Source organism: Methanobacterium paludis, assembly GCF_000214725.1.
GTDB classification, from domain to species: Archaea; Methanobacteriota; Methanobacteria; order Methanobacteriales; family Methanobacteriaceae; genus Methanobacterium_C; species Methanobacterium_C paludis.
In genome coordinates, this window is the sequence record NC_015574.1 from 2,042,672 (window position 1) to 2,158,014 (window position 115,343).

At 37.1% G+C, this 115,343-nt stretch carries 113 protein-coding genes and 2 tRNA genes (2 of these 115 running past the window's edge); 54 read left to right on the forward strand and 61 right to left on the reverse strand.

All coding sequences use genetic code 11. The annotated features are described in order from the left end of the window. The 5 genes from MSWAN_RS09615 to MSWAN_RS09635 form a co-directional block, all read left to right on the forward strand. Window positions 1-105, forward strand: partial view of an HIT family protein gene (locus tag MSWAN_RS09615; RefSeq protein ID WP_013826453.1) — the 3' portion only. 351 nt of this gene lie to the left of the window's left edge; only the last 105 of its 456 coding nucleotides appear in the window; its start codon lies off the left edge, out of view; its stop codon occupies window positions 103-105. Window positions 106-239: 134 nt separating this feature from the next. After that, complete coding sequence (locus MSWAN_RS09620) at window positions 240-1,241, forward strand: M24 family metallopeptidase (protein ID WP_013826454.1); 1,002 nt, start codon at window positions 240-242, stop codon at window positions 1,239-1,241. A 118-nt stretch (window positions 1,242-1,359) separates the two neighbouring features. Next, the gene (locus tag MSWAN_RS09625; protein ID WP_013826455.1) at window positions 1,360-2,295 is read left to right on the forward strand and encodes a type II secretion system F family protein; all 936 of its coding nucleotides are present in this window, start codon (window positions 1,360-1,362) and stop codon (window positions 2,293-2,295) included. A 13-nt stretch (window positions 2,296-2,308) separates the two neighbouring features. Further along, window positions 2,309-2,500, forward strand: a complete 192-nt coding sequence (locus tag MSWAN_RS09630; RefSeq protein ID WP_013826456.1) for a class III signal peptide-containing protein — start codon at window positions 2,309-2,311, stop codon at window positions 2,498-2,500. 239 nt (window positions 2,501-2,739) lie between these two features. Then, window positions 2,740-4,146 (forward strand): lactaldehyde dehydrogenase, encoded by a 1,407-nt coding sequence (locus MSWAN_RS09635; protein ID WP_013826457.1) that lies wholly within the window; start codon window positions 2,740-2,742, stop codon window positions 4,144-4,146. A gap of 188 nt (window positions 4,147-4,334) precedes the next feature. On the opposite strand, the gene MSWAN_RS09640 is transcribed toward MSWAN_RS09635, so the two are convergent. Both MSWAN_RS09640 and MSWAN_RS09645 read right to left on the reverse strand, forming a co-directional pair. Then, complete coding sequence (locus tag MSWAN_RS09640; protein ID WP_013826458.1) at window positions 4,335-5,834, reverse strand: MBL fold metallo-hydrolase; 1,500 nt, start codon at window positions 5,832-5,834, stop codon at window positions 4,335-4,337. 32 nt (window positions 5,835-5,866) lie between these two features. Beyond that, entirely contained in the window at window positions 5,867-6,589 is a 723-nt protein-coding gene (locus tag MSWAN_RS09645; RefSeq protein WP_013826459.1) for a tRNA-binding protein, read from the reverse strand. Window positions 6,590-7,076: 487 nt separating this feature from the next. Here MSWAN_RS09645 and MSWAN_RS09650 point away from each other — a divergent pair, with 487 nt between their 5' ends. The 5 genes from MSWAN_RS09650 (at window position 7,077) to MSWAN_RS09670 (ending at window position 10,302) form a co-directional block, all read left to right on the forward strand. Beyond that, window positions 7,077-7,259 (forward strand): hypothetical protein, encoded by a 183-nt coding sequence (locus tag MSWAN_RS09650; protein ID WP_048188441.1) that lies wholly within the window; start codon window positions 7,077-7,079, stop codon window positions 7,257-7,259. A gap of 268 nt (window positions 7,260-7,527) precedes the next feature. Continuing rightward, window positions 7,528-7,854, forward strand: coding sequence for a PRC-barrel domain-containing protein (locus MSWAN_RS09655; protein ID WP_013826461.1), 327 nt, complete (start codon window positions 7,528-7,530; stop codon window positions 7,852-7,854). Window positions 7,855-7,864: 10 nt separating this feature from the next. After that, window positions 7,865-8,629: an aspartate dehydrogenase gene (locus MSWAN_RS09660; RefSeq protein WP_013826462.1), complete on the forward strand. Its 765-nt coding sequence runs from the start codon at window positions 7,865-7,867 to the stop codon at window positions 8,627-8,629. 290 nt (window positions 8,630-8,919) lie between these two features. Beyond that, window positions 8,920-9,669, forward strand: coding sequence for a tRNA(His) guanylyltransferase Thg1 family protein (locus MSWAN_RS09665; protein ID WP_013826463.1), 750 nt, complete (start codon window positions 8,920-8,922; stop codon window positions 9,667-9,669). Between the two features lie 201 nt (window positions 9,670-9,870). After that, window positions 9,871-10,302 carry a Mov34/MPN/PAD-1 family protein gene (locus MSWAN_RS09670; RefSeq protein ID WP_013826464.1) on the forward strand — a complete coding sequence of 144 codons (432 nt, stop codon included), beginning with the start codon at window positions 9,871-9,873 and terminating at the stop codon, window positions 10,300-10,302. A gap of 226 nt (window positions 10,303-10,528) precedes the next feature. Here MSWAN_RS09670 and serA read toward each other — a convergent pair whose 3' ends face one another. Next, entirely contained in the window at window positions 10,529-12,100 is a 1,572-nt protein-coding gene (serA, locus tag MSWAN_RS09675) for a phosphoglycerate dehydrogenase (protein ID WP_048188443.1), read from the reverse strand. A gap of 219 nt (window positions 12,101-12,319) precedes the next feature. Here serA and MSWAN_RS09680 point away from each other — a divergent pair, with 219 nt between their 5' ends. Further along, a complete protein-coding gene (locus MSWAN_RS09680; RefSeq protein ID WP_013826466.1) occupies window positions 12,320-12,664 on the forward strand; it encodes a heavy metal-binding domain-containing protein in 345 nt (114 codons plus the stop codon). 131 nt (window positions 12,665-12,795) lie between these two features. Next, window positions 12,796-13,551 carry an aldo-keto reductase family protein gene (locus tag MSWAN_RS09685; protein ID WP_013826467.1) on the forward strand — a complete coding sequence of 252 codons (756 nt, stop codon included), beginning with the start codon at window positions 12,796-12,798 and terminating at the stop codon, window positions 13,549-13,551. 370 nt (window positions 13,552-13,921) lie between these two features. Here the strand turns inward: MSWAN_RS09685 and MSWAN_RS09690 are convergent, their stop codons facing one another. After that, window positions 13,922-14,905, reverse strand: a complete 984-nt coding sequence (locus MSWAN_RS09690) for a transcriptional regulator (RefSeq protein WP_013826468.1) — start codon at window positions 14,903-14,905, stop codon at window positions 13,922-13,924. A gap of 25 nt (window positions 14,906-14,930) precedes the next feature. Here MSWAN_RS09690 and MSWAN_RS09695 point away from each other — a divergent pair, with 25 nt between their 5' ends. From MSWAN_RS09695 to MSWAN_RS09765, 15 genes are all read left to right on the forward strand, one after another. Further along, a complete protein-coding gene (locus tag MSWAN_RS09695; RefSeq protein WP_013826469.1) occupies window positions 14,931-16,211 on the forward strand; it encodes a tRNA(Ile)(2)-agmatinylcytidine synthase in 1,281 nt (426 codons plus the stop codon). A 300-nt stretch (window positions 16,212-16,511) separates the two neighbouring features. Continuing rightward, window positions 16,512-18,083 (forward strand): MmgE/PrpD family protein, encoded by a 1,572-nt coding sequence (locus tag MSWAN_RS09700; RefSeq protein ID WP_227716957.1) that lies wholly within the window; start codon window positions 16,512-16,514, stop codon window positions 18,081-18,083. A gap of 221 nt (window positions 18,084-18,304) precedes the next feature. After that, on the forward strand, window positions 18,305-19,207 hold the full coding sequence (locus MSWAN_RS09705) for a hypothetical protein (RefSeq protein WP_013826471.1): 903 nt from the start codon (window positions 18,305-18,307) through the stop codon (window positions 19,205-19,207). 191 nt (window positions 19,208-19,398) lie between these two features. Further along, window positions 19,399-20,265: a fumarate hydratase gene (locus tag MSWAN_RS09710; RefSeq protein WP_013826472.1), complete on the forward strand. Its 867-nt coding sequence runs from the start codon at window positions 19,399-19,401 to the stop codon at window positions 20,263-20,265. Between the two features lie 11 nt (window positions 20,266-20,276). Next, the gene (locus MSWAN_RS09715; protein ID WP_013826473.1) at window positions 20,277-21,140 is read left to right on the forward strand and encodes a citryl-CoA lyase; all 864 of its coding nucleotides are present in this window, start codon (window positions 20,277-20,279) and stop codon (window positions 21,138-21,140) included. 100 nt (window positions 21,141-21,240) lie between these two features. Beyond that, window positions 21,241-21,555 carry an ATP synthase archaeal subunit H gene (ahaH, locus tag MSWAN_RS09720; protein ID WP_013826474.1) on the forward strand — a complete coding sequence of 105 codons (315 nt, stop codon included), beginning with the start codon at window positions 21,241-21,243 and terminating at the stop codon, window positions 21,553-21,555. A 10-nt stretch (window positions 21,556-21,565) separates the two neighbouring features. Then, window positions 21,566-23,572 (forward strand): V-type ATP synthase subunit I, encoded by a 2,007-nt coding sequence (locus MSWAN_RS09725; protein WP_013826475.1) that lies wholly within the window; start codon window positions 21,566-21,568, stop codon window positions 23,570-23,572. Between the two features lie 5 nt (window positions 23,573-23,577). Continuing rightward, the gene (locus MSWAN_RS09730) at window positions 23,578-24,066 is read left to right on the forward strand and encodes an ATP synthase subunit K (protein ID WP_013826476.1); all 489 of its coding nucleotides are present in this window, start codon (window positions 23,578-23,580) and stop codon (window positions 24,064-24,066) included. Window positions 24,067-24,100: 34 nt separating this feature from the next. Next, window positions 24,101-24,724: a V-type proton ATPase subunit E gene (locus tag MSWAN_RS09735; RefSeq protein ID WP_013826477.1), complete on the forward strand. Its 624-nt coding sequence runs from the start codon at window positions 24,101-24,103 to the stop codon at window positions 24,722-24,724. A gap of 14 nt (window positions 24,725-24,738) precedes the next feature. Beyond that, the gene (locus MSWAN_RS09740) at window positions 24,739-25,896 is read left to right on the forward strand and encodes a V-type ATP synthase subunit C (RefSeq protein ID WP_013826478.1); all 1,158 of its coding nucleotides are present in this window, start codon (window positions 24,739-24,741) and stop codon (window positions 25,894-25,896) included. Continuing rightward, window positions 25,893-26,213, forward strand: a complete 321-nt coding sequence (locus MSWAN_RS09745) for a V-type ATP synthase subunit F (RefSeq protein ID WP_013826479.1) — start codon at window positions 25,893-25,895, stop codon at window positions 26,211-26,213. Before MSWAN_RS09740 ends, MSWAN_RS09745 begins: the two co-directional genes overlap by 4 nt. Further along, window positions 26,210-27,961: an ATP synthase subunit A gene (locus tag MSWAN_RS09750; RefSeq protein ID WP_013826480.1), complete on the forward strand. Its 1,752-nt coding sequence runs from the start codon at window positions 26,210-26,212 to the stop codon at window positions 27,959-27,961. The genes MSWAN_RS09745 and MSWAN_RS09750 overlap by 4 nt, the downstream gene beginning before the upstream one ends. A gap of 2 nt (window positions 27,962-27,963) precedes the next feature. Continuing rightward, window positions 27,964-29,355, forward strand: a complete 1,392-nt coding sequence (locus tag MSWAN_RS09755) for an ATP synthase subunit B (protein ID WP_013826481.1) — start codon at window positions 27,964-27,966, stop codon at window positions 29,353-29,355. A gap of 56 nt (window positions 29,356-29,411) precedes the next feature. Next, a complete protein-coding gene (locus MSWAN_RS09760; protein WP_013826482.1) occupies window positions 29,412-30,056 on the forward strand; it encodes a V-type ATP synthase subunit D in 645 nt (214 codons plus the stop codon). Beyond that, window positions 30,056-30,439 (forward strand): DUF22 domain-containing protein, encoded by a 384-nt coding sequence (locus MSWAN_RS09765; protein WP_013826483.1) that lies wholly within the window; start codon window positions 30,056-30,058, stop codon window positions 30,437-30,439. The genes MSWAN_RS09760 and MSWAN_RS09765 overlap by 1 nt, the downstream gene beginning before the upstream one ends. Window positions 30,440-30,738: 299 nt before the next feature. Here MSWAN_RS09765 and MSWAN_RS09770 read toward each other — a convergent pair whose 3' ends face one another. Continuing rightward, the gene (locus MSWAN_RS09770) at window positions 30,739-31,149 is read right to left on the reverse strand and encodes a hypothetical protein (RefSeq protein ID WP_013826484.1); all 411 of its coding nucleotides are present in this window, start codon (window positions 31,147-31,149) and stop codon (window positions 30,739-30,741) included. A 258-nt stretch (window positions 31,150-31,407) separates the two neighbouring features. Continuing rightward, on the reverse strand, window positions 31,408-31,743 hold the full coding sequence (locus tag MSWAN_RS09775) for a hypothetical protein (protein ID WP_013826485.1): 336 nt from the start codon (window positions 31,741-31,743) through the stop codon (window positions 31,408-31,410). A gap of 128 nt (window positions 31,744-31,871) precedes the next feature. On the opposite strand from MSWAN_RS09775, the gene MSWAN_RS09780 reads away from it, so the two are divergent. Continuing rightward, the gene (locus MSWAN_RS09780) at window positions 31,872-32,279 is read left to right on the forward strand and encodes a DUF61 family protein (RefSeq protein WP_013826486.1); all 408 of its coding nucleotides are present in this window, start codon (window positions 31,872-31,874) and stop codon (window positions 32,277-32,279) included. Window positions 32,280-32,283: 4 nt separating this feature from the next. Further along, the gene (locus MSWAN_RS12970) at window positions 32,284-32,433 is read left to right on the forward strand and encodes a hypothetical protein (RefSeq protein ID WP_013826487.1); all 150 of its coding nucleotides are present in this window, start codon (window positions 32,284-32,286) and stop codon (window positions 32,431-32,433) included. A 204-nt stretch (window positions 32,434-32,637) separates the two neighbouring features. Here MSWAN_RS12970 and MSWAN_RS09785 read toward each other — a convergent pair whose 3' ends face one another. The 8 genes from MSWAN_RS09785 to MSWAN_RS09820 all read right to left on the reverse strand — a co-directional run bounded on the left by MSWAN_RS09785 (window position 32,638) and on the right by MSWAN_RS09820 (window position 38,537). Beyond that, window positions 32,638-33,765, reverse strand: coding sequence for an ATP-grasp domain-containing protein (locus MSWAN_RS09785; RefSeq protein ID WP_013826488.1), 1,128 nt, complete (start codon window positions 33,763-33,765; stop codon window positions 32,638-32,640). Window positions 33,766-33,847: 82 nt separating this feature from the next. Beyond that, window positions 33,848-33,919: transfer RNA gene (locus MSWAN_RS09790), tRNA-Gln, on the reverse strand. A gap of 78 nt (window positions 33,920-33,997) precedes the next feature. Next, complete coding sequence (locus tag MSWAN_RS09795; protein ID WP_013826489.1) at window positions 33,998-34,666, reverse strand: CRISPR-associated protein Cas4; 669 nt, start codon at window positions 34,664-34,666, stop codon at window positions 33,998-34,000. A gap of 253 nt (window positions 34,667-34,919) precedes the next feature. Beyond that, complete coding sequence (locus MSWAN_RS09800) at window positions 34,920-35,504, reverse strand: hypothetical protein (protein WP_013826490.1); 585 nt, start codon at window positions 35,502-35,504, stop codon at window positions 34,920-34,922. Window positions 35,505-35,838: 334 nt separating this feature from the next. After that, complete coding sequence (gene cbiQ, locus MSWAN_RS09805) at window positions 35,839-36,636, reverse strand: cobalt ECF transporter T component CbiQ (protein WP_013826491.1); 798 nt, start codon at window positions 36,634-36,636, stop codon at window positions 35,839-35,841. Window positions 36,637-36,685: 49 nt separating this feature from the next. After that, the gene (locus MSWAN_RS09810; RefSeq protein WP_013826492.1) at window positions 36,686-36,991 is read right to left on the reverse strand and encodes a PDGLE domain-containing protein; all 306 of its coding nucleotides are present in this window, start codon (window positions 36,989-36,991) and stop codon (window positions 36,686-36,688) included. Then, complete coding sequence (gene cbiM / locus MSWAN_RS09815) at window positions 36,988-37,689, reverse strand: cobalt transporter CbiM (RefSeq protein ID WP_013826493.1); 702 nt, start codon at window positions 37,687-37,689, stop codon at window positions 36,988-36,990. Before cbiM ends, MSWAN_RS09810 begins: the two co-directional genes overlap by 4 nt. 458 nt (window positions 37,690-38,147) lie before the next feature. Beyond that, entirely contained in the window at window positions 38,148-38,537 is a 390-nt protein-coding gene (locus tag MSWAN_RS09820; RefSeq protein WP_013826494.1) for a hypothetical protein, read from the reverse strand. A 1,271-nt stretch (window positions 38,538-39,808) separates the two neighbouring features. On the opposite strand from MSWAN_RS09820, the gene MSWAN_RS12910 reads away from it, so the two are divergent. The 3 genes from MSWAN_RS12910 (at window position 39,809) to MSWAN_RS09835 (ending at window position 45,453) form a co-directional block, all read left to right on the forward strand. After that, complete coding sequence (locus MSWAN_RS12910) at window positions 39,809-39,967, forward strand: hypothetical protein (protein WP_013826496.1); 159 nt, start codon at window positions 39,809-39,811, stop codon at window positions 39,965-39,967. 655 nt (window positions 39,968-40,622) lie between these two features. After that, a complete protein-coding gene (locus tag MSWAN_RS12360) occupies window positions 40,623-43,751 on the forward strand; it encodes an Ig-like domain-containing protein (RefSeq protein ID WP_013826497.1) in 3,129 nt (1,042 codons plus the stop codon). 547 nt (window positions 43,752-44,298) lie between these two features. Further along, window positions 44,299-45,453 carry an aldo/keto reductase gene (locus MSWAN_RS09835; RefSeq protein WP_048188080.1) on the forward strand — a complete coding sequence of 385 codons (1,155 nt, stop codon included), beginning with the start codon at window positions 44,299-44,301 and terminating at the stop codon, window positions 45,451-45,453. A 40-nt stretch (window positions 45,454-45,493) separates the two neighbouring features. On the opposite strand, the gene MSWAN_RS12365 is transcribed toward MSWAN_RS09835, so the two are convergent. From MSWAN_RS12365 to MSWAN_RS09850, 3 genes are all read right to left on the reverse strand, one after another. Beyond that, the gene (locus tag MSWAN_RS12365; RefSeq protein ID WP_013826499.1) at window positions 45,494-48,334 is read right to left on the reverse strand and encodes an Ig-like domain-containing protein; all 2,841 of its coding nucleotides are present in this window, start codon (window positions 48,332-48,334) and stop codon (window positions 45,494-45,496) included. 875 nt (window positions 48,335-49,209) lie between these two features. Beyond that, window positions 49,210-49,974: an ABC transporter permease gene (locus tag MSWAN_RS09845; RefSeq protein WP_013826500.1), complete on the reverse strand. Its 765-nt coding sequence runs from the start codon at window positions 49,972-49,974 to the stop codon at window positions 49,210-49,212. Window positions 49,975-49,976: 2 nt separating this feature from the next. Continuing rightward, window positions 49,977-50,987 (reverse strand): ATP-binding cassette domain-containing protein, encoded by a 1,011-nt coding sequence (locus MSWAN_RS09850; RefSeq protein ID WP_013826501.1) that lies wholly within the window; start codon window positions 50,985-50,987, stop codon window positions 49,977-49,979. Between the two features lie 300 nt (window positions 50,988-51,287). On the opposite strand from MSWAN_RS09850, the gene MSWAN_RS09855 reads away from it, so the two are divergent. The 3 genes from MSWAN_RS09855 to MSWAN_RS12535 all read left to right on the forward strand — a co-directional run bounded on the left by MSWAN_RS09855 (window position 51,288) and on the right by MSWAN_RS12535 (window position 53,992). Further along, complete coding sequence (locus MSWAN_RS09855) at window positions 51,288-52,667, forward strand: MBL fold metallo-hydrolase (protein WP_013826502.1); 1,380 nt, start codon at window positions 51,288-51,290, stop codon at window positions 52,665-52,667. A 242-nt stretch (window positions 52,668-52,909) separates the two neighbouring features. Beyond that, the gene (locus MSWAN_RS09860; protein ID WP_013826503.1) at window positions 52,910-53,383 is read left to right on the forward strand and encodes a pyridoxamine 5'-phosphate oxidase family protein; all 474 of its coding nucleotides are present in this window, start codon (window positions 52,910-52,912) and stop codon (window positions 53,381-53,383) included. Window positions 53,384-53,494: 111 nt separating this feature from the next. Further along, a complete protein-coding gene (locus MSWAN_RS12535; RefSeq protein ID WP_144011579.1) occupies window positions 53,495-53,992 on the forward strand; it encodes a TspO/MBR family protein in 498 nt (165 codons plus the stop codon). 21 nt (window positions 53,993-54,013) lie between these two features. Here MSWAN_RS12535 and MSWAN_RS09870 read toward each other — a convergent pair whose 3' ends face one another. Next, entirely contained in the window at window positions 54,014-54,718 is a 705-nt protein-coding gene (locus MSWAN_RS09870) for a DNA alkylation repair protein (protein WP_013826505.1), read from the reverse strand. A 90-nt stretch (window positions 54,719-54,808) separates the two neighbouring features. Next, the gene (locus MSWAN_RS12540; RefSeq protein WP_013826506.1) at window positions 54,809-55,180 is read right to left on the reverse strand and encodes a hypothetical protein; all 372 of its coding nucleotides are present in this window, start codon (window positions 55,178-55,180) and stop codon (window positions 54,809-54,811) included. A gap of 333 nt (window positions 55,181-55,513) precedes the next feature. Between MSWAN_RS12540 and MSWAN_RS09880 the strand changes: the two genes are divergently transcribed. Further along, window positions 55,514-56,032 carry a hypothetical protein gene (locus tag MSWAN_RS09880; protein WP_013826507.1) on the forward strand — a complete coding sequence of 173 codons (519 nt, stop codon included), beginning with the start codon at window positions 55,514-55,516 and terminating at the stop codon, window positions 56,030-56,032. A gap of 226 nt (window positions 56,033-56,258) precedes the next feature. Here the strand turns inward: MSWAN_RS09880 and MSWAN_RS09885 are convergent, their stop codons facing one another. The 3 genes from MSWAN_RS09885 to MSWAN_RS09895 form a co-directional block, all read right to left on the reverse strand. After that, window positions 56,259-56,783 carry a PRC-barrel domain-containing protein gene (locus MSWAN_RS09885; protein WP_013826508.1) on the reverse strand — a complete coding sequence of 175 codons (525 nt, stop codon included), beginning with the start codon at window positions 56,781-56,783 and terminating at the stop codon, window positions 56,259-56,261. A 369-nt stretch (window positions 56,784-57,152) separates the two neighbouring features. Continuing rightward, window positions 57,153-57,237: transfer RNA gene (locus tag MSWAN_RS09890), tRNA-Ser, on the reverse strand. Between the two features lie 115 nt (window positions 57,238-57,352). Continuing rightward, complete coding sequence (locus tag MSWAN_RS09895; protein ID WP_013826509.1) at window positions 57,353-57,571, reverse strand: hypothetical protein; 219 nt, start codon at window positions 57,569-57,571, stop codon at window positions 57,353-57,355. 205 nt (window positions 57,572-57,776) lie between these two features. Here MSWAN_RS09895 and MSWAN_RS09900 point away from each other — a divergent pair, with 205 nt between their 5' ends. The 3 genes from MSWAN_RS09900 (at window position 57,777) to MSWAN_RS09910 (ending at window position 60,823) form a co-directional block, all read left to right on the forward strand. Next, the gene (locus tag MSWAN_RS09900) at window positions 57,777-58,721 is read left to right on the forward strand and encodes a hypothetical protein (RefSeq protein ID WP_013826510.1); all 945 of its coding nucleotides are present in this window, start codon (window positions 57,777-57,779) and stop codon (window positions 58,719-58,721) included. 279 nt (window positions 58,722-59,000) lie between these two features. Beyond that, the gene (locus MSWAN_RS09905) at window positions 59,001-59,444 is read left to right on the forward strand and encodes a small multi-drug export protein (RefSeq protein ID WP_013826511.1); all 444 of its coding nucleotides are present in this window, start codon (window positions 59,001-59,003) and stop codon (window positions 59,442-59,444) included. A 275-nt stretch (window positions 59,445-59,719) separates the two neighbouring features. Continuing rightward, window positions 59,720-60,823, forward strand: a complete 1,104-nt coding sequence (locus MSWAN_RS09910) for an inositol-3-phosphate synthase (protein WP_013826512.1) — start codon at window positions 59,720-59,722, stop codon at window positions 60,821-60,823. 194 nt (window positions 60,824-61,017) lie between these two features. On the opposite strand, the gene MSWAN_RS09915 is transcribed toward MSWAN_RS09910, so the two are convergent. The 10 genes from MSWAN_RS09915 to nifH form a co-directional block, all read right to left on the reverse strand. After that, a complete protein-coding gene (locus tag MSWAN_RS09915) occupies window positions 61,018-63,075 on the reverse strand; it encodes a molybdopterin-dependent oxidoreductase (protein ID WP_048188086.1) in 2,058 nt (685 codons plus the stop codon). 79 nt (window positions 63,076-63,154) lie between these two features. Beyond that, window positions 63,155-63,373, reverse strand: coding sequence for a 4Fe-4S dicluster domain-containing protein (locus MSWAN_RS09920; RefSeq protein ID WP_013826514.1), 219 nt, complete (start codon window positions 63,371-63,373; stop codon window positions 63,155-63,157). A gap of 12 nt (window positions 63,374-63,385) precedes the next feature. Continuing rightward, a complete protein-coding gene (locus MSWAN_RS09925; RefSeq protein WP_013826515.1) occupies window positions 63,386-63,703 on the reverse strand; it encodes a NifB/NifX family molybdenum-iron cluster-binding protein in 318 nt (105 codons plus the stop codon). A 174-nt stretch (window positions 63,704-63,877) separates the two neighbouring features. Continuing rightward, window positions 63,878-65,257, reverse strand: coding sequence for a nitrogenase component 1 (locus MSWAN_RS09930; RefSeq protein WP_013826516.1), 1,380 nt, complete (start codon window positions 65,255-65,257; stop codon window positions 63,878-63,880). A gap of 1 nt (window position 65,258) precedes the next feature. Next, complete coding sequence (gene nifE, locus MSWAN_RS09935; protein ID WP_013826517.1) at window positions 65,259-66,650, reverse strand: nitrogenase iron-molybdenum cofactor biosynthesis protein NifE; 1,392 nt, start codon at window positions 66,648-66,650, stop codon at window positions 65,259-65,261. Between the two features lie 290 nt (window positions 66,651-66,940). Then, window positions 66,941-68,329, reverse strand: coding sequence for a nitrogenase component 1 (locus MSWAN_RS09940; protein WP_013826518.1), 1,389 nt, complete (start codon window positions 68,327-68,329; stop codon window positions 66,941-66,943). Then, entirely contained in the window at window positions 68,326-69,807 is a 1,482-nt protein-coding gene (locus MSWAN_RS09945; RefSeq protein WP_013826519.1) for a nitrogenase subunit alpha, read from the reverse strand. The genes MSWAN_RS09940 and MSWAN_RS09945 overlap by 4 nt, the downstream gene beginning before the upstream one ends. Before the next feature lie 258 nt (window positions 69,808-70,065). Continuing rightward, window positions 70,066-70,434, reverse strand: coding sequence for a P-II family nitrogen regulator (locus tag MSWAN_RS09950; protein ID WP_013826520.1), 369 nt, complete (start codon window positions 70,432-70,434; stop codon window positions 70,066-70,068). Window positions 70,435-70,445: 11 nt separating this feature from the next. Continuing rightward, window positions 70,446-70,763, reverse strand: a complete 318-nt coding sequence (locus MSWAN_RS09955; RefSeq protein ID WP_013826521.1) for a P-II family nitrogen regulator — start codon at window positions 70,761-70,763, stop codon at window positions 70,446-70,448. Between the two features lie 27 nt (window positions 70,764-70,790). Next, entirely contained in the window at window positions 70,791-71,618 is an 828-nt protein-coding gene (gene nifH, locus MSWAN_RS09960; RefSeq protein WP_013826522.1) for a nitrogenase iron protein, read from the reverse strand. A gap of 404 nt (window positions 71,619-72,022) precedes the next feature. Here nifH and MSWAN_RS09965 point away from each other — a divergent pair, with 404 nt between their 5' ends. Beyond that, window positions 72,023-73,603, forward strand: coding sequence for an ArnT family glycosyltransferase (locus tag MSWAN_RS09965; RefSeq protein WP_013826523.1), 1,581 nt, complete (start codon window positions 72,023-72,025; stop codon window positions 73,601-73,603). Between the two features lie 391 nt (window positions 73,604-73,994). Next, window positions 73,995-75,716, forward strand: a complete 1,722-nt coding sequence (gene oadA / locus MSWAN_RS09970) for a sodium-extruding oxaloacetate decarboxylase subunit alpha (protein ID WP_013826524.1) — start codon at window positions 73,995-73,997, stop codon at window positions 75,714-75,716. A 211-nt stretch (window positions 75,717-75,927) separates the two neighbouring features. On the opposite strand, the gene queC is transcribed toward oadA, so the two are convergent. From queC to MSWAN_RS09990, 4 genes are all read right to left on the reverse strand, one after another. Then, on the reverse strand, window positions 75,928-76,617 hold the full coding sequence (gene queC, locus MSWAN_RS09975) for a 7-cyano-7-deazaguanine synthase QueC (protein ID WP_013826525.1): 690 nt from the start codon (window positions 76,615-76,617) through the stop codon (window positions 75,928-75,930). A gap of 196 nt (window positions 76,618-76,813) precedes the next feature. Continuing rightward, the gene (larC, locus tag MSWAN_RS09980; protein WP_013826526.1) at window positions 76,814-78,013 is read right to left on the reverse strand and encodes a nickel pincer cofactor biosynthesis protein LarC; all 1,200 of its coding nucleotides are present in this window, start codon (window positions 78,011-78,013) and stop codon (window positions 76,814-76,816) included. Window positions 78,014-78,271: 258 nt separating this feature from the next. Beyond that, on the reverse strand, window positions 78,272-78,739 hold the full coding sequence (locus tag MSWAN_RS09985) for a nucleoside deaminase (RefSeq protein WP_013826527.1): 468 nt from the start codon (window positions 78,737-78,739) through the stop codon (window positions 78,272-78,274). 539 nt (window positions 78,740-79,278) lie between these two features. Continuing rightward, window positions 79,279-79,785: an MJ1244 family protein gene (locus MSWAN_RS09990; protein WP_013826528.1), complete on the reverse strand. Its 507-nt coding sequence runs from the start codon at window positions 79,783-79,785 to the stop codon at window positions 79,279-79,281. Window positions 79,786-79,844: 59 nt separating this feature from the next. On the opposite strand from MSWAN_RS09990, the gene MSWAN_RS12545 reads away from it, so the two are divergent. The 3 genes from MSWAN_RS12545 to MSWAN_RS10005 all read left to right on the forward strand — a co-directional run bounded on the left by MSWAN_RS12545 (window position 79,845) and on the right by MSWAN_RS10005 (window position 82,475). Continuing rightward, complete coding sequence (locus MSWAN_RS12545; RefSeq protein WP_013826529.1) at window positions 79,845-80,906, forward strand: phosphatidylglycerophosphatase A; 1,062 nt, start codon at window positions 79,845-79,847, stop codon at window positions 80,904-80,906. A 49-nt stretch (window positions 80,907-80,955) separates the two neighbouring features. Then, window positions 80,956-81,756 (forward strand): adenosylcobinamide-GDP ribazoletransferase, encoded by an 801-nt coding sequence (gene cobS / locus MSWAN_RS10000; RefSeq protein WP_013826530.1) that lies wholly within the window; start codon window positions 80,956-80,958, stop codon window positions 81,754-81,756. A gap of 167 nt (window positions 81,757-81,923) precedes the next feature. Further along, complete coding sequence (locus MSWAN_RS10005; protein ID WP_013826531.1) at window positions 81,924-82,475, forward strand: tRNA (cytidine(56)-2'-O)-methyltransferase; 552 nt, start codon at window positions 81,924-81,926, stop codon at window positions 82,473-82,475. A 236-nt stretch (window positions 82,476-82,711) separates the two neighbouring features. Here the strand turns inward: MSWAN_RS10005 and MSWAN_RS10010 are convergent, their stop codons facing one another. Beyond that, window positions 82,712-83,755 carry a PQQ-dependent sugar dehydrogenase gene (locus MSWAN_RS10010; protein WP_048188088.1) on the reverse strand — a complete coding sequence of 348 codons (1,044 nt, stop codon included), beginning with the start codon at window positions 83,753-83,755 and terminating at the stop codon, window positions 82,712-82,714. A 282-nt stretch (window positions 83,756-84,037) separates the two neighbouring features. On the opposite strand from MSWAN_RS10010, the gene upp reads away from it, so the two are divergent. Beyond that, entirely contained in the window at window positions 84,038-84,673 is a 636-nt protein-coding gene (gene upp, locus MSWAN_RS10015; protein ID WP_013826533.1) for a uracil phosphoribosyltransferase, read from the forward strand. 170 nt (window positions 84,674-84,843) lie between these two features. On the opposite strand, the gene MSWAN_RS10020 is transcribed toward upp, so the two are convergent. The 4 genes from MSWAN_RS10020 to rplJ form a co-directional block, all read right to left on the reverse strand. Then, window positions 84,844-85,338 (reverse strand): fumarate hydratase C-terminal domain-containing protein, encoded by a 495-nt coding sequence (locus MSWAN_RS10020; RefSeq protein WP_048188452.1) that lies wholly within the window; start codon window positions 85,336-85,338, stop codon window positions 84,844-84,846. 95 nt (window positions 85,339-85,433) lie between these two features. Next, the gene (mfnA, locus tag MSWAN_RS10025) at window positions 85,434-86,600 is read right to left on the reverse strand and encodes a tyrosine decarboxylase MfnA (protein WP_013826535.1); all 1,167 of its coding nucleotides are present in this window, start codon (window positions 86,598-86,600) and stop codon (window positions 85,434-85,436) included. A 134-nt stretch (window positions 86,601-86,734) separates the two neighbouring features. Beyond that, the gene (ppsA, locus tag MSWAN_RS10030) at window positions 86,735-89,038 is read right to left on the reverse strand and encodes a phosphoenolpyruvate synthase (protein ID WP_013826536.1); all 2,304 of its coding nucleotides are present in this window, start codon (window positions 89,036-89,038) and stop codon (window positions 86,735-86,737) included. Between the two features lie 17 nt (window positions 89,039-89,055). After that, window positions 89,056-89,538: a 50S ribosomal protein L16 gene (rplJ, locus tag MSWAN_RS10035; RefSeq protein ID WP_013826537.1), complete on the reverse strand. Its 483-nt coding sequence runs from the start codon at window positions 89,536-89,538 to the stop codon at window positions 89,056-89,058. Between the two features lie 320 nt (window positions 89,539-89,858). On the opposite strand from rplJ, the gene MSWAN_RS10040 reads away from it, so the two are divergent. The 3 genes from MSWAN_RS10040 to MSWAN_RS12850 all read left to right on the forward strand — a co-directional run bounded on the left by MSWAN_RS10040 (window position 89,859) and on the right by MSWAN_RS12850 (window position 91,199). Next, window positions 89,859-90,632 carry an ATP-binding protein gene (locus MSWAN_RS10040; RefSeq protein WP_013826538.1) on the forward strand — a complete coding sequence of 258 codons (774 nt, stop codon included), beginning with the start codon at window positions 89,859-89,861 and terminating at the stop codon, window positions 90,630-90,632. Between the two features lie 54 nt (window positions 90,633-90,686). Beyond that, window positions 90,687-90,929 carry a KEOPS complex subunit Pcc1 gene (locus MSWAN_RS10045; RefSeq protein ID WP_013826539.1) on the forward strand — a complete coding sequence of 81 codons (243 nt, stop codon included), beginning with the start codon at window positions 90,687-90,689 and terminating at the stop codon, window positions 90,927-90,929. A gap of 126 nt (window positions 90,930-91,055) precedes the next feature. Continuing rightward, a complete protein-coding gene (locus MSWAN_RS12850) occupies window positions 91,056-91,199 on the forward strand; it encodes a hypothetical protein (RefSeq protein ID WP_154645734.1) in 144 nt (47 codons plus the stop codon). Window positions 91,200-91,259: 60 nt separating this feature from the next. Here the strand turns inward: MSWAN_RS12850 and MSWAN_RS10050 are convergent, their stop codons facing one another. Both MSWAN_RS10050 and MSWAN_RS10055 read right to left on the reverse strand, forming a co-directional pair. Beyond that, on the reverse strand, window positions 91,260-92,111 hold the full coding sequence (locus MSWAN_RS10050; RefSeq protein ID WP_013826541.1) for a peptidylprolyl isomerase: 852 nt from the start codon (window positions 92,109-92,111) through the stop codon (window positions 91,260-91,262). After that, entirely contained in the window at window positions 92,102-93,202 is a 1,101-nt protein-coding gene (locus MSWAN_RS10055; RefSeq protein ID WP_013826542.1) for a nucleotidyltransferase family protein, read from the reverse strand. Before MSWAN_RS10055 ends, MSWAN_RS10050 begins: the two co-directional genes overlap by 10 nt. 306 nt (window positions 93,203-93,508) lie before the next feature. Here MSWAN_RS10055 and MSWAN_RS10060 point away from each other — a divergent pair, with 306 nt between their 5' ends. Together MSWAN_RS10060 and MSWAN_RS10065 are read left to right on the forward strand one after the other, a co-directional pair. Further along, window positions 93,509-94,870: a dihydroorotase gene (locus MSWAN_RS10060; RefSeq protein WP_013826543.1), complete on the forward strand. Its 1,362-nt coding sequence runs from the start codon at window positions 93,509-93,511 to the stop codon at window positions 94,868-94,870. 157 nt (window positions 94,871-95,027) lie between these two features. Then, a complete protein-coding gene (locus tag MSWAN_RS10065; protein WP_013826544.1) occupies window positions 95,028-95,207 on the forward strand; it encodes a CooT family nickel-binding protein in 180 nt (59 codons plus the stop codon). Window positions 95,208-95,668: 461 nt separating this feature from the next. Here the strand turns inward: MSWAN_RS10065 and MSWAN_RS10070 are convergent, their stop codons facing one another. From MSWAN_RS10070 to MSWAN_RS10085, 4 genes are read right to left on the reverse strand one after another with little or no spacing between them, the layout of a single operon-like run. Beyond that, complete coding sequence (locus MSWAN_RS10070) at window positions 95,669-96,901, reverse strand: 4Fe-4S binding protein (RefSeq protein ID WP_013826545.1); 1,233 nt, start codon at window positions 96,899-96,901, stop codon at window positions 95,669-95,671. 21 nt (window positions 96,902-96,922) lie between these two features. After that, window positions 96,923-98,335 carry a F420-non-reducing hydrogenase subunit MvhA gene (gene mvhA / locus MSWAN_RS10075; RefSeq protein WP_013826546.1) on the reverse strand — a complete coding sequence of 471 codons (1,413 nt, stop codon included), beginning with the start codon at window positions 98,333-98,335 and terminating at the stop codon, window positions 96,923-96,925. Continuing rightward, a complete protein-coding gene (locus tag MSWAN_RS10080; protein ID WP_013826547.1) occupies window positions 98,336-99,265 on the reverse strand; it encodes an NADH-quinone oxidoreductase subunit B family protein in 930 nt (309 codons plus the stop codon). A 14-nt stretch (window positions 99,266-99,279) separates the two neighbouring features. Then, on the reverse strand, window positions 99,280-99,708 hold the full coding sequence (locus MSWAN_RS10085; protein ID WP_048188090.1) for a hydrogenase iron-sulfur subunit: 429 nt from the start codon (window positions 99,706-99,708) through the stop codon (window positions 99,280-99,282). A gap of 494 nt (window positions 99,709-100,202) precedes the next feature. On the opposite strand from MSWAN_RS10085, the gene sufC reads away from it, so the two are divergent. The 3 genes from sufC to fae all read left to right on the forward strand — a co-directional run bounded on the left by sufC (window position 100,203) and on the right by fae (window position 102,904). Then, window positions 100,203-100,967 carry a Fe-S cluster assembly ATPase SufC gene (sufC, locus tag MSWAN_RS10090; RefSeq protein WP_048188453.1) on the forward strand — a complete coding sequence of 255 codons (765 nt, stop codon included), beginning with the start codon at window positions 100,203-100,205 and terminating at the stop codon, window positions 100,965-100,967. Then, window positions 100,949-102,169: a SufB/SufD family protein gene (locus MSWAN_RS10095; protein WP_013826550.1), complete on the forward strand. Its 1,221-nt coding sequence runs from the start codon at window positions 100,949-100,951 to the stop codon at window positions 102,167-102,169. The genes sufC and MSWAN_RS10095 overlap by 19 nt, the downstream gene beginning before the upstream one ends. A gap of 243 nt (window positions 102,170-102,412) precedes the next feature. Then, entirely contained in the window at window positions 102,413-102,904 is a 492-nt protein-coding gene (fae, locus tag MSWAN_RS10100) for a formaldehyde-activating enzyme (RefSeq protein WP_013826551.1), read from the forward strand. Window positions 102,905-103,186: 282 nt separating this feature from the next. Here the strand turns inward: fae and MSWAN_RS10105 are convergent, their stop codons facing one another. Further along, the gene (locus tag MSWAN_RS10105) at window positions 103,187-103,459 is read right to left on the reverse strand and encodes a PRC-barrel domain-containing protein (RefSeq protein WP_013826552.1); all 273 of its coding nucleotides are present in this window, start codon (window positions 103,457-103,459) and stop codon (window positions 103,187-103,189) included. Between the two features lie 18 nt (window positions 103,460-103,477). Beyond that, window positions 103,478-104,080, reverse strand: coding sequence for an NTP transferase domain-containing protein (locus tag MSWAN_RS10110; protein ID WP_013826553.1), 603 nt, complete (start codon window positions 104,078-104,080; stop codon window positions 103,478-103,480). A gap of 391 nt (window positions 104,081-104,471) precedes the next feature. Between MSWAN_RS10110 and MSWAN_RS10115 the strand changes: the two genes are divergently transcribed. After that, window positions 104,472-105,329, forward strand: coding sequence for a zinc metalloprotease HtpX (locus MSWAN_RS10115; RefSeq protein ID WP_013826554.1), 858 nt, complete (start codon window positions 104,472-104,474; stop codon window positions 105,327-105,329). Window positions 105,330-105,666: 337 nt separating this feature from the next. On the opposite strand, the gene MSWAN_RS10120 is transcribed toward MSWAN_RS10115, so the two are convergent. The 12 genes from MSWAN_RS10120 to mcrC all read right to left on the reverse strand — a co-directional run. Next, on the reverse strand, window positions 105,667-107,136 hold the full coding sequence (locus MSWAN_RS10120) for a methanogenesis marker 14 protein (RefSeq protein WP_013826555.1): 1,470 nt from the start codon (window positions 107,134-107,136) through the stop codon (window positions 105,667-105,669). A gap of 348 nt (window positions 107,137-107,484) precedes the next feature. Continuing rightward, window positions 107,485-108,429, reverse strand: a complete 945-nt coding sequence (gene mtrH, locus MSWAN_RS10125; protein ID WP_013826556.1) for a tetrahydromethanopterin S-methyltransferase subunit H — start codon at window positions 108,427-108,429, stop codon at window positions 107,485-107,487. A 20-nt stretch (window positions 108,430-108,449) separates the two neighbouring features. Continuing rightward, a complete protein-coding gene (gene mtrG, locus MSWAN_RS10130) occupies window positions 108,450-108,701 on the reverse strand; it encodes a tetrahydromethanopterin S-methyltransferase subunit MtrG (RefSeq protein ID WP_013826557.1) in 252 nt (83 codons plus the stop codon). Window positions 108,702-108,704: 3 nt separating this feature from the next. Next, on the reverse strand, window positions 108,705-108,908 hold the full coding sequence (gene mtrF, locus MSWAN_RS10135; protein ID WP_013826558.1) for a tetrahydromethanopterin S-methyltransferase subunit F: 204 nt from the start codon (window positions 108,906-108,908) through the stop codon (window positions 108,705-108,707). Between the two features lie 12 nt (window positions 108,909-108,920). Continuing rightward, a complete protein-coding gene (gene mtrA / locus MSWAN_RS10140; RefSeq protein WP_013826559.1) occupies window positions 108,921-109,640 on the reverse strand; it encodes a tetrahydromethanopterin S-methyltransferase subunit A in 720 nt (239 codons plus the stop codon). Window positions 109,641-109,652: 12 nt separating this feature from the next. Then, window positions 109,653-109,958, reverse strand: coding sequence for a tetrahydromethanopterin S-methyltransferase subunit MtrB (mtrB, locus tag MSWAN_RS10145; protein ID WP_013826560.1), 306 nt, complete (start codon window positions 109,956-109,958; stop codon window positions 109,653-109,655). Window positions 109,959-109,970: 12 nt separating this feature from the next. Further along, the gene (mtrC, locus tag MSWAN_RS10150; protein ID WP_013826561.1) at window positions 109,971-110,759 is read right to left on the reverse strand and encodes a tetrahydromethanopterin S-methyltransferase subunit MtrC; all 789 of its coding nucleotides are present in this window, start codon (window positions 110,757-110,759) and stop codon (window positions 109,971-109,973) included. Next, window positions 110,759-111,466 (reverse strand): tetrahydromethanopterin S-methyltransferase subunit D, encoded by a 708-nt coding sequence (mtrD, locus tag MSWAN_RS10155; protein ID WP_013826562.1) that lies wholly within the window; start codon window positions 111,464-111,466, stop codon window positions 110,759-110,761. Before mtrD ends, mtrC begins: the two co-directional genes overlap by 1 nt. 22 nt (window positions 111,467-111,488) lie before the next feature. Continuing rightward, complete coding sequence (mtrE, locus tag MSWAN_RS10160; RefSeq protein WP_013826563.1) at window positions 111,489-112,370, reverse strand: tetrahydromethanopterin S-methyltransferase subunit E; 882 nt, start codon at window positions 112,368-112,370, stop codon at window positions 111,489-111,491. Between the two features lie 57 nt (window positions 112,371-112,427). After that, window positions 112,428-114,083 carry a coenzyme-B sulfoethylthiotransferase subunit alpha gene (mcrA, locus tag MSWAN_RS10165; RefSeq protein WP_013826564.1) on the reverse strand — a complete coding sequence of 552 codons (1,656 nt, stop codon included), beginning with the start codon at window positions 114,081-114,083 and terminating at the stop codon, window positions 112,428-112,430. A gap of 15 nt (window positions 114,084-114,098) precedes the next feature. After that, window positions 114,099-114,848 carry a coenzyme-B sulfoethylthiotransferase subunit gamma gene (mcrG, locus tag MSWAN_RS10170; protein WP_013826565.1) on the reverse strand — a complete coding sequence of 250 codons (750 nt, stop codon included), beginning with the start codon at window positions 114,846-114,848 and terminating at the stop codon, window positions 114,099-114,101. Window positions 114,849-114,850: 2 nt separating this feature from the next. Next, window positions 114,851-115,343, reverse strand: partial view of a methyl-coenzyme M reductase I operon protein C gene (gene mcrC, locus MSWAN_RS10175; protein WP_013826566.1) — the 3' portion only. 104 nt of this gene lie beyond the right edge of the window; the window shows 493 of its 597 coding nt (coding positions 105-597); its start codon lies beyond the right edge, outside the window; it ends in the stop codon at window positions 114,851-114,853.

The window sequence follows — 115,343 nt, forward strand, 5'->3', positions numbered from 1 at the left end:
TTTGAAGACCCTGATTTCGGACATATCCCACAACCCGTGGAAAAAAAGGTATCAAACAACATTATGAACGAGATTATGACAAAAATTAAAGAAAATTTAGAATAAATTACAATTTTAAACATTATAAACTCAATTTTAAATATAATAAACTAGTTAAATATGAATAAACTCAATTTAAACACAAATAAGATTATTTAAACACAAATAAGATTTATACATAGTCAAAGGATATGAAACATATGCTTAACACCAAAATCACAGGAATACTCAACGGAATGCGCCAAAAAAATTTGGACTCCATTATTGCATTAAAACCTGAGAATATAAGTTATGTAACTGATTTTAAACCTTCAAGCTTCTCAGTACTAATATTGAAGGATGAACCTATATTATTCACTTCTAAATTAGATATTGAAGATGCGTCTGAAGTTTCAAGCGTTCAAGTTGAGGCATTTATATCTATGGATGATATAAAGAAAAAATTAAGTGGAATTGTTGGAATAGAAAGTTCAATGACCGTTGGAACCCATAAAAAACTTTTAAATAATTTTAAAACTGAAATAACCGATGTTATAGAAATATCACGGATCATCAAATCAAAAGAAGAGGTTGAAAACATTAAAGCTGCACTTCAAATTGCTGAAAGCTCAATAATGGAAGTTGAATTTTCAGGAACTGAGAACGAAGTTGCTGCACAACTTGAGTACAATATGAGAGTTAGAGGATCCAGCAAACCCTCATTTGAAACCATAGTTGCCTCAGGTAAACGATCAAGCATTCCACATGCTCAGGTAACAACCAAACCCCTGGAAAGTCCTGTTGTAATTGACTGGGGTGCAGTTTACAACAACTATTCATCTGACACAACAAGAACCATTGTTGAAACAGAGAAGCAGGAAGAAATATTTCAAATAGTCTTAGAAGCTCAAGAACAAGCAATAAAATCAATTAAACCCGGTGTAAAAGCATCTTATGTTGATAAAGTTGCAAGAGACGTTATCACAGAATACGGGTACGGTGATTCATATATACATTCAACAGGCCACGGTTTAGGTATTGAAGTCCATGAAGAACCTTCATTATCTACTAAAAGTGAGGATATACTTAAAAATGGAATGGTTGTTACCGTAGAACCAGGAATATACCTTGAAGGTGAATTTGGAGTACGTACGGAAGACGTTGTTTTAATAGATAATGGTGCAAAAGTTTTAACCAAAATTAAGAAAAAATTAAGTTTTTAAACAGGTGCATATTACATTTTGGTTCTAAAAATTTAAATTAAATTTTATCAGAAATAGAAAGTCTTAAATCAAGCATATTAATATATTAAAAAATAGTAGAATATAATTAGGTGAAAAAATGGCAATTATACCTCCTGCATTGTCTCCGATATCAAGAAAACTTGACAACATGTTGCCGGACAGGTACCTTGTTTTGATACAGGAAAATCTGATAAGGTCAGGCATGTATGTTAAAGCATCAGACCTCATAACATTAGTACTCATATCAGGCATTGTTTTAGGTACAGTTGCACTGTTATTATTCATGCTGTTGGGAATTAACCCTATTTTAGGATTTTTAATCGGATTTTTCACACCTTTAGGAATTATCTTCGGTTGGATCTTCTTTTTAATGGAGAAAAGGGTTGATGCAATAGAACAAACTACCCCTGATTTTTTAAGACAAATCGCATCACTTTTAAGGGCAGGAGTCGGTATTGAAACAGCCATGGAAGATATTTCAAAACATGGCAGCGGCCCTCTAAACGACGAATTGAAAAGGGCAGTAATAGAAATAAAAATAGGCAGCAGTTTCGAAGAAGCCCTTATATCCATGGGAGAACGTTTAAAATCCAAAAACCTGGATCGAACATTCAGAATGATACTTGAAGGTAAAAGAGTTGGAGGAAGCTTATCTGATGTTATAGAAACTGTAGCAGAAGATTTAAGGGCCGTTCTGGCTTTAAAACGTGAAAGAAAAGCCAATGTAATGATGTCTGTGATGTTTCTACTTATAGCTGCAATAATTGCAGCTCCATTTGCGTTGGGAATGATAATGACCTACTCCGCATTCATAGAGGCGCTTGGTAAAACAAACCCCCTTCTTGACGCTTCTGTCACAGCTGCAAGTGGTTACATTATTATTCATTCAACGATAGCAAGTATCTTAATTGGAATCGTGCTTTACGGAAGCGCTAAAAAGGGAGTGAAATTCGTACCGCCCCTTGTAATTGTATCATATGGAATATTTTATGTAATAAAAGTATTAGGACCTTCTTTACTGGGATTCACATGATCGTGGTGTAACTATGGGTATATTGAAAGAGGAATCTGCACAAACTTCAGCCGAGCTTATTCTAATTGTAGGTGGTATAATAGTAATTGCAATTGTGGCTGCTATTTTTTACAAAAATTATGTTAACGGGCTTGGAAATGAGATAAACAACACAGACGTTGCAAACGTTAACAACAATATAACTGACCTTAAAAATGAGTTTTAATGGTCATGATTAATCAGTTGAATAATGTAATAGTCCCTAAATTGCATTAAATTGAAATTCAATATTAAAGGTTTTATATTAATTATCATTTTATTATTAACAATTTTAACTAATTTTATTAGAAAACGTCTACATATTAAAGTCCATATATTAAATCTTTAAGATTTCATAAAACTAATTTACATAGACAAACACAATTAATTCGAAATCTCAAGATCTAGTTAAAGGAGTGTTTGAATATGAAAATGTTGATCAATGGGAACCTAATAGACAGAGATGAAAAGATAGATGTAAAAAATCCTGCAACAGGCAAGATCGTTGATACTGTACCCCTGTGCAGCCGTAAAGATGCAAAAAATGCCATTATGGCAGCAAACGGATCAAAAAGGACCATGCAGGAAATGTCAGCCCGTAAAATATCCAGAATACTTTATGACATTTATGAAGATGTTTCAAAAGTCTCAGACCAACTAGCAGAACTTATAACATTAGAAACAGGTAAGGTTATCAGAGATTCTAAAGAAGAGATGAAAAGATCAATTTTAACCCTACAGCTAGCTGCAGAAGAGTCAAAAAGGATATATGGCGAGACAATTCCCATGGACGCCGGAATAGGTGGTAGAACAACACTAGGATTTACAATTAAATTACCTATTGGTGTTGTAAGTGCAATAACTCCTTTTAATTATCCTGTTAACCTTGCAATGCACAAAATCGCTCCAGCACTTGCAGCAAAAAATACTGTGGTTTTTAAACCTTCCCAAAAAGCCCCACTTGCCGCTTTAAAACTTGCACAGCTTCTAGACAGCCACCTACCAGATGGTGCCATTAACGCGGTTACAGGGAAAGGAAGTGTTGTGGGAGATGAGATGGTGACAAGCAGTCTCGTGAACAAGGTATCATTCACAGGCAGCATTGAAACAGGTGTTTCAATCTCAAAAAGAGCAGGAATGAAAAAATTAACGCTTGAACTTGGTGGAAACGATCCATTAATAGTCCTTGAAGATGCTGATATTGAAAAAGCAGCATTATCCGCAGTAAAAGGCGCATATCTCAATGCTGGCCAGGTCTGCATGGCTGTGAAACGTATAATTCTTCAAAACAGCATTGCTGATGAGTTCACCGACAGGTTAGTGGAAGAAACAATGAAACTGAAAGTTGGAGATCCTATGAATCTTAAAACAGATTTAGGACCCCTTATTGATGAAGAAGCAGCCATAAAGGTTGATAAAGTTGTGGAAGAGTCTGTGGAAGATGGTGCTGAGATCCTATGTGGTGGAAAACGTAAAGGTACATTCTACACTCCAACAGTGCTTGACAACGTTAACCCCCAAATGAGGATCGTGAGGGAAGAAACCTTTGGACCAGTTGCACCCATAATCCGCGTTCAAAGTGTTGATGAAGCATTTGATGTTGCAAACGATACCAAGTACGGCTTACAGGCAGGAGTATTCACAAATAGTGTTGAAAATGCTTTAAAAGCTGCTAAAGTCATAGAAGCCGGCGGAGTGATGATAAACAAACAGTCCACATTCCGAACGGACAACATGCCATTTGGCGGGTTTAAAATGAGCGGAATGGGTAAAGAAGGCGTAAAATATGCTGTTGAAGATATGACCCGAAGTAAGCTGATTGTTTTTGGTTAAACCCCATTAAAAATAGGATTACTCCAAAAAGTAACCTTTAATAAACTAAGGTTTTTTAAAAGTTTAAGTAATTCATTTTGATCTAAATTTCAATTAATTTTTAATTTTTATTAATTTTATAATAAACTGATTTTATTGGGTATTATTATGGTTAACATACAAATTCCACTATAATTAATTTTACAGGATCAACACTTGAGCTTTGGATAAACAACATTTATTCCATCTTCTTCAAGCTCCTTAAACATCTCTTTATGCTCTGTATGTATCGGGTAAAGCACATCCGGACTTACCTCACGTATCATATCCAAAATTTCAGGGCCTGATGCATGACCCGATGCATGCATCTGATGCATGGGCAGGTTGAAGTGATCTAACCAATTTTTCACTCTTTTGTAATCTATTTCCATCTCATCGTCAAACGGTTCAGTTACAGACCTTATGTAAATTCCATTTTCGGGTTTTATGTCAATTAACTCCTTCAGCTCAAAAAAATCACATCGGAAGATATATTTTTCCGGTTCCTCCTGCAAATCCCTGTAGTTTATGGTGTTATCAAGGTTCAGAAAATCTCTTTCCCATGTTTTGTAGTCCGATTTGAGGTAAGAATGGTCAATTTCAGACGAACAAATCCATTCACCGTCAAAGCAAGCATACGAATCATTCCCAACTAGACCCCAACCTTTACGAGGTTTATAAACCGCAATATCGTCTATTTTTGGATAATCCTTGTCCGGATAATCTTTATTTTCGAAAAGGTTGAGCATGTAAGCCTGTTTTAAATTCAAAACCAGAGTTCTGCCGGTGTCCTTCGCTACTTTGTAGAATGTGACGAGCCGGTCAAAGTCCCTTATAGGATAATTTACAATTACCAATCCCTTAAAATCAGAAATAAGAGTTTTAGCTTTGTTTTCAATGTCCTCTTCTGTGGTGTTGGACTGACTGTCTATACGGGTGCCCTCAGAGATCATGATGTTTGGGTTGGATTTTTTTGCCTCTCTCACGAACTTACGTGTTATTTCAGGCCTTCTTCCATGGAACCTAAGGTCCCCTGTGTATGCAATTGTATCATCAGCTGTTTCAAGGATGTATGCTGATGCTCCGGGTAAAGAATGGTCAACAGGAGCGCTTTTTATTGTGAAATCACCAATCTGGAAATTTTCATACGGTTTTACCACATGAACATCCCTTTCAACCATTGCATCTTTCCCACCAAGTCTTTTGTAACCTTCACCATTCTTTTTTGGTGTAAAATGGAAATTCTTTTTCAATTTGAGCATGTCTATGAAAGATACCGCACTTGTATCCTCCAAAACCTTCAAAATAAAATATGATTCCTCTGTCATGTAAAGGGGGATATCTTCACGCAGGTGGTGGATGTAAGCTGAATGGTCCATATGTGCATGGCTTAAAAGCAGACCCTCAACAGCAGGTTTTTCTTGAGAGTTAAGCCCACAGTGTCTGAGGTAATCTTCTCTGTATATGCCCTTGATCTGAGGTAAAAGTCCCAGTTCAAGGAAATCCTGGATTCCATTGGCTTTACGGGGCTGCAGAAATTCTGAGAAGTATTTGTTGGACTGTGAGAAGCTCATACCAAAGTCCAGAAATAGTGAAGTTGTATTGTGGTTAATTAAAATCTTATTTCCACCTATTTCATTCACTCCACCGTAAAAATCAATGTTAACCATATTTTCAATCCATATTTTTTAGTTTATAAAAACTATTTTAAAAATTCTTCAACTAAGCTGCGGGTTTTTTTAAGGGCTTCAAGTGGAAATCCGTGTGGAAGTTCCCCTAATTCACCTTCAACATTCTTCAAGACACTGTTGTCAACTCCAAGGAACATTCCCTCACTTGTGACCCCCATAAATGTTGTTGGAGGCAGAAGTGACACTCCTACATTGTTGCCCTCTTTAACTGTCATATCATTGGTTACAACTGTTGCAGCCCGATCTCCGATATTCACGTTGCAAACAATGAGTTTATCTGCATGTGGATGTTTTCCAATACTTACAACTTCACCTTTCCGGATGTCAATTCCCACAACAGGGTCATCTACTGCCCCAAGTAAGAGTCTTTTATCTACACTGGAAATTGTGTTTAAGGAAAATTTAATCTTTGATATGGATTCTTTAAGCTTTTCCTTCTCTTCTTTGTGCACAAGCTTTAGAAACTCGCCTTGCCATCCCTCACCACCAAGGGCTTCGGTTATATCCCTAATTTTCTCCTTCAAATCCATTATCTGTGGAGATTTGGCCAGATCCTCCGGTTCCAAGTAGGAATAGTAAAGAGCCTGTATTTCAGGGATCATTTCCCTTGCAGCAGTCATACATTTTTTTTTATTCCATATACCCTTTAAATTTGCCCCTCCAGCTGTTCTTATGAATAATTCTACTGATTTTTCCGCAACTCGCAGTCTGTAATCTTTACTCGTATCCCACATCGTTACCACCATATTTAACGTTTATTTCTTATTTAACACACCATATTCCATTATAATTAAATATCTTAAGAAATACGGCTTATTTAGTAATATTGATTTAATATGAACTTTTATCAGAGTATATTATGTGTAATTAAGATTGTTTTTAAAATTTTAACATATGCAATTTATCAATTTTGCTCCATAAACCAGATTCTTATTTTTCTAAAATAAATTTTCTAGTCCATGAATGTTTTATATATCCTTTTCTAATTTATGCTGCCAAATGATTTAAAAGTGTTCATGAAAAATTTTTAAATGATTTTGCAAAAAAAGTTCAAATTAATTGAATTAATTAGAAATATTTAAGTAACTTGTAGAAGGCTTTGATAAATGACTGAAAAGTGAACATGCATAAAATAAATTAAATGAAGATAAAGTAGGCAAGATGGGTTATTATAACAAATACGCCGAAAATAATCCTTTAAACATAAATAAGGCGTACTTTATGAAACAGGTTAAAATACTCAACAAGGAATCGTTTGAAGTTCTTTCCAATACCTACAGATGTTCAAAGTGTAAACATCGTCATGAAATTGTTGTAAATAATATCAAACGTATAAACATTGGTTGTAAACACCCCAGAGGTCCTGGAAATCCTTCTCACTGTGTTTACTTTTTATCCACATAAACTGATAATTTAATTATCTTAACTTAGATTTTAACCGGATATTTTAACTGGTGCTCAGTTTATAAATGTAGATCGAGCAGATCACATAATACTGAATTTTTGTTATATCCCAATAAAATCAGTTCTTGACCTTTTATGTCGTAAAGTTTAAGTATTTAGATGTTTTTAATTTTATTTAGTTAAGTATTCATTGAATTATAATGAAATAGGTGTTAAAGGGCAAATCTTCTTTAGGGAGAATTGCCAAAGTAAAGGGTAGGTGGTATCAATGGTAGATTTATCAAGCCTATACGATTTGGATGTGTACACAACACGCGGTAAATATATTGGAAGGATCCAGGACGTTGTATTAAACATAAAAAAAGGTAGGGTCTCAACTTTAAAGACCATAGCTATGAAACCTGACAACAAAAAAAGCGTTGGAATTAAAGACGTTATAAAAACAAGCATACGAATAGTACCCGAGGGAGATGAGATTAGACCCCTCAAAGAGGAAGGTACAATAGATATAGCATATGATCGGGTACAAGCTGTAGGGGATATTCTTTTGATAAGCCCTGAACTAGTGGAAACCCAAGTAACCCCACAACAATAGGAAGAATAAAATGAAAGTCGGAATATTAGGATGTGGCGCCATAGCTAACATAATCACTAATTTTGCAGCTGAAGGAAAGCTTGGCGTCGATCTAAATTTTTTTTACGATAGAGATATTGAAAGGGCTGAAAACCTGGCATCACAGGTTGATGGAACTGTTTTGTTGAGTATAGAGGACATGCTGGACAAGGTGGACCTCGTAATAGAGGCAGCATCACCCCAGGCTGTCAGGGAAGTTGTTCCAACCGTCATCGGTGCTGGTGTGGATATGATTGTCATGAGCGTTGGAGCTCTTCTGGACAATGAACTAAGGGAACGCCTTGATAAACTTGCAAAAGAGAACAATGCAAAGATATACGCACCTTCAGGAGCAATTGTAGGTATTGACGGTATCAAAGCAGCATCCATCGGTAAAATACAAAGCGCAAGTCTTGTAACAAGAAAACCTCCAAGATCCCTTGGAATTTCAACGGATGAGGAAAAGATCCTCTACGAGGGAAAGGCAGGAGATGCAGTTTTAAAGTTCCCAATGAACATAAACGTTGCAGCAACCTTAAGTTTGGCCTGTGGAATGGAAGTTGATGTTAAAATAATAGCAGACCCTGCAGTTGACCGAAACATGCACGAAGTCCATGTAATAGGAGAATTCGGAGAATTTAAAACCATCACAGAAAACTTACGGTGTTCAATGAACCCTAAAACAAGTGTTCTTGCAGCTTATTCTGCCATTAAACTCCTTAAAAGTTTAAATGAAACTATACACATAGGTACATGAATTTTTAGTTTTTTTATTCATATACCTTATTTTATTAGCAAAATCTATTTTATTCAGTTAAATAACTCACAGAGTTTTTTTCTACATTTTTTCATTTTATGGAACCCTCACTACCAGATACTTATTACAAAGTTAAATTAGAACAAAATCATTATATCTTTGATATGGTTTTTGATATTCAAAGTTTTATTAATTAAAAGTTTTAAAAGTTAAAATCTAACATGAACTGTAATAAGATATGTAATAAGATATTCCAAAACTGATTATACACAATTATAAGAAGGGTTGTAATGAAGCAATGCGAAATATTTTCCACTTTAAAGGTTCCCTGCGGGTCAAAGATCGTTTTAAGGATTGATGGAAGGAAATTTTCAAGGTTATCCAGTGATCTGGAGTTCAAAAAACCCTATGACATTAATTTCATTAAAACAATGGTTGATTCCTGCTTAGAATTTTCAAGAGAATTCAGCCCTTCCTTTGTATACACGTTCTCAGATGAGATCAATATATTGCTCTCGGAAATACCATTTGCAGGTAGAATTGAGAAGTTGAACTCTGTTTTTCCAAGTTTTATTTCAAGTTCATTTTTTAAGAATCTTAAATCCATTAAGGAGACAGATGGAGTTACTAAAAGGATAAATATGAAACCTGTTTCCTTTGATTCCAGGGTGATCCCTCTCTCTGAAGATGGTGTTGTGGAATACTTCAAGAATCGCCAGGATGAAGCCTGGAGAAACTGCCTGAACGGATACGCTTATTGGACACTCAGAAAAGAGCATGATAAAAAAGAAGCAGTTGATATATTGGATAAAAAGAAAAGTAGCCAGTTACATGACATAATATTTGATAAAGGCACCAACATAGCAGAGGTACCAGCATGGCAGAGGCGTGGTGTTGGACTCTACAGAAAAAAGGTCCAAGTTGAAGGATTCAACCCAATATCCAATAAAAAAGTTTTATCTGAGCGTTTGAGGCTTTTTGTTGACTGGAATGTTCCAATCTTTGATGAAGACTTTTTCAGGGATAATAACATTTTGTAGTCTAATCCTGAAATCAATTAAAATGAAATCATCTTTAAATTGGAATCATTAAGTTTGAAATATTTTAAACCCCCATATAAGATAATGCTACACTTTAAATGTAAAATCCTTTTATAAATCTATCTAACACCTTTGATTTTTTTAAGCCCACTTGTACCTCTATTTATTTAGTAGAAATATCAAAAATTAAACTGATACAAAATGAAAAAAATTGATAAATTCTTTGGGACTATCCTGGGAAACAGGAAAAAAGAAGTTTCAGAAGTCCAGATAGACAGGGAAGTTGTAGAAGAAATAATACAAATTGCAGAGAAATCATATCCCCTGGAATTCAGTGCAATACTCCAGGGAAAAATTGAGGATAATATCTTAAAGATAGAAGGTTTAATATTTCTTCCAGGAGCAGCTTCTGAAGATGGTGCTGTTATGGAAATATTTATGATGCCTATGCTATCCGATGATATGGGTTCTGTCCACAGCCACCCCGGATACAGTGCAATGCCCTCAACTGCAGACCTGCAGTTTTTTGCAAAGAGGGGACTTTTCCATATTATAATCGCACAACCCTACGATCTAAATAGTATCCGAGCCTACGACTCCTTTGGGGAACCAATGGATTATACAATTGTTTAAAACTGTTTAAATCATTCTGGTTCTTCTGTTAAAAATGAAAATAATAAGATTCTTTTAAAAACAATTAAAAATAAAATCTTTTTTTTTAACCGAATTAATTTTTTAACTGATTTTAAATGAATTAATGAAAATGGATATAATAAAATAGCTCTTTAATTATTTATTATAAATGAAATATCCATTATAATAAACTTAAAAAATTAAAAAGTGGAAAAGGTTTAAAAACCTATAAGTTCACAGCCACAGCGTCGTAAACATCTTCAAGTTTTAAAAGTTTTTCTATTTCAGTTCCCTTAACTTTCTGGTCCACTTTAAGAACCATAACTGCTTCTCCACCAAGTTCTTTTCTTCCAACTTGCATTTTGGCTATGTTTATACCTTGTTCACCTAATCTTGTACCTATTGCACCGATTATCCCAGGTATGTCCTTGTATCTAACAATTAACATGGTTCCTTCTGTTTCAACATCAACTTTGTAGCCATCTATCATGATTATTTCAGGTTCTTTGGCGGCGATTCCCTCAAGACTAATGTCTTTACTTTCAGACTTCATTTCAACCTTTATTAGACTTTTATATCCTTTTGCATCGCATCTTTTACCCTCGGTTACTACTATACCTCTAATTTTAGCAACACTGTTTGCATTGACAAGGTTCACAGGTTCTGTGAGTATTGGATTTAAAATTTCCTGCAGTACCATCCTGGTTAAAATATCCTGTTTTTTGAACTCTGAAAGTTCTCCGCAGTAAGTTATGTTAATCTCCTTTATGTTACCTTTGGCTGTCTGCATCAGGAATTTTCCAAGTTTTTCTGTGAGTTTGAAGTATGGTTTTATGAGTTGAAATGTTTCAGGGTCAAGAACAGGCATGTTCAAGACGTTTTTAGGAGATTCTCCTTTGAAAACTTTTTTTATCTCATTTGCAACTATTATGGCTGCATCTCTCTGGGCTTCTGCTGTTGATGCTGCTATGTGGGGGGTTAAAACCACATTGTCAAGTCCAAATAGTGGATTGTTCTTTGGTGGTTCTTCCTCATAAACGTCAAGACCTGCACCTCCTATTTTACCTGTTGAAAGTGCTTCGTAGAGATCTTCCTCTTTGATTATTCCTCCCCTTGCACAGTTCACAATAAATGCATTTTCTTTCATGATGTCAAACTGTGGTTTTGCTATGAGGTGTTTAGTCTCAGGGGTTAAAGGAACGTGTACTGTCATGACGTCAGAGTTTTTAAGGAGAGTTTCAAGGTCAACAACTGTCACTCCAAGCTCTGCTGCAGCTTCTTCTGTTATGTAGGGGTCATAAACTAATGCATCCATACCAAAAGCCTTTGAACGGGTTACAACCTGACTTCCTATTCTTCCCATTCCAATAACGCCTAAAGTTTTGCCGTTGAGCTCTAGTCCCATGAATTTTTTCTTCTCCCATTTACTTTCCTTAACAGATTTGTCTGCAATTGAGATCTTCCTTGCAAGGGAGAGTATAATTCCCATGGTATGCTCTGCAACTGTTATTGAAGTTGATTCTGGTGCATTTACAACCATTATACCGTGCTCTGTTGCAGCCTCAACATCCACGTTGTCAACACCCACTCCTGCACGGGCTATGATCTTGAGTTTCTCTGCAGCTTCTATAACTTCACGGGTCACTTTGGTCCTGCTTCTTACAATAATGGCGTCAAAATCTTTTATAACAGTTACAAGCTCTTCTTTTGTGATTGAAGTGTTATTAACAACTTCTGCAACATCTTTAAGCTCATCTATTCCTTTTTCATTTATTTGATCAGCGATAAGTACTTTCATATTATCCATCTTCTCAGCTCCAATTCTTCACCATAGTTATATTAGATTAAAAACATTTTAAATTTTGTTAATTCTTATATTTATAATAAATATTGCCATATTTTTGTATATTATTATATATTATATTCATTTATGAAACGGATATATACCAGTTAAGGACAGAAGGATTTATAACTTTAAAAAACTTTTAAGATTAGAGAAAAGGTGGAGGTGTTACTTTTGGTCTCTGTAGATGAATTCATAATTGTGAGCTCAAATCATGTTCCGGGATACGAAATTTTAGAAACAAAAGGTTTCGTATACGGACTTACGGTACGAAGTAGAGGTGTAGGTGGACAGGTGGGCGCAGGAATACGTTCCATGTTCGGTGGTGAAATAAAAGAGTACGTACAGATGATGGAGCACTCCAGAAACGAAGCTCTTGAAAGGGTAATAGAACACGCCATGGAAATGGGTGCAAATGCAATAATAAGCGCACGTTTTGATTCAAACGAGATGTCAAATGTAATGCAGGAAATTTTAGCCTATGGTACGGCAGTAGTTGCCCAAAAAGTTGAAGAATAATTAAATTCAAAAATTCAATATGAAAATTTCAATAGAATTTAATCCAAATAAAATTTAATCTATTGGGTAATGAGATAATTTATCTTAAAAATAGATAATTCAAATGTGATAACAGCAAGGATGAAATTCAAATGTTTAAAGGGACTATAGAACTCAACGGACATGAAGTGCCGAGAACTCTCCTCGGAACCTCCCCATTTATGGGCATTAAGGCTGCCCAGTTTGGGCACAGATCAATGCTTTACCAGCTTGATTTTTACGACAAACCGGAGAAAATACTGCAACTAATCGAAAAATCATACGAACTCGGAATCAGAGGAATTCAACTCGTTCCATACCCATACATAGTCGAAGCCTTTAAATGGGCTGCAGATGAAGGATGCGAAATGGAGATAATTGGAACTGTGAGACCAGATAACGAACTTGAAGATATCAAAGTTTTGTCAGAGCTTGAAGCCCGTGCAATTCTCCTTCATGGTGTCGTAACTGACAAAACTGACTGGAATTTTTTAGAAGATAAGCTTCAGCTCATAAAGGATCAAAATATATCTGCAGGTCTTGCAACCCACATGCCTTTCAGAACAACTGCAGCACTATTAGAATCATCCGTAACTGATCTTTTTGACATTTACTTGATTCCTGTAAATAAATTAGGATATTTAATGGATTGCGATGGTTTTAGAACCGAAAACCGCGCCCAAATTCGTGATATGATCAAAAAACTGGATAAAACCGTGATTGCCAGTAAAACACTTGCAGCAGGAATATTAACTCCTAACGAAGCATTTGATTATCTTAAAACCCTTGATTATGTGGATATTGTGGCCGTGGGAATTGCTTCTGAGGAGGAAGCTGAAGAAACCTTTAGTATTCTGGCTTCTAAATGATTGAAACGATGCAATATTAAATTTGTTCAAAAACTAGTTTGTTAAACAAATTTTTTATTCTTTTAATTTCCTTTCAAATTTTATTTTTGTAGTAAAGCTTATTTTTTTTTGTTTAAAAATTTTTTTTGTTTAAAAAGAATTGAAAGAACATGAACAACTAAAAAAACAGACAGAATAACTTTCCTTAAAATAAATTAAAATTAAGAATTAAAACTTATTAAGAAGTTTATTTTAAAAAAATTAGTTAAAAAAGAATCTAAAGAAAAGAGTGTAATAAACTTATTTTAAGAAATTATTTAAAATTATTAAAAATAATAAGTTAAAATTAAAAAAGTTTGTTTTAAATGAATAAAATTGATTAACTAACGGATTAACTGCATTCTTTACGCTCTTTTACAAGTTTTAAAAACTCTTTTGAGTTTTTCATTTCCCCCATCTCCCAGTTGTGGACAACAGGGATTCCCTCAATACAGTTCATATCATTCTTGGTATCTAATATAAAGACAGCTTCCGTACCTGTCACTCCTGAAAGGTCCTTCACATTCACAGCCATCTTCTTTAAAATCTGCTGGTTACGGTTTTTTTCCATGTTAGTTATGAGGGGTCCATCGTTTTTACGAATTTTACGAACCGTTTCAGCTTCAGGCTTTGCAAGTGCATCAAATGGAGTTCTGTTCGTTTTAATCACACCGAAACCCAGATCAAAAAGTTCTTTTGGCTCCTTTTTAGTTTTATCAGAGATGTTACTCTTTTCTGGCTCAGGAACCCTGAAAAGGTTAATGGAAAGAGTTATTTTCATGTTCAAAATGCTTTCAAGCATCATTGCAGTTTCTGGAAAAGCTCTAACCATTCCATTCTCATACTTATATATTGTTTCCCTTGATACATGTGCAAGGTCCGCTAGATCTTTTCGTGAAAGGTTCTGCTCTTCCCTGATCTCTTTTATGATGTTACCGTCTATCTGAACGAAGTATCCTCCACGATCTGCAAATATTTCAGGGTAAATCTCCTCAATAAGCATACTTCGAAGGGTTTCAAGGGCTATTACAGGTATTCCATGCCTTTCATAGACTACATCTTCTTCTAAAAATTCATTTTTTGATTTGAGACCTACTATAATTGGCGATGCCAGGAAAGTGTTTGCAACTTTCTTTATTTCCTCAGCCTGTTCCCCTGTAAACCCGTCAACATTAATTAGAACCTTCATTAAGAGAAGTAAAAAGTCTTTTCTGGCGACCATATCAAAACAGCTTCTATCATATATATTAGAAGTTTCAAAACCATGACTTGATAGAAGCTCGTTTATTTCAATTAAAATATGATCTCTTTGAGCGGGAATATTAAATTTCTGCATAGTATGGGATCACCTGGTGAACGTTATGTGTAATATATTATATGTTGGTATCGATGACACAGATTCAAGTGAAGGAATGTGCACAACTTATATAACTTGTGTTATAATTGATGAACTTAAAGATTGCGGTTTTGAAATCAAGGGATATCCACGCCTTATACGTCTTAACCCATTTGCAAAGTTCAAAACACGAGGAAACGGTGCTTTATCCTTCAAATTAATTTTAAAATCAGAAAAAGAAACAAAAAAAGCTAAACAAATCATTTTAGACAGGGTTGAAGAACTATCAGAACTTCAGGATGATAGAACCAACCCCGGTGTAGTTTTCCACGAGGGAAACATCACCGATGAAAGGATCAAAGATGAACTCAAGGAATTTTCAACTAAAACCATAAGGAACGTCGTCACAATTGAGGATGCAGAAAAGCTTGCAGATAAAATAGGAGCGGAAACTTTCAAATTCAAAAAGGGAAGGGGTATAATAGGGGCTTTATCTGCCATAGGCTGCCAGCTTGAGGACCATACCTACGAACTTCTGGCCTACAGGGTGCCTGAAAACTACGGAACGGAACGGAGGATAGATCATGAATCTGTCCGTGAGATGAACCAGAAAACCTATCCTGAAACCTTTGACAACGTTGACGATGGTTACATTGCAATAGAACCACACACACCCTGTCCGGTGCTCTACGGAATAAGAGGAGAAAGTCCAGAAGCTGTAAGGAAAGCTCATAACATTGTTAAAGTTGGAGAGCCTGTAGAAAGGTTCTGTGTATTCAAGACCAACCAGCACACAGATATGCACCTTCAAAGGACAGATAAAATTGTTGATATGGAGAAACTAAAATGTTACATCGTTGAGGGAACTGTTAAAGACAAACCTCATTCAATCGAAGGTGGCCACATCATATTCACTCTACAGGATGATTCAGGTGAGATAGAATGCGCAGCTTACGAGCCTACCAAAGAATTCAGGGATATTGTAAGAGAATTTGCACCCGGCGACAAGCTCATAGTTTACGGTGGAATTGGAGAGAAAGGAACGTTGAACGTCGAAAAACTCAAGATTTTAGAGCTTGCACATGTTTACAAAACTTTAAACCCAATGTGCGAATGTGGAAAACGTATGAAGTCCGCTGGAAGCGATAAGGGTTATAAGTGTCCTAAATGCGGTAAAAAACTACGTGACGGCTCAAAAGATATGGTTGAGATTCAAAGAAACATTGAAAAAGGTTTCTATGAAGTTCCACCGTCTGCAAGAAGACATTTAAGTAAACCACTTGTTAGAATGCTTAAAAACAGTTGAATCATGAGTTAAAACAAGTTTTGATATCGTTATTTGATCTATGCTTGAGTATACCCTATTTTTTCTTCCATTTAATTTTTTTAAGTTTAAAGCTTTTTTTAACAATTTAACGCCTAAAACGTGTCTTTGTAGTTCATTATTTAATTTAAGCTTAAAACGTATTTTTAAATTTATTATGATTAATTCAAGATTTTTTTCCTTGTAATTTTTTCTAAATTTCACATATTATTAAGATATGTGAATCAAGAGGATTAAATCGAATATTGATGAAGATATGAGATGTAATGTATGAATAAATAATTGATCCAAAAAGTTATGTTCAATGCAGACAGCTTATCATCAATGATAACTGAAAAACTAGCAGACTTCATAATTCAAACAGAATATGATAAAATCCCAAAAAACGCAGTGGAAAAGGCAAAACTCTGCTTTCTGGACTTTTTAGGGGTTGCATTGAGGGGATCCCAGAGTAAAAGTGGGGTTATTGTAACAAATATATTGGAAGATGGTTTGAAAGATGCTGACGAATCAACAGTTCTGGGGCACCAAAAGGCCAGTCCACTTGATGCAAGTCTTGCAAACGGTATTTTTGCTCATTCACTTGATCTGGACGATGGCCACAGGCTTGCACAGCTACATCCTGGATGTTGCGTCATACCAGCCGCACTTTCCCTCTGCGAATCCCGAAACAAAAGCGGAAAAGATTTTATAAGTTCAGTTGTAGTTGGATATGAAACTGCGATTGCCCTGGGAATGCTTGTAAATCCCAATCATCGCACACTTGGTTTTCACAGTACAGGAACCTGCGGAGCATTTGGAGCCGCAGCTGCTGCCTGTAAATCCATGAATCTAAAATATAATGAAATTTTAAACACTTTAGGACTTGCAGGAACCCAGGCAGCAGGATTACTGGAATCGGACCACGCAGGCAGTATGGGAAAACATCTTCACGCAGGTAAAGCTGCCCAATCAGGAGTATTATCTGCTTTACTTGCAAGAAATGGCTTTACTGGAGCTAAATCCATAATAGATGGGAAAGAAGGATTTTTAAATGCAATGGTGTATCCTAATATTGAAATGGACGATAACAAAACAGATAATATTAAAATTGATGATGGAACAGACGCTGTTAAGACAGATGATAAATCAAACGATACTAATAATGGTAAAAATAAAAATGGAAGCAGACAGATCGATCTGGACAAATATCATATTTCAGACGTTTATTTTAAAAAATACCCAGTTTGCAGGCATTTACACTCTACAATAGACGCAACGCTTGATATTTTAAATCAAGTGAATTTGGATAATTCAGATGGTTTGAGAGACGTGAATGGCATAACAAGTGAACAAATTCATAAAATAACCGTTAAAACCTATAAAATCACAGCAGGACATGACAACTACCATCCTGAAACTATCGAAGCTTTAAGGCAGAGCCTGCCCGTGAGTCTTGCAATTGCAATTTCTAAGGGCAATTTGAACTTAAATAACCTTGAAATAACTGAAGATATAAAAAAAATTTCAAATAAAATAGTTATAGAACATGATGCAAATTTTGATGAATTATATCCCCTCATGAGGCCTTCCGAAGTTAGAGTAACAATAACCAATAAAACGAATGGAGATTACAGTAAAACATACAACAAACATGTTGATCTACCTCAAGGAGAACCTGAAAATCCATTTAAAAAAGATGTTATTATTGAAAAATTCCATGATTTGAATCCTGAAGTTGATCTGGATGTTCTAAAAGTTATTGATGATATTGAGTTGTATAGAATGGGCGACCTTATGGATATCTTAAATGAAGAATTTAAATTAATAAATACTTCCAAAAATTTGAATAAACCTGAAATAAAGAGCATTTAATGTCTAAATAACTGAACAACCAAATATACATTTACCAATAACCCCATATTATAGTCTCAAAATAATTTAATCTCAAATAATTGAATCACTAAACTTTCAATAACAAAATAAATACCTCTTCAATGAATTTAAACATCAACAAGGATACAAAAATGGATACTACAAACATTTAACAGTTTAAAATAGATAGATGATTAAATAAATGATTAAAAGGTGATTTTATGCAAACAGAGGATTTTCTTGATGGAATTGGGATAAACAAATGCAATGACAACCTAAAAGAATCAGAAAAAAGGTTCCCTGACGGTGCTCAGTACAGATTTGAGGTTCCAGGCATTCAAAAACCTGCTGCGATGGCCGCCCTTATTGATACGGCCGATAAGTACGACGTTAAAGTCCACAGGGTCACCCAAACCAAGGGAATAATGCTTCTCACAGACTCTGAAATCGAAGCTATGATTAACATGGCAAAATCTTCCAAAATAGAGCTTTTTTTAAGTGTTGGACCCCGTGCAACCTATGATACAAGCGCATCTGCAAATACAAAAGAAGGTGCAAGGATCGGATACAGATTAAGAGGGTATAAAAATCTTGTATATGCCATAGAAGATGTCAAGAGGGCCGTAAATTTAGGAGTCAAAGGTATAGTCATCTATGATGAAGGTTTATTGTGGGTGCTTGGTAAAATGCGCAGTGCTGGAGAACTGCCTGAAAATGTGCATTTCAAGGTTTCTGCCCACTGTGGACACGGTAACCCTGCATCCGCAAAGCTTTTAGAAGAGATTGGGGCTGATTCTTTTAACCCTGTGCGTGACCTTCAGATACCAATGATGTCAGCCATCCGCCGGGCCATAAATATTTCCATAGACCTTCACATGGAAAATCCGAAGTCTTCAGGTGGTTTTATAAGACACTACGAAGCCCCCGAAATCATAAAGGCAGTTGCACCAGTTTACCTTAAAACAGGAGGAGCCGTGGCAGCCCATCATGGATGGGATACAACTGAGGCCCAGGCTGCAGAACGTGTGCGACAGGTTTTCCTGGTTCAAAGTATGATAGATCGTTACTATCCTGATGCAAAGATTTCAAATGTTGGTGCAAAAGATATGGCAATTCCAGAATGATAAAATTTCAAGTGATAATTATTTCCCATATATTATTTTATTTTCAATTTAAAACTTAGAAAAGAGATTAAGTGTAAAAGTAAGATTTTTATAATTGAAACTTAAAGGTATCTTAAGGGTATAATCAAAATTTAGATGAGGAATTATTAATTTAATACAAACTTATTCAATTTATCCCGGGACGTATTTTAATGGAAATAGCTCATCTCGTTAAAAATGCAGTTATCGAAGCCAGCACCACCTTCCGTGAAGACCAGCTCGATGCTTACAGACAAGCACTTAACGATGAAACCAATGAAAATACCAAGTGGGTTTTCGAACTTTTACTTGAAAATGCAGACATAGCAAAGCGTGAAAAGGTCCCACTATGCGATGACACAGGTATTCCACATATTTATATCGAGATCGGGAATGAAGTTCTGCTTCCAAGCTGCTTTTTCCAGGAGATAAGATCAGGTGTCGAAGCAGGTTTGAGGGCACTTCCAGCAAGGCCTATGGCTGTCCATGGAAATGATATTGAACGAATAGAACAGAGTAAAGGTCTTTACGATGACCCTGGTAAATTGGTGCCTGCCCCATTTTTAATGGACACTGTACCAGGTGAAGGTGTCAGGATTCATGTGCTCATGTTGGGTGGAGGTCCCGAGATCAGATCCCACACTTATAAAGTTTTCCATAAACGGGATCATAGAAAAGTATTTGGGGATGTTGTAACATGGTTGAGATCAGAGGTTCCAATGCTTGGATGCACTCCATGTATTCCTGCTATTGGCATTGGTAGAACTCATTTTGAAGCTTCATCCCTCATGCTGAAAGCAATGGCCTATGGGGATCTTAACAGACAGTCCGAAACGGAAAATTTCATAACTGAATCTTTGAACAGCTCAATGATTGGTGCTCTGGGTATTGGAGGTTCTGTAACAGCATTAGGATCATTTATTAAAGTAGGTCCTCAAAGGGCCAGTGGTGTTAGAATAGTGTGTGTCAGACCTTGCTGCTGCATGGAACCCAGAAGATCGTCTGTTTATTTACCTTCTAAAACCATGGAAGGATATTAAAGTGATTATATATGGCAACTGAAAGAAAAACTGTGGAAGAAATGCTTAAACTTAGTGCTCCAAAATGGAGAACTGCTATAACCAAAATTGAGCCAAATAAAATCATAACCAGAGGATATTCGCAGGAAGATCTAATTGGGAATATATCATTTCCTGAAATGGTTTACCTACTACTGAAAGGGGATATTCCATCTGAAAATGAATCAAAAATGCTTGAATCAGTTCTGGTTTCCTTCTGTGATCATGGTATAACACCTCCAAGCACCCAGGTCGCGAGGCTTATGGCATCCACAGGTTCTCCAATGAATTCATGCGTTTCAGGAGGAATTTTGTCCTTTGGAAAGTATCATGCAGGAGCCCTGGAAAGTTCCATGAGGGTTCTCCAGGAAGTGGTTCAGAAAGGTGTTGGAGGTCACACCGGACCTTTAAAGTCACACCACGATATCAATGCCGTTACAGAAATTCTCGTGGAAGAATTCCTTGAAAATGGTGAAAAAGTACCTGGTTTTGGACATAGATATCACACTGAAGACCCTCGGGCACGTAAGCTCATTAAACTCGCAAAAAAGTATGGATGTTCAGGAATACACACAGAATTTGCCCGTGCAATAGAAGACCGATTATACGAAATGAAAGGAATCCGAATGAATGTAGATGGAGCTAATTCAGGCATACTTTCAGACATGGGTTTTGACTGGAAGCTGGGGACGGGTATCTTCATGATTGGAAGATTACCAGCAATTGTTTCCCATGTATATGAAGAAAAAACAAGTGAATCCCCATTCAGAAAGCTCTTTGAAGTTGATGAAATACATTACAATGGTGTTGAGGAGGGGAAAATTGACATTTTAAAAAAGCTTGCGAACAAAGAATGATTATAGAATAAATAGGTATAGAAGAAATATGGGCTCGAAAATTAAATAGTAAAAGATAAATATAACTCTAAATAGAGTTTGGCATATCATGGTGATTTAAATGACAACGATATCGGAAGCTATTACTACCATTAAAAAGGCTGAAAATGACGCTGATAAGCTGATAGAAGATGCTACCCGTAAATCAACAGAAATGATAGAGGAATCTCGTTCAAAATCTGAAGAAGTTATGGGAGAAGCTAAGAAGGATGCTAATGAAAAATCAGAGTCAATTATATTTGAAGCCGAAACTAAGGCTAAAAAAGAAGCCTATCAAATATCCAACAAAACAAATGAAGAAATAGAAGTTATGAAGGGAAAAGCTACAGATATGGTCGATGAGGCCGTAGCTGTAATAGTTAAAAGCGTTTTATAGTGTGAATACAATGTTCAAACCAGCGAAAATGAATAAGCTCAAGGTAATAACCTTGGACAAGTACGCTGATTCTGCAGTGAATTCACTTCATGAAGATGGAATTGTACAAATCTACGACATCTCAGAAAGAATTCAGAATGATGCAGAATGGAAACAGATACTTAAACCCTCAAAAGCAAACCCCCATACAGGTAAAGTATCATCTCTTCTCATGAAAACCTCGGGAATCGCGGATTTCCTTGAATCCATGGAGAAGGGAAAAGGAGGCATAAAAAATACCCTAAAAGGTTTTATTAACCCACCTATAATTGAAAAGAAAGAGATAAAAGTTCTTAGTACAGAAGATCTTATTGAGAAAGCAGAATCTACAATTGCAGATGTTGAGTCCAAAACCAAATCCATTGAAGCACAGTTAAATCAGTTGGATGCTGAGAAAAGTGCATTGGACGATGCATATAAGGTTGCAGATGAACTAAAATATTTTGACGTTGATCTTGCTAATTTAGATGAATCAAAGTATACATCAATTATAACAGGTAAAATACCAGTTTCTAACCTTGAAAAGTTCAAGGAAAATGCAGCTGCTGTTACTGATGAAGTTCTTATTTTTGAAGTTCCTATTGATTCTAAAAAATCGAAAAATAAAGAGATCTCACAAACTATTATTATCATAACCTTATCAAAGTACGGTGAAGAATTCACAGGACTCCTAAGAAGACTGGAATTTGATAAATTCGATGTTTCAGGAATTTCAGGTAAACCTGAAGAAGTGATGAAAAATTCTGAAACTCGAGTTCAGGCCATAGAAACTGAAAAAGAAACTCATTTTGACGAACTTGCAGTTATTGCAGATGAATGGAAGGATAAACTTCTAATTCTTAAAGAACAGCTGGAAGTTGAAAAAGAGAGAAATGAAATATATTCTTCATTTGGTGAAACAGAACACACAATGATGTTTGAGGCCTGGGTTCCAGTAAAACGGATGAAAAAAGCCCTGGAAATAATTGACAAATCCACTGAAGGTTATTCAGTTGTTGAAGTATCGGATCCAGATGAAGAAAAAGATGATATTCCTAGTCATCTCGAAAATCCGCGCTTTGCAAAGCCTTATGAAACGTTAGTGGATATGTATTCACCTCCAAATTATAAGGAGATAGATCCAACCATTTTCGTGGCAATTATGTTCCCATTCTTCTTTGGGTACTGTCTTACCGACGCAGGTTATGGTATAATTGATGCAATTATCGGATATCTTCTCTACAGAGGACTTGGACGAAGCAACAAAACAATGCGTAATTTCGGCCTCATATTCATTGCTTGTGGTGTATGGGCATTCATACTCGGAATGGTAACCAATGGTTTCATAGGAGATTTAGTGCCAAGATTTGTTATGGGAAACACAAGTGGAATGCTTCCAACAGTTATTCCGGCATTTAACGCATTCGTACACCCTGAAAACATACTTTACATGGCTTTAATAATTGGTATACTTCATATCAACCTCGGATTAATCATGGGTGCACGTAACAACATAATAAATGGAAAAATCGGAGAAGCACTTGGTTCTCAAATTGATTGGATAATTCTAGAGTTAGCTATTGTACTTTATTTAGTCACAGGCTCAGCCATTATTGGAGGAGTTGTTGCAGTAATAGCAATTGGAATAATGATGTATTACAACGGAGTCATGGGAATCATGGACATACTGAGTTTCCTTGGAACAATACTATCTTATTCCCGTTTACTGGCACTTTGTCTTTCAACAGGTGGAATAGCAATGACAGTCAACATCCTAGCACAGTTATCCGGAAATATGATACCATACATAGGCATTATTCTGGCTCCAATAATATTCATTGGAGGACACATATTCAACCTGGCTTTCCAGAGTTTAGGTGCATTTATACATTCATTACGTTTACATTACGTCGAATTTTTCAGTCAATTTTACGAGGGTGGAAGTTCAAAATTCAAACCCTTCCAAGCTGAAAGAAAACTTACGAAAATTAGGAGGTAAATTAAATGGCAGTAGAAATAACATTAGGTACAGCTTTAGCAGCAATAGGAGCGGGAGTGGCCGTAGGATTCGCTGCATTAGGATCAGGTATAGGACAGGGAATAGCATCAGCAGGTGCTGTGGGAGCAGTAGCTGAAGATAAAAGTATGTTCGCACAAGGTATGGTATTCACTGCTATCCCAGAGACACAGGCTATATACGGTTTCTTAATATCAATCCTACTTCTAGTATTCTCAGGACTCATGGGTGGACACACACTTAGTGTAACCACAGGACTTGTGGCAATAGGTGCAGGTGCAGCAGTTGGATTTGCAGGTTTAGGATCAGGTATGGGTCAAGGTATCGCTTCATCAGCATCCGTAGGTGCAGTTGTTGAAGATAAAAGTATGTTCGCACAAGGTATGGTATTCACTGCTATCCCAGAGACACAGGCTATATACGGTTTCTTAATAGCAATCTTGCTTCTCGTATTCGGTGGAATTCTCGGAGCATAAGCATATAAGCTTAGATAAATTGGAGGATAAGTAGATGAGCTCAGGGGCAGAAAAAATAGTATCAAACATAATATCAGATGCTCAAAGTAAGGCTGATGCAACAATCCAGAAGGCCCAAGAGGAAACCACTGCAATCTTAGAAGAAGGTAAAAATAAAGCCCAAATGGAAAGTGAGAAGATCCTGGAAAACGCCGAAAAACAGGCCAACATGAAATACCAGCAGTTAATCTCAGAAGCCAAAATGAACTCCAAAAGAATGGAATTGGAGGCAAGGGAAGAAATTATCGAAGAATCTTTCAGGAAAGCTCGTGAAGAACTCAAAAAAATAGCATCAACTTCAACAGAAGAGTATATAAAATCTCTTAAAAATATGGTAAAAGAAGCTTCAGTTGAGATTGGTGGTGGGGAATTAGTTGTACTTCTTAAAGAAGAGGATGTTGCCAATATAAAAAAGGAAATAAAATCCATTGAGAACGATGTTACTGATAAAACAGGACAAAAAACAACCATAGAAATTGGAGAAAACATAAAAGCCATTGGAGGAGCAATTGTAAAAACCAAAAATGGCGAGATCGAAGTAAACAACACAATAGATGCTAGGATGCTGAGATTCAAGAAAGCTCTAAGATCAGAGGTTGCAAAGGTGCTGTTCAAATAATAGGGGGAAATTAAATGGTGGAAGATATTACTGCAATAGTAAGCACACTGGGATTTTCCTCCCCTGAAGCTTTCATAGGGCTTTTATTTCTAGTATTGGCAGTCATTGGAGCCATAGTTGTTGTTGTAACTATAAGACCAGTTCTGGAGTATTATCCATATACATCCACTAATGCAAGGATAAGGGCAAGAATAGGCAGGTTATTCAACGAAAAACAGATCTCAGAGATAGTTGAAGCAGACAATTTAGAGGAAGTTAAAAACTATCTTCGGGGTGTTCCAGCATATGCTACCTATATCGAAGAGTACAATCTTGAAAAAGCTCTTGATAGTCAACTTGCAGAAACATACGATCTGATTGCAAGGATAGCTCCAAAAGATATAAAGGACACCTTTGAAATCCTTTTATCAAAATGGGATATACGAAATTTAAAGAGTGTAATAATTGCAAAGGAAGCTGGTTTAACAGCTGAAGAAACCATGGATCTTTTAGTTCCATTCGGAACTTTAAAAGAATCACATGATAAGTTCATTGATGCAAAAGATATCACAGAAATTATCAATGCATTGGAAAGCACAGAGTATGCACAGGTACTGGAAGATGCTTTACCAGCATACCAGAAAACCAACATGATCTTACCTTTAGAAGCAGCTCTCGATAAAAATTATCTGAACAACCTTGTCAAATCTGTTGCAAACCCTGCAGATGACAACAAATCTCTGTTACAGAGTTACATAGGGACCATTGTAGATTCAACTAATTTGAAGATGATCTTAAGGGCTAAAGTTGACGGACTTAAATTTGACGATTTGGAGCCTTACATGATATCATCAGGTTACCAACTCAGGGAATGGAAATTAAAAGAACTTATGGAATCTGAAGATGTTGAGGGAATCTTAAGCAGCCTTGAAGGCACTGATTACTCCAGTGTACTTGCAACTTCAGTGCCAGAATATTCCAGCACCGGGTCAATAACACCTTTCGAATCTGCACTGGACGAAAACATTAGAAAAATCGCCAAAGGCATATCTCATAAAAAACCAATTGGAATAGGACCCATAATCGGGTTCTTGAGCCGAAAGGAAACTGAGGTAAGGAATTTGAAGATCATAGTTCGCGGGAAAACAGAACAGGGATTCTCAAATTCCATGATTAAGGAGATGTTAGTATGAGTTCACAAGTAGCAGTAATGGCTGACTCAGATACAGTAACAGGCTTCAAACTTGGAGGGGTAAAAGAAGGTTACCCAATCAAAGATATGGAAGAAGCTGAAAAAACCCTTAAAGAACTTGTAAAAAAAGATTTTTCTATTATAATAATAACAGAAAAGATCGCAGACGGAATAAGGGAAACGATAGATAAGTTCACAAAAGCAAGCACATTACCTATGATAATTGAAATACCAGATAAAACAGGCTCGATTAAGAGGGAATCTGACCCTATGAGAGAGCTTATTAAAAGAGTAATTGGGGTTGAGATGGTAAAATGATTACAGGAAATATAATAAAGATAGCAGGTCCCGTTATTGTTGCAAACGGCATGAAGGGAACGCAGATGCATGAGATGGTCAAAGTCGGTGACGACAAACTCATAGGCGAGATCATCGAACTTAAGGGCGACACAGCCACAATCCAAGTTTACGAAGAAACAGCAGGTATGAAACCTGGAGAACATATTGAAAGTACAGGAGGACCATTATCCGTTGAACTGGGTCCAGGTATATTAGGATCTATATTTGACGGAATTCAGAGGCCTCTTGAAACCATCAAAATGATAACAGGGGACTACATCAAAAGAGGTATACAGGTCCCTTCAATACCTAAAGATAAAAAATGGAGCTTCAAGCCAACAGTAAAAGTAGGTGAAGAAGTTAAAGGCGGAGATGTTATAGGAGAAGTCCAGGAAACATCCGCAATTGTCCATAAAATTATGATACCACCAAAAGTGGAAGGTGCCATAAAAAGTATCGCTGGAGAAGGAGACTACACTGTTGAAGAAGACATCGCAGAAGTTGAAACATCAACAGGATCAGTTAAAGTTCAGATGATGCAGAAATGGCCTGTAAGAGTTGGAAGACCATACAAAAAGAAACTTGACCCAGATATACCACTTGTAACCGGTCAAAGGGCACAGGATACATTTTTCCCAATTGCTAAAGGTGGAACATCAGCTATGCCAGGTCCATTCGGATCAGGTAAAACCGTTACACAGCAGCAGCTTGCAAAATGGGCTGACGCAGACATAATTGTCTACGTAGGATGTGGAGAACGTGGAAATGAGATGACAGAAGTTCTAACAGAGTTCCCCGAACTTGAAGACCCAAAAAGTGGTAAACCACTCATGGACAGAACAATACTCATTGCAAACACATCAAACATGCCTGTTGCAGCAAGGGAAGCCTGTGTTTACACTGGTATAACCATAGCAGAATACTTCCGTGATATGGGATACGATGTAGCTTTAATGGCTGACTCAACCTCACGTTGGGCTGAAGCTATGAGAGAGATCTCAGGAAGACTTGAAGAGATGCCTGGTGAAGAAGGATACCCCGCATATCTTGCATCAAGACTTGCACAGTTCTACGAGAGATCCGGAAGGATCATTACCATAGGTACAGAAGATAAAGAGTCATCAGTAACAATTGTAGGTGCAGTATCCCCTCCAGGTGGTGACCTTTCAGAACCTGTCACACAGAATACACTACGTATATCTAAAGTGTTCTGGGCACTTGATGCATCACTTGCAGATAAACGTCACTTCCCATCAATAGACTGGCTGCAGAGTTACTCACTCTACGTTGACAGTGTAGAAGACTGGTGGAACCAAGGTGTGGGTGAAGAGTGGAGAAATCACAGAGACGAAGCAATGGCACTCCTACAGAAAGAATCTGAATTACAGGAAATTGTACAGCTCGTTGGTCCAGATGCACTTCCAGACAAAGAAAGGATCACCCTTGAAACAACAAGGATGATAAGGGAAGACTTCTTACAGCAGAACGCATTCCATGAGATAGACACATACTGTCCGCCTAAAAAACAGTACGAGATGCTCAAAACCATTATCATGTTCCAGGAACATGCCACAGCTGCACTTGAGAGGGGAGCAGCATCAAGTGAAATCATAGCCGTTCCTGTAAAAGCAGATATAGGAAGGATGAAGTATATACCTGAAGCTGAATTTGATGAGAAAATCAAAGAAATTCAGGATAAAGTAATCAAACAATGCAGCGAGGTATGAAAATGAAAATAGATATCAAAACAAAGGAATACACAACAGTTTCCGAAGTTTCCGGTCCTCTCATGATTGTTGAAGGTGTTGAAGGTGTTGCCTATAACGAGATCGTTGAAATTGAAACACCCGCTGGTGAACAGAGAAGAGGTCAGGTTCTAGAGGTTAGTGAAGGTCTGGCTGTTGTGCAGATCTTTGAAGGAACAAGCGATCTGAACACATCAACCACCAAAGTTCGATTCACAGGTGAAACAGCAAAACTCGGTGTTTCCACCGACATGCTCGGAAGGATCTTTAACGGTACAGGTAAACCTATAGACGGCGGCCCAGAGATAATACCAGAAAAGGAACTGGACATCAACGGTAACCCAATGAACCCTTCAGCAAGGGAATTCCCAGCAGAATTCATAGAAACCGGTGTATCAACAATAGATGGAATGAACACCCTTGTTCGTGGACAGAAATTGCCTATATTTTCAGGTTCAGGTCTGCCACACAACGAGCTTGCAGCACAGATTGCAAGGCAGGCAAAGGTTATAGGTGAAGAGACCGAGTTTGCAGTTATATTTGCAGCTATGGGTATCACCCACGAAGAAGCAAACTATTTCATGAGGGATTTCGAACGTACTGGAGCTCTTGAAAGAGTTACAGTCTTCATGAATCTTGCAGACGACCCTGCAATTGAGAGGATCATCACACCTAAAATGGCCCTAACAACAGCAGAGTACTTTGCATTTGAAAAGAACATGCACGTGCTTGTTATACTCACTGACCTTACAAACTACTGTGAGGCTCTCAGGGAGATTTCAGCAGCAAGGGACGAGGTTCCAGGAAGACGTGGATACCCTGGTTACATGTACACTGACCTTGCAACAATGTACGAACGTGCAGGAAGGATAAGGGGTAAAGAAGGTTCAATCACACAGATGCCTATACTTGTTATGCCTCAAGACGACATAACCCACCCAATTCCTGACCTGACCGGTTACATCACAGAGGGACAGATTGTGTTAAGCAGGGACCTTTACAGGAAAGGTATATACCCACCGGTAGATGTTTTACCATCACTTTCAAGGTTGATGAGTGGTGGAATTGGTGAAGGTCAAACAAGAGAAGACCACAGCGGTGTCTCAGACCAGCTTTACTCAGCATATGCTGAGGGACGTGACCTGCGTGATTTAATGGCCGTTGTGGGTGAGGAAGCACTCACAGAAAGGGACAGGAAGTTCCTGCACTTTGCAGACGCATTTGAGAAACAGTTCATAACCCAGACTAAAGACGAAGACAGGTCCATCGAAGAAACATTAACCCTTGGTTGGGAACTTTTAAGCCTTTTACCTGAAGCTGAACTCAAACGTGTGCGTGCTGAACACATTCCTAAATACCACCCGGCATACAAATAAAACCCTTAAATCTATCTTTATTAATTTTTTTAGAAGTAAGGGAAACGAGGGATAGAATGGCTCAAGAGATGATAGAAGGAATCAATCCGACAAGGATGGAACTTCTAAAACTGAAAGATAGGGAAAAACTTGCAGTTAAAGGTCACAGCCTCCTCAAAGAGAAGAGGAATGCTTTAATCATGGAGTTTTTCAACATACTTGAACGTGTTAAAGGTTCAAGAGAAAATGTTGAAGAAAAACTTAAGGAGGCCTACAAGGATCTGGCAACTGCCCAGATAGTAATGGGAGATCTTGCTGTCCGTAAAGCTTCAATGGCTGTTAAAGAATCAGTTGAAGTTGACATTGACTCTCGAAGTATAATGGGTGTTGTTGTACCAGTAATAGAATCCAAAACCACCAAAACAAGGACCATGGTTGACAGAGGATACGGTTTCGTTGACACCTCTGTAAAACTTGATGAAGCAGCCAAAAAATTCGAAGAATCCATTGAACTCATAATCGAACTTGGAGAAATAGAAAAAACAATAATACTCCTAGCAAACGAGATAGAATCAACAAAAAGACGTGTTAACGCCCTTGAACATATAATCATTCCAAGGATTGAAAACACCGTCAAATACATTGAGATGAGGCTCGAAGAGATGGAAAGAGAGAATTTCGTAAGGTTGAAAATGATCAAAAAAACCATGGAGATGGATTAATGGTCAGGATAGTAACCAGACTGGGAAAAATAAGGAAGGAAGTGGAAGATCTTGAAACAGCTAAGGTTGATTTCAAAATTGGAACTATTGTGGGAAAACTGAGAGCTATAATAGCTGAGGAAGAGATAGACTTTAAAGAGGGTGATGCTAAACCCCTTAAGATCAAGAATATCAAGATTCCTGCAAACCACATATGCTTCCTTTACGCCTATGCAGAAAACAGGTACGGCCACACAATAGCTGTAGGTGAAGAAACACCATTACCCATTAGTATGGATAGAAATGTGGACCATGCAACATTCGTTGCAGCTTTAGACGGTAGTATAAAAAAAGATGATTTAATTGGAGTACTGATACTTCTACCAATGGAACTTATGAGGTAATATCAGCTTCCATTTTCTTTATCTTTTATTTTAAATCCTATTTTAAATCTTATAATTATTTAAAATCCATTATTTAGAATTTATCAAATTTTTTTTCTTTCAATGATCCCTAAAAATCAAATAAACTAGTAAATTTGTTTGATCTAATCCTTTTTGATATACATCGTTTTATCTAATTTTGTTCAAGTTTCAAGTAAATTCAATAATAAATCATAAAAATATACAAAATTTTCAAATTTGGAAGTTTAATTGGAGTTTAATTTTTTAAATTTTAATTTAAAATTGTCGTTTTATCAAAGTTATCCCAATTTTTCCTTAATAAAATCGTTCATAGAGCCCTTTATATTGTCTAACTGACCCATAAGATCGTCTATCATACATTTAATTTCAGAGTAAGATTCAATTTCACCTTGATTATCTGTATCCTGACGTTTCAACGCTTTTATCCGTCGAGATTTGTTTGAACCTCTGAAAACACCGATTATTCCCGAATTCTGTTGCTGGTATTTGTCCATGATCATCCTCTTCTTTTTGAGGTGATCTGATTCAATGGATCGCATATCCACAATAACGCTCTTTTTAAGCTGAATTAATGCCTCTTCTTTCTCATTTAACTCAGCCAGAAGACGCCTTGAATCCGCAATGGACGATACTTCTATATCAATGTCCGCTATTTCAACAAGTATATCATGATAATCCTTGACACTCATTTGTTACACCTTCACTATAAATCGTGAAATAATAATTAAACTATTATTAAAGGAGTTATCCTTAAGATTAAATCCCTTAAGATTAAATCTTTAATTTTTTATAATAAAATTTTATATAAGGTTATAAAGATTAAATGATCTAAAAAAAAGTTTTTAGGGCTTATTTGCATTCCTTAAAGTATTTACTTTCATTGAAAATTCATGTTACCCTAATTTTAACAAATCAACTTGGGCATTAAAAAAAATTTACCCGCTTATTCACCATTTAACTTCAACAACAACATTAATCATACCATCTTTAACTTCACAACGCGTTTTAATATCTTCATTATTTGAATCCATATTCCTTAACTTGTACATAACGTTTGCAAGTGAGATTGTGTTGAAGACCCCCATCTTATTAGCAGGTTTTGATGATATTAAAAGTATGTTTACAACCCCCTCTTCTATTGAGACATTGTAATTTATACCGTTGATGTAAATCGTGTCAGAAAGTCGGAGCAAAAGTTTTATATGTTTTATTGGAAGTCCACTTTTACTTATAATCCTTTTTATTTTATCGTTTTCCCTGCATTGTTCCACATCGATATCCATCTTTATCACCACCTTTTTCTTGTATACATCTCTTTTATTCAATGAGTTGTATACATATTCCGTCAAGTTACAAGTTTGATCTATAAATCAAAAAGTACTATATCACACAAGACAGATAAGTTTAACAAATGACAGGTGATTTCAACCGAGCCGATAAACTGGTAAAAAAACATATCTTGAGTCTTAACAGACACATTCCAAGGCAGAGAAAAACCCTGGAAGAATTACTTAAAGAAGATAGACCCCATGTTGTGGGTGCAGATGGCACAAGGCACAGGTTCAAAACCGCTGAACTTGAGAGACTCGCAGATATAATACCTGAATCAGAACATCATCTCCTAAAACTTCCAATTTACATAGAAATCGAGTCCGCAACATCAGGAGCCATGATAACCGGCAGGATCGAGACAAAAATAGTATGCAAAATCCTTGAGATAGAACCATGTTCCGGGGAGATTTTCATTTACAGACCAGATATAAAAACCTTAAGAAAAGAATTTCCAACAGCAACCCAATATATATTCCTTGTGAGGTAAACAAATGACGCAAGACCCCTTTGAAGATCTAATAAAAGACCCTGACAAACGTGCAAAATTATTCGTGTACCTTACAATTGCAATGATAATATCGACATTCTTGATAGCAATCGGGACAATAATATTTATTCTGCATGTTCTAAAGATAATTTAAGTAGGTTTAATCCATTTTCATTTTATTTTCTACATGAAATTTACTACATGAAATCTTTAAATAACTTTCATAAAATCAGGATAGAAGGATATTGATAGAGTTTTAAAAAGAGTTTGGTTATAAACTACGATAACTAACTTTTCATTAAATGGACTTTTATTACTCTTTAAAAAAGCCTTTATTCTTCTTTAAAAACTAAACATTTCATAATGAAAAACTTCTAAGCGCCTTGTAAACCTTTCCAACAATCATTTTGGCAGAATAAACTGCATCTTCAAGAACTTTATTTGATGTCACAACAGTTGCAACAGGCTCACCTTTTTCTATTATGACGTTTTTGTGGGGAATATCGTAAACTCCCTCAAAATCAAGGTTTCCAACAATGGAGCGCTCCTTTGCAAACACTATCATTTTTACAGCGAACTTTTTAGGGGTGGATACCTCCAAAAGTTCTCCCTGACACGCTTTTATATGGGCTTCAACCATGTTTATGCCCAGAGCTGCCTCAGCACATTCAAATGTTCCTTGAAAACGTGGGTTGACCTCAATAACATAAATATCGTCTCCACTGCGGATCATATCCACTCCATTTGATCCAACAAGATTTAAAGAGTTTACAACACCCTCTGCAATTTCAGAAGTTCCTAAATCATCAGTTGAAGGCGCGATATTTCCACAGTAGCCGTAGGGTTCAATCTGGCCTAATCCTCTGCCAATTATTTGCCTACTTGTTAAAATTGTTCGGGCTTCATGCCCACCTGATAGTACTGAAGCACTGAGACTTTCACCTTCCACAATTTCCTGAAGGATAGCTTCATTTAATGGGAAAGTTATATCTCTATCTTCAAGATTTCTTATGCCTATTCCTCCGGATCCTGAAAGTGGTTTCAGGAGGAATTTTTTATCCTTAAATTCAGATGCAATTTCATATGCTTCATTTAAATCGTGAACAATATGGGTTTCTGGAAGTTTGAATTTCCCTTCAAGTTTCTTGTAAAGTTTGTATTTATCTTCAACACTCCCAACATCCTTATTTCCAATTATCTTATTTTTTGGGAAGTTTTCAGGTGATGCTCCAGATGTACATATTATAAAATCAGTTTCAGTTATAAAGTCCTTTGCGAGATCTCTTAAAGCAACTGAATTAAATCCCTGTACAAATCTACCACAGGACTTGTAGGGTTTTTGGGATAAAACACAGTTTCTGTAATCAGAACACTGCATTAAATCCTTTGTACAGAAGTAGTCAACAGAATAAACAGTATATCCAAGTTTTTTTAAAGAACAAGCTACGGGTCTTGTGTTTGCACCTACAACAAGCGCTTTTTCCATGAAATTACCTTTATAACATTGATATATAAAATTTGAGGAAATAGAAATTTTAGTCATAATTTAATTTGAGATATAAATTTAGCAGTCCCGAGCGGAGTCGAACCGCCGTCTCCGGCTCCAAAGGCCAGAAGGATTGCCACTACCCCACGGGACTAAAACTAAAAAAGACCGCACTGCGGTAATCTGTTTTTTGTACAGATGTCATATTTAAGTGTATCGACGTGATTTTATCCTAAAAATCCATTTTCTTATCACACAAATTATTAAACCTGCATCTCCTGCACTTATTGGGATTTTTGGTGGGAATAAATTCTATATTTCCCAGTAAAAGTTCATGAACACGGTTTATAAGATTTATTGTGTTTTTCTCAGCTGCATCATCAAAGTAAGCGGACCAGTAAACATTATCCGTACCTCTCTGGCGCAGAGCCCCTATTATCTTTCTACCATCGTCAACCATGTCTTTGAAGGCCAGACAGTAGCCGTAAACCTGGTTGATGCTGGAGTAGTAGGGCACTGTTCCAGGTTTGTCATCGATGATTACAAATTCATCAGGGGTCATCCACACTTCGTCTATGAACCCACGAATACCATAATGTGCAGAGAGGACTGGAAGTTCCCTTGAAAGGATCTCTGCACTTTGTGATGTTTCCAGCATCTCTTCAAATGTTGCAGGTTCTGCCCCTTCCCTGAAATTCGCCTCCAATGTGGCGTGTTCTGTTGTACCTTTAACCATGGCCCGGGTTGGTTTCACTTCAATGCCCTTGACGTTTTCAAGGTAAATACCGTATTCACAGAAGCCCTGCTTGTTGAGCCAGCTTATGGGAAAGTTGTTTTTGTTTTCGATTATCTTAACCTGGGATATATTTGGGTGTGGAATGGATTTGCTGCCCTTTTTCATATTATTATCCCCTAAATGGACATATTTTGAATTAAACTTATATTCGTCATACATTTATATGTTACAGTTAGAGTCAATAAAATAAAATCATTGTGCAAGAGTGTATGATAAATAAACTAAAACTATTAATTTAAAATAAAAAGTTTGATCCATGCAGATTCATAAAAAAAACTGGTTTTGAAACATCAAAGTTGTATCTTTATTCTGCTGATCTTTATTTCGTAACAATAACCCTAATTCATTCCTTTAACTCTTATTTACCCTCTTCATCCTGTTCTTTTTTGCCGCTGTTCCCTAAACGACTTTTTAAAGTGGACCAGATATCTTTATCCTTCTGCATGTTGAGTTCATCTTCCAGGATCTTGCTCTTTTCAACTTCAAGGTCATGTTCCTTCTTCAAAAGATAGTACTTGGTCTTTTTATCTTCAAGCTGCCTTGAAAGTTCGTTATTTTTTTCTTCCAGGGTTTTGATCCGTTCATCCTCAAGCCGCAGCTTCTTATTGGTTTTAGCATTTTTAGAGACAGCAGCCTTGTAGGATTTTGACAGTTCGTTGTGTTTCCACTCAAGTTCTGCAAGCTCCTTTTCATAATCCTCCATACTGTTTCGATATCCCTTAAGATTATCCAGGTAGGCACCCAGTTCAGACACTTCTTCTCCCACTAATTCACTGAACTGTTTTTTGGGTATTATGAAAACTTCTTCGCTACACTCCATATCATCAGACTTTTTTAGAGGTATAAGATACTGATTGTACTCATAGATCTTAGTTCTACCCCCAACCGTCTTTTTGGTCCTTTTTTTATAGCATTTAACAGCCGATTTTATTACCTTTACCATCAACACTACTCCAATTACAATTCACAGCCATAATAAGTTATTTAATCTTTACTAACACTATTAAGATCAATCCTTTTATAATTAACTTCTTTATATCTTTTTTACAAATTCTAATGTAGAACACATTATATTTGGAGGGTTTACTTTTATCTTTTTTGATTTTAATTGTGTAAAGCCGACGTTAATGATCTACCTTACTTATCATTAATATCAACATCTCAAAACTGAAAAATATTTTCTAAAAGAGTTTTTGAAGTCTCTTGATTTTTGAATATTTCTAGAAAGGAATTAAAAAAATACTGTAAGTGAAAAAAGTTAAAAAACTAGAAACTTCTTAAATAAGAGAAGAAAATTTCATAAATTCCAGACCCAATATTAAAGCTATGGTTACACCTATAAAGATAAAATCTCTTGACTCAAGCTTTTTGCTTGCACTGTAGATTTCTGATTGTTCCGAGTAACCCCTACTTAGCATGCTGAAGTAAGCTGTTTCTCCCTTTTCAAATGCGCGCAAGAACATCATAGCTATTGTGTAAGCTACCTGTTTTACTCTCCACAAGTACGCTGTTTTCCTGTTAAATATGTCAAAATTTCTACTTTTTTGAGCATTTCTTATCCTTTCAAGTTCATCGTAGAACATGAATAGGTACCGGATAAAAAGGCTGAATATCATTGCTAAATCCCGGGGCATTCCCAGTTTCTTAAAAGAATCAACAACTTCTTGCATTGGACTTAAAGATGATAAGAGCACTATACAGGTCAATGAAACAACCAACCTAGACATCAACAAAATTCCAAATGTAAGTCCTTGTGATGTAACACTTATTCCTAAAGGTAAAGTATAAATGATCGTACCTGGATGTATGAATGGCTGAAATACAGCTATTGCCCCACCGAACGGTAGTATCAACAATATTTTCATAAAGGAATCTTTAAGAGAAAGATGTGATACTGATATGAGTGCTGTTAAATAGATCTCCATGAGAGCCAGAACGATCAGATCTGTAGTATAAACAGCGTATACTATAAGAGCTATCAAAATCACCAACTTAACCCTACCATCCAAGGCATGAAGAACACTGTTCTTTTGGGTTATTTTTTCAAGTTCGATGATCGATCCTATTCCACTCATATTTTTCCTCTTTTAGTTATTATTTCTAAAAAAAATAAAAATTGAAAGATTATTTAGATTTTTCAATGGGTTTCCTTCTTTTAAGTACTACAGAAACAAAGTACCCCAGTCCAAGTGCAACTAAAACTCCGACAATTAAAGCAACTACTCCTGATAAAGGACCGTCGCCTAATACGGGTATAACATAATCCTTGAAAGGTGCTTCATAACTTCCAGACTCACTGGTCGTAGATATTTGTTCTGCAGACTTTTCCAATCCATCCGGATTACCTGAAGCTATGAAAGGCGCAAGAACGGCAATAATCCCACAAACTATTAAACCCACAACGATTAATTTTTTGTCTTTAGGAGTCATTTTGCTTTCACCTCAGTAAGGTCCGGTTCTGGTTCTACATCAACTGTTTTTTTCTTGGTGTTCCAAGCTAATAGATCTGGCCGCAGTTGTTCAAGAGCAAGTATCACCACCACAGTTAAGACGCCCTCTATTACACCAATCACAGAGTGATAAAGACCCATGAACATCAATCCTAATCCTAATGGGAATGTTCCAGCCAACCACATTTCTACTGCAACCGCTTCAGCGGCTATAAATATGGATAACCATGATGCTATGAATATTGAAGCTATTTTAGCTTTATTTTCAGAAACTATTTTTCCCAGTGGTTTTCTGAGAGCTTTAAATGAGTAAAGTCCCACACATCCACCTATAATTCCCATATTCAATACATTGGCACCCCAAGCTGTTACTCCCCCATCTCCAAAAACCAAAGCCTGAACAAGTAACACCAATGCAAATATTATAACCGCTGATTCAGGAGCCATAAATATAATAGCTACCAACGCTCCACCTACCATATGTCCACTTGTTCCCCATGGTATAGGGACGTTCATAGACATTATGGCAAATATACCTGCGGCTAAAACTGCCATTAAAGGAACTCTCTTTTCATCAAGATTTTTTCTAGCCCACCGCATAGAAAAGTACAATGCCACAAAGGTTATAACCATATATATGGGCCATTGCCAAGATAAAAATCCATCTGGTATATGCATTATTCATCCTCCTTTTATTTTTATAGAAAACAAAAGCTTATAAATGTTTCATATGGTATTACTCAACCTTTATTTTAGAGGGTTAATGTAATACTCACTCAAAGCATTTTTTAAAGCTTTTTAGCCTCATAAAGAGGTTACTGAACTTTTATAATATAAATGTTTCTATAGGTATTACTATTTTTAGATTTCAAAGAATAAAAATAATACATAACTTATTACTAAAACCCAAATTTAAGGAATAAAGGTAATAAATCCCGTAGATAACAAGTTCCTTGTATATAATGAAATGATTTAATGAAACCATTTTACAGAAATTTTAAATTCATTTCATATACCTTTTTTTTATTCCAATTTATCTATAAACTAAATTAAAATGAGTAAACACACAGAACACTTAAACCTCTAAAATATAAAAAAATTAGAATATAAACTTATATTGGCTTAATCTAACATTATTAAACCGACCTTCCTACCAGGACAACTTCAAACTCATCCATATCCACACTTCCTATTGTACGCAAACATTCCTCGCCATGCATCTTTTTGAGCTCATCCGGACTTATACCACTGGTTTCTTCAAGACCTCTGAGGAAATATTTGAAATCAGGACCTAATTCTTCCCTTATTCTGTAACCCCTCCCAAGACACATAAGGTCTTGCTGGTCGAATTGGGATGTTAAATCCTTTATTTTAGCCTGTAAAACTTTTGTGGGATATTTATAAGATCCCATCTCCAATGCAACTACAATGTGCAACGGGATTTCCAGTTCCCTTGCAAGTTCAGCCTGTGTTTTTCCTGTGTTTTTCCTGTAGCCCAAAACTAAATACTTTAACCCATCTTCCATGGTTTCTGCCTCCTTAAAAATTTAATTAACTCATAATTTTTAATATTTTTAAATTAAGTTCTATTGTTAGGAATGAGTATATACAGGGCATCATCGGATACATTTGAGCGAATGATTCAGATATGCCCCATATATACTTTAATTTACGTAGGGATCCAACTAAATTTTGCTTATTGGATCCCCTCGTCTACACCAAGGAGGAAATGGTTTGGTGAAATTAATAATTAATAAAATTCTTTCAAATTCATTTAATTCACATTACTTAAACTGTTTTTCTTCCTAACATTCAATACTTGGTCTTTTTAATATTTAATACTTTCTAATTAATTTTTATTATTACTTTTGGCCCAAAATTCAGGTCCTTTGTAATACCAAATATGTTTTTAATACTATTTTAAAATTAGGACTGTATTTTAGTACCAACACATGAAAACAGATTAATATTTCATAGTTTAAAAAAAGTTTAGGGAAAGATATCTAATCTTTCCATGTGCTTGTTTTTCTGAAATTAAGGTGTAATTATTTGAATAAATCCTTTGGCATTAACGTTGACAATTAAAATGCCTTTTACTTGTGTATTATTAAAAGTAAAGTTTTCGGATAAGGGATTGGTTTCATTCGCTAAATTAATAGTTTTCTGGACAACGACGCTTTTGTTATAACCTGCTATAAAGTCTGTATTGTTTCCATTTATGGCAACAGTCACTGGAACAGTATTTAAAAGGTATATATTCACATATGATGTATTCAAATTAGGGTTAAGTTTCGTCAAATTTTCGCATTGAACCTTAATGCTACTTGTTCCATTAGGTACTGTGATATTTTGTGCACCTATGTAGTTTGGAAATTGGCCCGATAGATTGTATTGATATAATATAATATATTTTCGTTGTTTATACAACCTGATGCAAAAACAACAATCAATATGGATATTGCTCCTATAATCATTATTCCAGCTTTCAAAGAATCTCTCCTTATTATTAAAAGATTCACTTATATTACGCTTATAATTCTATAAAAAAATTGATATATATTTTTTGATAATAATCTTCTTAAAAAAACATAAAGTAACACCAAAAATAACTGTACATCTACAATAATGCAAAGTCGGAATTTCATTTTGTTTAAATAGAAAAAGTCCCAATTCCCTTTTTTATTTAGAAAGCTTTCTATTTTATAATTCAAAATAAATAGTTATTTACATTTTAAAATAAATATATTTATTATAGTATGATAAAAATTAGGGGATTAAAATCAAAGGAGGTGAAAAAATGGAACCTGCAAAAATGAGCGGTAGCGCGATGTTAGTGCTCGGTATTATTATCGCAATTGTCATCGTCTTACTTCCCTCCTTTATATACATTTATGCATGGTTAGCTGCAATATTGCTGATCATTGGTGGCCTTTTTACAATGTTGGCTGGGGGCTAATTTTAAACCTTGAGAACTTAATCTTTTTATTTTTTTTAAGTGTTTTAGTAAACAAGTTACCTCAAGATTTTCATAAATGTTTTGAACATAAAAAAACCCCTCTTCATAGTATGTATAATTTTTTTCTTCGTTATAGTTCAGTTAAACGAAATAAGTTTACAGATTTTGAAAATAAATTTTTTAAAGATCCTAATCTGACCTTTATGGTTAATGATAATTGAACAGTTTTTAGGGTTATGTTTTGTAATTGGTTTTATGTGATTATATTAATACTAATTAAAGTATATTTATTATTTGAGTATGTTTACATGTATAAATCTGTTCAATATGGATTTGTTTTTTGGTAGGATAGCTTTTTTAATTTTAGAATATGATTATTCACTATAATTGTCCTTATTTACGGTCATTGAACCGAAAGTTTTATATTTCGTAATGTATTACCTTGATCTTGGATATGAAATAATGTATTAAAATTGAACACCGTAGTTTACATAAAAAAACCGCCAATAGCTAGTACTTTCACAAATCTTCACAAATACTTTTTAATTATCCTTTTTTGTGAATTTTGGAAAGTTTTTACTAATTTTCATTTATAAGTCAATTTAATATCCAATTATTTCATCTCCGGAAATACAATAAAGGAGGTAAAAAAGCAATGAAAACAGGAAAAAATAAACAATTACTCCCCCAGATTTCATTAATACTCCTGAGCGTTGTAGTCCTATTCTCTTTTGGCGTTAACGCTGCAGCTGCAGCAGACCAATCCCAAATTTACGTCAGCACCCAGGGAAACAATAGCTGGGACGGACAAAGTGCCACATGGAACGGCGATATGAGTGGACCCAAAGCCACAATAACCAACGCTACAAGCACTGTTGCAACAAATGGAACAGTTTACATAGCAAATGGAACCTACTACGAATCTGGAATAAATATCAACACCAACATGACAATTATAGGGGAAAACCAACAGAACACCATAATCAACGGAACACAAAGCGGAAACTCAATATTCATCATTGCATCCGGATTGAACGTCACTATCAACAATTTAACACTCACACAAGGCCAAAGCAATAATGGTGGTGCAATCTACAACAATGGAACTTTAACTATAGCCAACAGCACATTCAACAACAACAACGCAACAGAGTTTGGTGGAGCCATCTGCAACCAGGGTGGAACTTTAACGGTGACCAACAGCACACTCAATAAAAACACCGCACAGCTTGGCGGAGCTATCTGCAGTAGGTATGGTAACGTAACTCTTACAAGTAACATATTCAACAACAACATCGCGCAGCTTGGCGGTGGAGCCATCTGCAACTATGAAGGTAACTTAACAGTGGCCAACAGTACACTCAGTAACAACACCGCAAATTTAACTGGTGGAGCCATCATGAATTTTGGAAATTTAACGGTAACTAACAACACATTTACAGGCAACACCGCACAGACTGATTGTGGTGGAGCCATCTGCAACGGGGATGGTAACATAACTCTCACAGACAACACATTTACAGGCAACACCGCACAAAATGGTGGTGGAGCCATTTACATTGCAGAGGGTAACATAACTGTCACAAATAATACATTTAACAGTAACACCGCATCAGGTGGTGGAGCTATCTGGAATTATGGTACATTAAATGTGACTACTAGTAACTTCAACAACAACACCGCAGAAAATGGTGGAGCCATATTCAATTGTGGTGGTATACATGTGACAAGTAGTACATTCAAGAACAACACCGCAACTGACACAACAACAATTTATGGAAGTGGTGGAGCCATCTGGAATTATGGTGGTGATTCTACTTCCAGAGTTGTTAATTTCAACTGGATTGTTGGAAATAGTCCGAACAACAGTGAAATCTACAGTACAAATGGAACAATAGACGCTACGCTTAACTGGTGGGGTTCAAATGTTCCATCAGGTTTCGTGGCAGGTAATGTTACTGTCACACCTTGGTTAGTTTTGAATGTCACAGTGGATCCTATTACTATATTGAATGGTGGTAATTCAACTGTAACAGTGGATTTGCAGCATGATTCTAATGGAACTTATCATGATCCTAATGAGGGTCATGTGCCGGATGGTATACCAGTAACTTTCACAGGAACTCTCGGAAATCTTAACCAACCATCCACCACACTACTTAATGGCCAAGCAACATCATTATTCACAGCAAAAAGTGCAGTTACAGCTAAAGCTAGTATCACAGCAACAATCGATAACTACTCAGCTTCAACCCCGATCACAGTGAATTCGAGATCACCACCTACAGTAACTGTAGTTGACCCTGCAAATGGTGCAGTGAATGTGGCCATTAATAAGGTGATTAGAGTTACCTTTAATGAATCGATCATAAAAGGTACTGGTTGGATAGAGCTTGTAACTAGTAATGGTTCGGTTGTACCAAGTACATGGTCTATAAGTGGTAATGTGTTGACTGTAAATGTTAACAGCACTTTAACTCATGGAATTAAATATATGGTGCTTATCCATACAGGCAGTGTAACAGATCTAGCTGGTAACATTGTGGCTGGTTATGTGTCCCGTTTCACCACGAGCACTGATGTTACTGTACCTGCTGTTAGAAGTGTGGATCCTGCAAACAACGCTGTGAACGTAGCTGCAAATAAAGTGATTAAAGTCACATTTAAAGAAACAGTCAAAACAGGCACAGGTTGGATCGAGCTTGTAAATAATAATGGTACGATTGTACCAAGTACATGGTCTATCAATGGTAATATATTGACCGTAACACCCAACAGTACCTTAACTAAAGGAACTAAATATCTTTTGCTCGTTCATACAGGCAGTGTAACAGATCTAGCCGGTAACAACGTGAAAAGTTACGTATCCCGTTTCACTGTGGACACCGTTGCACCTACCGTGAAAGTTGTGGATCCTGCAAACAATGCTGTGAGCGTGGCAGTGAATAAGGTGATTAAGGTCACTTTCAGTGAATCAATCAAAGCAGGTACTGGTTGGATAGAACTCCAAAACAGTAATGGCACGGTTGTACCAAGTACATGGTCTATCAATGGTAATATATTGACCGTAACACCCAACAGTACCCTAACTAAAGGAACTAAATATCTTTTGCTCGTTCATACAGGCAGTGTAACGGATCTAGCCGGTAACAACATGAAAGGTTACGTATCCAGATTCACAACAGTTAGCCAATCAACCTCAATAATTCTAGGCAGTACAAGTTATGGTTACGTAGAAAAAGAGGTTTATGGAAATCAAAGTTCTAACCAGACTGTAGTTATTATAGTAGGCGTGCATCCAATGGAAAGTGGAATGCATACTGCAGTTTTTAATGCTTTAACAAGCAAGTCATCTAATCTCAGTAAAAGATACGTTATTTACAGGGTTCATGTAACTAAAGATGCCAGTGATTACAGTAAAGGCAGAATGAACGGACAATTATTGGCTCAAAAATTCGTAGTCCCTGATGTTTCCAGTGAAAATCCTATATTAGTTGTAGATGTCCACGAAGATCATTATAAATCAAGTGGTTATGCTTATTGTCGGTTTTTATATCCTATTTCAAGTGACGATAAAACCTTAAGCTATGCTAAAAAGATAACCGGTGCAATGTCGTTTTTAACGATATACAGCCCCCCAAATCCTACAAGTACACAATACGTTACGGTGCCTATTGCAAATAAAGGGATACCTACGCTGATCTATGAAACTTACGCATATGATTCATTGACCAAAAAAGCATCCGATGCAAACGCTTTTATTAACGCATTAGACAGGTTGTAGATACATTCATTACATCAGTTAAACTTTAGTCCTACAGGAGGATTTATTCTGCCCCTCAAAATGTATTTCTGGCTGCAAATGTCCTAAAAAACATTAAATCTTCATTTTTCTTTTTTTAATGGTGTTGAAATTTATTTGAATTTTCATAAATTGAAATGCATTAAGTCTAATATTTCCTTTAAATAGAATCAATAATCTATATTATAATTGAATATTTCAAAATAAGCTTAAATAATGGCCAATTTTCAATAATATTTAACAAGAATATGTTGATTATTATAAATTCCTATTTCTATTAAAATTTTGAGGATAAACTTCACAAACATCTTGTATTCATATTAAAACTATAATTTATATTTCGATTTTCCATTCTCTCCATTCAAAGTTAATTAACGAAACAAATGAATTAGAACTAAGATTAAAAAAGGAATATCTAAGAACTTAATATATAATTAAACAGAATTTACACAGTTTATTAAAATAACTTTATAATCAAATTTTTATGAGAAGTAAATTTGCTTCTAAAACCTGTTGGGGTGATGAGTACATGTTATACAGAAAATTGGGATCAACAAAGGAAGAAGTTTCAATACTAGGTTTTGGATGTATGCGACTTCCAGTTTTGGATGATAAACCAGATAAAATTGATAATAAATTAGCCACTTCCATGATTCACTATGCCATTGATAATGGCGTGAATTATATTGATACAGCCTATCCTTACCATGGTAATTCACTTTCTGAAGGTGGGATGAGCGAAGTCTTTCTTGGGGAAGCACTCAAGGGAGGTTACAGAGAAAAGGTAACCCTTGCAACAAAACTGCCAAGCTGGATTATAGAAGACAAGAAAGACTTTGAATTTTATTTAAATCAACAGTTGGACAGACTTCAAACAGATAAAATAGATTTTTACCTTTTACATACCCTAAACAGGACTTACTGGCCTAAACTTGAGAATTTAGGGGTAACTGACTTTTTAGATGCTGCCATTGCAGACGAGAAGATAAAATATACTGGTTTTTCTTTTCATGACGATTTTGAGGTTTTACCTGAAATTATCAGCGCTTACAATTGGGATGTCTGCCAGCTCCAGTACAATTACATGGACAAAAACTATCAGGCAGGGATAGACGGTCTCAGATATGCTTCAGATCAGGGATTAGGGGTGGTGGTGATGGAACCTCTCAAAGGCGGTGTTCTTGCCAATAACGTACCTCTTGAAGTTCAATCCATCTGGGATATGGCAGAAATAAAAAGAACACCTGTTGAATGGGCTTTCAGATACCTCTGGGATGACCCTCAAATTGATGTGGTACTCAGTGGGATGTCCAGCATAGAGCAAGTCGTAGAAAACATTAAAATTGCAGATGAAGGACATCCTAACTCTTTAACCTTTGATGAAAAGGACCTTATAAGAGAGGCAAAGTACGAGTACAGACAAAGAATTAAGGTTGGATGCACAGGCTGCGGTTACTGCATGCCCTGCCCCTCAGGCGTGGACATACCTCATGTTTTAAATCAACTGAATCATTTTTACATGTTCGATGATCCATCCGGAGCCAGGTCTCATTATTATGGCATCTTAAAAGAATCGGAAAGAGCCATTAACTGCACAGAATGTGGTGAATGTGAAAAACAATGCCCTCAGGGAGTTTCCATAATAAAAAGTCTTAAAGAAGTGGTTGAAAAATTTGGCAGTTGAATCTTAAAGCGAATTAAAAAAAAAATAAAAAAGGGGAAACTCAGAAGGACAATGTTGCGTATGTACCATATATCTTTGCTGTTGCTGTGTTCCAGTTATTTATAACTCCAAATGTGTTTCTGTAGCTTATAGCATCTGCTGCGTACCATTTTCCATCGACATATATCTGCGCCCACACATGACCATACCAACTACCACTTGAAAACTTACAGTAACCATGCACGTAACGTGCTGGAATGCCTGCAGCCCTTTCAAGCGCTATCAATAAATGGGTTGTGTCAACACAGTTTCCTGTTTTAGCATTCAACGTTCCAACTGCACCATATTTAGTGTTGTAGTAGAAGGAATAATCAATGTTATTCCTCACCCAGTTGAATATTGCCATTGCCTTAGCATACGTAGTAGTTGCACCAGCATTAGCAATAATAGACTTAGACAACGCTATTATCTGAGCATTAGTAGACTGACAATTCTTAGTCTCTTGAAGATAAGGAAGTAAAGCTGCTGGTATTGTTGAGGTTGATTGGCTAACTGTTGTGAATCTGGATACGTAACCTGCTACATTGTTCCCTGCTAAATCCGTCACACTACCCGTGTGAATAAGCAGAAGATACTTAACCCCACTACTGAGGGTACTATTTGGCGCTACAGTCAACACATTACCACTTACAGACCATGTTATAGGTATCAGCGTTCCATTACTGTTTTGAAGCTCGATCCAGCCAGTACCTGCTTTGATTGTTTCACTGAAAGTGACTTTAATCACTTTATTTACAGCAACGTTCACTGCGTTGTTTGTAGGATCCACAGTTTTCACTGTAGGTGAAACAGTGTCAACAGTGAAGTGAGACACATAACCTGCTACATTATTACCAGCTAGATCAGTCACACTACCTGTATGGATAAGTAAAAGATACTTAACTCCTTTACTTAGGGTATTGCTAGCTGTTACAGTCAATACATTGCCATTGGTAGACCAAGTACTAGGTACAACTGTACCATCACTAGTTACAAGTTCTATCCAGCCAGTACCTGCTTTGATTGTTTCACTGAAAGTGACATTGATTACAGTATCCACTGCGTTGTTCACAGAATATACAGCTTTCACTGTAGGTGCAGCAGTGTCAGCAGTGAAGCGGGACACATATCCTGCAACTTTGTTGCCTGCTAGATCAGTCACACTACCCGTGTGAATAAGCAGAAGATACTTAACTCCTTTACTTAGGGTATTGCTAGCTGTTACAGTCAATACATTGCCATTGGTAGACCAGGTACTTGGTACGCTTGTACCATTACTAGTTACAAGTTCTATCCAGCCAGTACCTGCTTTAATTGCTTCACTGAATGTGACATTAATCACCTTATCAGCTGCAACGTTCACTGCGTTGTTTGCAGGATCCACAGTTTTCACTGTAGGTGCAGTACTATCCGTGCTGGTGGTGAAACGAGACACATAACCAGCAATATTGTTACCAGCCAGATCCGTCACACTACCCGTATGAATAAGCAGAAGATACTTAACCCCATAACTTAAAACACTGCTGGGCGTCACTGTCAATGTACTACCACTGATAGACCAACTACTAGGCATAACCGTGCCACTACTAGTTACAAGCTCTATCCAACCGGTACCATTTTGTATGGGTTTGCTGAATGTGACTGTGATTACTTTATCCACTGCAATGCTCACAGCGTTGTTGACAGGATCTACTGCTGTCACCGTTAGCTTGGCAACCTCATTATAAAAGTTCTCATCAATCAGCCCGTATCTGAACAAAGCATAACCTGATGAACCATTACCAATGGCAACTTGTGTGTCATTTATAAGCTCACTGGCTGATAAAGGCGTAGTATCAGTGTCGTTTTTGTAGGTTTGAAGACCCGTCACAACAGGCGTTCCATTTGCATGAGCTACAATATAAGCAGTGGTTGTACCTACCCAAGCACTAGTCGCATTGTAGTTCCCTTTATAGACCATTGCAACCATGAAATCAAGATACTGCGCAAGCGCACTGTAATCCTGCCCATAATACTTAGCATTCACAGATCCTTCAGGCATAACAGCCGCAGAAACAGCCACATCTTGTTTTATAGCCTTCACAGCACTATAAACCCTCTCAACAAAAGAAGTCACAGCATTCGTTGCAGCGGTTTCATTGTTTTGGTAAGCTGCTTGATTCTTACTCTCTACGCCACTATATCTAATGTAGTCAAGATGTATCCCTGCAACATCGTAGTTTTTAACGATGTTTTCAATAGCAGCGATCACCTCTGCCTCATGAGACTGTCCTGTAGATGATTGAGGATCAATCCAGTTTCCACTGGCATCCTTAAAACAAGTGATCCAAGCATGAACCCCTATTCCTGTGCCGTTAAGCTGAGCTAACACACTAGATAAAACGGTTTGATATGTGGGAGTTGAATAAATATTCGATTTCACAAATACGTCAGTGATGTTTGCATTTAAAAGTTCATTAACATTTAAACTTAATGCATCCCCTGTAGCTACCCATATCCCATGCACATTACTGTAATCGATCTCTCCAGCTGCCGCAGCTGAATTCACTGAATTTTCATTATTAACTTGGTTTGTAACTGTATTGGTGATGTTTCCTGTGTTTGTACTGGTAGTATTTTTTGTATTTGCACTGGTGGTGTTTCCCGCGTTTGTTGCATTTGTTTTTATGATGCCATCTGAAGTTCCATTGCTAACTGAATTGTTACTGGTTGTGGGTGTGTTATTTGAAGTATTTGTACCGTTTAAAGTACTGTTATCTGTCAGTACCTGGATTGCAGTTGTGTTTGTTAAGTTTGCTACTGTGTCGTTACTATCCACGTTGGCATATGTGCAGTTTACACTAAGTGCTAAAAGTAGCAGCATAGCCAACAAAAAATTTCTATTAATTATATCGCCCCCGTTTCCAGGACCCCCCTTAATAAAAAATTAAACCGAAAAAATTAAAAAATTGTATTTTCCAGATTAATAATTTTGAGGGGTTTTTTGACAACTATAATTATTAAAAATGTAACATATAAAAATTTTGATTAAAAATTAAAATAAAACCCAATTAAAGCTCTTTTTTAGTTTTAAAGCATCCTTAAATCTATTTGTAAACATCAACTATGCTTTCCTTCTTCTAATTTCTTATTTTTAGTAATTAACTTTTATTAGAAGCTATTTTGGGAAAATAAAACCCATGGATAGGTTTTAAACATCAATTATAATCCCTGATTAAATAATCCTTGTATATTAACTTATTTTTTAAAAAAAGACATTCCAATGCTTATTTTTTGTATTTAAGTCCTCTTCAAACCAAAAAATATCCTTATCACAGTGCCGTACATCCCAAGTTTGTTCTTTTAAAAAAAACCCCCATTGCCCAGTAATTTTAAAGAATTCTAATATACTAAGGAACCATTTCATTGTTTCTTATCTGATAAACATAAAGTTACTCTCCCCTCACTAAACAAATCCTATTATAAACTTCAATTTACCAGTTAAAAAAACTCATAAAAAGGTTCAAAAAATACATAATTTTAAAAACGAAAAAACAGGAAAATTAGAAACTTAATTCTGCAGAACTACCATATATAATCGTAGCTCTTGTGTTCCAGTTATTTATAACCCCAAATATGTTTCGGGGCTTATACCATCTGCAGTGTACCATTTTCCATGGACGTAGCCCTCGGATTGATCTTAAAAATAAAAATTGAAATAAGGGTTAAAATTTGGATGATCATTTTACGAACCAAACCTTACATTAACCCCTGTTCTCTTTTTGTGAATGCATATGCAGATGCGAAAACCATAATGGCTGCAAAGACCAGTATGACACTGATATCAACGAAGAAAGGTATCGTCGATGTATTCAGTATTGCATAGCGAAGTGCATCCACACCGTAGGTTAATGGATCCAAATAGACAGCTATCTTGAGCCATTCAGGTAGACTGGTTATTGGAAACAACGCACCGCTCAAGAAGAACATTGGAAGCACAACGAAGTTCATAATAAGGTTGAATCCTTCCATACTTTCCATAAATGCAGATATAAATAGCCCTATTCCCACAAGCCCCAGTGACATTATGATCATGATCAACATGGCAGCCAGGAACCCTACCACCGTAAGGTGGATGTTGAGCATGAATGCCAGAAAGAGGATTATTGTACCCTGGATCATGGCAGTTGTACTTGCACCAAGCGCTTTACCCAGTACAATAGAAGAACGAGATATAGGGGCCACGAACATCTCCTTCAGGAACCCGTACTGTCTATCCACTATCACAGATATCCCCGAAAAAAGTGAGGTGAAAAGTATGGTCATCCCTATTATTCCAGGGAATATGAAAGTCTGGTAACCCCCCGCAATTCCTCCAAATCTCATTGCTGAGCCCAGACCTGTTCCAAATATCAGTAGCCATAGTAGAGGTGTTACAAAGGAGGTAATAAGTCTAGATTTGTACCTTAGGAATCTTGTATTTTCCCTACGCCATATGGTGTATATTCCTTCCAATTCACCCATCACTACCGCCTCCTGCCCATTATATTAAGTCTTCCACCTTTTTTAGATTTATTTCCACCTTTACCCTTCTTCTTTTCACCTTGAGTGATGGGTTTTCCTGTGTAGTGTATAAAAACATCCTCAAGTTTGGGGTGTTCGAGTTCTATTGAATTCACAAATATTCCATTTTCGCTTGCGAAATTAACAATAGTTGGCACCAGGTTCTCACCACTTTCCACCACAAGTTTGATCTCACCATTTAGGGTGTGGATGTCTCTGACAAAGTCAAGCTTTGACACCAACGATGCGAACCTTTCCTCATCATCAACTTTGATAGTTATTATATCTGCTTTAAGCTCTTTTTTCAGGTTCTTTGGGGTGTCAGATTTTATTATTTCACCCTTGTCTATTATGGATATTTTATCGCAGAGTTTATCTGCCTCGTCCAAGTAATGGGTGGTTAAAAGAACTGTAACATCCTCCTTCTTGTTGAGGTTTTGCAGGTACTCCCAGATACTTTCCCTTGTCTGAGGGTCAAGTCCCAGGGTTGGTTCGTCTAAAAAAAGTACTTTAGGGTAATGTATTAGTCCCCGGCCAATTTCAAGCCTTCTTTTCATACCTCCAGAGTAGGTTTTTATCACTTCATCGGCCTTGTCCTGAAGCTGTGTCAAGTCAAGTATCTCATCAATACGGTCTTTTCGTACATCACGAGGCACACCATAGAGCGCAGCATGCATTTCAAGGTGTTCACGACCTGTCAAAATGTCATCAAGAGCCCTGGCCTGGAATACTATTCCAATTGACTTTCGAACCTCATTGGCATTTTTCACTATGTCATAGCCATTTACCAGTGCTGTTCCCGATGTTGGACGTAGGATAGTACACAACATAGATATCAAAGTGGTTTTTCCCGCCCCATTAGGTCCCAGAACTCCATAGATACTGTCCCTTTTAACTTTAAGGTTTATACCATTCACCGCAGTGAAATCATCAAATTTTTTAGTTATATTATCCGTTTCTATGATATAATCCATGATCGCACCTCATGATCGCACCTTTCGTGATTTTAAGTATTTTTTAAATATCTTTCCCCTTTTACTAATAATACATATCGATTTTTATATCGATTTTAATACAAAAATATTTGAAAACAGATATTGAAATATATTAATAACTTCAGATAAATTAATCTTATAACAAATTAAGAATTTTATAGGAAATGGAATAATTTTATAGGATATTTTCAGCTTAAAAATACTGCTAAAGGTTATAAATTTAGTATAATTTGAATATCATCATTATACACATATTTCCAATAATATGGAGGTTGAAGTGTGATATTTGAAATTGTAAAATCCGCAGGAATCGCCCATAAATCCTATTTTATAGGTTCTAAAGGGGCAGCCGCAGTTATTGATCCTCGAAGAGACTGCGATATATATCTTAAACTTGCAGAAAAGAACAATTTAAAGATAGAACACATATTTGAAACCCATAGAAATGAGGATTACACCATAGGATCATTAGAACTTTCAGAAATTGTTGGAGCAGAAATACATCACAGTAATAAACTTAATTTTGCTTATGGTACTCCTGCAAAGAATGGAGATAAATCCAAGATTGGAAGTCTAATTTTAGAAGTTTTTGAAACACCGGGCCATACTGATGATAGCATATCCATAAAATTAAAGGATATAGAAGTTTCAAAGGATATTTACATGGTATTTACAGGTGACACCCTTTTTACAGGTGAAGTTGGAAGGTGTGATCTTTACGGTGAGGAAGAAATTCCAAAAATGGCTAAAAACCTCTACGAAAGCATCTTCCAGAAAATATTACCCCTGGGTGATGAGGTCATTGTATGTCCCGCCCACGGTTCAGGCTCGGTTTGTGGTGCAGACATACGTGAACAGGAATTTACAACAGTAGGATATGAGAAAAAAACGAATTCAATGCTTAAAAAAAGTAGGAAAGATTTCGTTGAGTATAAAATAAATGAAAAACTTTACACTCCACCTTATTTCAGGAAAATGGAAAATAACAACGTGAAAGGTCCTAAATTACTGTGTAAACTTCCTTACCTTAAACCTCTGAGTATGGATGAAGTCAAATGGTTCCTTGAAAATGATGCCCAGATTGTGGATGTCCGTAACCCCACTGACTTTGCAGGCGGACACATACCAGGTACACTTAACATTTGGAGAGAAGGCCTTCCAGCATTTGCAGGTTGGTTTCTGAACTATGAGCAGCCAATCATCGTAGTGGAAAATAAAAACAACTTCATGGATGAAATAAATAGATTCCTCATCCGTTTGGGATACGATAATATATACGGACACCTTTCAGGCGGTTTTCCTGTTTGGTTCAAGGGTGCTGGGGCTGTGGAGACTTTAAGGACCTGGTCTGTGCACGATCTAAAGAAAAAATTAGAAGAAGAACCAAAAGATGAATCCCTATTCCTTCTGGACGTGAGAAAAGAAAAAGATTGGATAGAGGGACATATAGAAGGATCTCATAACGTATATGTTGGACTTTTAAAGGATCATCTTGAAGAAGTGCCCCGTAATAAGCATGTGGTTGTGTACTGTGATGCCGGATACAAGGCGAGTATTGCAGCATCTCTACTGAAAATGAATGGTTATGAAAATGCTACCAATGTTCTGGGCAGCATGAAAGCCTGGAAAAAAGCGGGTTATCCTGTGACCAAGAACTAAGTTCGATTTCTTGGTTATTCCAACATAGCATTCCCCTAGTCCTGTGACCAAGAATTAACTAAGTTATTTCATAGACAACTGTGGCTGAAGTTTTAGCATCAAAAGCCACGGTTGGACAAGAATAGCTAAGTTTCCTGACCCAAAAAAATGGTTAATCCTTGACAAAATCTACTGGCTGTTATTTATATTAACAAGTTAGAAAATATTAATAAATGTGAGTTTTAATTTTTGTTGGTGAGAGTATGGACATCCTGAAAATTCCAATTATGAATAAAATGGAATACGATGAATTAATAAATGAACAGTACATCAGTAGAATTGCTTTTAAAGGTGAATATCCATATATAGCCCCTTTCATGTATGTTTTCAATGGTAAATCTCTTTATTTTCTCTCAACCAAATACGGTAAGAAGATCCAGTTGTTCAGGAAAAATCCCAAAGTTGCAATAGAGATAGAAAAATACGCAGATGATCTTTCAGAATTTCGCTTTGTAACCCTTCAAGGACGCATCAGTGAAGTTAAAGACCCATCTGAAAAAAAAGACGTTAAGAAACGGTTTGTGGATCTCATCAAAAGTAAACACCTTTCAAGAAGCATCATGGCCGCACTTGGCCATTCTCCAGAAGAACCTCCCGAATCCATATTGAAGGAAGAAAAATCATTCGTGTGGAAGCTGGTGGACGTTGAGAACATCGTAGGCATTAAAAATCAATGAACTTTAAAAAAAGTAAAAATTTGTTAAACGAATAAAAAAAGTAAATAAACAACTAGTAAATTTAAAGAAGGTAAATTAAGAGGTTAAAGAAGGTAAAAAGTTAAGAGGAGGATGAAATTGGAACAAAGTTTTAAACTAAATGAAATTCCAAAACTTGTTGTTGCTTTATTAATTCCATTAATTATTGGATTTTTAGGATCCATTGCAACAACCTCCCAAATACCAACATGGTACGCAACACTGGTGAAACCTTTATGGGCACCTCCGAACTGGGTTTTTGCACCCATATGGACTACACTGTTCATATTGATGGGAATAGCTCTTTATCTGGTATGGCGCCGGGGGCTGGAAAGGAGAGATGTAAGGTTCGCCATTTTGATCTTCGCAGTGCAGTTAGTGCTGAACTTGCTATGGTCGATTGTATTTTTCAGTTTCCACTCGATTCTGGGCGGTTTTATTGTAATACTAATACTGTGGATCGCTATACTTGCAAACATCATAGCATTCTACATTATATCAAAACCTGCAGGAATTTTGCTCGTACCTTACATAATCTGGGTTAGCATAGCTTCCTATCTAAACTACAGTTTATATCTACTGAACATCTAAAAAAAAGTGCTTCACTTTTTATCAATTTCTAACTCTTTTTTTGGGATTTCTTATTTTAATTCTTTTTTGAACAGCTTCACTTTCAAGCTCCCTCAAAGCATCAGACGCTATCCATTTAGCACTTTTTGAGTCTATTTTATGGATTTCCTTTGAAACTTCAAGGGCCTTTTCATTCAGTGCAATATTTCTTTTTCCTATTTGTCTTAAAGCCCAGTTAACAGCTTTTTTAACGTAATTTCTCCCATCAGTTGATTCCCTTATTATGTGGGGAAAAAATTCCTCAAATTTCGTATCTTCGGCATTTTTATCGCTCACTGCAAGTCTGGCCATCAGTGCAAAGCCGGCCCTTTTAACAAATTCTTCATCCCTGAAACTCCATTCCACTGCCTTCAGGTATGCAATGGGCATTTTCTCAAATAGGTTCATACAACATTGATCGCAGAGTTCCCAGTAATCAAAATCCATGGCCCACTGCTCCATCTGTTCTTCTGTAACCATTTTGGGTTCGTCGATCATGCAGGCAAGTATCCTGGTCTCTCGAATATCCGATTCCCATAAACTTGCTGCCAACTGATGATCTTTGCCTATCTCCTTTGCAAATATCCTTAAATCAGGTATTTTAACTCCATAAGCTTTTTTTGGCGTAATTCCAAATCTTGCCATCTGTTCTGCAGATTTATTTTGTGATAAATCTTTTAACCGGGTTATAACTTCTTCATATTCCATTTTTAATCCTCAGATTGTTATTTTAATTTAGTTACATCTATTTTTGAATAATTATTCTTTCACACGATTTATCCTAGAAAAATGGTCTCTCTAATGGTTTTGAATTATATACCCAAATCCAATCGTAACTGTAGGTATAATAAGATATGTGAGGCCTATGTCCATCATGTAGTTTTCAAAGCTCATTTGCATCGGCCCCCACATAAAAAGGGATAGGTCGAGTATTATGTTGATTAAAAACCATACCATACCTGTTAAAATTCCTTCTCTTAAAAAATCAGTGCTTAAATTTGTGAAATACTTGATTGAAATTAAGACAACAGTTAAAGTTATGACAACAGGCATTATAGACTCAAAAAGTGGATTTTCAGATGTTTTTAGTGGGTATATTACTACTGAAACCAGAAATGGTACAAGCCACAACAAAAATCCAAAAATAAGTATTTTAGTTGTTTTGTTCATTCTAACCCTCAAATATTTTTTTTATATGATATTTGACCTTTATTATTTTGTATTATTTTTTTCCAATCTGTTGCTTATTTTTGCATTTATTTTTTTGTTCAATGGAGTGGTTGTTAAAGTTCGCCTTTTTCTTTCTGAGGGTTGTGCATTTTCAGATATGTTTTTTTATTACTCAATTTATATAACTAAGTGAGTAAATTATTAATAAACATTGAGTTAAGTTCCGCTGAAAAGTCTACAGATGACAAAAAGATTGGCTTAATAAGTATAAATACCAAACTTTAGATAAAAAGAGGTATCTACTTAAGTACATACTAAAAAAATGGTGATAAGATGGATCTAGATCGTTACGTTCTGCCCGTAATAGCAATATTAGTAATACTGATTTTAATCGTGACTGCAATTTCTTTATCAGGAAACAGCACCTTCCAAACAGGAAACCTTCACTTTGAATATCCAAATACTTGGAATCAAGATCATATTGTTGGAAACTTCAGCAACGAATCGCTCTACTCCGAGGTAACATTCACTGCAAATTTCAAAGATAACACAAGCCAGGAACAACCAGCTTACATCACCATTCAGATGCAACAGAAATCAGAGGGCGTAGTAAATTTACCTAACTCCAATTCGATTTTCATGAACACAACAAACTCATCTATAGCTTCAGTGGAAATAGGAAATATTACTGCCACCCAGATGGGGAGTTATGGTCAGAATATTGCAAAAAAAGTAACTACAATTGAAAACAACAATTATTATTACACAATAGCATATATATGCCCACCATACGCAATGAATCAGACAGAAGAAGCATATAACACCATAATTAAAACCTTGAAGATTAGTTGATTTTCTAAAAATTAACTGATCTTTAATTTTTTTAAAACAAAGTCCTGACAAAATATCCTTTTTTAAAACATGATTAAGAAACAATCTGTTAAATAGGATAGAAAATTAAGTTAAGATATTTTTTTAATTAAAATGGAATCTTATTTTGAACTGAAATTTTTATTAAACTAAAATGTATATTAAATAAAAAGAACTAAAAAAGAGAAATCAAATAATTAAATAGGTTTTAGTCCACTATTCTTTGATCTATATCCCCTTTTTCAAGTTGTAGTAAGATATAATCTCCAACACGGTCAATATCATCTTCAGAAATTATTAACCTTTTTTTGTTGAAGGTTTTTCCAGTAGCTACAATCACGTTTGGAACTAAAAATCCATTGGGATCCAGAACCATGTCACTTATTTTACCAACCTCGATACCGTCCTTTGTAAGTACAACTTTTCCTACAAAATCCTTGAAGTGGGATCCTTTTGGGCTTAAATCCTCAATTTTATCAAGTTTAACCCTTTTATCAATCTCTTCAGAGTCCACATTTAATTGAACGTAATCTCCCACCACCATTACATCGTCTTCAGCCACTGCTAGGTACTTTTTACTTAAAGTAGAACCTGTAGAAATAAAAATAGTGTCAACCATAAATATCATATCAACTAAACCATTTTTTAATTTTATAGAAAGTTCAGCCACTTTGCCTAAGTCTCTTGCGTCTTTAGTTATGACCTTCATTCCTATGAACTCGCTAGCTTTCATTTATCAACACTCCCTTTATTCCAAATTTGGATAAATTTAATCACAATTTTGTTTATAGTCATATATATTTTATTGCCCAAATCTTGCCCAATTTTTTTTTATTACCCTATTAAGGAACAATGGTTTTCAAAAAATCCGTATAAGGTTAAATAGTTTGTGTAAAGCATAATTAACTGACTATACTGCCAAAATTACTGTAAAATACAACTTAAAGAATTATAAATAAATTTAAAGCACTTAAATTAAAGCAAATAGAAAATTTTAGGGTACAAAAATAAAATTATTTAAATATCTGAAGTTCAGGTAAAATGGTTGATCCTGTAATATTTTATAAGAAAAATATGTTCATGAACATTAAAAAATAATTAACGCCGGGACTGGGATTTGAACCCAGGATGAGCAATGCTCAACAGGATTTCGAATCCTGCGCCTTCCCAGACTAGACTATCCCGGCATATGAAACAAAAATATCTTCAATAAATGCAACAGTAAATGCAGATACAAGACCCAATTAAAGTTTAATCAATAGATAATATGATTCTAGAAATTATCCCTTAGATAATGTGCTTTTAGGGTATAACCCTCAGATAATGTGCTTCATTGGCACCTGCATTAAATTCAATGCTTTTAACTCCCTTTTCAATATCCTCAAATATCTTCCAGAGGGTGTCATCATCTGCATAAATACAGAATGTATCTTCTTTTTCCATTAAAACCTTTTCAACACCATCATAATCTTTTTTGAGGTCTTGATAAATTTCGCAAGCTTTCTCTTCATTTTCATCCATTATTTATCCTCTTATAAACCTTATACTGATTTTATCCTTTTATAATCATTGTGCATGATCTAATTATATATTTATCCAAGACCGGTTTAATAAATAGTTTAGTTGTTACTTCCGTTAACCGTATATATTAAGTCCACTGTTAATCCTCAAATTCATTCTACAGAAGAAAAAAATTATTATGTTTGTAATAACATAATTTAACTTTATGATAAAGAGTACAAAGGTCCACAATTTAGGATTACTTGCAATTTTTGTCTTTTTATTGGCATCTATTTCAATGGTAAGCGCCCATCAGCCCAGATTGGAAACTGGTGCGAATGTCTCCTACCAAAACCCTATAATCGTCCAGAATCCCGAAATATCACAGGCTTTCTACTCTCAACTCAATGGAAATCCGGATTACTACAAAATAAGTTCTGATAAAACATTTAAACTCTATCTTAACCTCCTGATACCAGCCAGCCCGGGCATCAGCGGGAGCTTTGTATCGGCTGAAGTTCTGGATTCAACTGGGAATAATATATTAATGGTTAACGGGACAAACGCCAATTGGCAGCCTTACTTCGAAGAATTTGGTGGGGACAACTACCTCAAGGGACCTGAAGCCACAACCAACCTCCCCGCCGGTACCTACTACATAAAGGTATTCAACGCACCAAACCAGGGAAAATATGCCATTGCCATTGGAGACATAGAATCATTCCCTTTAGACGAGTCTTTAAAAGCAATTGTTACAATACCCTTACTTAAAGAGCAATTTTTTGGAAAACCCGTTTCAACACTGTTTTTTGAATTTTTAGGAATAATTTTGGCATTGGGATCCATAATGATGCTATTTGCAATGCTCCTAAAATCCAGAAAGTCAGATGAGATCACACAACTCACAGTTAAAGTCAATGAAGTCATTAAACCAGTTATGTGGTTAGGAATTGTGATAACAGCATTCGTATGGTTGTACGTGATGTACAAAGACCCTTTAAACATAGTTGGAATCCTCAATACCCTGCTTTTGATTATCATAATAATTTTGAGCTGGTACACTGGATCCAAACTCTCCAAAATGGAATTTGGAAAGCTGCCACTTAAAACCATGGCTCTATTGGTTATTTTATGGTGGTTATTCGTGTACCTATCCATAGCAATAATATAAACTTCACAATAAACATCCACAGACTGAAAACTTCCAAGTAAGACGGGATGAAAACTTCCATAAGGACCTGATATACTTCAAATTGACTGAAAAAAGAATTGGAAATCTGGAAAATAAAAAATAACCGGGGACTGTGATTTTGATCTGGTTTGGGTTTCTTACTATTTTTTTATCTGCTCAACTTACTAAGTTAATTCTATTAATATGTAATATGCTAATTTGTAGTATACTAATTTAATTTTTTAAATAAAAATGTCTAATAATAAATTAAGGTGAATCATGGATATAATAATCAGCATTACAACTGTTTTCATATCATCAGTGATTGAACTATGGCTTTCTATTCCCTTAGGGCTGGCATTTGGCCTTAATCCATTTTTAATTGTTGCTGTATCTGCTTTAGGATCTGTGTTTGCAGTTTTTGTTGTCGCAACCTTTGGAGAAAGTATAAGGAAATGGATTATAAAAAAACGGTACGGCGAAGGTAACAACATTAGAAAAGGGAGTATCTATGAGGTATGGAATAAATATGGTACTGTAGGTTTGGGATTGTTATCACCACTCCTTTTTGGCGCACCACTGGGTACTGCCATTGGAATTGCTCTGGGAGCTCGTAAAAATAATTTAATCATATGGATGGCCCTGGGAATTATTTTGTGGAGTGCCATGCTCACAGCAGCAGGTACATTGGGAGTAATGAGCTTTCAAACAGTTACAAAATAGATCCATTGAAACTCACCCACACAGTGATGAGAAACATCATTTTTTAAAAAAAAATAAATTAAAAAAATAATGCATTTACCCCTCAGATTAATAGTTTAACCGGTTCAAAGAAGTTAATAGAAGTTGATCGAAACCTTTAATAGTACAATAATCAAACTTTACTTTTAAGAGAATTGAATTAAGCTTATGACAAATAGAATTATAATGTTAATTTTGAAATAACATTTATGTGGCACAATTAACGTTTTGAAACGGTGTTTTAGAAGGTGTTTTAATTGGAGAAGATAAAGATAGCGATAATTGGTATTGGTAATTGTGCAAGCTCGTTAATACAGGGGATACATTATTACAAGGACAAGAGTCCTGAAGAAGCCATCGGTCTTATGCACTGGGATATTGGGGGTTATACCCCATCAGATATTGAGGTAGTAGCCGCCTTTGATATTGATGAAAGAAAGGTTGGCAATGATGTAAGTGAAGCAATATTCGCAAAACCCAACTGCACCCAGGTATTCTGCGATGAAATCCCAAAAATGGACGTTAAAGTGACTATGGGTCACGTGCTTGACGGTGTAGCACAACACATGGCAAAATATGATGACAATAACACATTTGTTATCTCAGATGAAGAAGAAAACAACGAAGACGGGATAGTTAAGGTATTAAAAGAAAGCGGGGCTGAAATACTCCTGAACTACCTTCCAGTTGGTTCAGAAGAAGCCACTAAATTTTATGCTCGGTGTGCACTCAAAGCAGGCATTGCATTCATAAATAACATGCCAGTATTCATAGTGAGCAACCCAGAATGGGCTTCCAAGTTCGAAGCAAAGGGAATACCTATTGTTGGAGACGATATAAAAGCACAGATAGGTGCAACCATCACCCACCGAACCCTTGCAAACCTATTCCGTGAACGTGGAGTTAAACTCGATAGAACCTACCAGCTCAACACCGGTGGAAACACAGATTTCCTGAACATGCTCAACCGTGACAGACTAGATTCTAAAAAAAAGTCCAAAACAGAGGCTGTTCAGTCCGTTCTAGCAGAAAGGCTTGAACCTGATAACATTCATATCGGACCCTCAGATTACGTGGCTTGGCAGAAGGATAACAAACTATGCTTTTTAAGGATGGAGGGAAAAACTTTCGGCGACGTTCCTATGAACATTGAGTTACGATTAAGCGTCGAAGACTCACCAAACTCAGCAGGGTGTGTTATAGATGCTGTGAGATGCTGTAAAGTGGCCCTCGAAAGAGGCATAGGTGGACAGTTAACATCGATCTCCGCTTACACTATGAAACATCCCCCAGAGCAATTCACAGATGATGTGGCTCAATCTATGGTTGAAGAGTTTATTGCTGGAGAAAGAGAGAGATAAATCCCAAATTTCTTTTTAATAAATCCAAAAATTTCAATTTAAATTATTTTTTCTTATTTTTCTAAAATTTAAATAAAAACTTCCAATTTAGGTTTTTAAGGGTTTTTAGTACTTGAAAGTGATTAAGATTGGACTTAATTGAACTTTACAGAATATATTTAAAAAAACTAATTTGTTTTAAAAAAACTAATTTCTTATTTAAAATCAGAGCCATCTACTTTTTCTAATTTTTCAAGTTTCACCCATGTTTCATGGTAGGGGGTACCATTTCCTGCAGTGCTAACAGAATCATCGGTTAAAACATTTACGTTCTTGCCGTACTTCATCCATCCTCCTCTGTAGGTTAGTACAAAATCTGGGCGTACGTCCTCACTTTCTTTAACCTTAACCTTAAGTTTTCCAGCCTTTGATCTGAGAACTGCAGTTTCACCATCGAACATCCCTTTATGGGCTAGTAGTTCACCTGAAACCTTTATCTCAAGAAAGCCTTCTATCATTTCACTTTCAGGAACAACAGAATTTATCCATCTTTCAGGCCCCACTGCAAGGAGTCTCAGGAGATCATCATCATCATCATCATCAAAACAATGCGTTCTGTAAGCATCACGATGGTTCTTCTTAAAATCATCACAGTGAATGTGTTCTTTTAACGGGTTGTATTCATTTTCATCAAAGTTCTGGATAAATTCAAAGTATCCTGAGGTCGTACCAAATTTTCCATCTGCATAAGGAATTTCATAGGCAGGTACGAGTTTCATAGGACCTTCTTTAAGATCTTCAAAACTTATTCCCTGTTTCAGGATTGGAAGTGCCAGTTTTTGGAGCCATCCCTTTGGAGTACCATCCATTCCATCTTTAATTCCTAATCTATCAGCTAAAAGCTGGAATATTTCAAGTTCAGATCTTGCTTCACCCCTTGGTGGAGAAGCAGGATTTATTGGAGACACCCAGTTGTGGCCGTAGCTTCCAACAAGGTCTTCCTCTTCAAGGAAGGTTGTTGCAGGTAAAAATAGATCTGCAACATCAGACGTGTCGTTAAGGAAATGATCCACCATTATAACATAATCCGTAGTTTCAAAAGCTTTTTTAACCTTCAATGAGTTTGGGTTGAGATTTACAGGATTTCCAGATGTTACAAAAATGAGTTTTACCGGTGGATCATGGGCCTTGAGGATCGCCTCACCAATTGTGGGCATTAAAAATTTCCTACCAATTTTAGGATCATCAAGTGCATGTGAATCATCAAAAAATCCGAACTCTTCAAATCCTTGGCTCACACCGCCGCCTGAAATGCCCAGATTACCTGTTAATGCTGCAAGAGCATCCATCATGCGAAAGGTAATATGTCCGTTCTTGTATCTGTGAACACCCCATCCTGTTACTATGCTTGAAGGATTATTCAAGGCATATAAAAGAGCTAATTTCTCAATTTTTTCTACTGGAACGTCACATTTACATGATAATGATTCCAGATCATTTTTTTCGAGTATTTTTAAATATTTATCAAAATTTTGGGTTTTATTTTCTATAAAATCCCAATCAGCAAGATCGTGCATTAAAACAAGTTTTGAAATTGCCATTGCAAGGTATGCATCAGAACCTGGCTTTGGCTGAATAAAAAGATCTGCATGTCGTGCTGTTTTCGTTTTTACAGGATCTACAACGACTATTTTTGCTCCTTTCCTTTGAGCTTTTCTTAAAATCTTCCAAAGGTGAACATCTGTAACTGCAGGATTTCTGCCCCAAACAATTATCACTTTACTGTTTAAATGGTCCAGATGGTCGTGGGATATGCGGGTTCCGAAATCCATGTCCTGACCGGCTTGCCCGATCCCGCCACATATTGTACCTTGAAGTGTGGAAACTCCTCCAAGTAGGTTGAAAAATCTGCGGTTAAGTATTTTGAGGGCAGTTCTAGAGCCAAATCCTTGATAATACAGTATCGCAGAGCTCCCATATCTTTTTATTGTTTCAGATAGCTTTGAAGCTGCAATATTCAAAGCTTCATCCCAACTTATTTTTTTCCAGTTCCCATCTTCTTTTTTAAGAGGGTGTAAAACTCGTTTTGGACTGTAAAATACGTCTTTAAGGTAACGGGATGTGTTTGGACATAAAAATCCGTCTGTAGTATCATGGTCAGGGTTTCCACTTAGTTTAAGAATTTTTTCCCCATTATTATCCTTTTTTATACGGGCTATGATGCTGCATCCGCCAGGACAGTCCCTTGTGCATGCTGTAACAATGTTTTTCATGATCACTGCTAAATTTATTCCACATAATAATAGGTTAATTTTTCGATAAACAAGGTTATATAACGTGATATAAACCATTTTAATAGTATGCTGGAATTGCATTATGTGTTTTTATGTTTATAACAGCCTTAGGACATATTTCTAAACAGTTGTAACACAATTTACAGTACTGTGGAGAATTTATGGATATTTTATCTTTTTTTATAGAAAAGACATTGGTGGGGCATACGTATGCACATCCCCCACATTTTGAACCTTCACAATGTTCATGATCCAGTGCTATATCAATTAACAACAAATTTTATCCCACCTAAATTGTGTGATTTGAACATTCTTTTAAAGCATCTTTAACAGACATATCAAGTTGTATTGGTCTTATTCCACTTTTACGAAGCTCAATGGATGGTTCTTTTCCAATCTTACTGCAAATAACTGCTCTACAATCTTTAAGAATTTCTAGAGATTCTATCCATCGATCTGTGTGGTTTTCAAGGGGAATATCTGTCTTATCCCTTATTTCAAGGAATTCTGAACTTCCATCCTTGACTTCAAATATTAAAAAGCTTTTTGCATCACCAAAATGTAGATCTATATCTTTACCATTGGTTGATGTCACTGCAACTTTCATCAAACTTTCCTCCTTTTTCATCTCCTTAACTTTTACCAAGCCAGATGTTTATAGCTAACCCAGCCAGATGTTTATAGCTAACCCAGCCAGATGTTTATAGCTAACCCAGCCAGATGTTTATAGCTAACCCAGCCAGATGTTTATAGCTAACCCAGCCAGATGTTTATAGTTAATTTATAGCTCGTAACCCGCTTCATCATAATAATGATCAAGTATCATATTTGTTAAGGCATCAGCTGTCTTTATGCTTCCATTGTAACCCATGCTGGATATTCTCTGAGCACCCATTCTGTCAAAAACCGGGAATCCCATCCTGAAAAGAGGTATTCCTTCTTTTTTAGCAATTTCAGCCCCATATGAATTTCCAATTAAAAGATCAACCTTTGTTGTTTCCAGTTCTTTTTCCAGGTCGTAAAGGTCTGCACCTTCAAGAATTACGGGTGAAAATCCTTCGTATCCGGATAAACCTTCAGGGATGGTTTTGATATCTTCCATGAATTTCGCACTTTTGATACCTATACAAAGAACCACCGGTAACATTCCCATCTCTGCAACGAAAGACGCCATTGCAACCACAAAGTCAGGGTCACCGAATATTGCAACCTTCCTGTGGTAATTGTATGCATGTGCATCTACAATTGCATCCATGAGTCTTCCACGATCCCTTTCTATCTGTGCTGGAATTTCAAGATCTGTGAGGTCACAGATGGCATTTATGAAGCTGTCAGTATTCCGAAGCCCAATTGGTGTGGGAATTGCTACTGATTTAATAGAAAATTTCTTTTCAAGGAATTTACCTGCAGAATCTGCATGTTTGGAAAGTGTTATTGTTCCTGAAGAATTTGCTGTATCTTCTATTTCCTCAATGGTAGTCCCACAGTTAGGTAAACCCAAAACAGATTCTGATAAAGGAGCATCAAGGCTTTCTGAAGTATCAGCCAGTATTATGCTGTCGCATTCCATTGTTTTAAGGATGTCTTTTACTTCACCAATGTCTGCAGGGGACATGTGTCCTGGAACCACGTTGATCTTTCCGTTGGGAGTTGAGTTTAAAGATAAGTGTTCTACAAGCCCTTTTATGGCTTTATCATATCCCTCAATATGAGATCCTGCATAACTTGGTGTTGAAATTGGAATGATCTCAGGCAGTTGTTTACCAAGGTTTGCCTCCTTGAATTTTTCGATGATACCTGCCATGTCGTCACCTATTGTTTCTGTGAGGCAGCTGGACACAACCCCTATTATGGATGGTTTCTGTTTTTCTGTTATGTTTTTAAGTGCTTTCATGAGGTTGTATTCTCCCCCATAAATCACTGTCTTCTCGTTCAAGGCCGTTGAAGCAACTTCCACAGGTTCCCTTAAGTGGCGTGTAAGCTGGAACCGCATGTAGGTACTGCATCCCTGGGAGCCGTGGATGAGTGTTATTGAATTTTTCACACCCATAAGTGCCTGTACTGCTCCCATTGGCTGGCACATTCGTGACGGATTCACAACAGAAAAATGTTTCTCGGATGGATGATGTGCTCCATCAGTTTTAACGTAAACATCACTCATGTTAGTTCCTCCTCATTTTGGTAAATTTAGACCATTTGGTAGACTTTAATCGGGTGGATGTTAAATCCCATACAGGGCTTGAAACTGCGGCATCCACCGCTTTTGCAAAGTCTACAAATCCGTTGAAACCTGCAAATGCAGATATTCTGTCATGGTTGAAGTCACAAAATGGTACTCCCAGTTTCATGGAAATGTATTTCTCCTTTGCACCGGAAATTAACAAGTTGGGTCTGTACTTTTTAAGAAGTCTTGCAAGTTCTGTGGAGTTTGCATCGTCCACAATCAAGGTTCCTTCCTTCACAGTTTCTTTGATCCTTTCATAATCTTCCTTCATTCCATTTTTGGTACCTGTCATTATAACTTCCATTCCAAGCTCTTCAAATGCCCTTATAAGGGACCATGCCTTGTTACCACCAACGTAAAGTGCAACAGTTTTACCGGATAATCTTTCCTTGTACTCTTTTATTTTCTCATCAACACCTTCTATTCCATTTTCTATGATTTTTTTGGTTCTCTCTGTCATTTCAGGGTCGTTGAAGAATTCTGCTATCAACATGAGGGACGTTAAGGTATTGTCAATACCGAAGAAATTAACCTTAATTGAGGGTATGCCATATTTTTTCTCCATCTTATCTGCAAGGTAGTTGGATGATTTTTGACACTGCACTATGTTTAGTTTGGCCCTGTGAGACATCGCTATTTCTTCAACCTCGGAATCACCACTTATGGTGCTTATTATGTTTACACCCATCTTTTCAAGCAGGGGTTTTACTCCCCAAACATCACCTGCAACGTTGAATTCCCCTACTATGTTTATGTCGTAGGGTGTTTGCGTCTTAGGCTCTGCAGTTCCAATGACGTAATCCATGAGAGCATCACATCCAATCCAATGCCCTTTAGTCTTGTTATAATGTTGAAAACCCTCAGATTGGACAGGTATAACTCTACATCCAGTTAATTCTTCTGCATGTTTACACACTGATTTTATGTCATCTCCAATAACTCCTGCAACACATGTTGCATATACAAATATTGCCCCAGGTTTGTACAGTTTATTTAACTCAATTACGGTGTCAAAAAGCTTTTTTTCACCTCCAAAGATTATGTCTTTCTCTGTTAAATCTGTTGAACAACCTTTTCTGTATAGATCTCCTCTTGATGATTTACTACCCCTTATATCCCATGTGCATGCAGCACATCCTATTGGACCGTGCACAAGATGGATTGAATCTGTTATGGGCATCAAGACTATTCTTGCACCCCCAAACACACAGGTCCGCTGTGTCACTGTTCCAGGCAGAACAGGAGTGTTACATTCAGGGATGGATATACCGCTCCCTTTGATACACATGTGTTTTTTTCGGGATTCAAATGTTTCAATAATGGGTTCCATATTCTATATTCTCCTAGAAATTCTCTTTTTTGCTCGAATTCTCCTTTAAACTATTTTATATTTCCCAAAAATCCTTTTTTTATTTGAATTACCTTTAAATTATTTTAAATTATTAAATTTAATTTTAAATCATGAATTTGGTATGAATTTGGTTTTTCAAGCCCGTTAATTAATTTTAAGTTTTAATTTAATGTTAGATTTTAATGTTAAATTTAATCCTGAAAAAAGAAAAGATCAATCTGAACAATATTTTGAATTAATATTTGGGTAATATCCAGATTTTTCTAAGTTTACTGCTGAAGCTTCCAATGGGTTGGGTCGTAGTATCTTTCAAGTACAGCGTTAGTTATAAGTTCCATCAGACGCATTGCACCATTATATCCAACTATCGGATGCCTATGGTACCCGATTCTATCGTAAACTGGGAATCCTGCTCTTATCAATGGGATGCCCTGATCAAGAGATAATAGTCTTCCATCTGAAGTTCCTATCATGAGATCAACAGGGTTTTCTTTAATGTAAACTTCAAAAGACCTCATATCCTGCTCAAACAGAACATCTATATCAGTTCCAGTTTCTTTCGAGATCTTTTCCATGTCCTCAGGGAAACTGTTACTATTTGCACCTGTACATACCATAGTAGGTTCCATACCAATCTCCCCAACAAACCTGGCCAGTCCAGTTGTTATGTCTGGATCTCCGAATATAGCCACTTTTTTGTCGAATAAATATCTTGAAGCATTGTCAGCTATTAAATCTACCAACATTCCTCTTTCATCCAGGATACTATCCGGTATATTACAATCTGTAAGTTTTTTCAGGTTTCTTAGGAACTGATCTGTATTCTGCAGACCTATCGGTGGTGTTTCTATGATCGCAGGCACATTGTGCTGTTTTTCAAGTGACGTCGCTGCAGATCCTGCATATTTACACATAGCTATTGTTCCTTGACTATTTGCAGAATCACGGATTTCATCTACTGTAGTTCCTCCTTTTGGGAAGTATGGTCTTGTTGGTGTTACCGAAGGTCGAAGTGGTGAATCAAATGGATCCGAGGTATCTGTTAACATTGTTCCCTCAATTCCCATGAGCTCCAGAATATGTTTGATCTCCCTTATATCACCAGGGTTCACTATTCCAGGGATAATGTTTACCTTTTCAGTGGGTTCACCAGGTTCTGCAAGGTTATCCACAAGGGCTTTAACTCCCACATCGTAACCTGTAAAATGGTTTCCAACAAAACTTGGAGTGGCTATTGGGATTACCTCTATTTTATCAAGGCCTTTGTTGTCCTCACTCATGGTTTTAAGCTCTTTTTTTGTGGTATCCACAAATCCAAATACATCGTCTCCTATGATTTCACTTGAACAGGTTGTTATTGCACCTATAAGATCAGGTTTGAATCTTACTGCAAGGTTTTTTATACCCGAACTTATGTTCTTTCTTCCTCCAAATACTGCGGCATCTTCGTGCAGTGATGAAACTGCTATTTCTGCAGGTTCACGGAAATGACGTGCAAAGTTGTACCTTACAAATGTTGAACACCCCTGAGACCCATGCACTAATGGAAATCCATGGTGCACCCCCATAACTGCAAACATTGCTCCCAGAGGTTGACATGTTTTAAGTGGGTTGATTATAACATTTCTTTCTCTTTTTATAACATTTATACCACTCATTTAGCCACCTCCACTTGGTTGTCTTCTTTTTCTATTGATCCTGATTCTATTTTTGATTCTTCCTCTCCTGCAGGGTTCTCCTCAAATTCCACCAGGTTCCAGACCGGGTTGTATATATTGGCGTACATATCCTTTGCAAGGTTTAAGAATCCTTCAAATCCTATATAAGGTCCATTTTCATATGAATGGATCATTATGGATGGTACTCCCAGTTTATGGGCCAGGTATTTCTCTTTAATACCTGCAAGTATCAAATCAGGTTTATCCTCTTCAATCATCTCCTCGAATTCCAGAGAGTTAGGGTCGTCAACTATTAAAACTCCCTCATCAACTCTCTTTTTCATTTTAACATATCCATCTTCGTGTTCGAACTGTGATGCCACTGCAGTCACGTCCATTCCAAGCTCGTTTTCAAGTGGAATTGCAAGGTGCCAGCTTTTAGGACCACCAGAAAATATGTAAACTTTTTTGCCCTGGAGTTTTTTCTTGTAAAACTCGAGTTCAGGACCTACTTTTGCCATTCTATCAGCTATAACTTTTTCAGCTTCTTTTTCAAGGCCAAAATACTTCCCTATAGTCCTAAGATTCTCTGCACAGTACTCTGTACTGAAGAAATCCACTTTAATATATGGAACGTCATATTTATCTTTTATAAGGTCCGCAATATACGTCGCAGATCTCTGACATCTTACAAGATTCAATTTAGGCCTGTGCATCCAGCAGAGCTCATCATGAGTTGAATCTCCGCTGAACCTGCTCAAGATACGTATTCCCATTTCCTTGAAATATGATTCAAGTACCCACAAATCTCCATCTATGTTGTACTCACCTATCAATCCCACATCATAAGGTGTGGTGTTTGGAGGTTCTTTGGTACCGACCAATCTATCAAATATGGTATGGTTTGCTATATGGTGCCCTTTTGACTGACTTGGTCCTGCAAATCCTGGTGCGTTGAATGCTACAACATCTTTTCCCAGTTCCTCAGTTAATTCTTTTGCAACAGCATCCATATCATCACCTATTAATCCGGTGGTACATGTAGCATAAGTGTATATGGCATTAGCTTCTGGAAATTCTTTTGAAGCCTCGATTATTGATCGTTTTAACCTTTTCATACCACCAAAAACCACGTCAGATTCCTGGATGTCTGTACCACATACATATTTCAGGTTGAAATTTTCTATTGGAAATTTAGTTCCATCGGGTAGATCCGGGCTCGTGGGATATCTTTTTGTTCCTGCACTGTAGGTTGTACATCCTACAGGAGAATGTACAACGTGCAGCACATCTTTCAGTGCCCCAGTTATAACACCTTTGGCACCTGCAAATGCACATCCACGCTCTGTCATGGACCCAGGGACTGTTTTAGTATTACAATGAGGCATCTCCCCATCTGGATCAGAACAGTGCTTCTTGTAAACGTGTTTTTCCCTTTCCGGTATTTCTTTATCCGCATCAAAAAGTTTGTAGGGCATTCTCAATCTCCTAATATAATCAAACCATTATTAATAGCCTAATTTTTATATTTGTTATCTTAAATTCAGTTTAAAATTTATTTAAAATATTTTATTACGTTTAAATATTCTTTTAAATGTTAATATTAATTTGAATTTTATTTTATGGAATTATTTTCTTTATTTAATTAATTCAAGTTTTTTTAATCTTTTTGAATTTTTTTATTTAGTGAACAATCTTCTTGGATTGAACAGTCTTTCAAGTAAAGTAAATTTCATTTAAAATATTGCTGCATCTCCATTTTCTTTGGTTCTTACTCTGAACGCATCAGTTATTGGGCAAACAAATATTTTTCCATCCCCTATCTGTCCAGTGTGGTTGATTTTCATGATGGCCTCAACTATGAGTGAAGTATCTTCATCTGGCACCACTACGGATATCATTCTTTTAGGTATGTAGCGCATGTTTCCCTCTGCTTTGAGAAGTTCAGGCTCTTTAGTAGCCATAGACACCTCATTAAGTATAGCCTTTTGTTTACCCCTCCCCATGACTCTGATTGCAGTCATTGCAGGGGATCCTAATGTTTCCAAGACCTCTTTGGTCTTGGTCATTTTATTCGGCCGGATTATAGCCAGTATTTCTTTCATTTAGAACCTCCTCAGAGCCCTTTACTTCTTGTTCTGACTGTGTAAACCTCGTCAACCGGACTTACAAATATTTTACCGTCTCCAAAGTTTCCTGTAATTGCAGATTCCGTTATGATATCCACTATTTCACTGGTTTTTTCATCTTCTGAAACCAGCAAAAGCATGGTTTTTGGTATTTCATCGTAGTAAATATTTTCAAGCTGGATTCCCTTTTGTTTACCCCGCCCTATAACATCTAACTTGGTTAAAGCCACATACCCTGCAGCATCAAGTTTATTAACAGTTTTTTCTGCCATTTCAGGCCGAATTATAGCTCTGATCATTTGCATTTCTTTGGTCTCCTACTTTGTTTCGATCTAGTCCATTAAACCGTACTGAACAACCATCTCTTCAAGCTCATCCATGGACATTGGTTTTGGAATGACGAAATTTTCGTTGTTGATTATTTTACCTGCAAGTGCTTCGTATTCATGGGCCTGGTTACAGTCTGGTTCAAAGTCTACCACGGTTTTTTTGTTGAACTCTGCTTTCTGGACTATGTTGTCCCTTGGAACGAAATGGATCATTTGGGTTCCTATTTTTTTACAGAATTCTTCAAGGAGTTCTCTTTCTCCATCAACGTTTCGACTGTTACAGATTATTCCTCCAAGTCTCACACCACTCTGGTTAGCGTATTTCACCATACCTTTACACAGGTTGTTTGCTGCGTAGAGTGCCATCATCTCTCCTGAAGCCACAACGTAGATTTCTTCAGCTTTACCGTCCCTGATAGGCATTGCAAATCCACCGCACACAACATCTCCAAGTACATCAAAGAAAACAAAATCGTTATCTTCGTAGACTTTCTGCTGTTCCATGAGAGTAATTGCTGTTATCACACCCCTACCAGCACATCCTACACCAGGTTCAGGACCACCGGATTCTACACATTTTATTCCTTCGTAACCTATTGACATGATGTTATCCAGTACCATACAGGCTTCTTCTCCATCTTCTCTCAAGGTGTCCATCATGGTTCTCTGCATTTTTCCCCCAAGTATCATTCTTGTACTGTCTGCTTTTGGATCGCAGCCGTGTATCATGACTTTTTTATCATGGAAATGTGCCATTGCTGATGCTGTGTTTTGAGTAGTTGTTGATTTTCCTATTCCACCTTTTCCATAAATTGCTATTTTTCTTACCATTTAAACCTCTCTTAGCCGTTTTTTAATCTCAATAAATTTCAATTTTAAATTTCAATTTAAATATTATCGGAATACGGAAACCTACTTCCGACAACATAAGGTTGTATATTTTCTTATATAAAGTTTTCGGATCAATGGTAAGAACCGTTCAGCAAACATCAAAAAAAGTTGAAAGATCAACTACATTTTATCGTTAATTATCCCAAAATATACCAAATAAAAATTTATTGGATAAGTTTTTATGATAGATCATTACATTATAGTTGTATCTCTTTTAATGGATTAGAAACTAGATTTAAGAATTTAATTGTTAATATTTAAATTGTTAAAATTTAATCATTATAGATTAATGATTCTTATAAAAAAAATAATTTTATAAAATAATTGAAATTAATTGTGATAACATGAATTGGGATAATAAAAATTATAAAAAGGCATTGATACTTATTCCTGCCTTAGCAGCATTCTTCATAACTTTAATACCCACACTTAAATTTCAGTGGCCATTGAGTTGGGATATAATTTACCACATCCAATACGCACACCTTTACAGTCAATACGGACTTGTATTGACCAATCCCTTATTAAATTACCCTGTAGGGCAAAAAATAGCTTATCCTCCTCTATTTCACCTTCTTATTGCAGCATTGGGAAATTTATTAAATGTAGACTACTTCCAGATTGCAAGGTTTTTACAACCAGTTTTAGCCATGTCCATAGTTTTATCTGTTTCCTATGTTGCCCAGAAGTTTTATGGAAAAATTGCAGGAATTTCTGCAGGGTTTCTAATAATATCAAGTTACATGATCTACAGGATCATGCTCCCCCTGCCAGAAAATCTTGCCCTGATCTTCATACCCATTGCAGTGTACCTTTACTACCGCTCCATAAAGGATAACACATTAAAATATGCCTTATTATCAGGAATACTATTCATATTAGTTATTGCAACACATCAAGCAGCAATATTATGTTTATTCCTTGTAATAACCGCATTAACCCTGGTTGAAGTGGTTGTCTATCGTAACATCAAGGTTTTTAAAAATTATGGTGCTTTTTTAAGCTGTTTAGTTGCATTGATCCTGGCGGCGGCATTGTTTATATGGTTATCTGCTCCTGATTTGTTCTATGGAATTTTAAAAGGAGGAATATCTGCGGCAACAGGCTACGCATCCCAGGTAAACACAAATGAACCACTGAGTGCCTACGGATATGTAAAATATTTTACTCCATTCATTTTACCATTTGCATTAATCGGAGGAGTTTTAGCCGTTAAAAGAAGGAGTAAAAAAGACATATTCGTTTTAGTATGGTTACTAGTACTTTTCTTATTGAGCAAATCTTACTGGTTCGGTGTAAATGTCATTTCATTCCGATTGATAGTTTACATGATGATGCCCCTTGCACTGCTTGGTGGGTTCGGTTTAAGCTACGTTTACGAGAAGTTAAAAGATTACAAACGAGTTTCATCAAATTCAATTAGAACCGGGTTTTTAATAGCAATTTTCATGTTTTCCATGGTTTCAGGAGTTTTAACACTAGAAAATCCGAACATAAGTACCTTTGGAGCCAAAACCGATCTTGGATCTGTTCAAATCGCCCCCCCATCCTCTTCAGAGGTGGACCTGGCAAACTGGTTCAATGCAAATGCAGATAAAAATAAATCAATTTTAATATCCAACCTTTACGTGAGTATGTTCCTTGCAACGCAAACAGGAATTCCAATACACTACGGATTCGAATATTTCAATAATACAACGCCCAAATCCAGTTTTGAGATGAATAATATAGGATATATAGTATACGATAAAAGGTTAACATTCCCTTCTGAAAATGGAACATTATACCTGCAGAAAGCGGATTCTGAGCTTTATCCATTAATGTATTACAGCGAAGACATTCATTCAAACATCAATACAATAAAACCAAGTTTCAGCAAGGTTGTTTACGAGAACGTCGATTTTATAATCTGTCAGATACAATAAAAAAAGATAGAAAGTAGACATGAAAATGGTAAGCATAATCCATTTTTGCTCACTTTTTGCCAATTTTTGTATTTTTCCACTTGAAACTAAACATCACCACAGTACCCTCAATAACTTAACAATAATATCATTTAATGGTTCAAAAACTAGGCAGCTGTCACCGAACTAAAAATCACACCAACAACAACCATCTTACTATTTCCAAAAACCATTAAAACCATGATGGACAACAGAATAATGAAACATGAAAATAATATTATTTTTTTAAATCTTAAAATTTTAATTTGATTAGTCTAGTGGATTTAGTTAGTTTGCTGCGAAATATATATGGAAGTTAGGACTATCTATATAAAGAAATGAAAATAAATCCAAGCTTACTGTGAGGGTCAGCATGAAAAAGATAAAGATCATAGAAACAGCATACCGAGATGCGCACCAATCTCTCCTTGCAACGAGGATGAGAACCCGGGACATGTTACCCATTGCTGAAAAAATGGACAACGTGGGCTTTTTCTCGTTAGAGGCATGGGGGGGCGCAACCTTTGATACTTGTATAAGATATTTAAATGAGGATCCATGGGAACGTCTAATAGAACTTAAAGAAGCCATTAAAAAGACCCCTATACAGATGTTACTTCGAGGCCAGAACCTCGTCGGATACAAACATTATCCAGATGACATAACAAGGGCATTCGTTGAAAAATCCTATGAAAATGGAGTTGATGTTTTCAGGATATTTGACGCCCTTAATGACATAAGAAACATGGAACTATCTATCAAAGTAGCAAAAGAACAGGGAGCTTATGTTCAAGGAACAATAAGTTACACTGTCAGTCCATTCCACACCTTAGAGAAATATGTGGAATTTGCAAAAAGGTTAGAGGAACTTGAGTGCGACTCCATAACAATAAAAGACATGGCCGGGCTTATATCACCACAAGACACTTATGAACTTGTAAAAACATTGAAAGAAGAGACAGACCTCATGATAAACCTGCACTGCCACTGTACAAGCGGTATGACTCCAATGAGTTATTATGCAGCCTGCCAAGCAGGTGTGGATCTTCTGGACACAGCAATATCCCCACTTTCATGGGGTGCTTCCCAACCCCCAACTGAAAGTATTGTGGCTGCCCTTGAGGGTACACCATATGACACAGGGTTAGATTTAAAGCTTTTAAGTCAGATTAAAAAGTACTTCGAGGAGATAAGGCAGAAATATCTGGGTATTCTGGACCCGATAGCTGAAAGAATTGATACAGATGTCTTGTTATACCAGATCCCCGGCGGAATGCTTTCAAACCTGGTATCCCAACTTAAACAGCAGAACGCCCTTGACAGATACGAGGAAGTGCTTGAAGAAATGCCACACGTCCGTAAAGAACTGGGATATCCACCACTTGTAACCCCAACAAGCCAAATAGTAGGAATTCAAGCCGTTACAAACGTTTTAAGTGGTGAAAGGTACAAAAACGTGTCAAAAGAAGTTAAAGAATATATAAAAGGGTTCTATGGAAAACCTCCAGCCCCCATCAACCCGGAAATTGCCAAGAAGATCATTGGAGATGAGAAACCAATAGATTGCAGGCCAGCTGATCTTCTGGAACCTGAGCTTGAAAAGTTCAGGAAGAAAGGTGAGGAAATGGGTATAATCAAAAAGGAGGAAGATGTTCTTACCTACGCTCTTTATCCTGCAGTTGCCCCAAAATTCTTGAGGGGAGAAGTTGAGGAGGAAGAACTGAAAGCACCAGAAAAGGTTTCAAATTCAGAATACGACGTGCCTCCACTTCCAACAGCTTACAGTGTGGATGTTGATGGTGAAGTCTTTGATGTTAAGGTAATTCCTACAGGATACATGGAAATAGAACCTACTGGAGCTAAAGCCCCAACAGGCCCTGTTGAAGGTGGTGTAACCTCCAGCATGCATGGTATGATACTTAAACTTAAAGTCAACGAAGGAGACCATGTGAACGAAGGAGATGTTGTGGCTGTCCTCGAGGCCATGAAAATGGAAAACGATATTCATGCTCCGTTATCAGGGACAGTTGAAAGTATCTTCATTGAAGAGGGGGACACTGCAAATGCTGGTGACACCCTGATGGTTATAAAATAAACATCCTTCTTTTTTTTAATAAAACAGACCATCAAAATCTTTTTATTTTAAAATTTTTAATTAATTTTTTTTAATTTTAAAAATTATTTTTTTATGAAATTAGTAATAGAAGAGATAAATTAAATTAAAACAGTGCACCAAGAAAAAATAATCAAAAAAAAATAATATGAAATGAATTTTTTTAAATAGACTTATTTTTTAGATGAATCTCTTATTCTAGATAAATGGTTTTATCTTCAATCCCAGATTCTTGAAACGCCCTTTTACGCCTCATACAAGATTCACACACACCACAGTGCTCTTTTCCACCTTTATAACAGGAGTAACTTAGGTCCATAGGGGCTCCAACCTGTTTTCCAAGTTCCACAATACCTTTCTTGTTCATATCTATTACTGGCGCCTCTATCTTTATATTATCAATGGAACCAATTTCCAAAACATTGTTAAAAGCATTTAAAAATTCCTTTGAGTTATCTGGAAATGTGGCAGCTTCCTCAAGATCCCATCCAACTATGATGATCTGGGCACCCTCTGCCTCTGCAAATGAAGTTGCTATGGCAGTAAAAACAATGTTACGGCCTGGAACCCATACTTTGCGTGCTGTTTCATCACAGACTTCCTTATTATCAAGTTCATCAGCTTTGAGTTCAGGTATCTCTTCATTTGAAGTTAAGGCAGAACCTCCAAGTTTTGAAAGCCATGGAAGATTTAAAACCGTGTGTTTTATATTCAATTTTTCACATACTGTTTTTGCTGATTCTATCTCCCTTTCAGCACTCCACTGTCCGTAGTCAAATGTTAAAGCATGGATTTCATATTCATCATTGAAGTACGATGTTGCAACTGTTGAGTCCAGCCCACCTGAAAGGACTGTTATAGCTTTTTTCTTGTTTGATACCATTTAAACACCATTATATTCTAGTTTTATGTTTACTTATTTTATTATCAATAAGAATACATTATCAAATTTATTTCCATATCATTAATATTCTATATCTTAAAAGTTCATAAAAAAATTATAACACATATTTCCATACAGAAATCTCAAGCAGAGCATACAGAACATTATATTGGCATAAAGCTTTTCTAAAATAATCTTACTCCAACCTTTCCTTGAAGGCCTCGTCTGCCCTCATCATCACATCTTTCAGGGGAATTCCAGTCTCTTCGGATAATCTCTTTGCATCTTCATATTCTACTTTACTACTTATTACTTCCTCACCAATCATTCCAACTTTAATTCTTATTTTCTTTTTTATTCCATTTATATCAACTTCAACAGGAATTATTTTCCGTAACACAATGTTTCTATGAACATAAGGTAACACCCGTACCCCAAGTGTTCCGGTTTCCCGTATTATTGCCTCCGAAATCTTATCACAGTTTGATGGTTTTGTTATAACCCTCAAAAGATGTCCGGGTCTGTTTTTCTTTGTTATAGTTGGAATAACAGTCACATCCCGGGCTCCGACCTCCATAAGTTTCTGAAATGTGTGTCCGATGACTTCTCCTGTAACGTTGTCCAAGTTGGTCTCCAATATGGATACATTGTCAGTTGGAACCTGTGAATCTCCATTTATTATCCTTAAAATGTTCGGAATTTCAAGATCATGCTTTCCAGCACCGTATCCAATCTTTCTATTCAGGAGGAGAGGATAAAAACTGCAGAACTCATCCACCATGTTAACAAAAAGGGCTGCTCCCGTTGGTGTAGCTAATTCATAATCAACAGGCCCCCCAAATACAGGGACGTTTTTCAGAATTTCAAGTGTTGCTGGCGTGGGAACACTGAGCATACCGTGTTCAGATTTAGTTCTACCTCCTCCCAGGGCAACAGGCATTCCGTAAATTTTTTTGGAGTTAAAACCAAGCTTATGAAACCCATATGAAGCCCCTATGACATCTGCAACAGCATCTGCAGCACCTACTTCATGAAAATGCACTTTAGAGATTGTTGTGCCATGTACTCGTGATTCTGCCTCCGCAATAGTTTTGAACACTCTCTTTGCAAATTTCAAAACATCAGGCAGGATTTCCTCATGTTTAATTTTATCCAAACGTTCAATGAGTTCCGTGTAACCTATTGCTCCTTTATCCTTGCAGTCCACATCAACATAGGTTGCAGAAATCCCTGCTTTTTTAACATCAGTTATTTTAACGTTGATATCTCCAAAGTAAGAAGCATAATGTTCCATAACTTCTATTAAACCTTCAGAATTTAATCCCAATCCAACTAAAGCCCCTAAAACCATGTTTCCAGATATTCCTGAATTTTGGGGGTCTATAACAATTACCATCCTATCACGAATCCTGATCTAGTTATATTCATGTTAAAACTATTTCATTTGTAATAATAAATTGAATTTATTCTATTTGTAAATCAAATTTATTTTTTATAGTTATTGAAATGCATTTATTATTGAATTTACTGAATTTTTAATATTGAAGTTTTTAATATTGAGTTATTCTTTGATCATATATTATTGAATTTTATAATCTTGAAGTCTAATGTTGTTGAAGTTTTTGGGGAGACTTTGGTGTATTGATAAATGAACCTAGCTGATCTTTTCAATTTCCTTGTCCCATACCTCAGGATTTTTGCGGATGAAACTTTCGATCAATTCCTTACAATTCCCCATATCAAGGTTGATTAATTCTACTCCATTTTTCATCAAGTAATCCTCTGGACCTTTAAGGGTTTTATTTTCTCCCATTACGACCTTTGGGATTTTATAGAGTAGTATCATCCCTGAACACATGTCACATGGTGATAAGGTTGTGTAAAGAGTGGAATTTTTGTAATCTTTCCCATTTAACCTACCTGCACTTTCAATGCAGTCCACCTCAGCATGTAAAATCGGAGAATCTCTCTGTAATAATTTATTATGACCTTTACTGACGATCTTGCCATTATTCACAAGAATAGCCCCTATTGGGATTCCGCCTTCATTTAAAGCCTTTTTTGCTTCTTTTAAAGCTTCGGCCATAAATTTGTAATGTTCCATGTAACATTCTTTCTCCATGGATCACCAGCTCCTTTCCAACCTTTATCCTGTTATCAAAGAATAAATTTATTTCCATATAATTAATTTGTCTATCCCTTACAATTCTCTGCTTGCTATTTTACTTATTTCAAACTCTTATCCTATACATTTATTTATTCATATGGTAATTGATTGATAGTTATTTACTATTATTTATTTTAAATATAGAAATCTCAGATATTAATTACATAAAAACAGGAAAATATTAGGTTATATTAAACAAATAAGTTGAAAAACATTGGAGACGATAAAATGGATCTTAAATCATTCATAGTTTTTATAGTGGCTGCATTAATATTTTTTTACCTTGTATCCTATATTCTTAAATTGCTTTAAATTTCAAAACAATTTAACAAAATTCAAGATAGTTAAACAGCGGGTGAGCCTTGTTAACTGGTTATAACCGGTAAGCCGTGAATATATAGTTTTGTTTAATTTTGTTCTAGCAGTAAAATAACATATAATTATTTTAACCAGTGAAAAATGTCCTAAAGTGAAAATGCCTAGCCAGAACCATCTTACCCCTCTGGCTTTTCACCTTTAAGTAAATAGTATCGCGCTGCTCCGCAGTTTGTACACCATACTTTGGCTGTTTTTCGATCTATTTGTATTCTCTGAATTGCCTTCTCCCCACAGTAGAAACAAGGAACTTCATTTTCAATGATCCATGCCTTAGGTTTTTTTTCTGGTTTCTCTTGATATGCATAATTAACAATTATTCTACGTATCGGAACCTCAAGAACCGTGTATCTCTCATCTTTCAATGCTTCGCGCAATAATTCAACAATAGCGTCGACTTTTTTTTCATCAACAATACTCGAAATAAGTACGGCCTCGGTTGAATAATCCTTAATAAGACCTATGGCAGATTTTGGATCTTCATTTATAGTGAAACCCTTCCAATCCTGGGGAGATATACCCCTGTACTCTAAAATATAAAAACCAGTTATTCCTGCATCTGTAAGGGCATTTACTGCCTTTCCAAGGTTTTCGGTCTCAACAAAGACCTGAAGATGAATCTTCATGTAACCACCTGTTAAGTATTTTTATATTGATCATAGTATTATAATGTGTTGGTGGTAAAATGAAAAGTAAAATTTGTACAGATGATATAACTATCATTAAAGATCACGAAACACTCATAATCCAAAGAGAAGACGGATTCAGGATAATAGGCAACCCTAAAGTTGGCAGTGGCCTTAAAAATATTAAATCAATAGTTAATCACTGCACCAATTACGATGATAAATTTATATTTCAGGATGCAAAAAAACAACAGGAACAGCTTCTGAAGATTATAAAAGATAAAAAAGTACCACAACCTGCAGCAGCCCTGGTAAATCAGACAGATATAACTAAAATGGTAACAGTCACAATTGAGGATGTAACAACAATTGTAACCATGGAATACACAAAAAGCGTGAGCAAAGGAATGTGCACAAATATAACTGTGCTGATTGATAAAAAACTAAGTGACGAAACACTTTTAAAATTATTCAAAGCCACATCTGATGCAAAATCAGCTGCTCTATGGGATTTAGGTGTTATGAACCATTTTTCATTCGATCCGTTGAATGGTACAGTTAACGATTCAATTTTAGTGGCCTGCACAGGACTCACATATGACTGCAACTCCCAATACGAAACCAAAGTCTATGAAAATGTTTCAAAATGTGTTAGAGAGGCCGTAGGTGAATCTTTAAAAAAATGTGGCTTTCCAAAGGATGTAATTGGATTCATGGAAGATGTTGGGGTCACAGTTGAAGATTTGGTTGATGCAGGGATGGAACTTGTTGTTGGGGTCGAAAAGACTGAAAAAATTGAAATAAAATTCCGTAAACAGATACTGAAATCGTTAGAAGACCTGAATGTGGTATCATTTGTAATAGCAGGTATACGGCTTGAAGAAGATTATGAAAAGCACAGGGTGAAAGGTGTGGACGTGGATGATGATCCCGCTTATTTTTACTCAGATGAGGTCTTTGGAATAGCTGTGGCCAACCAGATAGCTGGTACAAAAGCCACATTTAACTTCAAAAGGTATGATGAAGCGAAACCAGGTGTTTTAAGCGTGCTCGGACCCATGCTTGATGACGTGTTTGCAGGAATTATTGCAGGATGCATGTCCAAGATATTTGAGGAATGATTTATGGATATTAAACATGAGATTTATGGATATTAAATGTAGGATGACGATGAAAATGCCAGAAAACAAAGAACATGATGACAACAATCAGTGCACACTTGTAAAGTTCAGGGGAATTCCAGGTCTTGTATCCTTCTCAACGATCTTACCCATTCATATTCATACAAGCATTGAGGAAATGGCAAAGTTCACATGGTTCTGGCCTATAATTGGAGGGTTCATTGGAATAATTGTAGGTACTCTTGGTTTTCTACTTCTTGATGTGGTACATGTATCTCAATTCGTTGCAGCAGCTTTGATCTACAGTTTTGCAATATGGTTCAATGGTTTCCATCACCTCGACGGTCTTATAGATTTTGGGGACGGTATGATGGTTCATGGAACCCCTGAAAAAAAGATAGCAGTTATGAGGGATACCAATATTGGGGTTGGAGGAATTTCATACTTCTTGATGGTTGCATTGATAACCTTTACAACCATAGGTTCGGCCCCAACAGCAATGATATTTTACATCCTCTTTATATCTGAAATAGCCGCTAAAATGGGAATTGTGACATGTGCAACATTTTCAAACCCATTCCCCAATGGCACTGGTAGATTTTTTATAGAATCCATGAACATAAAGTTACTTGTAGCTTCACTGATTGTAACATCTGCAATTGGATTTTTAACCTTCAACATGATAGGAGTCCTTGGAATAATTGGAGGATTAATTGGAGGCACTTTTATTGCAGTATTGGCACGAAAAAACTTTAAATGGGCAACAGGAGATGTTTTAGGAACTTCAAATGAGGTTGCAAGAATGCTGGCCCTGCTTATAATGACTGTAGTTTTATCGAGTTTAGGTTAATTAAACTGGTAAACTGAGTAAATAAAATCTAAATAAACTTTTTATTGATAAAAAATTGATTAATGATTGGATCAAATGAATAATTTACTTTAATTTAATTTTAAACGAATTATTGAGCATAATAACTGCTTAAACATTGATTAAATATGATTATATAGGTTGAAAACATGAAAGTTAACGTTTTAAGACTTGATCACAGAAGAGGTAGAGACGCAAGGATAACAACACACGTATGTCTCACAGCAAGAGCTTTCGGAGCATCAAAAGTAATTATAAGCGGAGGTGAAGATAAAAATATTATGGAAAGCGTGAGGGACGTTGCAAAAAGATGGGGAGGAAGTTTTGAAGTTGAATATCGTAAAGATTGGGAAAACCTTATTGAAGAATGGAAAACTGCTGGCGGTGAAATAGTGCACTTAACCATGTACGGAGAACCTGTGCAAAAAATTACAAAAAAAATAAAGGAGTCTCCAAAGGACAAACTCATAGTAGTTGGAGGTGCAAAGGTTCCAACCGAAGTTTATGAAGAAGCAGAGTGGAATGTGTCCGTGACAACACAACCCCATTCAGAAGTTGCAGCCCTCGCGATCTTTCTTCACACGTTATTTGAGGGAAAAGAGTATGATCTGGACTTTGAAGGAGGTAAACTTGAAGTATTACCAACAGCCCATGGTAAAAGAATTTTAACAAAAGATAAAAAGAATGAAATCCATGAATAAATTCGTTTAATTTGTTCTATCTTAAGTTTGAACCAAATTTTTAAACTTTTTTTTAAACTTTTTTAGTTTCCCCCTTTGGGTTCCATTTTAAGTCCAATAATTGATTTCAATCTCCTAATTTTTATGGTTCATTTTCAGTAATTTCATTCAGTAATTTCAAGTCAACTATTCATTCAGTCATCCGTCAAAAATATTTAAATTATATCTCTTTTTTTTACGAATTCAATCCACTTTATTTAATCGACTTTAATCCGTATGATCTTGTCATCAGCAATTTTAGGTATTCCTCTACCGTCCCTGTTACTTGTGCAAATATATAAGTAACCATTATGTTCCACAACATCCCTAATTCTTCCAAGGTCTGTGAAAAGTGCTTGTTCTCCCACAACAGTTTTTCCATCCTCTGAAAGACTTACCTTTCTAAGCTGGTTGCCTCGAAGCCCTGCAACATAGAGGTTATTTTTATAAAATGCTATGCCAGACGGTGCAAGGGTGAACTCTGTGTAACATCGAATGGGACTTACATATCCCTGGAAGGTGCCATTTCCCTCGTGAATTGGCCATCCATAATTTGAACCCATTGTTATAATGTTTATTTCATCATTACGCACGTTACCATGTTCTGATTCATATAAAGTACCGTTTTGAGTGTTCCATGCAATTCCCTGTGGATCTCTGTGGCTGTAACTGTACACATAGTTGTTAAAGGGGTTATCTGCAGGTACAGATCCGTCCTTGTTGAGCCGGAGTATTTTACCTGCAAGGGAATTTTTATCCTGGGCAGACGTTCCATTGGATGCATCACCGGTTGTTACGTAGAGTTCTCCATCAGGCCCGAATTTTATCCTGCCACCGTTATGAATCTGGGCAGAGGGAATATTATCAATCAGCACTGTTTCATTTTCGAGTTTATCCTTTAACACGAATCTGGAAACCCTATTTCCGCTGTCAGATGTGTAGTACAAATAGACGTACCTGTTTTCTGCAAACTGAGGGTCAACAGCAATTCCCAGAAGTCCAGATTCTCCGTTTTGGATAACATTAATATCCCCAACAGTTTTCACACCATTCTTATCGAGCGTGCTGACCTTTCCACCCCTTTGCGTAAATATTATGGCGTCGTTGGGTAAAAAATCCATTGCCCATGGCGTGTCAAGGTTTTGAGCCAATACCTCTGTTTCATTTTCACTTTGATTCATGGGTTTTGGGGAAAATAGCATAAAGGATAGTAAAACTAGCAAAAAAAGAACAATAGTTATCAATATGATTTTTCTATTCATTACTAACACCATTTCAATTAAAATGGAATCGTATTAAATGAAACCATACATTTATTTCAATTATTTTTCTCTAGTTCATGGTAATTCAATTTATCGAGGGGCTATGAATGATTTGTTCTAGTGAGATTTTAGCATGTTTCTAATAAAATAGATGAATAATTGGATGATTAATCACAAAGAAGGTAAATAAATAAACGATTACGAGCTTAAATTAGTAATATATAAGGAGTATCATATCTTCTTAGAGCCAGTTTGAAGTAGAATAGTAGGAGCGTGTAATGGATGATAAAAAAGGTGGACCACCTACTTGTCCAGGAAAAACTCACCAAAATAAGGGAAAAGGGGATCAACAGCGTCCACTTCAGGGCAGGAATGATTGAAATTGGAAGGTTGATAAGTTACAAGTTTGCAAATACTCTTGAAGCCGAAACCATACAAGTTGAAACTCCCCTTGGAACTTCCGAGGGTATAAAAATAAAAGATAAAGAGGACATTGTGGTTGTAAACGTTTTAAGAGCCGCAATTCCTTTGGTTGAAGGTGTTATGAGGGTTTTCAGCGAAGCAAAATGTGGAGTGGTAGGTGCATGGCGCAGTGATGACCCCCCATTCAACGTGACTGTTGGCTACATCCGAATATCCGAAGTTCAGGATAAAATAGTTGTTGTGGCGGATCCAATGCTTGCAACCGGGAACACCATGAATGCAATCCTTGATGAAATAAAAAAACATGGAACTCCCAAAAGACTTGTCATATTCAATGTAATAGCCTCAAAGGACGGAATAAAAAAAGTACTGAAGAACCATCCCGAAGTTGAGATATACACATGCTCTGTTGAGAAAAAACTTAACAAAGAGGGATATATCGTTCCAGGCCTTGGAGATGCTGGAGATATTGCCTTTGGGAAGCCTTGCAATTGAATAGTTTGTAATTATAAGAAAACGTCAGAACTGAACATCACCATTGAAATAAGAACAGAATAAATAATTGAAATAATAACTGACAAGAATCAAATGATGAAAATCAAGGTAGACATCAAAATCCATGGTAAATAGCCAAATAGAATATCAATAGAACAAATCAGTCAAAATCAGTAAATTGATTCACCATGGGCCACTGCAACAATACATGGAATTCCACGAACCTCAAGTTTGTAAATGGCTTCCATACCCTCCTCAGGGAATGCTGCAACTTCACGGGATATTAACCTACTTGTTAAAAGTGCTGCGGCTGGTGGCGTCACAACGAAGATTGATTTATATTTATTTAACGCTTCAACAGTTTTCTCTCCAAGTGCACCTTTGCCTATGTGCATTTTAACTCCTGATTTTGCAAGAAATGGTATGTTTTCTTCTATTTCTTCCTTATTGCTGGTTGTTGGGGATATACCCGCACGGCTCACTGCAGTATGCATTATGGCCGAACCCGGAAGATCAGGAAGTTTTTCACCATTTAAGATTGATTTTACAAGTTTTGGCAGTGCAGCGTCACGACCCGTAAATATTGTGCCATATAATTCAATTTTATCCCCTATTTTGAGATCCTGTATGATATCATCGGTTATTGGGGTTTTTATCTGTTTTATATTGCCTTTCATTTTCAATACCAATTTTATACTTGTACGGGATTAATTCAAAGTTAATCAACGCTTTATATCCTTAAGATCCATGATTTATATCCTTAAGATCCATGATTTATATCCTTAAGATCCATTAAAAACGTTTTTATATGCTCTTCTTTTAGATGGGGCATTACTATGATCCTTATGGCCCTTGGGTAAGAGGCTATTGAAACTGCCCATCCCTTCTCCTTCAACAGATCTGCAATTTCATCGGGTGACATATTACCTGATTGAAATGCCACGATGTTAAGCTGGGGCTCTGTAACAAGTTTGAAGCCAGATTCCCTGATTCCTTGAGCTAAAGTACCTGTAAGTTCCATGCACTTTCCTGCAACTTTTCTGTAACCTTCTCTTCCCATATACTTCATCAAAGCCCATGTTGCAGCTGTTGAAGCCCCAGTACGTGTTCCCACAATTGTAGACTGCCTATCCTCAGTTAGATATGGAGTTTCTACACTCATAGCCTTTAAATACCTTTTTTCCCTGAATAGAATTCCTCCCGTTGGTATTGGAGCCAAGCCCATTTTATGTGGATCTATGGTTATAGAACAAACACCTGGAAGGTTGAAATCAAATTTAGGAAAATTGTAACCCATTTCATTTAAAAATGGAATTGAAAATCCTGCAAATGCAGCGTCAACATGAAGATAAATGTTTTTTTTGTAACATATTTTTGAAAGTTCTTCAATTGGATCTACTTTACCAAGCTCGGTAGTTCCTGCAACTCCCACAACTGCAACGGTTTTATCCGTTAATAACTCCTTAACTGAGTCCATGTCCATACAGTAATTCTCATCAAGATCTGCTTCGCGGAGCTTGAGACAAAGCATATCTGCCGCCTTTTTGAAGGAGAAGTGGGCTGATTTTGGGACTATTATTTCTGGGTCCCTTATTCCCTTCAGGATCCTGGCAGAATTTCTTGCGGCTCTCATTGCCATTATGTTGGCCTCAGTTCCACCGGTTATTATATGCCCACACACATCCCTTTTTCCAAGCAGCTCACCCAGCATGGTTATTACATCATCTTCCATGGCCTTCGTTCCCTTGAAAAGACCCGGATCTCCTAGATTGGATTCCAGAAACATGGTGTAAGCTTCAACTCCCACAGGATGAGGGCAGGTGCACATTGAACCCAGTATTCTACCTGATCTGTAATTCATGTCCTGCTTTTTGAACTCTTTGAGGTCATCAAACACTTCTTTTTTCGATATTCCCTTGTCTTCCATTTCTATCCCTGAAAAAAATAATGATCGTTTAAGATATCCGGAAAAATAAAAATTTCGTTAAAATAGAAAAAAATAAGGATTTAAGTCTTTATATAACTTATCTCCTTAATTAACTCATTATATATTCTATATTCTTATTCCTGTATGAGTTTCCTTGCAGCTTTAAGAAGTAATTTCTTCTCAACACGAGCCACAGTTTCTCTTACAGCTGGAATTGCATCGGTGTTTGCTGATACGCTGGTGATTCCAAGTTCAACCAATTTTTCAACAACATCTGGCATGCTTCCTGCCTGTCCGCAGATACTGGTTTTGACTCCGGCCTCGTTACATTTTATAATAACACGTTTTATGAGCTTCATCACTGCAGGATGTCTTTCGTTGTAGAGTTCTGCAACGTTCTCGTTGTTCCTGTCGATTGCAAGTGTGTACTGTGTAAGGTCGTTGGTTCCGAAGCTTACGAAATCCAATCCCTCAGCTATGAAGTCCTCTATTGTAAGGGCTGCTGCTGGTGTTTCAACCATCATCCCGAACTCAATGTTTTTTTGTGGTTTTAAACCTACAGATTCTGCTATTTTTTTAGCTTTACGGAGCTCATCTGGGTGCTGTAGAAGTGGTAACATGATTCCGATATTTGTGTATCCCTGTTCATGGAGTTTTTTTATGGCTTTGAACTCTGCTATGAGAATTTCAGGTTCGTCAAGTTCTCTGCGGATTCCTCTCCATCCAAGCATTGGGTTGTGTTCGTATGGTTCGTCTTCTCCGCCTTCAAGTGATTGGAACTCATCTGTTGGGGCGTCTAGTGTCCTGTACCAGACTGTTTTTGGGTAAAATGTATCAGCAACTTTTAGTATGTTTTCTACAAGTGCTTTTACAAGTTCGTCCTCTCTTCCTTCTCTTATGAACTTTTTAGGATGCACACCCATTGCAAGCATCATATGTTCCGTTCTTAAAAGTCCCACACCATCTGCACCGGTTTCTGCAGCTTTTTTAGCAGCCTCTGGCATGCTTACGTTGACTTTAACATCTGTAACAGTTAATATTGACTGCTGCTGGATGACAGTGGTTTGTCCTGCAGATCCTTTGGTTGCCTCTTCACTTTCGTCCTTGATTTTGCCTTCAAATACAAACCCTTTACGACCGTCCAAAGTTACAACTGAATTTTCTTTAAGGATCTTGGTTGCATCTCCTGTTCCAACAACTGAAGGTATTCCAAGTTCCCTTGAAACTATGGCAGCGTGACAGGTTACACCACCTTCATCTGTTATTACTCCACTGGCCCTTTTCATTGCAGGAACCATGTCTGGTGTTGTCATAACAGTGACCATTATGTCACCTAACTCAATTTTATCGAGTTCATCAGGGTTTTTAACTATTTTAACTGCTCCAGATGCCATTCCAGGGCTTGCTCCAAGTCCTTTGGTTACTATAATTCTTTCACCTTCAGATTCTTTTGATTCAGATTCTCTTGCTGTTTTACCAAGGGTTGTTACTGGCCTTGATTGTAGCAGGAATATTTTACCTTTCTCTATAGCCCATTCTGTATCCTGTGGGAACTGGTAATGATCCTGGATCCTCTTTCCAAGTTCTGTGAGGTTTGCTATTTCATAAGGACTTAAAACTCTCTTGTTTTTCATATCATCTGGAACATCGGTTTGAAGTGTCCTGCCGGCTCCTGTATCCCTCTTGAACATGATATTTTTAGTGCTGATCTGGTAATCTAAAATTTCACCTGTTTTTTTATCAACCCAGCACGTGTCAGGAGTAACGGATCCTGAAACAACTGCTTCTCCAAGCCCCCATGCCGCTTCGATTAAAATTTTATCTTCACCTGTTGAAGGATGTACAGTGAACATTACACCCGCTTTTTCGGCGTCAACCATTTCCTGAACAACCACAGCTATGTAAACCTTGGAGTGATCGAAGTTATTCTCTTCCCTATAAAAGATAGCACGGGATTCAAAAAGAGATGCCCAACATTGTTGAACGTAACTTACAACATCATCCACACCCCTAACATTAAGGTATGTGTCCTGTTGCCCTGCAAATGAAGCTTCCGGAAGATCTTCAGCAGTCGCAGAGGATCTAACCGCAACATAAACATTTTCTTTACCAATTCTGACGCATAAAGCATTGTAAGCTTCTATTATAATTGTCTTTATCTCGTCAGGCATTTCAGTATTTACCATTATCTTCTTGATACTGCGTGAAGCTTCCTGAAGCTGCTTGTTATTGTTAACGTCCAAAGCATCAAGAATGTCCATTATTTCATCGAAGATTCCTGTTTCTTTCATGAATTTATCATAGGTTCTGGATGTTACAACAAAACCCGGGGGTACAGGTATTCCTGCATGGGTTAACTCTCCAAGATTTGCTCCTTTTCCACCGGCAACTGCAACATCTTCCTTTCTCAGCTCTTCAAAAAACTCGACATACTTCATGCTAACACTCTTTTTGTTTATCTTACTAATTCTTCGCCTTCATCAATTACAATTCTGCATGGTACTGGAAATTTCATTGCAGCCCTTTTTAATGCTTCTTTTGCATCTTTGAAGTTTTTCTTGTTTGCTTTAATTGTTAAAACCTTTTGATCTGCATCAACGATGGCAACGGAACTTACTGCTTTTCCAAATGCTCCCCTCATACCGCTCTGAACCCTATCAGCTCCGGCTCCTGTGGCCATTGGATTTTCCCTGACAATGTGGTGCGGATAAACCCTTATCTTAAGGTGGTAACCCAGCCTACCAGCTTTTCTCTGCATATATCTGTTTGAAGCTATCCTTGCTGCCTCCAGTGCATTGTGAGATAACTGTGCCCTTTCTTTTACAGCCAAACTAAGTTTTAGAGGGAATTCTCCTGAGAGGTTTCCCATATCATATTGAACTATCCTTGAAGCAGGAATCTTCCTTATATAATCTTTTCTAGTGTATGCTCTAACCATAAGTTAATCCTCCTATATCAGAAATTTAAGTCTATAACGTTAATAAACATTACCCTAAATAATCTTCAAAATATTTTTCAAATCTAGTTTTATAAAATTAAAAGTACTCCTAATAAATTACTTAAACTTTCTCAAATTTATAATTCTCTAAATTATATAATAGTTCTCATGATTCTAAATATTTTTCAAAATTTTACTCTATAACTTATAAACCTTACCTTAATAAACTATATTCCCATTACTCTATATAAAAAACTATCATACTAAAAATTATACTATCATACTAAATCTATTAAAAATCTATCATATTTGGTGAAATCATGAAAATTGCTGTAACTGGAAAAGGAGGAGTTGGAAAAACAAGCCTTGCAGGCACATTGGCATGTATCTTATCACAGAATTATAAGGTATTTGCCATCGATGCAGATCCAGACATGAACCTGGCATCAAGCCTTGGAATACACGACAAAATAACTCCAATATCTCATATGAAAGATTTAATAAGGAATAGAACCGGCGCAGAACCAGGAACATCCTTTGGAGAAGTTTTCAAGATAAATCCAAAGATCTCAGACCTTCCAGATTCTCTATCCATAAATTACGATTCTGAAGGCCGTTTAAAGCTCCTGGTCATGGGGACAGTGGAAAAAGGAGGAGAAGGATGTATTTGTCCAGCTTCAGTATTATTAAAGGCACTTATGCGTAATTTAATCCTTAAAAAGGATGAAATAATTATAATGGATATGGAAGCAGGTATAGAACATCTCGGCAGAAAGACAGCAGAAGCTGTTGACATTATGATAATCATTGTAGAACCCGGCCTCAAATCCCTTGAAACTGCAGAGCGTATAAAAAAACTTGCAAGAGACATTGGAATCAGGAAGATATCCTGCATTATAAATAAGGCTTCAAATCACGAACAGGAAGAGTTCCTGATTAAAAAGCTGAAAGAAATTGATCTTGAGGTCATTGGGAAAATTCCTCGTGATGATTGTGTTATAATGGCAGATATGGAAGGTAAAGCACTTGTTGATTATCCAGATTCAACTGCTCTAAAATCCATCAAGAAAATTGCAGAAAATATTTTAAACTAGGATCTTGAACTAAAACGTGTCCTCAAACGGATAAAAAATGGAGATCAAAGCGATATGAAGATCAACGCAAGAATAACATTTAAATATAAAACATCAGATAATGCAAAAACTGCATTTAAATCATTGAAACCAGATAATATAGGATTTATAGATTCTTACAAAGATAATAATTGTTTTATTTGTAATTTAAATGGTGATTCTGTTGGAACAGTTCTTGCAACAGCAGACGACCTTCTTTTTTGCGAGATGATGGTTGAGAGGATCACCGAATTTGTAGAAGAGCAATTTGAAAATTGAGTTAAAAAGATTGAATGTTAAAAATATTATTAGTAATAGTCCTTGAAAAGAATTTAAATTATTAATTTTACCCTAGAAATAAATTTAACCAAAGGAAACTCAAAAATGTTAAATCTGAAGGATTATATGGTTGGATTTGCATTTTTAATCATGTTAACACTTTTTATAGCACAGCGATTAAAAGTACGTTCGGCCAGAAAAAAAGAAATTGAAAATAAGAAAGAAAAGAAGAAACGAAACAGAAAAAATAAGAAAAAAGGAAAAAACTAAGCAGAAAAATGGTTTTAATTCCACTTACAACTTTTCCCAAATTTCATCATAATAATGAGTTTATTCCTCTTTTTTCTCTTCAACGTTTTCAGGCAAAACTTCTTCAGGTGCTTCTTCAGAGGTTTTTTCTTCAACTTTCTCTGTTAAAACTTCTTCAGCTACTTCTTCTGTTGAAGTTTCTTCAGCAGTTTCTGGTTCTGTCTCAGGAACTTTTTTCTCAAAGGCATCCACAAATTCTACTTTCTCAACGTTTTCCATGTTCTCCCAGATATCCCTTGCTATTCTAAATCTTGCAAAGGTTACGTCTGCGTATGGTTTTTTGTCAAATTTAGCCATTTCATCCATGGCGATTTTAACTATTCCGTCTTCTATTTTGATATCGTGTTTATCTGAGTCTAGGTTTTGTGTTGGGTAGTGAAGTTCTATCAGACTTTTGATTTTCTCGATGTCATCGTCAATGATTTCCGCTACTTTGATGGTGTACTCAAGGTTTTTTCCTGCAAGTTCATGGTTGAAGTCAACCCTGACTCTTCCACCGCTTACACTTCTTATTTTACCTGAAACTCCTTCTGAAGTGATAACCATTCCGACTTGAGGTTTTAAACCTTGTTTACGGAATTCTCCCATTGGTATGAGTTGTACAAGTTTTGGGTCTCTTAATCCAAATCCTTCTTCTGGAGAGAGTTCGACTGTTTTATCTACTCCTTCTTCCATGTCAATAATTGCTTCGTCAAGCCCTTTGAGGAGGTGTCCTGCACCTACGACTATTGGTATTGCACCGTAAGTTTTATTCTCAGTTGAAATTCCAGCTTCTTCTGCCACCTTTTCATCGGTTGTGTCAAAGACGTCACCTGTCTCTTGAACCTTTCCTGTGTACTCTAATTTTATAAATTCTCCATTTTTCACTGGCATATCTCTAGCCTCCTGTGTGGTATTCTTTTTTGAAATTCTTTTAGAACTTCTTTATTCTTATAGTTTAATATACGTATTACAGATGGGTATCTGTCTATATATCTATGTACGACATCCTTAAAAACACCAGCCTCCAGTGAAGATAGAACCCTCTGGCGGTGATGTCTACTAAAACCCTGTAAAATAGATTTTTCAACACCATAAACAGTTTTAAATGGTCTGTTATTCACAAGAGCTCTAGCTGTCCTGTCATCAATCAGTGCAAGGGATCTGAGATGTTCTGTAGAACTTTCATTCACACGTTTTAATATGTTCTCCACATCCCTCACATCATGTAACGGTGCCCTTCCATTATCCATCTCTCTTTTTAAAATCTCAATGGTTTCATGGGGCAGCATATCTTCAGCAAGCAACATATCACCTGAAAGAACAGTTTCTCTGATTTTAGTGCCGCTTACACCTTCAACACGTTTTATAAAGATGAATTTATCCTTAAAATCAAAACCTATTTTTTTAAGAGATTTTGAAAGTGATACAATGACATAGTTATCCTCATCAAGTTTGCCTTCAAGTAATATTTCTTTAGTCCCCATGTCCACAATTTTATATGGTTTTGGGGCAACACCAGCCCCTTCATTTATCCTCCGGAGTATCACATCAAAACCATCGAAGGGTTTGTAACCCCTGGGTATGTAGTCTGCATCTAGGGCCTTGAACATCCTAGCAAGACATAAGGAATACTGGCCCGAACCCATAATACCCATTGGTGGCCCTTCAACCACAATATCAGCCCCAATAGCAACTGCGGATTCTGCTCGAGCCTGCCGGGTCATGATATAAGGAGTACCTCTTCCATTTCGCTCAAAGAGTCCTGGAACAACGGCCGTGAATATTCCATCTGGAACCAGCTTTTTTGCCTCTATCATACAGTGTCTGTGGCCCTTGTGAAGTGGTGAATACTCTGTAAAATCTGCCATTATTTTAACATCACTTTCAGGTTCCCCATATTCTGGTTCGATTTCTAAATCTTTTTTAAAGATTTTTTTATCCTTTGAAATGATGTTTTTAACGAATTCTTCCCTTTTAAGCATGTGATCATCTTTTGTGGTTTCAGTTTTATTAATTAATCCTTATTTTTTAGTTATTTTAGTCATTAAACCGGATTTTAGATCCTTCAATTAAAAATCATTTTAGAATTTAATTTTTTAGGAGTTTAGTAATGTTTTAACACATCTTCTTCCAAATATATTATTGCAAATTAGTTAACTCTATAAATTACAAGTTAATTCAATTACAAAAATTCATAAATTTGTTTAGAATAGATTTCAATTAAAAGATATACTTCATTATAAATTAAATTAATTACATAATTTAATTACAATTTTAAAGGTGTGCAAATGTCTGATCTAACTCTTATAAACTGCAAAATTCCATGGATAGATGGAAACTATTCTGTTAAAGTTGAAGATGGAAAGATAAAGTCCATAACAAAGCTAGCACCGAAATGTGATAAAACCATTGATTTGAAGGGTAAAATTCTTCTTCCAGGAGTTATAGACACCCATGTACATATGAGAGACCCCGGTTTAACCTACAAGGAAGATTGGAAAACTGGAAGTCATGCTGCCGCTGCTGGAGGTTTTACAACTGTTTTGGACATGCCAAACACAGACCCTAAAACCACCACAGCCGGAAGGTTCCATGAGAAACTGAAAATTGCAGATTCAAAGAGTGTTGTGGATTTTGGGTTGCATGCTGGGGTTGAAAATCTTGATGAAATCCCTAAAATAGCAAAGCTATATCCTGCTTCCTTTAAGATATTTGCAGACCTCGTTAACAACAGTTTTTTAATGGATGCATTTAATGAATTATCCAAACTTTCCAAAGTTGAAGATACCACTTCATCATCACAAAATGAAGCTCAAAATATCTTTAAGCCATTAATATCCCTTCACTGTGAAGATAAAGATATTATCCGGCACTGCACTGATAAACTAAAGTCTGAAGGAGTTTCGGATTCAAAGGTTTATTCCCGGGCCAGACCTGCCATTGCAGAGGAGGTTTCAGTTTCAAACGCAGTTACACTGGCTGAACACTTCAATATTCCGGTTCACATATGTCATATCAGCACCAGGAATTCCCTTGAAATCCTGAGAAGGGCAAAACTTGCAGGATGCATGGTCACATGTGAGGCAACACCTCACCATTTACTTCTTAATTCATCCTCCTTTGAAGCATTCGGCACCCTTGCAAAAACCAACCCCCCACTACGAAATGGAAGGGAAAACCTAAAAATATCTGATCTGCACAATGTAGATATCATAGGGACCGACCACGCCCCACACGAACTTCTGGAAAAGGGAAGGGATGTTTGGAATGCCCCACCAGGAATCCCAGGACTTGAAACCGCACTACCATTGCTCTTAACCGAGATAAATAGGGGTAACATCAATTTTAAAAACCTGAAACTTTTGTTGTGTGAAAATCCCGCCAAAATATTCCACATCCCAAATAAAGGCTTTATAAAGGAAGGTATGGATGCTGATTTTGTGGTTGTTGACATGAAAAAAGAAGGAATTATAAAAGCTGAGAATTTCCATTCAAAGGCCAAATATTCTCCATTTGAAGGCATTAAAGTTAGAGGAATGCCTGTCATGACCATTATCAGGGGAAATGTGGTTATGGACGATGGTGAGGTGTTTGAAAATAGTGGAAAGTTTGTCTACGATTCTACGATTGAATCCTCAACCCAAGGTTAATAGATCTTCAGAACAAATTAAAACCCCAAAGTTAATTAGAATGAAGCTAAAATTAAGCTAAATTAAATTTGATTTTAAGGAAATTTACTAGGTTTAAGGAACTCAACTAAAATTTAACCCAATGAATTCCCAATAAAAAAAAATGGAGTGATAAGATATGTGTGAATCAACAGTTTACAGTACAGACGGCACCAAGATCATGGAGGACGTCCTACATATAAAGATTGAAGGTGGAACTATACATCTTTCGGATATTTTAAACCAGGAAAAAGATTTAAAAGGTAAAATAGTTGAGATAGACCTGGATAAACATGGAATCTTTGTAGAGCTGAATTAGACTATTTTTTTAAACATTCTCTTTTAACATCTTCTTAAACACATAAAATTAACTACGGTTAACTAAGGATTATTATTCTTTTTACTTTATTTCCAGAGTCCAATTATTAATTCAAAAAAATATTTATTGAAGAAAATTATCAATAATTCTCAAAGAACCCTTTGATATAATCTTATTTGATCTAATTTTTTGAAAAAAAATAAAGATAATAAAAGTTGTATTTTACCTATTGCAACGAAAAAATATTTAAAAAACTTCTTGTTTAATCTTAGTGGACATATTAAAGAGTTATTAATGAAAAAGAGTTCGTGCCGTTGAAAATAAAATTTTTTACTTCAAATTTGTTTGTTCATTAAATAAAAATAACTGTTAAAAAACTTTTTTTGAAAAAAATCCACTAAAAAAATAAAAAATTTGGTGGAAATACCACCTAAAAATCATTGATTTTACTTATTGTTGATTTACTTGATTGAAAGCGCATCTTTTGTACATGCAGGTATGCACTGGTCACAGAGTATACAGAACCCTTTGAGGGGTACTTTTTCATCTGTGAGTTTCAGCATATTGTATGGACATACTTCCACACAGTCTCCGCACTGTGTACATTTATCAGGGCTGTACTCTATCCTTTTACGTTTGACAGTTTCACCATCAACTAATTTATCCATCTCAGCAATAGATAAAGCTCCGCTTGGACAGACCGTTGTACATGCACCGCATCTTGTACACATGGAAAATGATGGTTCTGCACCTGTTTTTTCTTCAGATGGGACTTCCATTCCTGTGTTTGTAGTTACCCTGATTGCATCGTTAGGACATGTTAATGCACAAGATCCTAAGAAGTCACATTTCTCCGTATCCAGGACAAGTCCTTCTGATGTTGCAGGTTTTGCAGGTCCAAGTTCAACGTCAAGGTTAATTGCATCCACTGGACAGAGTTGTTCGCAGAGTCCACATGCTGTGCAGACTTCTGGAAGTTCTACTGAAAGTACGGATGGTTTTGCTTCTATGAAGTTTCCAGGACATGCTTCCACACATACGTTACAACCTATACATGTGTCGTCGTTCACTTCAAAGTTGAGCATTTCCTTGGTACGTTTTTCTGGTTTTTTACCTGATATGTAAACTGCATTCCATGGGCAGGTTTGTGAACAGATTCCACAATATATACATTTGTCTTCGTCGATTTCAATTGAACCTCCGAGTTCTGGAAGAGTTATTGCATCAACAGGACATTCATCTACACACATTCCGCATCCAACGCAGTCTGATATGAAGATAGGTCCTGTGATTTCCTTTTCCAATTTTTTAGGTTCTTTAACACCAGGGATTCCTATGACCTCAACTGGGCATATGTCAACACATTTTTTACACATGACACAGTATCCTTCAAGTGGAATCTTATCCTCCCCAGTTAGTTTCAATATTTGCGGTGGACAAATTTCTATACAGTCACCACACTCATTGCACAAATTTGGGTTGAATACTACACGGGTTTGGGTTTCACCGCTCTCATCAATTACAAGTTCGTCAGTTTTCAATGCACCGGTTGGGCATATATCCACACACTTCGGCTCACCGCCACAGACATCACAGTATACCACATCTTCTGGTGACACTGCTATTGCTGCTGTTGGACAGGTGCCCTCGCATGCGCCGCATCTGATGCAGTCTTCCTTATTGACTACTATCATTTTTTTCTCACCTTTGAGCGGTTAAATTTTGTTTATGAGGTGTCCCTCACTGTCGTATACTTCTAGAGTTGCGAGTTTCATCTGTGTGTCGATTGTGTGTGTTGCGCAGGATAGACATGGGTCGTATGCTCTTATAACCATCTCCATTAAGTTGAAGATCTTGTCGTCTACTTCTACACCTGGTTTTATGTAGTCTTTTGCAACTTTTTGGATACCCATTTCCATAGCAGGGTTGTTCTGGATTGTTGCAACAACTATGTTTGCTTTGGTTATTAATCCATTCTCATCGGTCTGGTAATGGTGGGTTAATGTTCCCCTTGCTGCTTCTACTATTCCTACACCTTCACCGGCCTGTCTCTCAATAGAATCTGGGAATTTAGGTCCTGAAAGGTCCTCTTCTAATCTGTCAGCAGCACATTCTGCAGCTGCTACAAGCTCTATGAGCCTTGCCCAATGGAAGAGTAATGGCTGCTGTGCGTAGCCGAACATGTCTTTGAATTCTTTGAAGTAGTCCTGGGCTTTTGGTGTTGGCATTTTGTCTACGACGTTTAGCCTTGATAGTGGAGCTACTCTGTATATTCCGTCAGGGTATCCTAAGTCTTTGATATATGGGAATTTTAACCATGAGTATGGTTTAACGTGCTCTGCCATGTAATCGAGGTATTTTTCGCTACCGAATTCAGCGTAGAGGTTACCCTCTTTGTCTTTCATTCTCACGTCACCGTTGTAAACATCCCATACTCCTTTGTTAACTAAACCGCAGTGGTATGTGTCAACTAGTCCTAAGGAGTTTACAAGGTCTATGTTTTCCTCAAATATTGGTTTTGCAGTTGCAAGTGTTGCTTCTGCTAATTCAACGTTCCTCTGTGCTTTTTTGAGGAGGTCAGCCTGGGTTTCTTCATCAAGTTCTGTGGATATTCCACCAGGTGTGGATGAAGTTGGGTGAATAGGTCTTCCACCAACTGCCTTGACTATGTCCAAAGCATTTCTTCTGAGTTCTATAGCGCCAAGAGCAAGTTCAGGTGCGTCTTTTATGATCTGGAAGACGTTCCTTGTTTTTCGGTCTTTACCTGCTATAAAGTCAGGTGCTGCCAGGAAGTAGAAATGGAGTGCATGTGAGTGCATGAAAGAACCCCAGTTCATTAACTCCCTCATCTTGTAAGCATCAGGTAAAATTTCATCATCTTTGAATCCGTAACACTGATCTGCTGCTTTTGCAGCGGCGAGGTGGTGCTGCACGTCACAGATACCACATATCCTTGGTACTATCCTTGGTGCTTCTTCTACTGGTCTTCCCTGTAGGAATTTCTCAAATCCACGGAATTCCATAACGTGAAGTCTGGTTTCTTCAACATTTCCAGCATCGTCCAGATGTACGGTGATTTTTGCGTGACCTTCAATTCTGGTCACAGGTTCCATTGTTAGTTTAACCATTTATTCTTCCTCCTTTTGCATTTTCATTGGGATTAATGCAGCGGGGAGTGTGAATGTGTAGAATGTACCTACAATATCATCTAACTCATTTGCAACTTCTTCTGGGTCTACTGTTTTGTCAGATTCAACACCAAAATCAGATGCTATAGCACTTATCATTTTAGCTCCCTGATCCATGACTTTACCAGTTGGACCGTAGCATCCTCTGCATGGAATACCTATTGAAGGACATTCTGCTCCGCATAGTGAGATGGTTGCAGGTCCCATACATACGAGTCCCTGTGGTACAAGACAAAGTTCTTCTTCTGGCCTTCCCAGTTCGAACTGCCTAACAATTTTGTCCATAGCCATTCCTTCTGGTGGTTTTTCTCTTGGGCATACTTCACAAAGGTTTGTTGTTGGTATTGATATTTCTTCTCCTTTTAAAAGAGCTAGAACTATCTCTGCAACTTTATCTGACCTTGGTGGGCATCCTGGTAATGATAGATCCACGTCTATTGCTTCTGCAAGTGGCCTTACCCTGCTTTCAAGGTGTGGTATATCTTCTGAAGGGATTACTCCTTCTTCGTTGTATGTACTTGGTGAATTGATATATGCTTCTTCTATAAGCTCATCTGTTGTAGAAAGGTTTCCAAGTCCTGGAATTCCTCCGTAAACAGCACATGTACCGTATGATATAACAAATTTTGCTTTTTTCCTTAACATTTCAGCAAGTTCACGGTTTTCGTTGTTACGAATTCCACCTTCTACTATGAGAACATCCAGGTCGTCTGGTACTTCATCGTATTTTACGTCCATGAGTACTGGCATGAACTCAAACTCTGCCAATTCTAAAACGTCCAGAAGTGACTCATGTAAGTCAGCGATTGATAAGTGACAGCCGGAACATCCTCCCAGCCACATTGTTGCTATTTTAGCTTTTTCTGCCATATTTTCGCCTCTACTTATGCTTCAGCCGTTAACTGTTTTTTGAGTGGGGATTTTCCAAGCCCCTGTATACGGCTTACCATCATTTTAATGGTATTTGCGAATTTTTCTCCTTCTGATGCAGATATCCAGTCATGGTGGATTCTCTCCCTTCCAATTCCCATTTCATCTGCAAGTTTGTAGATTAATCTCATTCTTCTATCTAATTTGTAGTTTCCTGCGTCGTAGTGGCAATCACCGTGGTGACATCCTGCTACAATAACCCCGTCAGCTCCCTCGTGGAATGCCTTAAAAATAAACTGCGGTTCGATACGTCCCGAGCACATTACCCTAATTACTCGAACGTTCGGAGGATATTGCATCCTTGCGGTACCAGCGGTGTCAGCTCCACCATAGGAGCACCAGTTACAACAAAACATAACGATCTTCACATCATCCTCAGCCATAGAGTTTCCTCCTTGATTTGTAGATGTACTATCAATTGTACTATCTGATGTACCATCAATGTACATTATATGGATATAAAAATAGTTATTATAAAGGTTACTTATAAAACAAATTCGAAAGACTTATATAACAGAATAGGAATTTCTGATTTTTTAATACTAATCCGAATGTAAGATATATAAACCCACATAGATCACACCAGAATGATTTTTAACCATTTATATATGTTTTAAAGTTCTAAAATACTCTTTAAATTGACGTATATCTTTAATTCTCTGATCGAAACTTATAGTAAGTTCTTTTATTTTCATATAAATAAACTTAACCTTAACTTAACCAACAGATCTTTTAACCTTTCAGCTAAATTTCAACTAAAATAAACTTAACAATTGTTAAATTATGAGTATTATTATATAAAATAAATTACAAAGACTGGGATTAACTAAAGATTAGAAAAAAATAAAATTATTCACTTAAAATGGCGGTGGTCAAACTGCTACTTGAAATAACAGATTTAGCAGTAGAAGTTAATAAAAAGGAAATTTTAAGCGATATAGATCTATATATTGACAAAGGAGAAACCCATGTGCTTCTTGGACCCAATGGAAGTGGAAAAAGTACGCTTTTCATGAGCATACTGGGATTTCCCAAGTACAACATTACAAGGGGAGAAATATTGTTCAAAGGAGAAGATATAACCAAACTTTCAACCACACAGCGTGTTGAAATGGGTGTAGGGGTAAGTTTCCAGAATCCCCCAGCTATCAGGGGTGTTAGACTGAAAGACCTTCTGAAAATCGAAGACCATAAAGGTTTAGAATCCCAAGACGAAGAACTAAGCCCAGAACTCATGGATCTCACGAGAAAACTGAAATTTGACGAGAGTTTTTTAGAAAGAGACGTAAATCTGGGATTCTCCGGTGGAGAAGTGAAACGTTCGGAGATTCTGCAGCTTTTAGCACAAAAGCCCGACTTCATAATGTTTGACGAACCAGATTCAGGTGTGGACATTGAAAACGTGGAGCTTTTAGCAGAGGAAATTAATACTTTGCTTGATAAAGACAAAAAACCGGGTCTACGTGAAAGATCAGGACTTTTGATAACCCATCTAGGTTACATCCTGAACTTTGTGGGTGCAAACACTGCCCACGTTCTTATGGACGGCAAAATTGCATGTTCCGGAGACCCAACTGAAATTCTCGAAGATATAAGGAAAGAAGGATTTAGAGGGTGTGTTGAATGTTGCGAGATACATTAAAACGTGCAGAAAAAGCCAAAAAGAAACCTGCAGCTCTCGGTGAAGACGTAGACATTGAAGAATTTGAACAGGAAGAAGAGGGAGAACACGAAAAAATAGAATCCCTCCAGGAGCTTCCAAACAAATACCAAGAAACCCTGCTTAAGGTGGGAGTAGACCCAACAGAACAGGGAAGAGCCGGCTCTTTCATGCAGATAGACCAATCTGGAGTCTGTTCAAACTGCAGCTCAGAATCAATAGAACTCATGAACATAAAGGACGCAGCTGAAAAATACAGCTGGCTTTCAGACTATATGTGGAAGGCAGTTGCGGTAGATGCAGATAAATACACAGCAGAAACAGAATTAAGAAGTTCCAACGGCTACTTCATAAGGGCGCTGCCCGGCTCCAGGGAAGTTTTCCCAATACAGGCGTGCATGTTTATTGGAGACAAGGACGTTGCACAAACTGCACACAACATAATCATAGCAGAGGAAAATGCAGAACTCCATATTATAACAGGATGTTCCACAGGATCTGATGTCAGCTCTGCAATGCACGTTGGTGTTTCAGAGTTCTACCTTAAAAAGGGTGCAAAGATCACCTTCACAATGGTGCACAACTGGGCTGAGCAGGTGGAAGTTAGACCCCGAACTGGAATTATAATGGGTGATGATTCAACCTACATCAGCAACTACATATTAACGAGTCCAGTTCGGACCATACAGACATATCCAACAGCTTACTGTCAAGGTGAAAATTCAAGGGCTGTTTTCCAGTCCATACTCGGTGGTCAGAAGAACTCCATACTTGACCAGGGTTCAAGGGCGTATCTAACTGGTAGAAATTCAAGTTCAGAAATGGTAACACGTGCAGTTTCCAAGGACAAATCCCAAATTTACACCAGAGGACACCTTGCAGGCAAATCACAGGAAGTTAAAGGACACCTCGAGTGCATGGGCCTGGTACTGTCGGACGATTCAATGATATACTCAGTTCCCGAACTTGAAGGAAGTGCTACTAACTTAGAACTGTCCCATGAAGCTGCCGTGGGTAAAATAGCTGAAGAAGAAGTTTTATACCTTATGTCACGTGGTTTAACTGAAGATGAAGCGGCATCCATGATCGTAAGGGGATTTCTGAGCATGGATATTACAGGACTGCCACCTGAACTTGCAGCTGAAACTAAGAGAATGCTTGATATGAGTGTTAAGGGAATGTAAATCCTTTAAATTTCTTTTTTTTGCATTAAACTTTATTAAAACTAATTTTTATTAACTACTAACTTTCGTTACCCTCATTTTTTTGTTATCTTCATGATTTTTAAAAGAAAAACATGTTTAAGAATGAAATTTAGATAACTGTAAAAATATTTATTTATATTTGTGTTATACTCTAAAATGAGATACTATCAATTGGTACATAATTAAGAATGGATATAAAAAAGAAAACGAGGTGCATTATTCATGTATTTGAATGGTGAAGCATTAGTTGGAGACGGAAATGAAGTTGCACATATAGATCTTTTAATAGGGGATAAAGAGGGAGCTGTTGGTCAGGCCTTTGCAAACGCACTTGCAAATCAGGTTGAAAAACACACCCCACTTTTCGCTTTAGTTGCACCAAACATGGTCTGCAAACCCATAACCATGATACTGCCAAAAGTCAGCATCAGAAATCTAGAAGATGCAACCCGAATATTTGGACCGGCACAAAAAGCTGTTGCAATGGCTGTTGCAGACTCTGTTGAAAACGGAACAATTCCAAGGGAAATAGTTGAAGATATCTGTATTCTGTGCGGTGTTTTCATCCACCCAGCAGCCAGGGATCCATACAAGATTTACCAGTACAACTACGAAGCAACTGAAATGGCAATAAAAAGGGCTTTCAACAATGAACCATCAGTGGATGAGGTAATAGCCAAAAAAGATTCTGCAGGACATCCATTCTACAGATAAAACCAGGAAAACATCTTAAATTAGTTAAAAATTGATTTTTTTATTTTTTATTATTTTTATTATACTATTAATCTGCTAAAAATATCTAAAAAGAATTAATCTAAAGAAATTAGTTACCTCAAACGCACCATCTTAAGGTTAAAACTGGTACATGACTAAAAACCGTCATTAATTGAACTAGTTTAAATTAAAAGTTGTTTTAAAGTATTGAACCATATTTAAAGAGCAAACATTATTTTGTATCTTTAACAAACTAAAAAGGATTGAAGAAGGTTTTTTGAGTTATTCTGAAATTATTATGAACTCCCCAACCTTCTCAACTTTGCCAAAAGGTACTAGGATCATGTCTCCTTTTTTCTTTGCACCTTTAACATGCACATTGCGGCCTTTTTCTACCTTTATAACAACATCAGTTATTTTACCAGTTTTACCGTTTATCATGAGCTCTTCAAGTTCTCCAAGTATACGTGCATTGTTTGTTGCAACTTGATATCCCCTGATCTCACTCCAAACCTTTTCTTCCCCTTTAATGAGTTTCCTCTCTTCAACAACCATACTATCACCTGAAAGTTTTCACTTACGAGTTTTCCTCAAAAGTTCCTCTAAAACTATTATGTCATTACAGCTATTAATATTTAAGGCCAACTCAATCTTTCTTATTATCAAAACTTCCTCATTTTGTTGCTTGTCTGTACTTCTTAATATATTTAATCCAGATGGAACCAGATCTCCGAATAAAATGCTGGGTTTCAAACCATATTCTGCAAAAATTGCAGCTGGAACAGCAACACACATTGCAGGCTTACCACATTTTTCATATTCGGAGAGAATATAGTTCACTGTTTCACTTTGAATAAGTGGTAAATCCGAAGTTACTGTAAGTACTACCTGATTTTCGTCTTTGAAATCAAGATTTGAAATAGCAAAGCCCAGATCATCCACGTATCCTTTTCCTGGTGTTTTAATTGTCCTAATTCCAAGATTCTCCACAAATTCAACTGTTTGAGGAGTGTGGGGGCTTGTTGCAACAACGATATCATCCACCATGACCGCACATCTCAACGCATCTATCACGCGCTGGATCATGGGCATTCCCCCAACATTTATCAAGGGTTTTTCCCCTTTTAATTCCATCCTAGTGCCCTTTCCACCAGCCATTACTAAAGCTGTTACCATTTTAAAAACTTCTCCATGATTTAAAGCTCGTAAAACTTTACAATCTAACTTTTAATCGTAAGATTTATATACTCATTTTCATAATATAACATTCTCGATATAATTATATATAAAGCATGGAAGTATAAGATTTAGTTTTAGTAATATAATTAGGATGTAGTTTAATTTAAGGATATAATTTAAAATTTAAGAGTTGATTTTAAATAAAAAGATTTAAAAATAAGATCAGTACCAATGAAATTGAATAAAATATTGAAATAAAAAAAGTAGCTGAAAATTAGCTTAAAAAAATATTTTTTTGGATTTCTTCTGATTTATCAGCTAATAAATTTATCAAGTTAAGAATTAGATCATCAGAGATTAAACAACAAGAATCACGTGGGGATATAAAATGTTTGAAAATGTTAAAACTGTACTTTTACTCACCGTGCTCACATTTTTATTTATGGGCATAGGTTACTTCGTAGGATCCTTATTTGGACTGGGAAGCTTAGGGGCATTATTAGCTCTGGTGTTAGCTGCAGCATTGAATTTCTCATCCTACTTCTTCTCAGACAGAATTGTGCTCAGGATGTACAGGGCAAAGATGGTCTCAGAGCAGGAAGCTCCAGTTCTTCACTCAATAGTCTCAGACCTTGCAATGAGTGCAGGTATTCCGAAGCCAAGGGTTGCAATAGTTGAAAATGCAACTCCAAACGCATTTGCGACGGGTAGAAACCCAAATAATGCAGTTGTAGCGGCCACAACAGGAATATTAAATCTTTTAGATAAAGATGAACTTGAAGGTGTTCTAGCTCACGAGCTTGCCCATGTTAGAAATAGAGATATTCTCATAAGTTCAGTTGCAGCAACGATAGCGGGGGCAATTGTATGGATCGCCAATTTTGCACAGTTTTTCGCATTCTTCGGTGGTGGGGGAAACAACGATGATATTGGAGGAATTGTTGGGCTGATACTCATGAGCATACTTGCACCAATTGCTGCCACAATTGTACAGCTTGCAATAAGCAGATCAAGAGAATTCAAAGCAGATGAAGGTGGAGCAAGAATCTCAGGTAAACCATGGGCACTTGCAAGAGCACTTCGGAAACTTGAAATGGGCGTCAATGCCAGACCGATGGATGCAAATCCTTCAACAGCCCACATGTTCATAGTGAACCCATTCGGAGGAAGAGGCAAAAGCATTGCAAAACTCTTTTCAACCCATCCACCAATGAACGAAAGGATAAAAAGATTAGAAGAGATGTAAATTCTTCTAATTTATTAATTTTTAATTTTTTTAATTTTATCTAATTTTCTGAATCTTTAAATCCTTTTTTATGTTTAATTTGTCGCCTCCTATTTCTTACTCTATTTTTTTCTATTTTTTTAGAAAATAAAGGTTTTTTTAAATTTTAAAATAAATTTGATTTTTAAAATAAATTGAAAACTCTTGAAATAACTTCTTTATAAAAATAAATTTCTTTATAAAAAAATAAATGACCTCAAAATAGCTAATAATGTTACATTGTTTAATAATGTTTTTTTCTTTAAAAACAAGGCGTTAAACAAAAAAAATTATAACTTCATTAAAAAAAGAAAAGTAGTTACTTCTGATTCTGCAGCTTCCTTCTCTGGCCGAGTATGCATGCTCCGCCCTGTCTACCGCCAATCGGAACATTTGGCGTTCCCATTGAGTTCATACACCGTGCCATAACCGCAGCACCCATAGCAAGAGCGTCTGATACAAATATTGTGTTTTTAAAGTATTTCTGGACGTATTCAAGTATCAGTTCCGGTTTTTTACCGGTTATACCTGCCCTTCCAGTTACCCCTAACATCGATCCATCCTCTATAACTCCCTCATCAAATGCTTCTTCAACCAGTCTCTTCACCACAAGTGCACTCACGTGATCCAGCGTCGCAAATAATGTATGTATACCTTCACTTTCGTAGATATCATGGCCAAGTTTGGTTAATTCTGGAATAGCATCACCATTTTTACCCACATCACAACCTATTAAAGTTGTACCTGCCGCATATGCTGCTTTAGGATCTACAGGCACGGTTCCAAACCTATCACGCCCTTCTGGAACTTTTCTTATGTCAACGTATTCATGGGCCTCTTTCGCGAATTTTTTGGCAACTTTCCAATCTGCACCTTTTATAATACCCCTTTTATAAAGGTCCAAGGCCGCGCCTCCACGTTTGTCAACCATTTCTGTTCCACGGATTATGGAGTCTGAAATTCCCCCGGCCAGCCCGCAGAAGTTTCCTATTGTACGGGCGTAAGGCTCATCATTGTTTGTTATACGGCCGGCAAGGGTTGTACCAAAGTCCATTGAAACGCAGGGGTTTCTGAAGTCCACTTTAGTCCACTTGGCCCCTATCTTTATACCGGCAGTTACGAGTTCTCCTTCCATCTCGTTAGCAACCACTGCTTTTCCTGTTGGGGGCAGCACACTTGCAACTGCACCGTCAAATATGATCTTGTCAATCATAGTGTAGTCCTGCAATCGTTTGGGGAAGTTGTCCCTTGACATTGCCGGGGCCATCTTCCGTGGTGGTATACCTGCCTCGAGACAGCCGTTTGCAAGGGCAATTATTAGGTCACCCACCTCTTTTAAACTTGCAAATCCTGCTGTAACTCCTGTTGAACGAACAACGAAATCCAGATCCTTTTCTATATTTACATGGGCTCTTTTTAAGGATTCATGTATGGTGTCTCTTACCATTTCCGAGACAGATTCTTTGGTCAGCTCAACCTCCCACACTGTTTCACCGAATACTTTTTCACCATTTTTAGGCGACCTTATGTCACGGGTCATTTTCACTGTCTTGTCCAGAAGGTATGTTTGGCTTGTCCTCAGGTTTGTGGCTGTGAGTATGCACTTGGTTGTTGTGTTTCCCAGCTCCACCGAGGCCACCACGTAGTATGTGTCCGGTTTCATTGACAGACCTGAACCAACTGTTTTCTTCATGTAAGATGTTGATTTTATATCTTCTATAGATACGTACTTGCTTTTCGCCATAATTGGCTTAGAATTAATACTGAATAATTTACCAAAACGTGACAAAGGTAACCCTCCGAAATATTAAATAGTTCTCTGAATATGGTTCAAATAAGGATAAATATAAATTTTGTGAAATAATTTTTTTTGAATTGGTTAAACTTTTTAAAAACACTAAAAATCGTTAAGAAAGTGAAAAATAATTCATACACTGGAAATTTTTTTAGGGATAAATTAAGTTTAGCAGATTGGTACATTAAATAAAATTAACATTTAATAAATTATTGAAATTTTATCATAATTTAAAATTAATTTCTGAAAAACAAGCTAAAAAAATATTTAAAAAAATATGAAAATTTATTGAAAAGAATTATTTGGCGACTTAAAGTCGCCTTTTTTCTTTTAATTTTTGGTTTAGAGCAATTTGAAGAATGGATGTGTTTCCACTGGCTCTGTTCCAATGTCTTTTGCAGCTTCTGCCATGAATATGTCAGCCATACCACATGCGGAGAATGCCATTTTTGCGTTCTCGATAGGTCCGATGAGCACGAAGTCTCCTCCAACAGCTATCTGCATAAGGTTGGATCCTACATCACAAACAGGCCATACCTTTTTCTTGTTATATTCATTTTCTTTTTTGAATCCTCTTAACCAGTCCCATGCTGATGGAACGTTGTGTATACCGCTTCCTACTGGGTATCCCCATTTACTTTTAACAGCAAATGATGTTCTTAGAGCTGCACCTGCACCCTGACCGAGTGGTGTGATAGCAACGTCCATGAGAGGTTTGTCTATTCCACAGTCTTCTGCTGTTTTTAGAAGACCCTGGTCAAGTGCGTTTCCACCGTCTTCCCAGATTGAAATTTTACCGTCTACACCTGGTTCCATTGGGTTGAACCCAAGGACAATTGATGCTGAAATATCTGAGTCTTTGAGTGCTGCAATTTCGTCAGCGTCTGCAGCCATGTTCAGGGAGTTATATACTGCCCTGTCAGATAAACCTACTTCTGATGCGTATTTTGCACCTGCAACTCTTGCATCTCCAGATGTTGAGTCTATGAAGAATGGTGCGTCTGTAGCGTCGCCCACAAATTCTAAGTATTTAACTATCGCTTCTGATGTTGCACCGAATGTGTGCACGATGTGTGGGTTTCCAGTTAAGTCAGACATTTCTTCCTGTGTTTTGATTAAAGCTTCTGCTTTTTCTTTGTCGAAGGTTCCTGCTTTCTCATCTTCGATTATTTTATGTCCACCATAAAATATGGTTCCTGCTATGACAGTTGGATATTCACCAGGCTGTCCACCAATTTTAGTGCCAGCTATATCTAATACAACTTGTTCTTTGTCAAATCTAAACATACGTAATCCTCCTAATTAATTTAGACTCCACCAAATGATGATAGGATTGCTCCTACTTTTACAACTTTGAAGGCCACAAAAAGGATTATTAGTCCTATTATTATACCGTATAAAATACCTATGTCCCTGCCTATTTGTTGACCCATTCTCTGAGAGGTTTCACCGTAGTCAAACTCAACCTTTCTTTCTATGTCGTCAAGTTTTTCATTTATTTTGTTGTACTCATCTTCAGGGACTATAACTCGAGGTATAACATTTTTTTCTTCTGCCATTTATTATGCCCCCATCAATACCCATACTGCTGGTAAGCCTACGAGGAGCATTGCAAATATGAATCCCATAGCCATACCGTATATCCTTGTTGCTGTGAGACCCGCAAATAACCTCTGGTCCCTACCAATTAACTGGGTACGATATTTTATATCTTTTACAGTGCTTTTAATGCCTCTAACATTTGGTTTGTTTGATAATATTATCATATAGAACCCCCATTATTTCAATAGTAATATGGTTCCGAGAGTTAATATGAAGGCAAGACCAACAACCAGTCCCTGGACTTTTCCAGCGTACATACCTGCAAATATCCTCTGGTAAGAACCTACTGCTTTTACCTGAGTCTGTATGTTACGGATTCTTGCTTCGATTAATGCCGTTTCAGGGGCTACTGGTTTTACTTCTTCTCCTTCTTCCTCTTCGCCTTCTTCTTCGACCTCTATGACCATTGCTTCTTCTTCAAACGCACCTGGGTCCTTTTCAATGCACTCTTTGATCTTGGATGATATTGCCGCTGGATCTTCAACGTCAATCATCTCAACGAGCTCGAGCTGGTTTCGGAACCGGTCTATTCCTTCATCAGGTATGTTCTCGATGTAAGGTATTGCACCTGGAGCATCGATAATATTCCTCTTTTCAGGGTCTACTCCGTTATCCATAAGAGCCCTCATTGTGGCACCAGTTATGTGTCCCTGAACCTCAGATCCTGTAACTAAAAGGAAGCGTATGTTTGGGTTTGATATTATGTTTGCTATGACCTTTTCCATACCTAGGTTTTCTGTGTGTAAAGGACCAGATATAGCGGCTCCTGCCTGTATCGGCATGTCAGCCATGTGTGAACCCAGTGTTACTACACCCACCGGACTCTCAACATCGCCTACTTCGTAGTCCCCCGTAACTGGTGGCCATCCTTCTGATGCTGCTTTTTTTTCAGCCATGTAAAACACCTCCTATAATAATAAGGCGACCAGCAGTACAAGCCCTAAAACAAATCCATAGACCATATTTGTAAGTTTACCTGCTGTAAGATAAACTCCTTCCCTTCCAGGGTAAGCTCCGGGAGAGACGGTTGTTGGGTCTAAGGCATGCTCCATATCGTCTGCGGCAACCTCTAATTCTGCTATTTGTTCGTTTATGGTGTCCATTGATAGAATTAAAACTTCTCTACCTAACGCTGCTCCCACAATACCTGTGGAAGGGTCAAGAGTTAAGTTTGATTCAGGAACGATTTTTATTAAAGGTAACATTTCTACCATTCTTGTTCCTCCTTACTGTTCTCCCTCTTTTGGCCACCATCCAGCCCATTTAACTGATGCTGCGTCCTCTTCGGATGATTGGATGAATGCTCTAATTGAGATGAACCATGCGATAGCACCAATTACAGCTATTAACCACCATGCTTTGGATAAGCCAATTCCAAGTAGACCTACTATTGCCATGGACATGAAACCAGTGGCTGAAGCAAGTTTTAATGTTCTAACACGATTTTCATTTGGACCTAAACATGCGTTGAATGGATGCTGTATGGCCATGGTGTTCATGATGAACAGAAGAGCTATGAACCCTGTTGATACAACTGCTGTCAGTATTGCGGACATTGAGTAACTTCCAGCTATTGCTGCTGAAAATCCGAGTACTGATAATGCAGCTGCTCCAGAAAGTTCAGTTGTACACTGTACAAGTACAGGTATTTTCATATGAACTACTTTTTTACCAATTAAAGCCACTATTGCTCCAAGCACCATTGCAAGCACGAAACCGAATAATGGTCCAAGCATTGCTGGTACTCCTGGCATTAATGCGCCGGCTAAACCTGCTATTGAACCTACTATGGCTATTGCAAGGGACATGTATCCTATTGAAGGAACACCTGTACCTAAACCATAACTTGCAACTCTGGCTATAGCATCAGCACCCCATATTATGGCACAGACACCTCCAATTGCTGCGAATAATGGTCCTAAAGTTGGGATTGGTGTAGCATATACACCTAAAAGACCACCTACAACTCCAAGAGCTAATAGTTTTTTAGGGTTTACTTCGTTTCCTTCTGCCATCAGAAGACACCTCCTTTAATTAGAAGTACTGAAAAAATACCTACTACAAGAGATGCAAGTAGACATGCTAATACTCCACGTCCTAATCTCTTAAATTTAGGGTCGTGGAATCCTTCTATTGTACCACCTATATTGTAAGATGCAATAACTGCGTTCACAAAGAACATACCAACAGCGAATATTCCTGCTACTGTTGTGGCAGCAAGTGAAGTGTATGATAAGCCTGCTGTGGTCAATGCATTGTATAAAGCCCAGTAAACTAATCCTCCACCAATTCCACCAAGGGCAGCTCCGATTGTTCCACTTACGAAACATACGGTTGGAATTCCGTGACCTTCAGTACCTGGTGTTACATATTTTTCTTGCGGATATTTTGTTATTGGGTCGTATTCAACTTTTGCTGATGCAGGTACAATTCCTACACCCCATACGTATATGAAGTTACCTACTAGCATGGTTATGTCGAGCATGATCATTGAACCCACAGCACCTGCTGCAAGGATAACCCATAAAGGTGATCCTGTCATTGCTGCTGCTGTTATGAGTCCAGTCATACCGGAACCTGCTGCAAGCATAGCTGTACCTGTTCCGACACCTGTAGCTGTTGCTATAGCTGCTGGGGCACCACCTACCGGTATGAAGTGTACACCTCCACCAATAAGAACTCCTCCAGCGGTTATAGCACCGATTAATAATAATGGATCCATCATAAAACCTCCTTATTTCTCCTCATTCTTTATATGGTCCATATCTGCCTCTTGCGAAGACTTCTACTCTGTTGTTGAGAACTATCAGTAATAAAACTATTATGATACCTGCAACTACTCCACCTACTGCTCCAAACACCAGTGTTGTCCAGAAGCTCAGGAACACGATAAGACCGAAACAGAATCCTGTGACTGGTCCTCCGAATTTTGCACAGAAGTGCACAACATCAATGGAGTTCCTTGGGCCGAGTTCAGACTCGGTGGTTATGTCACCGTGAATTGAGACAGGTATACCTCCACCAAATGGGTAGGTCTGGTACTCCCTTTCAGCACCGTAGTGAACATCTCCTGTTGATGAACCTATTGCACCTATTGTTATACCCCAAAGCACTGCTAGTAGTGGTATTGGGAATGGGTGCCCGAAGCCCTGTAATGGTAATGTCATTAGATATGATAATCCTACTATACAAAATGTTACTATAAATCCATGGGCAGCTATTGGTCCCAGTGTTTGCGTAAGAACATCCATGAATACTGGTTGATTGAACTGGGATTCACTCACTATCCTTCCTAAGTAAGATGTTGTTGCAAATGCTGTATGGAATAATGCTGCTATAAATGCACCACCAGCTATTGACATTATAACTGGTAACTGTACCGCACCCATAAGGACAAACGCTACAGAACCTGCTATACCTGCAAGTACACCCATCTGAACTGGTTCACCAGAAACAGCTTTGTTGAAGATTCTGTGAAGGTTACCCATCTGGGGAGCAAGTTGAACCTGAGAGTTAGGGTTACTCATTGAACCAGTATCAGATTCTAAGTCCTCTGCAGCTCCTGCAATTGTTGCAGCAGCACCCATGAGAGCGACAACACCTAATCCTGTTATCATAGGGTCCATTTTATTTCCTCCTTATTTTTCAATAAAATAAAAAAAATAGGTGTTTGAAACACCTATTTATTTAGCTGGAGTGATAAGATCTCTTTCTCCGGCTGGTTCGAATTCTCTTAATGCACCTTTAGCAAACTCTGCACGTACTTCTGAGAAGTCAAATGCTAAGTTGTCGTCAGCAAATGCGATTTTAACCAATGGGTTAAGCACAAATGCGTCTTTACGTGCTGCGTGTGCAGACTGAGCTATACCTGCGTATTCACCCTGGTGTCCAACGTTCATTGCGTAGTTAGGGTAGTTAGGTCCTCTTAATTCTGTAGGTAATCCTTCATCTCCCCTAATTGCAAATACGTTAGCTGCACCACACTGATCCTGAAGGTCGTAACCATAGAAACCAAGACGTGAGTGCTGTTCTTTGTGGAGGTACATTGAAAGGTACCATGCACTTAGACCAGTTTGTGCGTTTCCAGTTGCAAATCCAGTTGAACAACCTGCTGCTGCTGCTGTTACTGCTGCTCTCTGTGATCCACCGAACTGGGTCTCGAGGAGAGCTGGGTATTCTTCGTACTGTTCAAGTGCGTAGAATGTAACTTCAGAACCTACGTCAAGAACTGTTTCCATGGTGTTAGGTGCTTCGCATAGTCCACCGAATTTGTCTTCGACGTATTCTTTACCGTAGTAACAGAAGTCGTCAAGAACATTGTCAGTGTAAGCTGCTGTAGCGTACTGTGTGAATCCAACACCACCGGACATGTATGATCCGAGCCAGATCTGGTCGTATAACATTGCACCGGTTGCAACAACGTCGAGTGTTACCCTTACTGGGTCATCGGCGTATTTCCTTGAGGACTGACATATGTCAGCTAGATAACCGAATGGGATTCCACCAGGTTCGTTTTCTCCTCTTGCCCTTCTTTGTGGTAGAGCTGTACCCATGTGTATAACTGCTGCGTGTTTTGCAGCAAATGCGAAGTCACCGGTTGCAGCTTCTCCTGCACACTGTTTGTAAGCTGAGATCATGGACATACCGATCTGCATAGCAGACCATCGGGATGTTGTACCACCATCACAAGTCCTTGAGACTATTGTTGGGATCCTGACAGCTTGCCAGATACCGTCTCCAACTTCAGCTTTAAGAACTTCTGCCTGTTCTTCTGGGAACATTTTGTTTATGTCTAGAACATATGCAGAGTCAATTTCATCTGCTATTTCGTCGTTACCTGTGAAGACTTTCACGTAACTGTCTGCAACAAGTGCAGGGTTGGTTTCCACCATGTGTTCCTGTACAACTGCTGCACCAGGCATTGCGTGGTTTACAGTTTCCAGGTAGTGTGTGATTGTCTCAGGGGTAACTTCTTTACCTAACCTTTTCTCTATAACGTTGTGGGCTGTGTCTAATCCTACAATAACAGTTCTTCGGATGTCATCCCACATCTGCTGCATTGCAGCGTTGTTTACAAAGTGAAGGTCATCACCTTCAACAAATGTGTCTGTGGTTGAGACCTGGTAAGGCATTAAAACCCTTTGTCCTAATGGTGTACCAACATCTGGGTTGTACTGAGGGATTCCACGTTCTGCTGCTATTTTTTTACCAGCTTCAACGAATTCCCTTTTCCTTTCAGACTGTTTCCATCCACCAAAGGAGTAGAAGGTTGTTTTCTTTTCTTCTGGGTCTTCTTTGAATTTCTTATTTAGAGCGTCTATAAATTTTTTATCAGCCATAATTCCACCTCCTGATTATTCAGGTTTGTATCCGCCTTGTGATCTTCTTACGTGTATTCTGTGGAGTACTTCTACTGCGTCTTTGTCGTCTCTGTAAGCTTCACCATCTACCCTGTAGATAGTTGTTTTTGCTTTAAGTGTAGCGTCATCTAGTGGTTCACCTAAAACAACAGGTTCATCAAGCTCGTCACCGATCTGATCTTTTACAGCTTCAACTTTTCCGGTTTCTTTGTTCAGGATCTGCCTTCTTAACATGTCGAACATAACACCGTCTTCATCGAGCCTGAGAGAGTGACCGTGAACACTTTGACCCCTTATACCCGTACGGGCTGGGTCGAAGAATTCTGTTTCAAGAAGTTCCTTGGAGATTTTCTCAAGGTCTCTTTCCCTTGCTTCGATGATCTGCCTTCCAGATAGTGTACCTGCGTCAGCTCCTCTGTATCTGTGTAAGTAGGCTCTTGATCTTACGAATGGCTGAGCTGGGGCGTTGTACATTGAGTCAACGAACTGAATGTATCTTACCCTGTCACCGGCTTTTGCACCGTCAACAGCTTCAACCATTTCTCTTATAGCGTCATCTGGTTCATCCATTTCTTCTAGTGGTGGGTGTACACTTGGGTACTCCTCACCAGGAGCTCTGTGACCTAATATCTTTACAACATCTTCGTCTGAGATTTCTCTAAATTTTTCTAGTTCATAATCAGGGTTACTTAAATTTCTTCGGTTTTGAGCAACCTGACTAGTTCCGGGATAATATTGTGCCATATTCATGCACCTCCTAATGCTAATCTTACCTTTCTAATAATTTCATCCAACTTCTCTTGGGGACAGGTTTCTCCTCTAATAACACCACTTATTATGTCCACAATTTCACCTTGAGTTTTAGGTTCTTCGGGCATAACAGCTTTAGTTTTGACACCGATCTGTGCAAAATCTTCAAAGTCAACGGGATATTCACATATGATAACACAAGGTCTGTTAACATTCCTCAAAATCAGTCTCGCCTTGTAGATGATATGATGCTTCACACCACCAAGGTGTACAACAACTACCCTGTGCCGTTTTATCTGCTCAATCTCCTTTGGAGTGAGTCCGAAAAGGCTTCCATGGCCTGCTGTTGGAGCGTCTTGTGGAACACCTGATCCTGCGTTTAAAACAAGCGTACTTGTCTGTATGTTAGCTTCCCTAAGAGCAAATGTGATTTCACAAACAGGTTTAGTTATGTGCCTCCGTCCTGGAGACATTGCTATTGCCAAAACT

Excerpts from the sequence above, each read along its gene's own strand:
- MSWAN_RS09620 (WP_013826454.1), top strand. The coding sequence starts at position 240 with ATGCTTAACACCAAAATCACAGGAATACTCAACGGAATGCGCCAAAAA.
- MSWAN_RS09625 (WP_013826455.1), top strand. The coding sequence starts at position 1,360 with ATGGCAATTATACCTCCTGCATTGTCTCCGATATCAAGAAAACTTGAC.
- MSWAN_RS09630 (WP_013826456.1), top strand. The coding sequence starts at position 2,309 with ATGGGTATATTGAAAGAGGAATCTGCACAAACTTCAGCCGAGCTTATT.
- MSWAN_RS09635 (WP_013826457.1), top strand. The coding sequence starts at position 2,740 with ATGAAAATGTTGATCAATGGGAACCTAATAGACAGAGATGAAAAGATA.
- MSWAN_RS09640 (WP_013826458.1), bottom strand. The coding sequence starts at position 5,834 with ATGGTTAACATTGATTTTTACGGTGGAGTGAATGAAATAGGTGGAAAT.
- MSWAN_RS09645 (WP_013826459.1), bottom strand. The coding sequence starts at position 6,589 with ATGTGGGATACGAGTAAAGATTACAGACTGCGAGTTGCGGAAAAATCA.
- MSWAN_RS09650 (WP_048188441.1), top strand. The coding sequence starts at position 7,077 with ATGAAACAGGTTAAAATACTCAACAAGGAATCGTTTGAAGTTCTTTCC.
- MSWAN_RS09655 (WP_013826461.1), top strand. The coding sequence starts at position 7,528 with ATGGTAGATTTATCAAGCCTATACGATTTGGATGTGTACACAACACGC.
- MSWAN_RS09660 (WP_013826462.1), top strand. The coding sequence starts at position 7,865 with ATGAAAGTCGGAATATTAGGATGTGGCGCCATAGCTAACATAATCACT.
- MSWAN_RS09665 (WP_013826463.1), top strand. The coding sequence starts at position 8,920 with ATGAAGCAATGCGAAATATTTTCCACTTTAAAGGTTCCCTGCGGGTCA.
- MSWAN_RS09670 (WP_013826464.1), top strand. The coding sequence starts at position 9,871 with ATGAAAAAAATTGATAAATTCTTTGGGACTATCCTGGGAAACAGGAAA.
- serA (WP_048188443.1), bottom strand. The coding sequence starts at position 12,100 with ATGAAAGTACTTATCGCTGATCAAATAAATGAAAAAGGAATAGATGAG.
- MSWAN_RS09685 (WP_013826467.1), top strand. The coding sequence starts at position 12,796 with ATGTTTAAAGGGACTATAGAACTCAACGGACATGAAGTGCCGAGAACT.
- MSWAN_RS09690 (WP_013826468.1), bottom strand. The coding sequence starts at position 14,905 with ATGCAGAAATTTAATATTCCCGCTCAAAGAGATCATATTTTAATTGAA.
- MSWAN_RS09695 (WP_013826469.1), top strand. The coding sequence starts at position 14,931 with ATGTGTAATATATTATATGTTGGTATCGATGACACAGATTCAAGTGAA.
- MSWAN_RS09705 (WP_013826471.1), top strand. The coding sequence starts at position 18,305 with ATGCAAACAGAGGATTTTCTTGATGGAATTGGGATAAACAAATGCAAT.
- MSWAN_RS09710 (WP_013826472.1), top strand. The coding sequence starts at position 19,399 with ATGGAAATAGCTCATCTCGTTAAAAATGCAGTTATCGAAGCCAGCACC.
- MSWAN_RS09715 (WP_013826473.1), top strand. The coding sequence starts at position 20,277 with ATGGCAACTGAAAGAAAAACTGTGGAAGAAATGCTTAAACTTAGTGCT.
- ahaH (WP_013826474.1), top strand. The coding sequence starts at position 21,241 with ATGACAACGATATCGGAAGCTATTACTACCATTAAAAAGGCTGAAAAT.
- MSWAN_RS09725 (WP_013826475.1), top strand. The coding sequence starts at position 21,566 with ATGTTCAAACCAGCGAAAATGAATAAGCTCAAGGTAATAACCTTGGAC.
- MSWAN_RS09730 (WP_013826476.1), top strand. The coding sequence starts at position 23,578 with ATGGCAGTAGAAATAACATTAGGTACAGCTTTAGCAGCAATAGGAGCG.
- MSWAN_RS09735 (WP_013826477.1), top strand. The coding sequence starts at position 24,101 with ATGAGCTCAGGGGCAGAAAAAATAGTATCAAACATAATATCAGATGCT.
- MSWAN_RS09740 (WP_013826478.1), top strand. The coding sequence starts at position 24,739 with ATGGTGGAAGATATTACTGCAATAGTAAGCACACTGGGATTTTCCTCC.
- MSWAN_RS09745 (WP_013826479.1), top strand. The coding sequence starts at position 25,893 with ATGAGTTCACAAGTAGCAGTAATGGCTGACTCAGATACAGTAACAGGC.
- MSWAN_RS09750 (WP_013826480.1), top strand. The coding sequence starts at position 26,210 with ATGATTACAGGAAATATAATAAAGATAGCAGGTCCCGTTATTGTTGCA.
- MSWAN_RS09755 (WP_013826481.1), top strand. The coding sequence starts at position 27,964 with ATGAAAATAGATATCAAAACAAAGGAATACACAACAGTTTCCGAAGTT.
- MSWAN_RS09760 (WP_013826482.1), top strand. The coding sequence starts at position 29,412 with ATGGCTCAAGAGATGATAGAAGGAATCAATCCGACAAGGATGGAACTT.
- MSWAN_RS09765 (WP_013826483.1), top strand. The coding sequence starts at position 30,056 with ATGGTCAGGATAGTAACCAGACTGGGAAAAATAAGGAAGGAAGTGGAA.
- MSWAN_RS09770 (WP_013826484.1), bottom strand. The coding sequence starts at position 31,149 with ATGAGTGTCAAGGATTATCATGATATACTTGTTGAAATAGCGGACATT.
- MSWAN_RS09775 (WP_013826485.1), bottom strand. The coding sequence starts at position 31,743 with ATGGATATCGATGTGGAACAATGCAGGGAAAACGATAAAATAAAAAGG.
- MSWAN_RS09780 (WP_013826486.1), top strand. The coding sequence starts at position 31,872 with ATGACAGGTGATTTCAACCGAGCCGATAAACTGGTAAAAAAACATATC.
- MSWAN_RS12970 (WP_013826487.1), top strand. The coding sequence starts at position 32,284 with ATGACGCAAGACCCCTTTGAAGATCTAATAAAAGACCCTGACAAACGT.
- MSWAN_RS09785 (WP_013826488.1), bottom strand. The coding sequence starts at position 33,765 with ATGGAAAAAGCGCTTGTTGTAGGTGCAAACACAAGACCCGTAGCTTGT.
- MSWAN_RS09795 (WP_013826489.1), bottom strand. The coding sequence starts at position 34,666 with ATGAAAAAGGGCAGCAAATCCATTCCACACCCAAATATATCCCAGGTT.
- MSWAN_RS09800 (WP_013826490.1), bottom strand. The coding sequence starts at position 35,504 with ATGGTAAAGGTAATAAAATCGGCTGTTAAATGCTATAAAAAAAGGACC.
- cbiQ (WP_013826491.1), bottom strand. The coding sequence starts at position 36,636 with ATGAGTGGAATAGGATCGATCATCGAACTTGAAAAAATAACCCAAAAG.
- MSWAN_RS09810 (WP_013826492.1), bottom strand. The coding sequence starts at position 36,991 with ATGACTCCTAAAGACAAAAAATTAATCGTTGTGGGTTTAATAGTTTGT.
- cbiM (WP_013826493.1), bottom strand. The coding sequence starts at position 37,689 with ATGCATATACCAGATGGATTTTTATCTTGGCAATGGCCCATATATATG.
- MSWAN_RS09820 (WP_013826494.1), bottom strand. The coding sequence starts at position 38,537 with ATGGAAGATGGGTTAAAGTATTTAGTTTTGGGCTACAGGAAAAACACA.
- MSWAN_RS12910 (WP_013826496.1), top strand. The coding sequence starts at position 39,809 with ATGGAACCTGCAAAAATGAGCGGTAGCGCGATGTTAGTGCTCGGTATT.
- MSWAN_RS12360 (WP_013826497.1), top strand. The coding sequence starts at position 40,623 with ATGAAAACAGGAAAAAATAAACAATTACTCCCCCAGATTTCATTAATA.
- MSWAN_RS09835 (WP_048188080.1), top strand. The coding sequence starts at position 44,299 with ATGTTATACAGAAAATTGGGATCAACAAAGGAAGAAGTTTCAATACTA.
- MSWAN_RS12365 (WP_013826499.1), bottom strand. The coding sequence starts at position 48,334 with ATGCTGCTACTTTTAGCACTTAGTGTAAACTGCACATATGCCAACGTG.
- MSWAN_RS09845 (WP_013826500.1), bottom strand. The coding sequence starts at position 49,974 with ATGGGTGAATTGGAAGGAATATACACCATATGGCGTAGGGAAAATACA.
- MSWAN_RS09850 (WP_013826501.1), bottom strand. The coding sequence starts at position 50,987 with ATGGATTATATCATAGAAACGGATAATATAACTAAAAAATTTGATGAT.
- MSWAN_RS09860 (WP_013826503.1), top strand. The coding sequence starts at position 52,910 with ATGGACATCCTGAAAATTCCAATTATGAATAAAATGGAATACGATGAA.
- MSWAN_RS12535 (WP_144011579.1), top strand. The coding sequence starts at position 53,495 with ATGAAATTGGAACAAAGTTTTAAACTAAATGAAATTCCAAAACTTGTT.
- MSWAN_RS09870 (WP_013826505.1), bottom strand. The coding sequence starts at position 54,718 with ATGGAATATGAAGAAGTTATAACCCGGTTAAAAGATTTATCACAAAAT.
- MSWAN_RS12540 (WP_013826506.1), bottom strand. The coding sequence starts at position 55,180 with ATGAACAAAACAACTAAAATACTTATTTTTGGATTTTTGTTGTGGCTT.
- MSWAN_RS09880 (WP_013826507.1), top strand. The coding sequence starts at position 55,514 with ATGGATCTAGATCGTTACGTTCTGCCCGTAATAGCAATATTAGTAATA.
- MSWAN_RS09885 (WP_013826508.1), bottom strand. The coding sequence starts at position 56,783 with ATGAAAGCTAGCGAGTTCATAGGAATGAAGGTCATAACTAAAGACGCA.
- MSWAN_RS09895 (WP_013826509.1), bottom strand. The coding sequence starts at position 57,571 with ATGGATGAAAATGAAGAGAAAGCTTGCGAAATTTATCAAGACCTCAAA.
- MSWAN_RS09900 (WP_013826510.1), top strand. The coding sequence starts at position 57,777 with ATGATAAAGAGTACAAAGGTCCACAATTTAGGATTACTTGCAATTTTT.
- MSWAN_RS09905 (WP_013826511.1), top strand. The coding sequence starts at position 59,001 with ATGGATATAATAATCAGCATTACAACTGTTTTCATATCATCAGTGATT.
- MSWAN_RS09915 (WP_048188086.1), bottom strand. The coding sequence starts at position 63,075 with ATGAAAAACATTGTTACAGCATGCACAAGGGACTGTCCTGGCGGATGC.
- MSWAN_RS09925 (WP_013826515.1), bottom strand. The coding sequence starts at position 63,703 with ATGAAAGTTGCAGTGACATCAACCAATGGTAAAGATATAGATCTACAT.
- MSWAN_RS09930 (WP_013826516.1), bottom strand. The coding sequence starts at position 65,257 with ATGAGTGATGTTTACGTTAAAACTGATGGAGCACATCATCCATCCGAG.
- nifE (WP_013826517.1), bottom strand. The coding sequence starts at position 66,650 with ATGGAACCCATTATTGAAACATTTGAATCCCGAAAAAAACACATGTGT.
- MSWAN_RS09940 (WP_013826518.1), bottom strand. The coding sequence starts at position 68,329 with ATGAGTGGTATAAATGTTATAAAAAGAGAAAGAAATGTTATAATCAAC.
- MSWAN_RS09945 (WP_013826519.1), bottom strand. The coding sequence starts at position 69,807 with ATGCCCTACAAACTTTTTGATGCGGATAAAGAAATACCGGAAAGGGAA.
- MSWAN_RS09950 (WP_013826520.1), bottom strand. The coding sequence starts at position 70,434 with ATGAAAGAAATACTGGCTATAATCCGGCCGAATAAAATGACCAAGACC.
- MSWAN_RS09955 (WP_013826521.1), bottom strand. The coding sequence starts at position 70,763 with ATGCAAATGATCAGAGCTATAATTCGGCCTGAAATGGCAGAAAAAACT.
- nifH (WP_013826522.1), bottom strand. The coding sequence starts at position 71,618 with ATGGTAAGAAAAATAGCAATTTATGGAAAAGGTGGAATAGGAAAATCA.
- MSWAN_RS09965 (WP_013826523.1), top strand. The coding sequence starts at position 72,023 with ATGAATTGGGATAATAAAAATTATAAAAAGGCATTGATACTTATTCCT.
- oadA (WP_013826524.1), top strand. The coding sequence starts at position 73,995 with ATGAAAAAGATAAAGATCATAGAAACAGCATACCGAGATGCGCACCAA.
- queC (WP_013826525.1), bottom strand. The coding sequence starts at position 76,617 with ATGGTATCAAACAAGAAAAAAGCTATAACAGTCCTTTCAGGTGGGCTG.
- larC (WP_013826526.1), bottom strand. The coding sequence starts at position 78,013 with ATGGTAATTGTTATAGACCCCCAAAATTCAGGAATATCTGGAAACATG.
- MSWAN_RS09985 (WP_013826527.1), bottom strand. The coding sequence starts at position 78,739 with ATGGAGAAAGAATGTTACATGGAACATTACAAATTTATGGCCGAAGCT.
- MSWAN_RS09990 (WP_013826528.1), bottom strand. The coding sequence starts at position 79,785 with ATGAAGATTCATCTTCAGGTCTTTGTTGAGACCGAAAACCTTGGAAAG.
- MSWAN_RS12545 (WP_013826529.1), top strand. The coding sequence starts at position 79,845 with ATGAAAAGTAAAATTTGTACAGATGATATAACTATCATTAAAGATCAC.
- cobS (WP_013826530.1), top strand. The coding sequence starts at position 80,956 with ATGAAAATGCCAGAAAACAAAGAACATGATGACAACAATCAGTGCACA.
- MSWAN_RS10005 (WP_013826531.1), top strand. The coding sequence starts at position 81,924 with ATGAAAGTTAACGTTTTAAGACTTGATCACAGAAGAGGTAGAGACGCA.
- MSWAN_RS10010 (WP_048188088.1), bottom strand. The coding sequence starts at position 83,755 with ATGAATAGAAAAATCATATTGATAACTATTGTTCTTTTTTTGCTAGTT.
- upp (WP_013826533.1), top strand. The coding sequence starts at position 84,038 with ATGATAAAAAAGGTGGACCACCTACTTGTCCAGGAAAAACTCACCAAA.
- mfnA (WP_013826535.1), bottom strand. The coding sequence starts at position 86,600 with ATGGAAGACAAGGGAATATCGAAAAAAGAAGTGTTTGATGACCTCAAA.
- ppsA (WP_013826536.1), bottom strand. The coding sequence starts at position 89,038 with ATGAAGTATGTCGAGTTTTTTGAAGAGCTGAGAAAGGAAGATGTTGCA.
- rplJ (WP_013826537.1), bottom strand. The coding sequence starts at position 89,538 with ATGGTTAGAGCATACACTAGAAAAGATTATATAAGGAAGATTCCTGCT.
- MSWAN_RS10040 (WP_013826538.1), top strand. The coding sequence starts at position 89,859 with ATGAAAATTGCTGTAACTGGAAAAGGAGGAGTTGGAAAAACAAGCCTT.
- MSWAN_RS10045 (WP_013826539.1), top strand. The coding sequence starts at position 90,687 with ATGAAGATCAACGCAAGAATAACATTTAAATATAAAACATCAGATAAT.
- MSWAN_RS12850 (WP_154645734.1), top strand. The coding sequence starts at position 91,056 with ATGGTTGGATTTGCATTTTTAATCATGTTAACACTTTTTATAGCACAG.
- MSWAN_RS10050 (WP_013826541.1), bottom strand. The coding sequence starts at position 92,111 with ATGCCAGTGAAAAATGGAGAATTTATAAAATTAGAGTACACAGGAAAG.
- MSWAN_RS10055 (WP_013826542.1), bottom strand. The coding sequence starts at position 93,202 with ATGCTTAAAAGGGAAGAATTCGTTAAAAACATCATTTCAAAGGATAAA.
- MSWAN_RS10060 (WP_013826543.1), top strand. The coding sequence starts at position 93,509 with ATGTCTGATCTAACTCTTATAAACTGCAAAATTCCATGGATAGATGGA.
- MSWAN_RS10065 (WP_013826544.1), top strand. The coding sequence starts at position 95,028 with ATGTGTGAATCAACAGTTTACAGTACAGACGGCACCAAGATCATGGAG.
- MSWAN_RS10070 (WP_013826545.1), bottom strand. The coding sequence starts at position 96,901 with ATGATAGTAGTCAATAAGGAAGACTGCATCAGATGCGGCGCATGCGAG.
- mvhA (WP_013826546.1), bottom strand. The coding sequence starts at position 98,335 with ATGGTTAAACTAACAATGGAACCTGTGACCAGAATTGAAGGTCACGCA.
- MSWAN_RS10080 (WP_013826547.1), bottom strand. The coding sequence starts at position 99,265 with ATGGCAGAAAAAGCTAAAATAGCAACAATGTGGCTGGGAGGATGTTCC.
- MSWAN_RS10085 (WP_048188090.1), bottom strand. The coding sequence starts at position 99,708 with ATGGCTGAGGATGATGTGAAGATCGTTATGTTTTGTTGTAACTGGTGC.
- MSWAN_RS10095 (WP_013826550.1), top strand. The coding sequence starts at position 100,949 with ATGTTGCGAGATACATTAAAACGTGCAGAAAAAGCCAAAAAGAAACCT.
- fae (WP_013826551.1), top strand. The coding sequence starts at position 102,413 with ATGTATTTGAATGGTGAAGCATTAGTTGGAGACGGAAATGAAGTTGCA.
- MSWAN_RS10105 (WP_013826552.1), bottom strand. The coding sequence starts at position 103,459 with ATGGTTGTTGAAGAGAGGAAACTCATTAAAGGGGAAGAAAAGGTTTGG.
- MSWAN_RS10110 (WP_013826553.1), bottom strand. The coding sequence starts at position 104,080 with ATGGTAACAGCTTTAGTAATGGCTGGTGGAAAGGGCACTAGGATGGAA.
- MSWAN_RS10115 (WP_013826554.1), top strand. The coding sequence starts at position 104,472 with ATGTTTGAAAATGTTAAAACTGTACTTTTACTCACCGTGCTCACATTT.
- mtrH (WP_013826556.1), bottom strand. The coding sequence starts at position 108,429 with ATGTTTAGATTTGACAAAGAACAAGTTGTATTAGATATAGCTGGCACT.
- mtrG (WP_013826557.1), bottom strand. The coding sequence starts at position 108,701 with ATGGCAGAAGAAAAAAATGTTATACCTCGAGTTATAGTCCCTGAAGAT.
- mtrF (WP_013826558.1), bottom strand. The coding sequence starts at position 108,908 with ATGATAATATTATCAAACAAACCAAATGTTAGAGGCATTAAAAGCACT.
- mtrA (WP_013826559.1), bottom strand. The coding sequence starts at position 109,640 with ATGGCTGAAAAAAAAGCAGCATCAGAAGGATGGCCACCAGTTACGGGG.
- mtrB (WP_013826560.1), bottom strand. The coding sequence starts at position 109,958 with ATGGTAGAAATGTTACCTTTAATAAAAATCGTTCCTGAATCAAACTTA.
- mtrC (WP_013826561.1), bottom strand. The coding sequence starts at position 110,759 with ATGGCAGAAGGAAACGAAGTAAACCCTAAAAAACTATTAGCTCTTGGA.
- mtrD (WP_013826562.1), bottom strand. The coding sequence starts at position 111,466 with ATGGATCCATTATTATTAATCGGTGCTATAACCGCTGGAGGAGTTCTT.
- mtrE (WP_013826563.1), bottom strand. The coding sequence starts at position 112,370 with ATGGACCCTATGATAACAGGATTAGGTGTTGTCGCTCTCATGGGTGCT.
- mcrA (WP_013826564.1), bottom strand. The coding sequence starts at position 114,083 with ATGGCTGATAAAAAATTTATAGACGCTCTAAATAAGAAATTCAAAGAA.
- mcrG (WP_013826565.1), bottom strand. The coding sequence starts at position 114,848 with ATGGCACAATATTATCCCGGAACTAGTCAGGTTGCTCAAAACCGAAGA.